This is a genomic window from Clostridium sp. YIM B02555 (genome assembly GCF_022320955.1).
Taxonomy (GTDB): Bacteria; Bacillota; Clostridia; order Clostridiales; family Clostridiaceae; genus Clostridium; species Clostridium saccharoperbutylacetonicum.
Genome location: NZ_JAKJJY010000022.1, coordinates 1 through 111,979, shown reverse-complemented (window position 1 = coordinate 111,979; position 111,979 = coordinate 1). Strand labels below are relative to the sequence as shown.

94 protein-coding genes, 5 tRNA genes, 1 pseudogene and 2 riboswitches are annotated in these 111,979 nt (G+C 30.1%); of the genes and pseudogenes, 15 read left to right on the top strand and 85 right to left on the bottom strand.

Annotation, left to right across the window (positions count from 1 at the left end; genetic code table 11):
- Positions 1–646: 646 nt before the first annotated feature.
- The 6 genes from L3B98_RS23300 to L3B98_RS23275 form a co-directional block, all read right to left on the bottom strand.
- Positions 647–722 (bottom strand) — tRNA-Lys (locus L3B98_RS23300).
- Positions 723–730: 8 nt separating this feature from the next.
- Positions 731–805 (bottom strand) — tRNA-Gln (locus tag L3B98_RS23295).
- Positions 806–808: 3 nt separating this feature from the next.
- Positions 809–884, bottom strand: a tRNA-His gene (locus L3B98_RS23290).
- Positions 885–1,207: 323 nt separating this feature from the next.
- Positions 1,208–1,702 (bottom strand): GNAT family N-acetyltransferase, encoded by a 495-nt coding sequence (locus L3B98_RS23285; protein ID WP_238918424.1) that lies wholly within the window; start codon positions 1,700–1,702, stop codon positions 1,208–1,210.
- A gap of 106 nt (positions 1,703–1,808) precedes the next feature.
- Positions 1,809–2,267 (bottom strand): 8-oxo-dGTP diphosphatase, encoded by a 459-nt coding sequence (locus L3B98_RS23280; RefSeq protein ID WP_238918423.1) that lies wholly within the window; start codon positions 2,265–2,267, stop codon positions 1,809–1,811.
- 582 nt (positions 2,268–2,849) lie between these two features.
- A tRNA-Trp gene (locus tag L3B98_RS23275) sits at positions 2,850–2,924 on the bottom strand.
- A gap of 346 nt (positions 2,925–3,270) precedes the next feature.
- Here L3B98_RS23275 and L3B98_RS23270 point away from each other — a divergent pair.
- The gene (locus L3B98_RS23270; protein ID WP_238918422.1) at positions 3,271–4,338 is read left to right on the top strand and encodes a nitronate monooxygenase family protein; all 1,068 of its coding nucleotides are present in this window, start codon (positions 3,271–3,273) and stop codon (positions 4,336–4,338) included.
- Between the two features lie 131 nt (positions 4,339–4,469).
- On the opposite strand, the gene L3B98_RS23265 is transcribed toward L3B98_RS23270, so the two are convergent.
- The 7 genes from L3B98_RS23265 to L3B98_RS23235 form a co-directional block, all read right to left on the bottom strand.
- Positions 4,470–4,844 (bottom strand): RidA family protein, encoded by a 375-nt coding sequence (locus tag L3B98_RS23265; RefSeq protein WP_015390836.1) that lies wholly within the window; start codon positions 4,842–4,844, stop codon positions 4,470–4,472.
- 354 nt (positions 4,845–5,198) lie between these two features.
- Positions 5,199–5,969 (bottom strand): ethanolamine ammonia-lyase subunit EutC, encoded by a 771-nt coding sequence (eutC, locus tag L3B98_RS23260; RefSeq protein WP_275298485.1) that lies wholly within the window; start codon positions 5,967–5,969, stop codon positions 5,199–5,201.
- A 3-nt stretch (positions 5,970–5,972) separates the two neighbouring features.
- The gene (locus L3B98_RS23255; protein ID WP_238918421.1) at positions 5,973–7,340 is read right to left on the bottom strand and encodes an ethanolamine ammonia-lyase subunit EutB; all 1,368 of its coding nucleotides are present in this window, start codon (positions 7,338–7,340) and stop codon (positions 5,973–5,975) included.
- Positions 7,341–7,457: 117 nt separating this feature from the next.
- Positions 7,458–8,786 carry an ethanolamine permease gene (gene eat / locus L3B98_RS23250; protein WP_238918420.1) on the bottom strand — a complete coding sequence of 443 codons (1,329 nt, stop codon included), beginning with the start codon at positions 8,784–8,786 and terminating at the stop codon, positions 7,458–7,460.
- A 254-nt stretch (positions 8,787–9,040) separates the two neighbouring features.
- Complete coding sequence (locus tag L3B98_RS23245) at positions 9,041–10,435, bottom strand: ethanolamine ammonia-lyase reactivating factor EutA (protein ID WP_343073706.1); 1,395 nt, start codon at positions 10,433–10,435, stop codon at positions 9,041–9,043.
- A 545-nt stretch (positions 10,436–10,980) separates the two neighbouring features.
- Positions 10,981–11,055, bottom strand: a tRNA-Trp gene (locus L3B98_RS23240).
- A gap of 54 nt (positions 11,056–11,109) precedes the next feature.
- Positions 11,110–12,021: a zinc ABC transporter substrate-binding protein gene (locus tag L3B98_RS23235; RefSeq protein WP_015390831.1), complete on the bottom strand. Its 912-nt coding sequence runs from the start codon at positions 12,019–12,021 to the stop codon at positions 11,110–11,112.
- A gap of 273 nt (positions 12,022–12,294) precedes the next feature.
- Between L3B98_RS23235 and tsaE the strand changes: the two genes are divergently transcribed.
- Genes tsaE through rimI form a run of 3 tightly spaced genes read left to right on the top strand, consistent with a single transcriptional unit; the run spans position 12,295 to position 13,916 of the window.
- On the top strand, positions 12,295–12,750 hold the full coding sequence (tsaE, locus tag L3B98_RS23230; RefSeq protein WP_015390830.1) for a tRNA (adenosine(37)-N6)-threonylcarbamoyltransferase complex ATPase subunit type 1 TsaE: 456 nt from the start codon (positions 12,295–12,297) through the stop codon (positions 12,748–12,750).
- 3 nt (positions 12,751–12,753) lie between these two features.
- Complete coding sequence (gene tsaB / locus L3B98_RS23225) at positions 12,754–13,473, top strand: tRNA (adenosine(37)-N6)-threonylcarbamoyltransferase complex dimerization subunit type 1 TsaB (protein WP_015390829.1); 720 nt, start codon at positions 12,754–12,756, stop codon at positions 13,471–13,473.
- 2 nt (positions 13,474–13,475) lie between these two features.
- On the top strand, positions 13,476–13,916 hold the full coding sequence (rimI, locus tag L3B98_RS23220; protein WP_015390828.1) for a ribosomal protein S18-alanine N-acetyltransferase: 441 nt from the start codon (positions 13,476–13,478) through the stop codon (positions 13,914–13,916).
- Between the two features lie 182 nt (positions 13,917–14,098).
- Here rimI and rd read toward each other — a convergent pair whose 3' ends face one another.
- The 6 genes from rd to L3B98_RS23190 all read right to left on the bottom strand — a co-directional run bounded on the left by rd (position 14,099) and on the right by L3B98_RS23190 (position 21,002).
- Positions 14,099–14,257, bottom strand: a complete 159-nt coding sequence (rd, locus tag L3B98_RS23215) for a rubredoxin (RefSeq protein ID WP_015390827.1) — start codon at positions 14,255–14,257, stop codon at positions 14,099–14,101.
- A 234-nt stretch (positions 14,258–14,491) separates the two neighbouring features.
- The gene (locus L3B98_RS23210; RefSeq protein ID WP_238918419.1) at positions 14,492–15,070 is read right to left on the bottom strand and encodes an ECF transporter S component; all 579 of its coding nucleotides are present in this window, start codon (positions 15,068–15,070) and stop codon (positions 14,492–14,494) included.
- Positions 15,071–15,237: 167 nt separating this feature from the next.
- Positions 15,238–15,354: riboswitch (FMN riboswitch) on the bottom strand.
- A gap of 87 nt (positions 15,355–15,441) precedes the next feature.
- Positions 15,442–17,334: a beta-glucoside-specific PTS transporter subunit IIABC gene (locus L3B98_RS23205; RefSeq protein WP_238918418.1), complete on the bottom strand. Its 1,893-nt coding sequence runs from the start codon at positions 17,332–17,334 to the stop codon at positions 15,442–15,444.
- Between the two features lie 151 nt (positions 17,335–17,485).
- Entirely contained in the window at positions 17,486–18,313 is an 828-nt protein-coding gene (locus tag L3B98_RS23200) for a PRD domain-containing protein (protein ID WP_238918417.1), read from the bottom strand.
- A gap of 344 nt (positions 18,314–18,657) precedes the next feature.
- On the bottom strand, positions 18,658–20,439 hold the full coding sequence (locus L3B98_RS23195; RefSeq protein WP_238918416.1) for a methyl-accepting chemotaxis protein: 1,782 nt from the start codon (positions 20,437–20,439) through the stop codon (positions 18,658–18,660).
- A 173-nt stretch (positions 20,440–20,612) separates the two neighbouring features.
- On the bottom strand, positions 20,613–21,002 hold the full coding sequence (locus tag L3B98_RS23190) for a hemerythrin family protein (protein WP_238918415.1): 390 nt from the start codon (positions 21,000–21,002) through the stop codon (positions 20,613–20,615).
- Between the two features lie 262 nt (positions 21,003–21,264).
- Here L3B98_RS23190 and L3B98_RS23185 point away from each other — a divergent pair, with 262 nt between their 5' ends.
- The gene (locus L3B98_RS23185) at positions 21,265–22,074 is read left to right on the top strand and encodes a DUF2935 domain-containing protein (protein WP_238918414.1); all 810 of its coding nucleotides are present in this window, start codon (positions 21,265–21,267) and stop codon (positions 22,072–22,074) included.
- A 405-nt stretch (positions 22,075–22,479) separates the two neighbouring features.
- On the opposite strand, the gene L3B98_RS23180 is transcribed toward L3B98_RS23185, so the two are convergent.
- From L3B98_RS23180 to L3B98_RS23155, 6 genes are all read right to left on the bottom strand, one after another.
- Positions 22,480–24,180, bottom strand: a complete 1,701-nt coding sequence (locus L3B98_RS23180) for an ABC-ATPase domain-containing protein (protein WP_238918413.1) — start codon at positions 24,178–24,180, stop codon at positions 22,480–22,482.
- A gap of 46 nt (positions 24,181–24,226) precedes the next feature.
- Positions 24,227–24,856, bottom strand: coding sequence for a TetR/AcrR family transcriptional regulator (locus L3B98_RS23175; protein ID WP_238918412.1), 630 nt, complete (start codon positions 24,854–24,856; stop codon positions 24,227–24,229).
- A gap of 40 nt (positions 24,857–24,896) precedes the next feature.
- Positions 24,897–26,126: an efflux RND transporter periplasmic adaptor subunit gene (locus L3B98_RS23170; RefSeq protein ID WP_238918411.1), complete on the bottom strand. Its 1,230-nt coding sequence runs from the start codon at positions 26,124–26,126 to the stop codon at positions 24,897–24,899.
- Between the two features lie 82 nt (positions 26,127–26,208).
- Complete coding sequence (locus L3B98_RS23165; protein WP_238918410.1) at positions 26,209–28,572, bottom strand: FtsX-like permease family protein; 2,364 nt, start codon at positions 28,570–28,572, stop codon at positions 26,209–26,211.
- The gene (locus tag L3B98_RS23160) at positions 28,572–29,279 is read right to left on the bottom strand and encodes an ABC transporter ATP-binding protein (RefSeq protein ID WP_077360475.1); all 708 of its coding nucleotides are present in this window, start codon (positions 29,277–29,279) and stop codon (positions 28,572–28,574) included. The genes L3B98_RS23165 and L3B98_RS23160 overlap by 1 nt, the downstream gene beginning before the upstream one ends.
- 242 nt (positions 29,280–29,521) lie before the next feature.
- On the bottom strand, positions 29,522–30,115 hold the full coding sequence (locus L3B98_RS23155) for a TetR/AcrR family transcriptional regulator (RefSeq protein ID WP_238918409.1): 594 nt from the start codon (positions 30,113–30,115) through the stop codon (positions 29,522–29,524).
- Between the two features lie 199 nt (positions 30,116–30,314).
- Between L3B98_RS23155 and L3B98_RS23150 the strand changes: the two genes are divergently transcribed.
- Entirely contained in the window at positions 30,315–30,827 is a 513-nt protein-coding gene (locus tag L3B98_RS23150) for a flavodoxin family protein (protein WP_238918408.1), read from the top strand.
- A gap of 13 nt (positions 30,828–30,840) precedes the next feature.
- Entirely contained in the window at positions 30,841–31,488 is a 648-nt protein-coding gene (locus tag L3B98_RS23145; protein WP_077360469.1) for a flavodoxin, read from the top strand.
- Positions 31,489–31,775: 287 nt separating this feature from the next.
- Here the strand turns inward: L3B98_RS23145 and L3B98_RS23140 are convergent, their stop codons facing one another.
- From L3B98_RS23140 to L3B98_RS23035, 22 genes are all read right to left on the bottom strand, one after another.
- Positions 31,776–33,488, bottom strand: coding sequence for a methyl-accepting chemotaxis protein (locus tag L3B98_RS23140; protein WP_238918407.1), 1,713 nt, complete (start codon positions 33,486–33,488; stop codon positions 31,776–31,778).
- 580 nt (positions 33,489–34,068) lie between these two features.
- Positions 34,069–34,503 carry an MOSC domain-containing protein gene (locus L3B98_RS23135; protein ID WP_015390811.1) on the bottom strand — a complete coding sequence of 145 codons (435 nt, stop codon included), beginning with the start codon at positions 34,501–34,503 and terminating at the stop codon, positions 34,069–34,071.
- Between the two features lie 58 nt (positions 34,504–34,561).
- Positions 34,562–35,521 (bottom strand): GTP 3',8-cyclase MoaA, encoded by a 960-nt coding sequence (gene moaA, locus L3B98_RS23130; protein WP_238918406.1) that lies wholly within the window; start codon positions 35,519–35,521, stop codon positions 34,562–34,564.
- 4 nt (positions 35,522–35,525) lie between these two features.
- A complete protein-coding gene (locus tag L3B98_RS23125; protein ID WP_238918405.1) occupies positions 35,526–36,851 on the bottom strand; it encodes a DVU_1553 family AMP-dependent CoA ligase in 1,326 nt (441 codons plus the stop codon).
- Positions 36,852–36,887: 36 nt separating this feature from the next.
- Positions 36,888–37,502, bottom strand: coding sequence for a histidine phosphatase family protein (locus tag L3B98_RS23120; RefSeq protein ID WP_238918404.1), 615 nt, complete (start codon positions 37,500–37,502; stop codon positions 36,888–36,890).
- 6 nt (positions 37,503–37,508) lie between these two features.
- On the bottom strand, positions 37,509–38,606 hold the full coding sequence (locus tag L3B98_RS23115) for a DVU_1551 family NTP transferase (RefSeq protein WP_238918403.1): 1,098 nt from the start codon (positions 38,604–38,606) through the stop codon (positions 37,509–37,511).
- Positions 38,603–39,631, bottom strand: a complete 1,029-nt coding sequence (locus L3B98_RS23110; protein WP_238918402.1) for an XdhC family aldehyde oxidoreductase maturation factor — start codon at positions 39,629–39,631, stop codon at positions 38,603–38,605. The genes L3B98_RS23115 and L3B98_RS23110 overlap by 4 nt, the downstream gene beginning before the upstream one ends.
- Before the next feature lie 176 nt (positions 39,632–39,807).
- Positions 39,808–41,121 carry a radical SAM (seleno)protein TrsS gene (trsS, locus tag L3B98_RS23105; protein ID WP_238918401.1) on the bottom strand — a complete coding sequence of 438 codons (1,314 nt, stop codon included), beginning with the start codon at positions 41,119–41,121 and terminating at the stop codon, positions 39,808–39,810.
- Positions 41,122–41,134: 13 nt separating this feature from the next.
- Complete coding sequence (locus L3B98_RS23100; RefSeq protein WP_077360453.1) at positions 41,135–41,575, bottom strand: DVU_1555 family C-GCAxxG-C-C protein; 441 nt, start codon at positions 41,573–41,575, stop codon at positions 41,135–41,137.
- Between the two features lie 14 nt (positions 41,576–41,589).
- Positions 41,590–42,303: a DVU_1556 family methyltransferase gene (gene trsM, locus L3B98_RS23095; protein WP_238918400.1), complete on the bottom strand. Its 714-nt coding sequence runs from the start codon at positions 42,301–42,303 to the stop codon at positions 41,590–41,592.
- On the bottom strand, positions 42,300–42,509 hold the full coding sequence (locus tag L3B98_RS23090; protein ID WP_015390802.1) for a DVU_1557 family redox protein: 210 nt from the start codon (positions 42,507–42,509) through the stop codon (positions 42,300–42,302). Before L3B98_RS23090 ends, trsM begins: the two co-directional genes overlap by 4 nt.
- Before the next feature lie 2 nt (positions 42,510–42,511).
- Positions 42,512–44,785, bottom strand: coding sequence for a pyridine nucleotide-disulfide oxidoreductase/dicluster-binding protein (locus tag L3B98_RS23085; protein WP_238918399.1), 2,274 nt, complete (start codon positions 44,783–44,785; stop codon positions 42,512–42,514).
- 86 nt (positions 44,786–44,871) lie between these two features.
- Positions 44,872–47,601, bottom strand: a complete 2,730-nt coding sequence (locus L3B98_RS23080) for a molybdopterin-dependent aldehyde oxidoreductase (protein WP_238918398.1) — start codon at positions 47,599–47,601, stop codon at positions 44,872–44,874.
- A 71-nt stretch (positions 47,602–47,672) separates the two neighbouring features.
- Positions 47,673–48,695, bottom strand: coding sequence for a molybdopterin-binding protein (locus L3B98_RS23075; protein ID WP_238918397.1), 1,023 nt, complete (start codon positions 48,693–48,695; stop codon positions 47,673–47,675).
- A 188-nt stretch (positions 48,696–48,883) separates the two neighbouring features.
- The gene (locus L3B98_RS23070; protein WP_238918396.1) at positions 48,884–50,785 is read right to left on the bottom strand and encodes a sigma-54-dependent Fis family transcriptional regulator; all 1,902 of its coding nucleotides are present in this window, start codon (positions 50,783–50,785) and stop codon (positions 48,884–48,886) included.
- 351 nt (positions 50,786–51,136) lie between these two features.
- A complete protein-coding gene (gene rnfB / locus L3B98_RS23065) occupies positions 51,137–51,943 on the bottom strand; it encodes an RnfABCDGE type electron transport complex subunit B (protein WP_077360441.1) in 807 nt (268 codons plus the stop codon).
- A gap of 18 nt (positions 51,944–51,961) precedes the next feature.
- Positions 51,962–52,537 (bottom strand): RnfABCDGE type electron transport complex subunit A, encoded by a 576-nt coding sequence (locus tag L3B98_RS23060; RefSeq protein ID WP_238918395.1) that lies wholly within the window; start codon positions 52,535–52,537, stop codon positions 51,962–51,964.
- Complete coding sequence (gene rsxE, locus L3B98_RS23055; protein WP_238918394.1) at positions 52,537–53,160, bottom strand: electron transport complex subunit RsxE; 624 nt, start codon at positions 53,158–53,160, stop codon at positions 52,537–52,539. The genes L3B98_RS23060 and rsxE overlap by 1 nt, the downstream gene beginning before the upstream one ends.
- A 1-nt stretch (position 53,161) precedes the next feature.
- A complete protein-coding gene (locus tag L3B98_RS23050) occupies positions 53,162–53,728 on the bottom strand; it encodes an RnfABCDGE type electron transport complex subunit G (protein ID WP_238918393.1) in 567 nt (188 codons plus the stop codon).
- A 4-nt stretch (positions 53,729–53,732) separates the two neighbouring features.
- Positions 53,733–54,770 carry an RnfABCDGE type electron transport complex subunit D gene (locus L3B98_RS23045; protein WP_238918392.1) on the bottom strand — a complete coding sequence of 346 codons (1,038 nt, stop codon included), beginning with the start codon at positions 54,768–54,770 and terminating at the stop codon, positions 53,733–53,735.
- A gap of 16 nt (positions 54,771–54,786) precedes the next feature.
- Entirely contained in the window at positions 54,787–56,106 is a 1,320-nt protein-coding gene (gene rsxC, locus L3B98_RS23040; RefSeq protein ID WP_238918391.1) for an electron transport complex subunit RsxC, read from the bottom strand.
- Positions 56,107–56,307: 201 nt separating this feature from the next.
- Positions 56,308–56,718: a SoxR reducing system RseC family protein gene (locus L3B98_RS23035; protein ID WP_015390791.1), complete on the bottom strand. Its 411-nt coding sequence runs from the start codon at positions 56,716–56,718 to the stop codon at positions 56,308–56,310.
- Between the two features lie 510 nt (positions 56,719–57,228).
- Here L3B98_RS23035 and L3B98_RS23030 point away from each other — a divergent pair.
- Positions 57,229–57,372: a hypothetical protein gene (locus tag L3B98_RS23030; RefSeq protein ID WP_238918390.1), complete on the top strand. Its 144-nt coding sequence runs from the start codon at positions 57,229–57,231 to the stop codon at positions 57,370–57,372.
- 343 nt (positions 57,373–57,715) lie between these two features.
- On the opposite strand, the gene L3B98_RS23025 is transcribed toward L3B98_RS23030, so the two are convergent.
- From L3B98_RS23025 to L3B98_RS23015, 3 genes are all read right to left on the bottom strand, one after another.
- Positions 57,716–58,477: an SDR family NAD(P)-dependent oxidoreductase gene (locus L3B98_RS23025; RefSeq protein ID WP_015390790.1), complete on the bottom strand. Its 762-nt coding sequence runs from the start codon at positions 58,475–58,477 to the stop codon at positions 57,716–57,718.
- 109 nt (positions 58,478–58,586) lie between these two features.
- Entirely contained in the window at positions 58,587–59,597 is a 1,011-nt protein-coding gene (locus L3B98_RS23020) for an amidohydrolase family protein (RefSeq protein WP_238918389.1), read from the bottom strand.
- Between the two features lie 16 nt (positions 59,598–59,613).
- Positions 59,614–61,005: an NADH:flavin oxidoreductase gene (locus L3B98_RS23015; protein ID WP_238918388.1), complete on the bottom strand. Its 1,392-nt coding sequence runs from the start codon at positions 61,003–61,005 to the stop codon at positions 59,614–59,616.
- Positions 61,006–61,161: 156 nt separating this feature from the next.
- Here L3B98_RS23015 and L3B98_RS23010 point away from each other — a divergent pair, with 156 nt between their 5' ends.
- On the top strand, positions 61,162–61,737 hold the full coding sequence (locus tag L3B98_RS23010) for a TetR/AcrR family transcriptional regulator (protein WP_077360424.1): 576 nt from the start codon (positions 61,162–61,164) through the stop codon (positions 61,735–61,737).
- Positions 61,738–61,981: 244 nt separating this feature from the next.
- Here L3B98_RS23010 and L3B98_RS23005 read toward each other — a convergent pair whose 3' ends face one another.
- Together L3B98_RS23005 and L3B98_RS23000 are read right to left on the bottom strand one after the other, a co-directional pair.
- Positions 61,982–62,617 (bottom strand): RpiB/LacA/LacB family sugar-phosphate isomerase, encoded by a 636-nt coding sequence (locus L3B98_RS23005; RefSeq protein WP_238918387.1) that lies wholly within the window; start codon positions 62,615–62,617, stop codon positions 61,982–61,984.
- A 16-nt stretch (positions 62,618–62,633) separates the two neighbouring features.
- On the bottom strand, positions 62,634–63,437 hold the full coding sequence (locus L3B98_RS23000; protein WP_015390785.1) for a gluconate 5-dehydrogenase: 804 nt from the start codon (positions 63,435–63,437) through the stop codon (positions 62,634–62,636).
- Positions 63,438–63,931: 494 nt separating this feature from the next.
- Here L3B98_RS23000 and L3B98_RS22995 point away from each other — a divergent pair, with 494 nt between their 5' ends.
- Positions 63,932–64,786: an AraC family transcriptional regulator gene (locus L3B98_RS22995; protein ID WP_015390784.1), complete on the top strand. Its 855-nt coding sequence runs from the start codon at positions 63,932–63,934 to the stop codon at positions 64,784–64,786.
- A gap of 175 nt (positions 64,787–64,961) precedes the next feature.
- Here the strand turns inward: L3B98_RS22995 and L3B98_RS22990 are convergent, their stop codons facing one another.
- The 3 genes from L3B98_RS22990 to kduD all read right to left on the bottom strand — a co-directional run bounded on the left by L3B98_RS22990 (position 64,962) and on the right by kduD (position 67,518).
- A complete protein-coding gene (locus tag L3B98_RS22990) occupies positions 64,962–65,588 on the bottom strand; it encodes a bifunctional 4-hydroxy-2-oxoglutarate aldolase/2-dehydro-3-deoxy-phosphogluconate aldolase (protein ID WP_238918386.1) in 627 nt (208 codons plus the stop codon).
- 136 nt (positions 65,589–65,724) lie between these two features.
- Positions 65,725–66,672 carry a sugar kinase gene (locus L3B98_RS22985; RefSeq protein WP_015390782.1) on the bottom strand — a complete coding sequence of 316 codons (948 nt, stop codon included), beginning with the start codon at positions 66,670–66,672 and terminating at the stop codon, positions 65,725–65,727.
- A gap of 63 nt (positions 66,673–66,735) precedes the next feature.
- Positions 66,736–67,518 carry a 2-dehydro-3-deoxy-D-gluconate 5-dehydrogenase KduD gene (kduD, locus tag L3B98_RS22980; protein WP_077360415.1) on the bottom strand — a complete coding sequence of 261 codons (783 nt, stop codon included), beginning with the start codon at positions 67,516–67,518 and terminating at the stop codon, positions 66,736–66,738.
- Between the two features lie 219 nt (positions 67,519–67,737).
- Here kduD and L3B98_RS22975 point away from each other — a divergent pair, with 219 nt between their 5' ends.
- On the top strand, positions 67,738–68,553 hold the full coding sequence (locus L3B98_RS22975; RefSeq protein ID WP_238918385.1) for an IclR family transcriptional regulator C-terminal domain-containing protein: 816 nt from the start codon (positions 67,738–67,740) through the stop codon (positions 68,551–68,553).
- Between the two features lie 69 nt (positions 68,554–68,622).
- Positions 68,623–68,775, top strand: a complete 153-nt coding sequence (locus L3B98_RS22970) for a hypothetical protein (protein WP_238918384.1) — start codon at positions 68,623–68,625, stop codon at positions 68,773–68,775.
- Between the two features lie 39 nt (positions 68,776–68,814).
- Here the strand turns inward: L3B98_RS22970 and L3B98_RS22965 are convergent, their stop codons facing one another.
- The 14 genes and pseudogenes from L3B98_RS22965 to L3B98_RS22900 all read right to left on the bottom strand — a co-directional run bounded on the left by L3B98_RS22965 (position 68,815) and on the right by L3B98_RS22900 (position 88,100).
- Positions 68,815–69,435 carry a DUF4276 family protein gene (locus L3B98_RS22965; RefSeq protein ID WP_238918383.1) on the bottom strand — a complete coding sequence of 207 codons (621 nt, stop codon included), beginning with the start codon at positions 69,433–69,435 and terminating at the stop codon, positions 68,815–68,817.
- Positions 69,428–70,657 (bottom strand): ATP-binding protein, encoded by a 1,230-nt coding sequence (locus L3B98_RS22960; RefSeq protein ID WP_238918382.1) that lies wholly within the window; start codon positions 70,655–70,657, stop codon positions 69,428–69,430. Before L3B98_RS22960 ends, L3B98_RS22965 begins: the two co-directional genes overlap by 8 nt.
- 216 nt (positions 70,658–70,873) lie before the next feature.
- Positions 70,874–71,581 (bottom strand): SprT family zinc-dependent metalloprotease, encoded by a 708-nt coding sequence (locus L3B98_RS22955; protein WP_238918381.1) that lies wholly within the window; start codon positions 71,579–71,581, stop codon positions 70,874–70,876.
- The gene (locus L3B98_RS22950; protein ID WP_238918380.1) at positions 71,582–74,671 is read right to left on the bottom strand and encodes a type I restriction endonuclease subunit R; all 3,090 of its coding nucleotides are present in this window, start codon (positions 74,669–74,671) and stop codon (positions 71,582–71,584) included.
- A gap of 1 nt (position 74,672) precedes the next feature.
- On the bottom strand, positions 74,673–75,866 hold the full coding sequence (locus L3B98_RS22945; protein ID WP_238918379.1) for a restriction endonuclease subunit S: 1,194 nt from the start codon (positions 75,864–75,866) through the stop codon (positions 74,673–74,675).
- Positions 75,860–78,283, bottom strand: a complete 2,424-nt coding sequence (locus L3B98_RS22940) for a class I SAM-dependent DNA methyltransferase (protein WP_238918378.1) — start codon at positions 78,281–78,283, stop codon at positions 75,860–75,862. Before L3B98_RS22940 ends, L3B98_RS22945 begins: the two co-directional genes overlap by 7 nt.
- Before the next feature lie 545 nt (positions 78,284–78,828).
- Positions 78,829–79,128, bottom strand: a pseudogene (locus L3B98_RS22935) (GxxExxY protein); the annotation flags it as partial.
- Between the two features lie 197 nt (positions 79,129–79,325).
- On the bottom strand, positions 79,326–80,132 hold the full coding sequence (locus tag L3B98_RS22930) for a Cof-type HAD-IIB family hydrolase (protein ID WP_238918377.1): 807 nt from the start codon (positions 80,130–80,132) through the stop codon (positions 79,326–79,328).
- A gap of 162 nt (positions 80,133–80,294) precedes the next feature.
- Positions 80,295–81,050 carry a DeoR/GlpR family DNA-binding transcription regulator gene (locus L3B98_RS22925; protein WP_077360411.1) on the bottom strand — a complete coding sequence of 252 codons (756 nt, stop codon included), beginning with the start codon at positions 81,048–81,050 and terminating at the stop codon, positions 80,295–80,297.
- 20 nt (positions 81,051–81,070) lie between these two features.
- The gene (locus tag L3B98_RS22920) at positions 81,071–81,664 is read right to left on the bottom strand and encodes a hypothetical protein (RefSeq protein WP_238918376.1); all 594 of its coding nucleotides are present in this window, start codon (positions 81,662–81,664) and stop codon (positions 81,071–81,073) included.
- A gap of 216 nt (positions 81,665–81,880) precedes the next feature.
- Positions 81,881–82,711 (bottom strand): deoxyribonuclease IV, encoded by an 831-nt coding sequence (locus L3B98_RS22915; RefSeq protein ID WP_238918375.1) that lies wholly within the window; start codon positions 82,709–82,711, stop codon positions 81,881–81,883.
- A 40-nt stretch (positions 82,712–82,751) separates the two neighbouring features.
- A complete protein-coding gene (locus L3B98_RS22910) occupies positions 82,752–83,231 on the bottom strand; it encodes a methylated-DNA--[protein]-cysteine S-methyltransferase (RefSeq protein ID WP_238918374.1) in 480 nt (159 codons plus the stop codon).
- Between the two features lie 497 nt (positions 83,232–83,728).
- Positions 83,729–85,855, bottom strand: coding sequence for a methyl-accepting chemotaxis protein (locus L3B98_RS22905; RefSeq protein WP_238918373.1), 2,127 nt, complete (start codon positions 85,853–85,855; stop codon positions 83,729–83,731).
- A 247-nt stretch (positions 85,856–86,102) separates the two neighbouring features.
- The gene (locus L3B98_RS22900) at positions 86,103–88,100 is read right to left on the bottom strand and encodes a methyl-accepting chemotaxis protein (RefSeq protein ID WP_238918372.1); all 1,998 of its coding nucleotides are present in this window, start codon (positions 88,098–88,100) and stop codon (positions 86,103–86,105) included.
- Between the two features lie 775 nt (positions 88,101–88,875).
- Between L3B98_RS22900 and L3B98_RS22895 the strand changes: the two genes are divergently transcribed.
- On the top strand, positions 88,876–89,775 hold the full coding sequence (locus L3B98_RS22895) for an ROK family protein (RefSeq protein ID WP_238918371.1): 900 nt from the start codon (positions 88,876–88,878) through the stop codon (positions 89,773–89,775).
- A gap of 165 nt (positions 89,776–89,940) precedes the next feature.
- Here the strand turns inward: L3B98_RS22895 and L3B98_RS22890 are convergent, their stop codons facing one another.
- The 4 genes from L3B98_RS22890 to L3B98_RS22875 all read right to left on the bottom strand — a co-directional run bounded on the left by L3B98_RS22890 (position 89,941) and on the right by L3B98_RS22875 (position 93,446).
- Positions 89,941–90,246 (bottom strand): hypothetical protein, encoded by a 306-nt coding sequence (locus L3B98_RS22890; RefSeq protein WP_015390771.1) that lies wholly within the window; start codon positions 90,244–90,246, stop codon positions 89,941–89,943.
- 351 nt (positions 90,247–90,597) lie between these two features.
- Positions 90,598–91,251 carry a hypothetical protein gene (locus L3B98_RS22885; protein WP_238918370.1) on the bottom strand — a complete coding sequence of 218 codons (654 nt, stop codon included), beginning with the start codon at positions 91,249–91,251 and terminating at the stop codon, positions 90,598–90,600.
- Positions 91,252–91,454: 203 nt separating this feature from the next.
- On the bottom strand, positions 91,455–92,399 hold the full coding sequence (locus tag L3B98_RS22880; protein ID WP_238918369.1) for a DMT family transporter: 945 nt from the start codon (positions 92,397–92,399) through the stop codon (positions 91,455–91,457).
- 84 nt (positions 92,400–92,483) lie between these two features.
- Positions 92,484–93,446, bottom strand: coding sequence for a Gfo/Idh/MocA family oxidoreductase (locus L3B98_RS22875; RefSeq protein ID WP_238918368.1), 963 nt, complete (start codon positions 93,444–93,446; stop codon positions 92,484–92,486).
- A 260-nt stretch (positions 93,447–93,706) separates the two neighbouring features.
- Between L3B98_RS22875 and L3B98_RS22870 the strand changes: the two genes are divergently transcribed.
- The gene (locus L3B98_RS22870; RefSeq protein ID WP_238918367.1) at positions 93,707–94,123 is read left to right on the top strand and encodes a hypothetical protein; all 417 of its coding nucleotides are present in this window, start codon (positions 93,707–93,709) and stop codon (positions 94,121–94,123) included.
- 118 nt (positions 94,124–94,241) lie between these two features.
- On the opposite strand, the gene L3B98_RS22865 is transcribed toward L3B98_RS22870, so the two are convergent.
- The 4 genes from L3B98_RS22865 to L3B98_RS22850 all read right to left on the bottom strand — a co-directional run bounded on the left by L3B98_RS22865 (position 94,242) and on the right by L3B98_RS22850 (position 99,915).
- Positions 94,242–96,419: a Tex family protein gene (locus L3B98_RS22865; protein ID WP_238918366.1), complete on the bottom strand. Its 2,178-nt coding sequence runs from the start codon at positions 96,417–96,419 to the stop codon at positions 94,242–94,244.
- A gap of 311 nt (positions 96,420–96,730) precedes the next feature.
- On the bottom strand, positions 96,731–97,564 hold the full coding sequence (locus L3B98_RS22860) for a type II CAAX endopeptidase family protein (protein WP_238918365.1): 834 nt from the start codon (positions 97,562–97,564) through the stop codon (positions 96,731–96,733).
- A gap of 169 nt (positions 97,565–97,733) precedes the next feature.
- Positions 97,734–99,230, bottom strand: a complete 1,497-nt coding sequence (locus tag L3B98_RS22855) for a HAMP domain-containing sensor histidine kinase (protein ID WP_238918364.1) — start codon at positions 99,228–99,230, stop codon at positions 97,734–97,736.
- Complete coding sequence (locus tag L3B98_RS22850; protein WP_015390763.1) at positions 99,220–99,915, bottom strand: response regulator transcription factor; 696 nt, start codon at positions 99,913–99,915, stop codon at positions 99,220–99,222. Before L3B98_RS22850 ends, L3B98_RS22855 begins: the two co-directional genes overlap by 11 nt.
- Before the next feature lie 149 nt (positions 99,916–100,064).
- Here L3B98_RS22850 and L3B98_RS22845 point away from each other — a divergent pair, with 149 nt between their 5' ends.
- Complete coding sequence (locus tag L3B98_RS22845) at positions 100,065–100,397, top strand: hypothetical protein (RefSeq protein ID WP_015390762.1); 333 nt, start codon at positions 100,065–100,067, stop codon at positions 100,395–100,397.
- Between the two features lie 67 nt (positions 100,398–100,464).
- Here the strand turns inward: L3B98_RS22845 and L3B98_RS22840 are convergent, their stop codons facing one another.
- The 8 genes from L3B98_RS22840 to metK all read right to left on the bottom strand — a co-directional run bounded on the left by L3B98_RS22840 (position 100,465) and on the right by metK (position 111,563).
- The gene (locus tag L3B98_RS22840; RefSeq protein WP_015390761.1) at positions 100,465–100,752 is read right to left on the bottom strand and encodes a putative quinol monooxygenase; all 288 of its coding nucleotides are present in this window, start codon (positions 100,750–100,752) and stop codon (positions 100,465–100,467) included.
- A 187-nt stretch (positions 100,753–100,939) separates the two neighbouring features.
- Positions 100,940–102,035, bottom strand: a protein-coding gene (prfB, locus tag L3B98_RS22835) for a peptide chain release factor 2 (RefSeq protein ID WP_144053524.1) whose coding sequence is annotated in 2 segments (ribosomal slippage) — positions 100,940–101,956 and positions 101,958–102,035 — 1,095 coding nt in all. Because the reading frame shifts where the segments join, the coding sequence is not laid out codon by codon here.
- 325 nt (positions 102,036–102,360) lie between these two features.
- Positions 102,361–104,925 (bottom strand): preprotein translocase subunit SecA, encoded by a 2,565-nt coding sequence (gene secA, locus L3B98_RS22830; RefSeq protein ID WP_238918363.1) that lies wholly within the window; start codon positions 104,923–104,925, stop codon positions 102,361–102,363.
- A gap of 393 nt (positions 104,926–105,318) precedes the next feature.
- Positions 105,319–105,852, bottom strand: a complete 534-nt coding sequence (gene raiA / locus L3B98_RS22825) for a ribosome-associated translation inhibitor RaiA (protein WP_015390758.1) — start codon at positions 105,850–105,852, stop codon at positions 105,319–105,321.
- Positions 105,853–106,255: 403 nt separating this feature from the next.
- The gene (locus L3B98_RS22820) at positions 106,256–106,912 is read right to left on the bottom strand and encodes a phosphoribosyltransferase family protein (protein ID WP_238918362.1); all 657 of its coding nucleotides are present in this window, start codon (positions 106,910–106,912) and stop codon (positions 106,256–106,258) included.
- On the bottom strand, positions 106,885–107,901 hold the full coding sequence (locus L3B98_RS22815) for a hypothetical protein (protein WP_238918361.1): 1,017 nt from the start codon (positions 107,899–107,901) through the stop codon (positions 106,885–106,887). The genes L3B98_RS22820 and L3B98_RS22815 overlap by 28 nt, the downstream gene beginning before the upstream one ends.
- Positions 107,902–107,921: 20 nt before the next feature.
- Complete coding sequence (locus tag L3B98_RS22810) at positions 107,922–110,150, bottom strand: ATP-dependent RecD-like DNA helicase (protein ID WP_015390755.1); 2,229 nt, start codon at positions 110,148–110,150, stop codon at positions 107,922–107,924.
- Positions 110,151–110,387: 237 nt separating this feature from the next.
- Positions 110,388–111,563 carry a methionine adenosyltransferase gene (gene metK / locus L3B98_RS22805; protein WP_015390754.1) on the bottom strand — a complete coding sequence of 392 codons (1,176 nt, stop codon included), beginning with the start codon at positions 111,561–111,563 and terminating at the stop codon, positions 110,388–110,390.
- 114 nt (positions 111,564–111,677) lie between these two features.
- Positions 111,678–111,777, bottom strand: a riboswitch (SAM riboswitch).
- Between the last annotated feature and the right edge of the window lie 202 nt (positions 111,778–111,979).

The window sequence follows — 111,979 nt, the reverse complement described above, 5'->3', positions numbered from 1 at the left end:
GCTTACTCAAATAAAAATTGCTGGTTTACTTAAATGTATTTATCTTATTCTGTTCAATTTTCAAAGACCATTTCTTTTCTTACAACTTTCGCTGTAATCTCTAATCGTTTGCTGTCGTTTCTGACAGCTTATTTAGTATATCATCACTCGAATGCTCTGTCAACAACTTTTTTCAATTTCTTTTAAGTTATCTTTGTAACTTTCATCAATCAATTTGTTTTAAGTTGTTTACGCATCTCAGCGACGTGTTTTATCTTAACATCATTTTATTCACCTCAATACTATTAATTTGAGCAGAAATTCACATATATACTCATATTACACAATAATGCTTTATTTCTCTTCAATATATTCATATTGATACGCTAGACATAGTTGACTTTGTTTTTATATTCATATTTAGAAAATTTACGAAATAATATCCTTATGAATAAAGTATAGACTGCATCTATGTCTATATTCCTTTAATATTTATTATGTATAATAGTACCTGAAAATAATGCTTCGTCCGAACAAATTAACGAATACCTAATAAAGAAATCTATATTTTAATCTTTTAAAATCCAAAAGTTTTATATTTTTATACGCAAAAAAGCCTAAAGTAGAGATATGCTTAAATATCTTTTTCTACTTTAGGCTAAATAATTGGTGGCTCACCCGGGAATCGAACCCGGGACACCATGATTAAAAGTCATGTGCTCTACCGACTGAGCTAGTGAACCGTATATAATGGCTGAGATGGTAGGATTCGAACCTACGAATGATGGAGTCAGAATCCATGGCCTTACCACTTGGCGACATCCCAGTATGGGGTGAACGATGGGACTCGAACCCACGACAACCAGTGCCACAAACTGGCGCTCTACCAACTGAACTACGTTCACCATAATGATTATTTAACTTCTTAATCCTTATACAATAAAAGGATTAATTAACTAAAAATAAAACCATTTGCTTGTTTATTATATGTTATTACTTATGTAGTGTCAATATTAACATACAAAAATTATAATAAAATTTTACAATGAATTATAAATACCTTAATAATCTAATTCCTGCTTTAAAACTTTGCCTTTCTTAAACCTATCGAGTAATCCCATTTTATTTTCTCCTAACTAATTTTATAAAACTTATTTTTATTTTACTTCTTATATTAATACTAAGAAGCCTAAATTTAAATAATAACTTTTATTGTCAATTATAATTATCAATACAACTTTGCCATATAAAATTCATCCACATATTCACCATCAACCAGCATAGACTTCTTTTTTATACCTTCTACCTCAAATCCATTCTTTTCGTATAAATGTTTTGCAACTATATTAGGACACATTACTGTCAATTCAAGTCTTATAATTGAATTTTCTTTTGCCCACAGATCCAATTCAGAGAAAAATTTGCTTCCAATTCCTTTTCCACGTTGAAACTCACGAATCCCCACAACAATATATGCTGTGTGCTTAATTCTTTTTAAAATACCTCTTTGGGCAGAAAGAAACCCTACTATATTATTACCTTCCTCTGAAACTAATAGAAGATTACCTCCATTAATACTTTGCTGTATCATTCTTTCCACTCTACTAACATCATTATTTCTTTCATCAGGTTCTAACAACATATATTTAGTTTCTTTATCTAAAGCCAACAACATGCTTAATAAATTATTGGCATCTTCTAATTTAGCCTTACGAACAACCATTTAAAATCTTCTCCTTCTTTATTCGCAATAGTTTAAAACCATATTTTTAACTGTTCTAAATATTGTTTAGCAACTATTTTTTATAAACTTCTCTCCAATCTAAAAATTAATACAATCTAATTAACCAATCTTCACCTGATTTATTGCGTTCATACATAAATTCATTATAGTTATCTGAATCAAAAACTTCTATTAAATCCATAAAATCATCCACTAACTTACAATTGTTTAATGAGTTCCTATCAACCCATATCATTTCTCCTTCATCAGAAGAAACTAAAGTTCCTTCAAATTTATTAGTCTTAAACAACAATACAATATATCTTTCATCTTCATCTGTCTGAAATTGCTTTACTCCGCATAATTTAGGCTCACTTATCGTTAATCCAGTTTCTTCATATATTTCACGAATAACTGCTTCAACAAAAGATTCTTCTTTCTCTACATGTCCACCTGGAAATGTTAGTCCACACCAATCTTTTTTCACTCTATCTTGAAGTAGTATTTTATTACCATCATAAACCATACATAAAACTGTCACAATAGCCTTTTCACACCTGCTCATTTTTTGTCTCCTTATAATTTAATAAGTTTCTTTATATTTTTCTTCTTTTAATTCAATCAATTTTTTAATTCAGCTATTTCATTTTCCTTATCTACAATAATTCCTTAAATTTTATTCCTTGTTTTTTAAATCTTCAAATTCTACTTTTGAGACCCCTGATTTGAATATATCTAAAAAGACATATGATGCCTCCTTCTAATTTGTTTACTACTTCTAATTATATAATTACATATTTTTCTATTCAATAAAAAAGCACACTTTAAATTTTAAAAAAATCTTAGAATACTCAAAATTGAATATTTCTAAGATTTTTAATTTATGTTATTAATTATTCAAGATTAAAATTATTCACAGCCTCAAGATTCTTATCCACAAAATAATCAACAACATTATCAATTCCATAACAAATTTATTTTAGCTACCTCAAACATTTTATAATTTAATTTTATTCTAAAGTCTCTTTTATTTCTTCTATTGTTGGTTCGGAAGTTTTGATAATTCATAGAAATGCATAACTGAATTTTGTTGCTAAATTATCTCCTAAAATAAAAAAAGCCGTAGTACAACGTACTACGACCTTTGTGGCAGGGGCAGTAGGATTTGAACCCACAACCAATGGTTTTGGAGACCACTACTCTACCGTTGAGCCATACCCCTAAGACATTTAGTATCTTATCATAGAATAATATATTATGTCAAGGATTTATAACATTAAATTTCTATATTATACTCTTCTTCCATAAATTCAGTTATAACTACTGAATTATCATAAGTTTCACTAATTATATTAAATCATAGTAATTAACACAAGCTTATACAATATAATATGAATATTAAAGCTCTTACCAAAACTTATACAAACAGCATATTTTTATATAACATTATACAAAGTATTTTTAAATATTTCTTGTCTAAGTAGCCAGGTTATTCTATAATATAGTATAATACTTTGATAGTCAAAGTATTTTATTATCGAATTTTCTTGTGAAAGGATATATGTGAAATGAATTTTAATTCTCTTAAAATTGGAAATTTAGTTGCTCCTATTCCTATTATCCAAGGAGGTATGGGTATTGGTGTTTCAGCTTCTAATTTAGCTGCTGCTGTTGCAAAAGCTGGTGGTATTGGGATAATTTCTGCCGCACAACTTGGATATAAAGAAGATGATTTTGAAAAGAACACTTTAGAAGCAAATTTAAAAGCTTTAAAAAAGCATATTGAATTAGCAAAATCTAAAGCTGTTAATGGAATAATAGGAATTAATGCTATGGTTGCAACTAACAACTATGAAGAACATATAAGAGCTGCAATAGAAGCTGGTGTTGATTTAATAATATCTGGTGCTGGACTTCCTACAATGCTACCTAAAATAGTTAAGGGATCTTCTGTAAAAATTGCACCAATTGTTTCTTCTTTAAAGGCTGCAAAAGTAATATTAAAATTGTGGGATAAGCATGATAATGTTGCACCAGACCTTGTTGTTATTGAAGGACCAAAAGCTGGTGGTCATTTAGGTTTTAAAGCTGAAGAGCTAGAAAATGACAGTGTAGACTTCGATCAATCTGTTGTTGACATAATAAGTGAAACAAAAAAATATGCTGAAAAATACAATAAAGAAATTCCTGTAGTTGTTGCTGGAGGCGTTTTTGATGGATATGATATTGCTAAATATTTAAAATTAGGTGCAAATGGTGTTCAAATGGCAACAAGATTTGTGGCTACTGAAGAATGTGATGCATCTGATGAGTTCAAGAATGCTTATATTAATTGTTCCAAAGAAGATATCCAAATAGTAAAAAGCCCTGTAGGAATGCCAGGAAGAGCTATTAGCAATCCTTTTGTAAAAAAAGTTCATGCTACTGGTGAAAAAGTAACTCGTTGTTATAATTGTTTAACACCTTGTAATCCTGCTACCACTCCTTACTGCATAAGCAAAGCTTTAATAAATGCAGTAAATGGTAATATTGATGAAGGACTTATATTCTGTGGTGAAAATGCTAGTAAAATTACTAAAATCACAACAGTTCAAGAACTTATGGATGAATTAGTATCTGAATTAAAAAATGCTTAACATAAAAAAACAAATTGTCCACAGATTTACTTTAAATAAAGCAAATCTTGTGGACAATTTGTTTTCTATTTATATGCTACTACTTAAACTTCTATAATCTATGGATTAGTAATTGCATTCTTAGTAATTTTTTATTTATAAGCTATTACTTCAACTTCACATAAAACTGATTTAGGAAGCTCTTTTACAGCAACACATGAACGCGCTGGTTTGCTCACAAAGTATTTGGCATATACTTCATTGAATTTTGCAAAATCCCCCATATCGGCAATAAAGCATGTAGTCTTTATTACATTGTTAAAATCAATATTATTAGCTTCTAATATTGCAGAAAGATTCTTCATAACTTGTTCTGTCTGCTCTTCTATAGTTGTTCCTACCACTTCTCCTGTTACAGGGTCCAAAGCAATTTGCCCCGATGTAAATAATAAATCACCAAAACTCACTGCTTGAGAATATGGTCCAATAGCTGCTGGAGCCTTATCTGTTTTTGTTACTTTTAACATTTTTTATTCCTCCCCAAATCTGTGACATCCTTCTTATTTATACTATATTGATGCCTTAACTGCTAATTATTTTAATTTATTCAATTGTATCACCTTATCATTTCATATACAATTTTTTCTTAACCTTTAAACATATTGCAATTATCAATGTTCAATACTCAATGAATGTTGATTTCCTTTGTAAATCCTTGAATGCTGAGCTATTATTTTTTCAACATATATAAATCTTATTACAACTCAATTATTTTAATTTGCCTTCTTACTATCCATATATGTTGTATTAATTCGATTTCTTACTTATCAACATCTATTACTTATTTGTTTTCCTAATGCCACATTTGGGTGATTTAATATCTATAATTTGAGGTCTGTACCACTCTTTTTTTCAACTAATAAAGTCTCAATTAATTGGACAATTTGTGCTCCAGCTTCTACTGGCGGCATTCCATTTTTGTGTATATTGGATATTACAGTTCTTTGTGATTCTGGCTTTTTAGTACTTGCTTCATATGCCATATAACAACTCATGCTTTCTCCTGTAGCAAGACCTGGTCTTTCACCTATTAGTATTAAAGTTACTTTTGCATTTAATGCTTCACTTATTTTATCCATAGTAGCAACCCTTGCATATTTAACAAAAATAGGTGTTCCTATTTTATATCCTTTAGCCTTTGCTCCCTCCACTATCATTGGATAAATTTCTTTTATATTTGCAGTTATTGCAGGTGAACTTAATCCATCTCCAGCTATAATTTGTACATCTACATCATTTATACATTTTTCTTTTATAGCCTTTAAGGTTTCTTCTGAAAAACCTCTGCCAAGATCTGGTCTTGTTATATATTCTTCTTTATCTTTTACTAAAGTTTGAACCTTATAAAAGCCTAAATCCTCAACCACTTTTTCGTCCACATGAGACCAAACTGCATCCATTGCAACTGCATGATCAGCTCTAAGTCGTAAATAATCCCTTGTTTTATATCTTGAGCCAGCTCTTCCGATGCAAATTCTTGCTGAAGTTGACTGTTTTAAAATCATTAACCCTTTATAATCTATTGGATTATCTACTGAAACTTTAGTACTTAAATCAACAGCAGATATATCTTCTAACATATCCTTTTCCATAAGTTACACTCCCATATTTAGAAATATTGATGGATCTCCCGCCCTGCTTGTCAATATTCCATTTTTCATTATTCCAAGCTCTTCAAGTCTAGTTTCAAATTCTTTTATTGGTCTTTTATTAGTTACCTCTCTTAAAGTTGCAATATCATGATAACTTGAAGACTGATACATTAGCATTACATCGTCACCACCTGGTATTCCCATGAAATAATTACAGTTGGCTTGCGCAAGTAATATTGCCAAATTCTCTAAATCATTTTGATCTGCCTTCATATGATTTGTATAACAAACATCAACCCCCATAGAAAGTCCCGTTAATTTACCCATAAAATGATCTTCAAGACCTGCCCTTATAACCTGTGCTCCATCATAAAGATATTCAGGTCCTATAAATCCCACAACTGTATTAACCAAAAATGGATTATATTTTTTAGCAAACCCATAACATCTAGCTTCCATTGTAAGCTGGTCTGCTCCATTATTACCATCTGAAGATAGCTCCGAGCCTTGACCAGTTTCAAAATACATAAAATTTTCTCCCTTTGAAGCTTTTAATTCCTTCATCATAGCATATGCTTCATCTATAAGCTTCACATCTATACCAAAGCCTCTATTTGAAATTTCAGAGCCTGCTATACTTTGAAACATGACATCCATAGGAGCTCCTTTTTTTAACGCTTCCATTTGAGTTGTTACATGAGCTAACACACAATTCTGTGTTGGTATTTTAAACTTCTCCATAAATTCTCTAAAAGCTTTTAAAATCCTAGAAACACTATCAATAGTATCAACCGCTGGATTAAGACCTATTAATGCATCTCCTGCACCATAGCTTATTCCTTCCATAACTGATGCCATTATTCCCTCAATATTATCAGTTGGATGATTTGGCTGAAGTCTTGCTGAAAGTGTTCCAAGCTTTCCAATTGTAGTGTTACAAGTTGCTATATTAACAAGTTTTTTTGATGCGCATATAAGATCCATATTACTCATAAGTTTAGTTACCCCTGCAATAACTTCTGACGTTAATCCATCCCTTATAGCTTTTATTTCATCGCCACTTGAACTAAGAAGAAATTCCCTAAAATCTCCTATAGTCATACCCTTAATCCCATTATATATTTCTTCATTCACTCCATCTTGGATAACCCTAGTAACTTCATCTATATCATAATCTACAACTGGATTATTTCTTAAATCCCCAATAGTAAGCTCTGAAAGAACTACTTTAGCTGCAACCCTTTCTGCTGTTGACTCAGCTATAATTCCAGCTAGTCTATCCCCTGATTTTTCTTCATTTGCTTTTGCAAGAACTTCCTTTATATCTTTAAAATTATATACATTTCCAAAAAGGGTTGTTCTTAAAATCATATTTACCACTCCCTGTATTCAGTTATGAGTTTATGAGAATTGTAGAAGTTAATGTATTTTTTAATAGCTTATTTTATCACTGACTTCTACTTAACTCTTAAACTTATACTTATAACACTAAACAATTTCTCCATCAAGTTTTCCTTTAATTTCTTCTTCATTAGCTGTTTGTTGAATTTTCGAATATACAAAATAATAAGCTATTGCTAATATATAAGCCCCTGCTACCCATAATACAGTTGAAAAATTCGAAACAATTAATGCAATTAAAAATACAAAAGCTATTAAAAGTGCTATTGCTGGTACGATTGGGTATGCAACTTTAAATGGTCTATTAAGCTTTGGCTCTTTTCTTCTTAATATAAATAATGAAATCATACTTATAATATATAATGCAACTGCTCCAAAGGATGATATAACTATAATTACAGCAGTTTGACCTGTTAAGACAAAGATCATTCCTATTAAGCTCATTATAACGATAGCATGTGCTGGAGCTCCTTTAGAATTTGTATTTGATAGAAATTTAGGTAAATATCCAGATCTAGACATTGCAAAAGCCTGTCTTGAATAACCAATTATAATTCCATGTAAACTTGCTACAAGTCCAAATAATCCAATAAAACTCATTCCATTCGATATTAGACCATCTCCATATACTCTTTGTAAGGCATCTGGTAATGGTGAGCCTGATGCAGCTAAAGTACTAAGATCTGAAATTCCAACTACAACAAAGAATGTCCCAAGAGCTAATATAACAAGAGTAACAATTCCTAAAATAAAGCCTTTTGGAACATCCTTTTTAGGATTTGCACATTCTTCAGCAGACATAGCTCCACCTTCAACAGCTAAATAAAACCAAATTGCAAAAGGTATTGCACCAAAGATTCCATTAAAACCACCCTTAAAAATATCTCCTCCAAAAATGTTACTCATTTCAATATGAGGTGCACCTGCTCCCATAAATAAAATTAATCCACCTATTGCAACTATAGTAACAATAAGTTCTACCTTAGCAGCTGCTTCAATACCAAAACAATTTATAAGCACAAATATTGCATATGCTACTAAAGCTGCTGCAACAGCTGGAACTGCTGGTATTAAAAAGTTAATATATGCTCCTATTGATATTGCTATTGCTGGTGTTGCAAACAAAAATTCTACTAAACATGAAAATCCAGCAATAAATCCACCAAACTTGCCAAGTGATCTGGAAGCATATTCTGAAGCTCCCCCAGCATGAGGAATTGCAGTAGAAAGCTCCGCATAGCTAAACATAAATGTAGTATAAAAAACTGTAACAATTAAAATTGCTATAATAAATCCAACTGGGCTTGTAAAATCTAAAGCATTATTCCACCCACAATACATTCCTGATATAACCATTCCAACTATTATGCTCCAAAGTTGTATTGGTTTAAGTGTCTTTTTTAATTCATTATTCATTTTAACCACTCCCTCAATTCAGTTAACAGTTAACAATTTACAGTTCACAGTTGGATAAAATTTCATCATCCCTTACAACTTGCATAGCTTCACATTTACAGTTTGCTATTTACAGCTTACAGATTATAAAATTTATTTAGAAAATAATAGCTTAGACACTGGTAACATTGTATAATTGCTAACTGTCATTACAATATATATAATTAATTTAAGATTTTCTTATTTTTAGGTAACTATTATAGAAATATAGGACTTTAAGTGCTATATATTAGAGTCTTTATAACTACTGGGATTGCATCTCCTATTGGCAGGCCAATGTCAATATAATCACCATTGCTTGTTGATATCTTGTCTATACATATAACTTCTCTTTTTTCTTCTAAATTTAGAGAAATTATTTGTCCTAAAGCTTTTGCAAAATCATTTTCTAAAACTACAATTATTGGTCCTTTAATTTTTTTGAATAATTTAATTATCTCCTGACCAATTAATTTAATTTCTTCATAAGTTGGACTTTTAGGGCCTTTAAGTGAAACTGCAATTGGTATATCTCCATACATATCAAGTTTTTTCATGCCTTGAACATATATATCATTTAAGTTTTCATTCTCATAAAAAGGTTTTAGTATAGGTATATTTTTTAATGGAAGCACCGATTTATCAAAGGCTATTGTACTACCGCTTATAGTTAAAGAATGGTTTCCTGCTCCAATTACAGTTGCCCTTATTTTCTCCTTTGGAGCTAGTAACATTTCCTTGTGCTCTTCAAACATCTCACTTATAGAATTCCCCAAAAGTTGTCCTATATCGTTGTGTTTTGTTATTTCATTTAAACTAATATTCTCATTAATTTTCCCTACGTATTCTCCAACTCCCCCTGAAAAACTTATATAGTCAACCTCAATCCCTTCAAACCCATCACTTATAAATAACTTTTTTGTGCTTTGGTTAATTTCTTTCAAACAACATACTTCCAATAAACTTTCTGCTAGCTTTCCACATATGAGCTTTAAAGCTTCTAGTTCTGGCTTCTCTCCAAGCTGCAAGTTTATATCAAGGCTTTTTATTAGAAATTGAATTCTATTAGAAATATAAATAATTTGACCCTCATCATTAAACTTTATAAGTCGTCCTCCAATATCTAACGCAAAAGTCTGCTCACATTCACCACAATTGAAAATAGCTACGTTAGTTGTTCCTCCTCCAATATCAAGGTTCATTATTCTTCTATTAAGCTTCCTTGATATATCTGAAGCACCTGAACCAAAACCTGCAAGTAAGGCTTCAAGCTTAGGACCTGCTGTTGCTACTACAAAATCTCCTAAATACTCTGAAAGATTATTAGATACTTCCATTGCATTTTCTTTTCTTGCAGTTTCTCCTGTTATAATAACTGCTCCTGTAGATATTTTTTCTTTTTCTACTACACTTAACTTTATAGCGTCGGATACAATATCTTTAACCTTTATAAAATCTATAGTTGTTTCATTGCAAAGTGGAGTAAATACAATAGGACTCCTATATATTATTTCTTTCCCTTCTATTACTGTTTCCTTAATCAGCGAAGAACCTAAAATTTTTTTAATCTTTAATTTGCTAACTATAACTTCAGTTGTTGAAGTTCCAATATCAACACCTATACTATATATTTCATCATTTAATATATATCCCCACCCCCCGAAAATAAAAAAAGAAACAATGGGCCAAAATACTATTTATTTGACACCATTGTCCTATTCATCTACTTTTAATTAAATTGCATTCAATAAATACACACATTAACTAATTATTTATTGATTTTTATTTATATGAATTTCGCCCTAACACTTTCGTGATCAATACCCATTAATAATCAGAACATATATGTCCCTTAGGATTATTAAATATCATTCTAGTCATAAATTCACATAATAAAATAAGTATAAAAAAATAGCACTTAAAGAATTGCTTCTTTAAACGCCATTGTTTAATCAATATTGAAATTATATAGTTGTTTCATATCTATGTCAATAAGGATATCCATATACTTAATTATATAAAGCTGAATAGAATTCCACTTAATTTTAATTAAATTATTACTCCAAAATTTTAAATTTAAAAGTATTCAAAATTCATCTTCAATATAGCTATAATCATATATTGTTTCTTATAACAAAAAAGTTATAGCATATAAACACTATAACTTTAATCTTCTTGGCAGGGGCACTAGGATTTGAACCCAGAACCAATGGTTTTGGAGACCACTACTCTACCGTTGAGCCATACCCCTTCGAGACAATAACCATTATATAATACATTTATAAATAAAGCAACACTTTTTTTCTTATGCCACTTTACCTGTAGAATTAACCGTTCCATTCTCTTTTAATGGGGCCCATTTTGATAATTCTTTTATATTATACAAAATCAAATCATCGAAAGACATATCTCCATAATATTTCCATAAATTCACTGTATTGTATCCTGATAAATTCAATTTAGTTCCTGCTTCTCCATCAACTATTATTATAACCTTTTTAGCATCTAAATTATTAAGCTTAATAAAATCAGCTATTTCGTGATTATCAAGCTGAATAGTATTTAAATTTAATGCTTTAGTTAAATAATCAAAATCATTATTTAACGTTATAAATTTATAGTCACTAAGTGATTTAATTTTATCATTATATATCTTTATCTTATTATCAAATTCTTTTATGGCTTCATTATAATTTTCTTCATAATAATCTCTATTTTGGGGATCTCTATCTTGAATCGCTGATTTTACATTACATAATGCAATTTTATATTCACTAATTCCCTCAAAATAATAAGGATTTTCTTTATTACTATTATTTTGTGAATAATTCAGTAATCTTATGCCTCTAGATAAATTTATTATTCCTAAATCTCCTTTTTTCAATTCATCAATTAAAGAATTGCTCCAAGGTTCAAATGAAGTGCCGGAATATATAAATAAGTCCATATTGGATATATTATTTAAAACATCTTCATTATACTTAAACTCACTAATATCTTTTTCATTAGTAAGCATATATTCAACATTATTTTTATCTTTCACAATTTTTTTAACCATATCATATTGAGGTTTATTAACCGTTAGTATGTTTAAAAAATCTCCCCTATTTTCAGTTTTATGACTCTCTGTATTTGCTAATAACGGGTCTGAAAATAAATTCATGCCAAAAGACAATGCAATAGTTATTATTACCATTGCAAAGGTAATCTTTTTCAAAGTATGCCACCTCCAAGTTTAATAACACATATTACTTTTCATGAATTCGGTAAATTAATTTCTGGATATACTTATGTTCATTATACCAATTAATTTATAATAAATATATAAAAATTTATTACTTTTCTTATATTATATAAAACTCACATTAAATATAAGCCTATTTTATAATAATATTTTAGTATTCGTTTAATTAATTTGATTTTATTCTGTTTTGATATAAAATATAAGGATGGGAATTATAATTTAAACTCTCATTAAAGGAGGATTTTCATGGAATTCGAAGTTTATAATGTAGATAGTACTACTCAATTAGGAATAAATTTAGGTAAATTGCTACAAGCTGGTGATATAATTTGTTTAACTGGAGATTTAGGTGCTGGCAAGACACATATTACTAAAGGAATTGCCCTTGGTTTAGGAATAAATGATAATATAACAAGTCCAACTTTTACAATTGTTAATGAATATGAAGGTGGTAGGCTCAAACTTAACCATTTTGATGTTTATCGAGTAAGCGATCCTGATGAAATATATGCAATTGGATTTGATGACTACATATTTTCAGATGCAGTGTCTATTATAGAATGGGCAAATTACATTGAAGAAATTTTACCTCAAGATTTACTTCATATAAGCATAAAGAAAGACCTTGAAAAAGGTGAAGATTACAGAAAAATAATATTAACTCCTTATGGAGATCGATATAACTATATAAAGGAGCTTTAAAATATGATTATACTTGCTATTGATTCATCTTCAAAAGTAGCAACTGTTGCTTTAATGAAGAATCATAAATTACTTGGAGAAATTACTTTAAATGATAAAAAAGAACATTCAGTTATACTAATGAATATAATTGATAATTTACTAAAACTTAATAACCTAACTATTGATGATATTGATGGCTATGTAGTTTCTAAAGGCCCTGGATCTTTCACTGGTCTTAGAATAGGCATGGCTACTATAAAGGGACTTAGCTTTGGAAGCAATAAGCCATATGTAAGTATATCTAGTTTAGATGCCCTAGCTCTTAGCGCTTCTAATTTTGATGGAATAATTTGTCCTATAATGGATGCTTTAAGAAATAGTGTTTATACTTCGTTATATAAAGGACATCCAAGCTTAGTTGCCTCTGAAATACCAGTAACTTTAGAAAGATTATTAGATTTTTCAGCCTTAGATATTGATGAACTTATAGAAATAATAAAATCTAAAAATGAAAAAGTCATCTTCATAGGTGATGGCGTAGATAAATACAAAGACTATTTAATTGAACACTGTCCAAATTGCTATTTTCCACCTAATCACCTTAATTTAGTTCGTGCTTCTGCTTTAGGCGAAATTGGATATTCACTAATAGAAAATGGTGAATTCGATGATCCAAACTCCACTCCATTTTATTTAAAAAAGCCTCAAGCAGAAAGAGAATATGAGCAAAGGATGAAATAGCAATGTGCATAACTATTGATTTAATGAAAGAAGAAGATATTGACGGACTTTTAGCCGTAAGTTCACTGAGTTTTTCTGATTCCTGGAGCAAAGCTTCTTATATTCAAGAACTATCTAACCCTGTGGCTAAATATTTCATTGCAAAAACTGATAATAAAGTTGTAGGTTTTGCTGGAACTTGGATTGTTTTAGATGAAGGTCATATAACAAATATAGCAGTACATCCTGATTTTAGAGGCAAAGGCATAGCTTCTAAGCTTCTAGTAGAACTAATTAATTATTGCAATAATCATGGTTGCACCGCTTATACCCTTGAAGTGAGAAGTGGTAACAAAGCTGCTAGAGGTCTTTATGAAAAATATAATTTTAAAGAAGCTGGTATTAGAAAAGGTTATTATGAGGACAATAAAGAAGATGCTGTATTAATGTGGTTAAAAGAATAGCCGGTATTAACTTAAATAGGTAAACATATAACTTTATTTTCCTATTTATTTAATTTTGAATATAATAAAATAATTTCTACAATATATAGTGCAAGGGACTATCAAATGTCAACAACATTTTGATAGTCCCTTATACTTAAATAAATTCTTTTATAATATGTAATCTTAAAGATTATTTTTTATTATTGTTTTTCAAAGTCTGAAGTTGGTACTCCACATAATGGGCAAACCCAATCTCCTGGAAGATCCTCAAATTTTGTTCCTGGTGCTACTCCATTATCTGGATCACCTACTGCCTCATCATAGATATAACCACATACTGTACAAATATACTTTTCCATAATACACCCTCCTCAATTTCATTTATTAATAACCAACTTATATACCTTAGCTTCTAAATTTTCACTTAGAATACTATATTTATATATTATCAAATTTTTTTCTATTAGGCAATAATAATTATTAATAAACATTTGTAATTCTAAATTTCTAACATGAAAAAACCGATTCGAAATAATCAAATTATTATTTCAAATCAGCTATTTGCTTAAATAAATGTTAATACTATATCTAGACTAATTTGTTGTTCTCTCTGGGCTTCCAAAATTTGATTCTGCTTTGAAAATTGCTACTGATAACTTTTTATATAATATATAAGTTACAACTGAAGTTGCAACAGCCTTTATCCCATTAATCGGTAACAATCCAAATGTAATATAATTCATAAGCATTGTATTATCCATTGTCATATGATAAGCAGGTAATAATATATATATATTTGATAAAATTCCTACTATTTGGATACAAACTGCACCTAAAATCATTCCAAGTATTGCATTTTTTCTGTTTTTCTTTCTATAATATAACAACCCTGCTGGTACCACTAATGCAGATCCCATCAAGAAATTAGCAAGTTCTCCAACGAAGCCCGTACCTGTTCCTTTTATAACTAAAATCAATACATTTTTTAATAATTCTATAATTATTCCTGCTACAGGACCAAATCCAAAAGCTCCTAACATCGCTGGAACATCACTAAAATCAAATTGTAACCATGTAAAAGCTGGTATTATTGGAAATTCGATATACCTAAGTATAATTGCTATTGCTGATAATAAAGAGATTTTTACTAATTTGCTTGTTTTTTCATTCATTTTTATGCCTCCCTAAAGTTTATCTTCCTTGGGTAGCTTATTAGTGATTTTGCTCTCAATGCTTAATAATTTAATATAGTTTCTTTTTCATTAATAAACATAAAAAGCCCTGATGTAAAATACATCAGGGCGTATAATCAAAAACATTGAAAACAAAGTTTCTAATAGGTTACCTTCTTTCATCCAGACTATACTGTCGGCCTCGGAGTTACACCGAATCTGCTTAAATTAAGCTCGCGGGCTATACCGCCGGTAGGGATTCACACCCTGCCCTGAAGATATATATTTTTTATTTTCTTAATTATATACCATTATAATATAGTTTTCAATATATATTTAAATTTTGTTTTTGATTATTATAAAATTCAGCTTTAAATCATAACTGTTAATAAATTTTCTTTATAGTTAACAGAATTTTTATCTGTTTCAATAATATCTAAATAATTAGCTGAATTAGTAACAATTACAGGAGTTATTACTGAGTATCCTTCTTCTTTTATAGCATTAATATCAAATTCTAATAACACATCTCCTGCTTTAACTATATCACCTTGTTTTGCTTTAGGAGTAAAATGCTTTCCTTCTAATTGAACAGTATCCATTCCTATATGAATCAGTATTTCAGCTCCATTATCACTTGTAATTCCTAATGCATGACCTGTTGGGAAGAAGGTTGTTAATACACCATCTACAGGAGCAACCACTCTACCTTCTGAAGGTTCTATAGCTATCCCTTTTCCAAGTGCACCTGATGAAAATGCTTCGTCTTTTACTTCTGATAAAGGCTTAATTTCACCTTTTAATGGACTAATTAATATTTCTTGTTTTACTAATGGACTTTCTGCACTATTTTCTTCTGTTGACTCTTCATCTTCTTCAAGTTTAGTAAATAGCATTAATACAAAACCTATAACTAATCCTACTACCATTGCTATAGCCATTCCATAAAATCCTTTATCCATTCCATTTGGACCTATATAACTTGGAAGAGCAAATATCCCCATTCCACCTATCATATATCCTTTTGATCCAAAGAAACCTATAACAGCACCACCTATAGATGCTCCAATACAACTTAATACAAATGGTTTTTTACGTGGTAATGTTATACCATAAATTGCTGGTTCTGTAACACCAAAAATACCTGAAACAAAAGCTGGAATTGCTATTGATCTTAATTTCTTGTTTTTAGTTTTTAATAATATTGCTCCAACAACTCCTGTTTGTGCAAAGGATGCTGCTATTGAAAGAGCTAAAACTGAATCATAACCCAATGTTGATAAATTATTTATAGCTATAGGAACTAATCCCCAATGTAATCCAAAGATAACAAATACTTGCCAGAAAGCACCAATAAATAATCCTGCTGCAATAGGACTAAAGTTATATATAGCTGCTGTAATAGCACCAAGCAATTTACCTGCCCATGTTGAAATTGGTCCTATTGCTAAGAATGTTAAAGGAACTACTACTAACAATGTACAAAATGGTACCAAGAATGTTTTTACAACATCTGGAATAATCTTTTTGAAGAATTTTTCAACCTTTGAAGCTACAAACATCGCTACTATTATTGGAATAACTGTTGATGAATAATCCATTAATATAACTGGAATTCCTAAAAATGTAGTACTTACTGAAGATTCAAACATTGTACCACTTAAAACCTTAAATAAAGGTTGTGCAGCAGTTAATGCCATAATCTTTGGATAAACCATAGATGCTCCTATTGCCATACCAGTGAATTCATTTACCTTAAACTTCTTAGCTGCTGTATATCCTAAGAATATTGGAAAGAAGTAAAATAAACTATCTCCTATTCCATTTAAAATTATATACGTTCCATCCTTATCTGAAATTGCATGTATTGCTAATAATAATGCATTAAGGCCTTTTATCATACCAGTTGCACACAAAACTCCAAGAGTTGGAGCGAAAACTCCTGATATCATATCTATAAATCTATTAAATAAACTTATCTTTTCAGTTGATCCTTCTTCTGAATCTGATGCTGCTGAAAATCCACCAACTGCCATTACATCTGCGAATACATCTGGTACATGATTACCAATAACTACTTGATATTGTCCACCACTTTTTACAACAGTAACAACACCATCCATTTTCTTTAACACTTCTGTATTAGCTTTATTCTCATCCTTTAATTTAAAACGTAAACGCGTAACACAATGAGTTAAGCTATTAACATTTTCTTTACCACCGACATTTTTTATTATGTCTTTTGCTAATTGTTCATACTTCATAATATCTATCTCCTTATTAATTAATTTTTTATATAAAAAAGCGAGACCAAACAATTGCGATATAAATAAAATTTATAATATTAGTATAAATTTTATTCTATCTAATGTTGGTCTCGCCTGCTTTACCAGTAACAATCCATCAATATTAAATTTATCTATGTGTAACTCTTTGAATATGAATAGTTAAATATAATTGCTCTTCTTCAGATAATTCTTTATTTAAATATGTTTGTATCTTTAACATACACTCATAAGCTTTTTTATATTTAACTTTAATTTGTTTTAATAAAAAATCATCTTCAGTTTCTATTTTTTGTTCTTTATTCAATCTTTGAAAAAAGAATCTCAAATGAGTAACAAATCTTTCATAATTTAATGATTTTTCATCAAGTTCAATATTATATGTATATTTTACAATATTTAAAATATCTTGAATCATTTTTGCTTGCTTAGCAACATCTTTTACATTATTGCCCTTTTTATTTACCTGTGCATTTATTAAGTGAAGTGCTATATTGCAAGCTTCATCTTCAGGTAACTTCTTTTCTGTTTCGCTTTCAATAAATTCTAGTGCTTTTAATCCTATTTCAAATTCTTTTGAATAAAACTTTTTAATTTCCCAAATCAATGGATTAGGACGATTAAGGCCTTCATCAAATAATTTTAGTGTATAACTAATATGATCAGTAAGGGTAACATATATATAGTCATTTAATTCAACGCCTAATATATTTTTTGCATATTCAATAATGTCATAACACAGTGAAACATGTTCTGTTGGTATATCTTCTAGCAGCAGTTTAAATTTTTCTGAAGCATCTTTCTGCTTAAGAATAAAGGTTTTTTCTATTAGATTTTCATCTAATTTATCACCTACATTCTTTTTAAATCCAATTCCACGCCCCATAACTACAATTTCATTTTTTTCTGAGTCTTTAGCTAATATGGCATTATTATTAAATATCTTTTTTATTACCATCACTATCCCCCTATTTACACTACTTACATGATTTTTTAATATAAAAACCCTAATTAATCAAAAGAGACTATGAAATTCTCTTCTCATTAATTAAGGTTTCGCCTGATCGAATCAGTAACAATCACCATATATCTTTGTAAGCGTTTAAACATATTTATATATTATAGCACTTTTTTTCATTTGTCAACTTTTTTTATTATGGTAAACTAAAAATATTTTATTGATATCATCTCTTTTCCTATAACAATATCCTTTATCAATTTTTACTTATAAAAAAGATGCAACCTAGAATCATTTATATTCTAAAATCACATCTTTTTAAATTCCAAATCTTAAATATATAGTTAAAGTTTAAATCTTCCTACTTCTTGTTCTAGATTAACTGAGCTTTCTCTTGATTTCTTAATTAATTCAGATACCTTACCAGATTGAATTTTTATATTTATAGCACTTTGTGCATTTTCTGTGGTTTCTCTTGCACCATCATTTGAAGCATGTGCTACTTCTGTAATTACTTCTGTCATGCTATGTATTGATGATAACAATTCCTCCGTTGTAGCACTAAAATCTGTCATCAAATTATCCACATACTCAGAATCCTTGCTATAATTATTTCCAACTTCTAAAAATACTTCATAGTCTGATGTTACTTCGCTAGAAACGAACTCTAATAAATTTCTTGAACTTTCTGAGAGCTTTTCAACCGCCTGACCTACTTCATTGGTAACATCTTGTATTTTTAATATTGTTTCTTTTGATTTTTCTGCAAGCTTTCCTATCTCACCAGCTACTACAGAAAAACCTTTTCCAGCTTCCCCTGCACGAGCAGCTTCAATTGATGCATTCAATGCAAGTAAATTAGTTTGAGTCGTAATCCCCATAATAGCTCCAGATAAACTTTCAATATTTTCAACAACTTTTGCATCTTGTAATGCTTTTTCTAGTTTAACAGTTGAATCAGTTATTATTTTATTTGTTTTTTCCTTTGCTTCTAAAACTTTAGATTTTGTAATATTAGCTCTATTATTAATTTGTGCTGCTATTTCTGAACCCTCTTGTGATTTATTCGCAATATTTTTAACTGCCAACTCAATTTCCTGGGAAGTTGCTGACATCTCTTCTGAAGAAGCCGCCGTTTCTTCCATACTTGCTGCTAAGGTTTCAGTTGATTCAGAAATACTTTGAATATTACTATCCAAACTTAAGATGTTATTATTAACCTCTTCAGTAATTGTATAAATAGCTTTAGATTCTGTTTGTATTTTTTCAATTAACCCCTTTGTTGAAACTTTCATAGCTTCCATAGATTCTGCCAATACTCCAAAGTCATCTTTTCTTTTTAAATACTTCTCAGGTAATTCTACCGAAAAATCCCCCATTGCCATGATTTTCATGTGGCTGATTGCAATATTTAGTCCATTTACAATTTCTTTTGCAACAACAAATGTAGCTATAATGGCTAAAATAAGATCTATCCCCAAAATAATAAATATTAGCATTTTGCTCCTATTATAATTATCTATTGTTGTCTGAGTTTCTTTAGCTATAATACTATTAATATTATCTATATAATTACCAGTTCCAACTACCCAACCAAAAGGTTCGTAATACTTACTATAAGACCTTTTAGGTAATGGATCTGTTTGTCCTTCCTTAGGGAAATAATATTCTGTATATCCGCCTCCGTCTTGCATTCCATTTTTAATAATATCTTTTATCATTTCATATCCATTAGCATCTTTTGCATTTAAACGATTAGTTCCTTCTGTTTTATTTCCTAATAAAACTACATTCTGACCCTCTTTTGTATCAATCCAAAAATACCCTCCATCCGCATATCTTAAACCACGTACTAAATCAGCTGAAAGTTTTTTTGCTTGTTCTAAAGAATACTCGCCATCTTTATATTTTTTATTAATACCATCAAGTAATGTAATTACATTACTTACCTGACTTTTAATATAATTATCATAATCATCATGAATTGTTTTTTCTAAGGTCTGTATTGAAATATTATTTGCTTCTTCTTGCTTTTTTAAATTTATAATTGCAAGAGACGAGATAGCTAAAAATACCATAATAATTAATAATAATAATTTTGTCTTTACTTTTAAGTTGTTTAACATAAAATCCCCCCGTTCGAACTTAATTTTCAATTAACCCCTTTATTTTTATTATATCTAACTTTACAAACGTTTACTAGTTTATTCTATGCACAAAATTTACAAAAATAAAAAACCATGGTTATTATAAAATATAACAACCATGGCTTTTGAATGTAATAGCTTAATGCTTTTTCTTATTCTCCAATAAGCTTGTCATTCTTTAATATATGTTCTGTTAGCCACTGATTTAGAAACTCTAACATTTTTACTAAACTTTCATCTTGATTTTGATCAATATGATTTAAATCTATTGCTTCGAGTTCTTTTATAAATTTATCATGTTCTATTTTTTGAGTAAACATTCTCTTATAATTTATGCTTTCCATATATTCTTCTTCTGATTTAAAATGGAAAATAGTATATTCCTTTAATTCAGTAATAATTTCTATGATTTTATCATATTTATCAATTGTAAAATCATCTTTTAATAACATATATGCTTTATCAGCTAATTCAAAAAGTTTTTTATGCTGCTCATCAATATGCTCTACTCCAATTTTGTATTCTTCTTTCATTTCATACATTATTGCCCCACTCCATCCTTATCTACTTTAACATTGTAATCTCATTTTTAATAATATATCATCATTTTAAGCATTCATCAACAAAATGTAAACAATTTTATCACAAATATACTCAATTATTAATTAGTCACAAAAGCCTTCCATACATCATTAAATCTAAAGCTATAATTTTAATTAGAACTTATATAAATAATAACTAATTTAGTCACATATGTAATAACCTAATCATAGTATAATAGGAATTATTTTTTGGAGGAAATAATTGAAATTTAATAGTATTAAAGATAAAACATTATTCGAGCATCAATTTTGGCTCCAAATCTTAGGAGACCACTCTCGCTTTATTTTAAATGCACTTTCTCCAAATGAGGAAGCTTTCATTCAAAGAGCTAATGCTTTCATTACTTTATTCGATGATTTATTAGCAAAATCTCATGCTTCACTATCTCAAGAAGATATTGAAGATTTAAATCATGAAGCTTATGCTGCTGCAATGAAAATTAGAGAACTTAAATTAATTATATTAAGCAAGCAAATTACTGACAAAATTAATATTTCTCTTCCTCCTACTTTTGTTAGCCATATGCTTAATGAACTAGATGAATATTTATTTATTCTAACTACTTTAATAAAAGACAAACCTCCTACTGCTGGTCCTATTCATTTACATCTTTTATGGCTTCCAGATGGATCAGGACATGCCTCAGCCATAGCTAGTAACCTTGATATGACTCAAAAAGAATTGATTAAGCGTAGTAGGGAATATTCAAAAGAATTTGATAATTTGTACTTAAGAACTATAGATTATAATGGTTATACCAGAACAAAAATCTTTGATTTTCCAGCACTTGCAAAGCTTAATTATGATGTAAGCAATATAATGGGCTCCTTCAAAAACTTTTTAGATGCTTTAAAGGATGCAATTATAGAAAAACAAGTATTAGGTACCCTTGCACCTTTAGCCGCTGACCATATGTATCGAGAGGAATGCTATTATCTAACTAAGCTTTCAATGGTTTCAGAAGTAAAAGATCCTAATTGCGATCCTACTAAACCAAGAATAGAATCCTAATTTACCAAATTAAGCTAGGCCATCTATACTTTAGCCTGCGCCAAATAATTGGCTTTTCCAATTACTTAATAAATAAGTAATGATGAATGATGAATAATTTCATCATTCACCATTCATCTTCTATAATCCTAGATTTTATAAGCCCATCAGCTTTCTGAACTTCTACACCTTCCTAGATATGAACAAATTTCAAAAGTAAATCCAATATTAAAAGGGAGCTTCGCGAAACACTGAGTATGGGTGGACTCTATTTATTAGATGGTTTAGTTTTTCTATGATTTAGATATCCAGCTTAATAATCAAACTTATAAATGGAATATACATGTATCATTTAGAAATTATAATCGTAACACTACACTAGAAATTAGATACATTTTTCTGGAAGCAGGCATGTGAAATTGAGCTTTATACCTTTAATTTTCTATATCTATTATAAGCTGCCATTATTTCCTGCTTTCTAGGCATAGCTAAACTTCCACTTCCACCTTTTATTTTTTCCATAGCTATTAATCCATTTTTATTTATTTCTTCAAGAATATTGTCCACAAATTTATCTAAACTTAAGCCTTTATCCACAATGTTATCCTCTGCCCACTTCATAATTGAGCCAATGGAATTTAATTGCTCATTATCCACTATTTGCTCTACTGATCTTAAGTTTATTTCTTCTTTATTTATTATTATTGTATCTACACCAATAGTTTTTATTTTTATTCCTCTTTCACCAGCTTGAATAGTTCCCTTTTTAACTACTCTATTAAATGGAATATTTATTTTTAGTTTTCTAGCCTCAATTCGTTTTAAAATTTCTCCTCTGCTTAAATTCTTTGCTTCCTTTGTAACATCCTTAGTTTCATAATTATCCATTTGTATTATGCAATCTGCCACATCGAAAAAATCTCCACAACTGCCAACAACTATTATTGTTGAAATTCCTTTTTGTTCATATAAAGGTTTTACTATTTCAATAAATGGTGTTATTGGTTCTTTTTCTTTAGCTACTAATTTCTGCATAATATCATCTCTCATCATAAAGTTAGTAGCTGAAGTATCTTCATCTATTAATAATACCTTTGCATTACTTTCTATTCCTTCAATGATATTAGCCGCCTGCGAGGTACTACCACTTGCATTTTCTGTGCAAAATTTAACAGTATCTTTTCCATTAGGTAAATTATTAATAAACAAGGATATGTCTGTTTTACTTACAGATCTACTATCTTCTGCTCTAACTTTTAATGCTGAATTGTCTGTTATTACAAATTCTCTGCCATCACCTTCAATGTGATTATAAACACCAAGCTCTAAAGCTCTTAATAAAGTAGACTTTCCATGATATCCTCCACCAACTATAAGGGTTATACCTTCTTTAACCCCCATTCCTTTTATAATACCATTGTTTTTAGTGCCAAATTCTACTTCCAATTCTTTAGGTGAAACAAATCTTTTAGCATTCTTTAATGGCTTTGTAGATACACCACTTTCTCTAGGTAAAGTTGAGCCATTAGCAATAAAAGCAATAAGTCCTCTTTTACTTAATTCACTTCTTATATATTCTTGATCCTCTACTAGATTTACTCTATCCTTAAGTTTTTCATTGCTAATATTTTTATATATCAAAGTTTTTTCAACTATATTAGGTAAGACGTTATATAAAATCTTTTCAAGTTCCTTTGCTAAAACACTTCTTCCTCTAGCTGGAAAGCCCACATAAAATCTTGCTTCTACCTTATCATTATCTATGATTATTGAAGTTCTCTCTAATATCTGCTGAGGGCATCTGCTCATGGCTATCAATCCACTTTTTCCAGATCCAAAAATCTTCTCACTAAATTTATTTACATTGTAATAAAACTCTCTTGTTAAATAATCTGCTACTGCGATGTTCTTATTTTTATTATCAAAAAGCTCTTTAGGAAATCCAGCTATATTTTGTTTAACTATAACTCTGATTCTTGATGGTGCTGCAAAAGGATCACCTTGAACATGATCTATACTAAGTATATAATCTTTAAAAGCATATTGCCCCTCTAAATTCTTGTATAACTTATAGCTCTTTCCATCTATTTTATATAATTCACTTTTTAGTTCATCAAAATTTTTCATGAAACCGTGCCTCCACTTACGTTTAAATTAATAATCCTCATATCCTCTAAATTTTATAAACCCCAAACTTTAATATATCTAAATATTTATTAAAGTCCTCCATAACTTCTTCGATATTTTCTAATATTTCCTCCATCGAGACATCTTTATACTTTTGAATATATTTATTAGAAAGACCATCCATACATATCATTATTAGCTCTATAGCTTTTTCAGAATCAATTTCTTCTCTAAATTTTGATGTATCCAAATTTCCGAAAATTTCTCCTAAATATTTTGAACTGTAACTACTATGTCTTTCTGTAAGCTCATCTTTTAGTTCTACTGGCATGTTTGTAACGGCTGAAAATACTAACTGATTCATAAGAGGCTCTTCTTGAACTATTTTCATTTTTCTTATATTTATTCTTATAAATCTTTCAAATATGTCTTCAGGTTTATTTTCTCTCAAAGGATAATATTTATCTACTAATGTAGTTATACAATAATCGAATAAATATAAAAATAGATTTTTTTTACTTCCAAAATAGTGGAATAGTATCCCCTTTGAAATACCAGCTTTTTTCACTATAGAATTTGTAGAAGCTTTATCATATCCCTTTATTGCGAATTCTTCTATAGCAGCATCTAATATTCTTTTCTTTTTTTCTTCTTGTAGACTTTCGAACTTTTCCATAGCAATCTATTCTTTCACTCCTTCCCTGTATAATCTATGTTTATTTAATTCTCATTCCTTCTTTTATATCATTATTAGGCTTTGTTATTATCTTTTCGCCTTCCTTTAAACCATCCAATACTTCTATTATTTTTTCACTTTCTATGCCTTTCTTAATTTGCCTTATAACAGCCTTTCCATTATCAACAACAAATACGCAGGAACTTCCTTGATAATCAAATACAGCACTATCAGGTACTATTAATGTATCACTTTTACTTTCAGTTATAATTTTAACCTCCAAATCATAACCTGGTTTTAGCAATTCTGTATTATCACTAATTTCAATTGTTACCGCTACTCTCTTTTGATTAACCCCCAAAGACGAAGTTATATTTTTTGCTTCAGGCGCTATTTGGGTAACTTTTCCCTTTAAAATTGAATCTCCTATTGCTTTACCACTTATTTCAACTTCATTACCTATTTTAACCTTATAAATATCATCGGACAATATATTGGCTTCTAATTCTAAATTTTTAGTATCCCCAATTACAAACGCTGCTGTGCCAGGTGCACCTATGGAATTATCTTCTACTAGTTTTTCAAGGATAATTCCATCATTAGGGGCTAAAATTTTCTGCTTATCAAGCTCACTAATTATACTTTCTTTTAAAATCAATGCTTGTTCAACTCCAGCAGCATATCCATCTTTTACATAACTTGGTGTTCCCTTTTTTATATCCTCTAATTGACTATTTGAAGCTTTTAAAGCAGCTTCTGCACTCTTAAATGCATCATTAGCAGTATCAAAGTCCTGTTTACTTATAGATGCTGCTTCATATAAAGTCTTTGAATTGTTTAAATTTCTTTTTGCTGCTTCATAAGCAACATTGGCTTTATTCACCTCAGCCTCAGCAACTTCAATTTTACTTGCATAATTAGAGATATCTGTACTTTTAAGTTGTGCTTTTGCAGCTTCAACCTTTGAATTTGCCTCTTTAAGCTTTAACTCTAGGTCTTTCATATCCATAGTAAGTAAAACATCATCTTTTTTTACTGAATCTCCCACATTAACATTTATATCATTTATCTTTCCAGAGCCTTCAATATATACTGTCTGCTTTTTATTACTTTGAACGTTAGCCGTATCTTCAACATATTTCTGTATTTCACCTTTTGCAACTATTGAAGTATCAACAGCTTGTCCTTGTTGCATTAATACATATCCAAATGCTCCTGCCATACATATTAACGCTACAGCAAATGACCAAAATAATTTTTTATGTTTCATTTGTAACGCCTCCCCCTTGCAATAAATTATTGTATTTTCAAGATTATAATTTTATAGTATAGATCAAACATATTATCTCTTTTTATTCCTTATTCTTCAAAACCTCTAGCATATCAATAGCTTTGATTTTTCTAGATAAAATTAAATTAGTTGTCACTGTGAAAGCTAAAGTAAGTATTATTGTAAAAACATAACTCTTAAATTCAACCACATAAGGAATACTATAAGCATCTGTACTACTAGCATCAATTAATAATCTTCCAAGCCAAGTCCCAAATGGCAATCCTAAAGTCATTCCAAATATAGAAATAATATAATTTTCATTAAAAATAAGTTTTTTGATTTCTTTATTGTTAAAACCTAATACTTTTAAAGTTGCTAATTCTCTTTGCCGTTCAAAAATATTAATAGTAGCAATATTGTATAAAACAGCTATTAGAAGAATTGCAGCAAGCATAATTAGCATTCCTATGGTAGACTTCATTGCTCCCATATTTTTAATAAAAGCATTGCTAGAATCTGTCTTCGATTCTACAGAACTCACTCCTGGAATATCTTTTAATTTATCTTTGACTGTTTTTTCAAACTCACTATTATCTAACCTTAGCACTGCTGAATTTGCAATCATTCCCTCTCCTAATATACTGTTTAAATCCTCCATAGAAGTGTAAACTCCTGACCCTAAATATTGAACAACAATTCCTTTAATCATAATTTTCTTTTCATCTTTTCCAGGAAAAAAGAACTTTATATTTACGCTGTCATTTAATCCTATCCCCAAAGTCTCTGCTAGTTTTTGAGAAATAAGTAATCCATCTTTTGGTAATCCTAAAGCATTGCCATCTTTATCTTGAACCTTATACATTTTTGGATTTGAAGTAAGTGCTGTAAAACCTACTTCCTTACTCCTCCATCCATTTGATAATTCAATACCAGTTTCTAATATTGGTTCGAATTCTGTTACATGCTCTATGTTCTTAATTGTTTTCAATTCATCAATACTAACAAGTTTTGAAAAGTTTACTTTTATATCATAATTTTGAATATTTCCATACTGCTGAATTATCATAAAATTAACAGAATCATTCATACTAAAAGCAACTAAAAGTATTGCTGAAGAAAATATAATCCCAAGTGAGGTAAGTAATGCCCTTCTTTTATATCTAAACAAATTCCTCACTATTATTCTTTCTAATCTACTAATCTTTCTCCATATAAAATCAATCTTCTCAACAATTATCTTTCTGCCACTTAGTGGTGATTTTTCTCTCATTGCCTCACTAGGCATAATTTTAAAGATAACCTTACAAGAACGATATCCTGCAAATAAGCAAAACATTAAGGTTAATAAAGAAGCTGGTATCACATATTCTCCATAAACTCTTGTACCTGAAAGAGGTAAATTAAAATATTGATTGAGGAGTTTCGTCATTCCAAAGCCCATGTAGGTCCCTAAAGCAGAACCAATTAAACTTCCAACTATAGCAATGATTCCTGAATAACTCATATAATATGCAAGCACTTGTATATTTGAAAATCCAAGAGCCTTCATCACTCCAATTTGTGTTCTTTGATTTTCAACCATTCTTCCCATCATGATGTATATAATTACTGAAGCAACCATGAAAAATATGACTGGAAAGCTTCCTCCCATGGATTTAAGCTTTTTTATCTCCTCGTTTATCATCATAGTACTTGTTTGCTGTTTTCTATCTATTAAACTTTTCACACCATAATTTTTTAATAGTCTTTTAGTCTCATCTTTAGCCCCTTCAATATCACTTCCACTTTTAAGCTTAATAGAAATATTATTTATAGAACCTTTTAAATCAAAAACTGCCTCTCCAAAGGATTGTTTGATATATATTACTCCAAACCTCTTATTATCTGGAACTAACTCACCGGAATCTTTTAAGGTATAAATAAATTCAGGACTTTTAGCTACTCCTACAATTTTAAGCTTTACTTTATTACCATTTATAACTGGATAAATATAATCATTTAACTTTAAGTCATTTGCTTTAAAGAAATCTTCATCTAAGATACATTGGTTGTTATCTGCATCAGAAAAATATCTTCCTGTTTTTATCGTTATATCATTTACAATATTATTCTTAACATCTGGAAGAGTTATGAATCTTAAAGTTGCATTTTCTTCAGATATACTTATACTTGCATCCTTAACAATTCTCCCTGTAGCCATTTCAACCTCAGGTAGTTTTTCTAGCTCCTCTTTTGTACTAGTTGGTGCTTTATAAAGGTCTACCCAAATATCACCTAACCTATATTCCTCAAAGTACTTATTACTAGAGTTAGACAAATTTTTAAATACAGAATTTAGTGATGTATAAAATGTAACTCCTAAAATAACAATTATTAAAGTAGAAATGAATTGTCCTTTAGATTTTTTTATGTCTCTAAATAAGTTTTTGAGTAAAATATTCATTACCACTCAATCCTTTCTGGTGGCTCAGGATTTTCATTAACCTTTATGGCTTCTACTGCTCCGCTTTTTACAGTAATAATCCTGTCGGCCATTGCTGCTATGGCAGCGTTGTGTGTGATAACTATTATTGTCTTATTCATATTCTTATTAATATCATGAAGCAACTTTAAAATTAATTTTCCTGTCTTATAATCTAATGCACCCGTTGGCTCATCACATAAAAGCAACAAAGGATTTTTAACCAGAGCTCTTGCAATTGCCACCCTCTGTTGTTCTCCCCCTGAAAGCTGCGCTGGAAAATTTGATGCTCTTTCGTTTAAACCTACGTCTTTCATAATTTCTTCAGCTTTTAATGGATTATCACTGAGAGGAATTACTAATTCAACATTTTCCATGGCTGTTAAGTTTGGCATTAAATTATAGAATTGAAACACAAAACCTATTTTCTTTCTCCTGTAAGTAGTTAGTTGGTTATCTGAGTACTTTGTTATATTTTCTCCGTCAATAATTACCTCACCAGAAGTTGGCCTGTCCATTCCACCAATCATATTTAATACTGTACTTTTTCCGGACCCACTTGGCCCTAATACAACAACAAATTCTCCCTCCAAAATTTCAAAGTTCATGTTATTAGAAGCTTTTACAGTTACTTCTCCCATAGCATATTCTTTTACAATATCTTTAACTATAACAATAGGCGCTTTCATTTAAAATCACCTCACTTAATTTCATTGACCATATAGTCAATATACTATTATTATCTCTTCATTTGACCACACAGTCAACATGTTATTATTTAAAAAAATGGCTACTAAAAGTTATTATTCCTTTAAGCAGCCACCTTCTCCATATGCATTCTTTTTATAAATATACTTCCATAGAAATATAGTTCAAATAACGCAAGCTCAACCATTAAAAATATCTGATTTATTATCTATAAATTTTCTAATCAAAACTTAAGATTATTTCTTAGTATATTTTCAACTAATTCAATATAATTTCCTTCATATACAAATGTCTTATATGCTAGCATAGTGGAAAGGCCATGAACCATTGACCACATAGCAATTATATTTTGCGCATACTCCTCCTCTTTTACGTCAATACTTCTTAGGAAATCAACAGCGCATTCTTTAAATACATTAAATGATCTATGGTTTACATTATTTAATTTCTTTTCTTCAACAACAATATTAGAATCTGATTTCTTTAAAAAAGCAAATTGTAAATAATCCGGATTCTCAACCATAAACGAAACATATCTCTTTCCTAAAGCTATAAGTCTTTCGTATGGATCAGCCTTATAATTTTCAACTATCTCAGTTAATGAGCTTTGAAAATTGTTAAAAACATATTCTGATATTGCATCAATCAATTCTTCTTTATTTTTAAAATGTTTATAAGGTGCAGCATGACTTACATTGCACAAAGCTGCTACTTTTCTTATAGAAAATTTGTCAGCACCTTCTTCATTATATAATTTCAATCCCATTTTTATTAAACTTTCCTTTAAGTCTCCATGATGATATTTCTCAATCTCCATATTAATGCCTCTTTTCTAAAAATCTATTGTTTATTTTTAATATAGTTAATTTATTAACCTAATAGTTATTTTACAAATATAGTAACATATGATGTTGACACTGTAAACTTAAAGTGATATTCTAATTATAAGTTTACACCGTAAACTTATATAGATTTTGCACCTCATTTTTTAATATAAATAGCAAAGGAGATTTTTTATGTTATTAATTCATGATTTAAATGCCGATGATTCAAAAGAAATTATACCTTTATTACCTTCAAATTCTAAAATCCTTTCAAAAGAATCAGACAATATCAAAGGATGTCTAGGTTGTTTTAATTGTTGGACAAAAACCCCTGGTAAGTGCATAATAAATGATTCCTATACCGAAATGCCTAAATATATTTTAGAAGAAAAGACTTTCATAATTATTACCCAAATAAAATATGGTTGTTATACCTCCTACGTAAAAAATGTTATAGATAGATCCATAGGAATTTTGCTCCCATTTTTTCAAAATGTTAATGGGGAGCTGCATCATCTTCCTCGCTATGATAATTCTAACCTCAAATTTATAGTTATCGGTTATGGTAGTGATGTAACTTCTATGGAAGAACAGACCTTTAAAGCATTAGTTAAAGGAAATGCTATTAATCTTTGTATTCCTAACCACGAATGCTATGTAATTAAAGATATCTCAAATACCAAAGAAATAATAAGAAATTTATAGGAGGGTTTATTCTATGATTAATTTGTGTTTTATAAATGGGAGTCCCAAGAAAGAAAAAAGTAATTCTAGTTACCTGATAAAAGAATTTTCTAATCTTTTAAATAGTACTATTAAAACAAAAGAGTATTTTATTAGCAATATTATTAATGATGGTTCTTTAATTGAAGAGATTCTATTATGCGATAAGATAGTATTTGTTTCTCCATTATATGCCGATTGTTTTCCAAGTACTATGTTAGACTTCATGTCTAGATTTGAAGATATTCTTAATAAAAAAAATACACTTAACATTGACATGTATTGCATAGTTAACTGTGGGTTTATAGAGGGGACTCAAAATAGAATTGCAATTGATATTATGGAGAATTATTGTAAAAAATTAGGTCTTAATTGGCGTTTCGGTATAGGAATTGGTGGTGGCGAATTTATGAGCAGTTCCAAAGATATGCCTATAAATTCTCGCTTAAAAAAGCCTGTATATAATGCATTTTTGACTATGAAAAAAGATATTGAAAATACTTCTGAATCTCATATTGACAATTTACTTATAAGCCCCAAAATCCCCAAATTTTTATTTAAGTTTGCTGCAAATATTAGTTGGAAATCTCAAGCAAAAAGTAATAATTTAAATCCTAAAGAATTATATAAACAAATATATTAAAATTTAAGTAAATGATTATTTGTCTAAATTTAAAGAATAACCAGCTTTTTTTATTCCTTGCCTATGAAAACAAAAGTGTCTGCGACGCGCTCTCTTTTAATAACATTTTTGCAAGCCATATTATTCTTAATCTTTGATATAACTGGCTTAAAAAATCGAATTTTTTATACTTTCCTAGGCAATGAAATAAATATAAATTGCTTCAAATGTTATTTCATTTGAAGCAATCTATATTTCACAAATACTATAAAAGATTAAAAACTAACACGTAATTTAACTATATAACTCTATATTTTAAAACTTAAAACTAATTGAGTTAATTTTTCTGCTCTTTCAGCTTGTTCTTGAGATACTATGGCAACTTGTTCAATTGCTTTATTAGTTTCATTTATGCCTACTTTAATTTCTTCTGAATTATCTTTAGTTTTTTTCATATTTTCTGCAATAGTCTGTATAACTGCTGAAATTTCTTCTGTAGATGCATTTAGCTCTTCAGACATTGATGCGATATTTTGTGATAAGTCACTGATAAATACTGCATCATTTTCATATTTTTCTCCTGTATTAATCAACAAGTCATAATCTTTTCTCACACTATTATCTATATAAAATAATATGTCTTTTGAATTATCAGATAAATTGTTAAATGCACCTTGGACATTTGAAACTACGTTTTGAATATTCTTAACGTAATCCGATGATTGCTCTGCAAGTACTTTTACTTCATTTGCAACAACTGCAAAGCCTTTTCCTTGATCACCAGCTCTTGCAGCTTCAATGTTAGCATTTAGTGCAAGTAAATTTGTTTGCTCAGCTATTGCAGCAATTGATTGAGCAATCGTTCCAATTTCATTAACTATCTTTCCTTGCTCTATAGCCTTAAGTATATTTTGTTGTTTTTCATCATATAATTTGTCAGCACTCTTCTTAGAATTAAAACCATTTTCTTTTATATTAGTTGCTCTCTCTTTGATCTCAATAGATTGTTGACTACTTTCAGTAGAGTTCGAAGCTAATTGGCCTATTCCTAAATTAACTTCTCCCATAGTTAAAGATAACTCTTCCGTAATAGCATTTACTCCTTGAATATTTTGAACTATACCTGATGTATTCCTATCTATATTTTGAAAATTTGTTGACATTTCTTCTAATGTTGCAGATAATTCTTCGCTGGATGCTGTCACCCCTTGTGCTTGAATTATGATATTTTCAACTACAGCTTTCATTTTTTCTTTTGCAAAATTTAGTGCTGTAATAACTTTTCCTAGTTCATCCTTATTTTTACTTTCAATAGAATATGTTAAATCTCCATTTCCTAAGGCTTCTGCAAATGATAATACTTTCTTTATTACATTCGATATATATAAAGATAAAGTTAACCCTATAGCAATTGCAAGCACAACACCAACAGCTAAAATTGCATGCATTATATTGATAGTAATTTTATAATCTTCTGCATTTCTTTCATTTACTTGTTTTGCTGAGTTTTGATTAGCTTCAATCAATTCATTTAATTTCTTAAACATATTTTCTTTATCTATAAACATATTTTCTCGATTTTTAATTGCTTCACTGTAATTTCCATCATTTAATGAGTCTGTAACAGTCTTCCTTGTGCTTTTATATTTTTCTAGGAGAGAACTAAAATCATCAAATATTTTTTTTGAATCGTCTGTCATATTTGTTTTCTTATATTCTTCAATGTAATTCTTTATAGATGCTTGATCTTCGTCAATAATCTTTACTGCTTCTTTCGTTTTTGTCGGATTATTATCTATAACTGCTCCTTGAACTACAGATAGTTCATCTAATAAATTCTCCTTAATTGAATGTAAATAATCAATACTCTGTAAATTATTAGAGTATATATTATTTGCTCCCTTTTCAATATTTCCCATTCCAAACTTTCCAAATAGTCCAGTTACTGCTATTAAAGAAGCAATAACCATAAATCCTGCTAATAATTTTATTTTAATAGATAAATTTCTTATGCCTTGCATATTAGATCCCCCTCTTCATGGATATTTATTCTAAGTATACTGGGCATTTTTGATATTCCTGTGACAATAGTCTAAATAAACCATAAACTTTTTGTTAAGTTTATGTTACAAATAATTCATTTTATAACCATAATAAAAAGCAATACTAGGTTTTAAAACTTTCCTAATACTGCTTCTTAGCAATCTTTACTTTATTCACATTTATATATAAGTTATAGTTAAGAGTATACATTAACTAATATTATTATAGATATCCAATTTAATAATCAAACTTACAAATGGAATATACATGAATCATTGAGAAATTATAGTCGTAACACTACACTAGAAATCATATACATTTTTCTGGAAGCAGGCATGTGAAATTGAGCTATTGAAGGTTGTTAGTGGAAGGTTGTTCCATTTTCTGCTTGTCATAAATTTACTTTAGGAACATGCAGAAATAGGTGCAACCTTCCACTTAGAACCTTCCAGTGAAAATTTCACTAGACCTGTGGAAGATAAATGTATCTGATTTCGGTAAGTTTTGCATAAATCTAATTCTTACGTTGTGTATCTATATCTATAAATTTTTTTATACTTAACTAATTACTGCGATATTATCTCCTGTATTAATATAACCTTCTTCCAATACCTTAGCAAATACTCCTTCTTTAGGCATTATGCATTCACCTACTAATTTTTTTATTTCACAGTCAGAATGACATTCCTTGCCTATCTGTGTAACTTCCAAAAGAACATCTCCAATTTTTAGCTTTGTTCCTATAGGAAGCTCATATAAAGTTATTCCCTCTGTTGTAATATTTTCTGCAAATTCTCCTGTCGATAATTTTTCTATTCCAATTGCTTTCATTTTCTTTATGCTTTCTATTGCAAGCAAGCTTACTTGTCTATGCCAATTTCCTGCATGGGCATCTCCTTCAAGGCCGTGGTTAACTTTAAATAAGCCTTTTTCTATTGGATTTTTAATAGCCCCCTTTTCTTTACTAATATTAATTGCTACAACTTTACTCATTATAAATTCTTCCTTTCTAATATCCCTAATTTTATTTTAAATTTTTTAATAATATTTTTTATCCTCCTATCTGATACATCATCTTTTCAGTTCTACTTGTCCTTTCTTCTTCAAGATGATGCTCTAGTGGTTTATTAATTATTGCTGATTTCAATTTAGTCATAAGCAGCTCTTCACTACTTAAATATTCCCGAAGATTTACCTCCTCTTTTGAATGAAGACATGGCTTAATAGTTCCTATGGAAGTAAGTCTTATTTTATTACAATCTGCACAAAACTTGCAGCTTATTGGGCTAATAAATCCTATTTTTCCTTTTGAGCCTTGAATCTTATATAACTGAGCAGTTGTTCCTCTTTTATTTTCTATTGGAATAAGCTCTGAATGTTTTCTAATAATTTCTTCAAAATTCACTTTGCTATCCTCATATAATTTAATACTTTCACCAATTGGCATAAGCTCAATAAATCTTACTTCAACTGGCATTTCTCTAGCTAAATTCAAAAAATCTTCAAATTCAGTATCATTGATGCCCTTCATTAAAACTGTATTGATTTTTATAGGCTTTATTCCAAGTTTTAAACACTTATGTATACTTTCTAGTACTTTATCTAAATTGCCTATTCTTGTAATCATCTTAAATTTATCTTTATCCAAGGTATCTAAGCTTATGTTTACTCTTTTAAGACCAGCCTTTTTTAAGTCTTCTGCCATATCTGCTAACAATATTCCATTTGTAGTTATTGCAATATCTTCTATGTCTTTTAGTTTCGAAGTTTCATAAATTAATTTATCTATATCCTTCATTACTAAGGGTTCTCCACCTGTATATCTTACCTTTTTTATACCAAGTGAAGCTGAAGCTTTTACAATTTTTAAAATATCTTCAAAACGCAGAATATCATCATGTTCTAAACTTTCTATTCCTGCTTCTGGCATGCAATAGATACACCTTAAATTACATCTGTCAGTTACTGATACTCTTAAGTAATTTATATTTCTTCCTTGCTTGTCCCTCATAAAATCACCTCCAATTTAGTAATTTTCTTTTCTTCATCCCATTGCTTATATCAATATTATCTATAGTTTCAGTAAATTTTATTGAAATATTCTCAGTCTTAATTAGTGGACCTAAATATTTGTCATTCTCAAATATTTCTTCAATATTCTTATAATTTATAGGAATCTCATTATTCACAGGCATAATGCTTAAATTTAATGTTATAAATTTATCCTTTTCAATTACTACTTTATAATCAAGCAAATTATCAATTTTAAACATAATTTCATCAAGCATTCCTATAGAAAGAAAACGTCCCTCTTTAAAGTTTATATTTTCATCAACTCTTCCTGTTACATAATCTAATCTTTTAAACACATCATTACAATGACAATCCTTCTTTAAAAATCTAGCCATATCTCCAGTTTTATATCTTATAAGAGGCATACCTTCTCTTTTAAAAGTTGTAATAACAACTTCACCATAACTACCTTCTGTTACCTCTTCCCCTGTTAATGGATCTATAATCTCAGTATATATATCTACATCACGCATATGGTAACCATTTAATGCACTACATTCTACTCCTCCTCCATAACCCATTTCAGTCATACCATAATGCGTAAAGACTGGACAGTTAAAGGCTTTATGCACTTCTTCGCAAATTGCTCTTGGAACATAATCTGCACTCAATAAAACGCTTTTAAGCTTTAAATTCTTATATTGGGGATTACTGCTCTTAAGTTTTGCAAGATAAAATACTTGGACAGGAATTCCTACAATACAATCAATTTTATTTACTTTTATTGCTTCCAATGCATCCTCTACATCAAAAACTGGACCATATATTATTCCTTCACAGCCTGCTTCATCTAATCCTTTTTTCAAAAGCTTCCCTATACTTGAAGGACTACTTCCTGGCATTAATATGAGTACACGCTGCCCTGGACTAACTAAATTCAACATTCCATATCTAAAAAATTTTATAGTCCTTTGCAGATCATTTTCAGTAAAAAAAATTCTTTTAGAAGTTCCTGTTGTACCTGATGAATTTATTGTTACAATTCTAGATATCTCCTCAAGGCTTGTACATAAAAAACTCTTAGGGTTATCACTTAAAGCTTTTGGAGTTGTAAAAGGAAGCTTTTTAAAATCCTCAAAGTCCTTGATATCTTCACTTCTAATATACTTTAATACTTCTCCATAGTACTTGCTTTTCTTAGCTACCTCTATTGTTTTTCTAATTTCCTTTATTTGATATTGCTTTAAGATTTCAGAGTTGACATCTTTTCCAACAGTTTCTTCTAAGATTATATTTTCCATCCACTTTTCATACATAGTTTTACTCATTTTCTACTCTCCAATAATTAAATCCTTACCTTTAAGTTAACCACTTTCACAAGTTACGTTCTTAAGATTTATACCTTCAACAACAAAATTGTGATTACAAACAGTTATTATATTAATTCCTCCATAACTTTGCTTTACATCAAAAATCTCTTTTAAATCTTTATTTAATAAATTACAAAGTAACGCTCTTATAAATCCTGAATGACTACAAATAGCTATATTGCCAGTGGTTGAAGAAATTATTTCCTTAAACACAGCTATCGCTCTCATCTGACATTGGATAAATGATTCTCCATTTCTAGGTATAAAACTTGGTATATTTTCACCTCTATTTATATAATCTTCGGCATACTTACTTTTAACCTCCTCAAAGGTTAATCCATCCCAAATACCCATATTAATTTCCCTAAGTTCTCTTAAATAGGTTACTTTTCTTTCTGGGAAAACTAGCTTTATAGTATCCTTACATCTTATTAAATCACTACTAAAAATACTTGTTATTTCTATTTTATTTTCTTTAAAAATATCCCCTAAGTTCATTGCTTGATGTCTGCCTTCACTAGAAAGATTGCAATCTATATGACCCAAATATCTTTTTTCTTTTCCAAATTCAGTTTCTCCATGTCTTAAAAGATAAATATAACGTTTCATGGATTCTTACCTCAAGTTCTCCAAACTTGTTCCTAATACTTCCTCAATGTCTTCTTTTATTTTCTTAGCTTGTTCATATCTTCTATTAACATTCTTTAAGATTTCAGGTTCATTTTTATATTTTTCAAAAGCATTTTCAAACCTCTCACTTAAAGTGATATATTGAGTGCCTTTTATTAACTTATCAGAAATATATACTATTTCCTTTTCACTTATTTCTCCAACACTCTTCAATTCAATATGTTCATCAATAATTTTACTCAAACATTCATATCCGAAATTTGCAACTATTTTAGCTCCTTCTTGTGCATGTCCTTTTTTGCCCTTAGCCACATCATGAAGCAATGCACCAGCCACAACAGCATTTACATTTAAGTTATAGCCTTTTTCATTAAGCAATACAGCTATTCTTTTTGAAAGTTCACTAACTGCCTTCATATGATCAATCGTGTCTTGCTTAACATTACATAATCTTAATATTTCCATGCATTCCTCATAATCTGGAAATGGTTCTCTTACTACATGCTCTAAAAGTATCTTTAAATCACCTTGCGTATCCATGTCCAATAAAATGCCTCTATCTACTACTTCTTCAAAATGCCACTTTTCCTTATGAGTATTTAAAATATCACGTAATCCACCTGCTGGCTTTTGAGTTAATATTTCTTTTACTAAAGAACACGATATTAAAGTAGGATGCCCTTTTTCATCATTAAATGTAGGAAATAAAATCCCATCATCTAATTTTTCATACCTTTCAAGCAACATTTTTACCGTATGCTCTTTCACGGAAGGAATATCTACAGGCAATAGAAAAAATGCATTTGTATCTTCTGAAACGGCTTCTACTCCAGCTTGTACCGAGGAAAACATTCCTTCACTATATTGATTGTTTATTATGTTTTTAATCCCAACCTTTAAAAAATCTTGAACTCTATCATTTTGATACCCTGTAACAACAATAATATTATTAATTCCACAATTTTTAAAAAGATTTATACATCTTTCAATTGGAGTTATCCCATTGAAATCCATAATAGGCTTAAGCTCTCCCATTCTAGAAGAATAGCCAGCCGCCAAAATTATAGCTGAATATTTTTTCATAGCATTCTCTCTCTTCTCACTTTTATAAGCTCTGCTGCAATACTTACAGAAATCTCTTCTGGCGTTTCTGCACCAATTTCTAAGCCTATTGGGTTATGTACCTTATTAAAATCTTCAACAGTAAAGCCCTCTTCTTTTAGAGCTTCATAAACAATATTACGTTTTCTCCTACTTCCTATCATTCCAATATAATATGCTTCTGTCCTTAAAGCTTGTTTTAAGCAAGTCAAATCAAACAAATGCCCACTTGTTACAATTACAATATAGCTATCCTTATCTATTGGAAGTTTATCAAAACATCCTTCAAAAGAATTAGGAACAATTATATCATCAATACTAGGAAATCTTTCAGTATTTGCAAATTCAAGTCTATAATCAACTACAGTAACTAAAAAGTCTATTTTTTTAGCTAACTCTGCAAGTTTTTGAGATACATGACCTGCGCCAAAAATATATAATCTTCCTAAATTACATATAGGTTCAATAAGAACTACTGAATCGTTTTCCTTAATAAGCAGTAAATCTCTATAACGTACTTCCTCTGAATACTTTTTAATTTCATAATCTTCTATATGCTCCGAAGCAAAAATAACTTGTCCATCTTTATATATATAATTTATATTATTTCCATCATTAAAAAATTTTCTAATAATGAATGCCTTTTCTCCATTCTTAAAACAGTTAACCACTTTCTCATATAACTGAAGCTTTTGAGCATCTACATATTCCATTAATATTCTGACATCGCCGCCACAAGCCATTCCAATTCCCTTATTTTCTGTTTCCTGCAGTTTATATTCTTTTAACACTGTCTCTTTTGTATCAAATAATTCTATCCCATGTTGAATGACTAATACCTCAACTTTCCCACCTCCAACAGTTCCTAAAATAGAACCATCTTTTTTGATTATCATACGTGCGCCAGTTGTTCTTGGTGCTGAACCTTGGCTATCAAAAATAGAAGCTAAAATAAAACTCTCATTATTCTTCAATAGTTCTAATCTTTCTTCATAGAATTCTTTCATTATGCTGCCCTCCTAACATTTCGCCAAATAATTTTGCAGAAAATTCAGTATATTATAAATACATCTTACCACTATAGTGAAAACCTTTCAATATTTCATATTCCATAAACTATCCATAGAAGTTCATAAATGCTATTTTCTATAACATATTTCAAGAAATATTTAATTAACTAAGCTTACCTATATAACTTCTTTTGATTAACAGCTGTAATATTATAAGCACAAAATGGAATTAAATTTCCTTCTTTGCTAACAACATGAATACAGCAATCTTTCAACCTTTCAATATCAAGATTCCAAGCATCTTGAAAGGCCATGCCAGATATACTAAAGAAACCATTTTTTATTTTTTGAGCTAATTCTTCAAAAGAGTTTTTCTTAGGAGTATACTTATTCATTTTAACTCCTGACCAATTTCTCTCTACAAATTTAACTGCTTTATGAGAGCCTTCTTTACCATCTTCTACTCCACAGCAATTATTCTTTTTACTCACAGCAATCAACTTATTATCAACATATGCATAATTTGCATGAAATGAACATCTTGCATTTTCACAGCCTGATGGACCAAAATCAGAAAGCTTTATTTTGTTATTACTTTGTTCTACTATGCTGCTCATTACTTCAGGCATTGTAATCCTATCAGCATCTTCAGGAATTTTTGGTATCCTTCCAAAATAACTTACTGGTTGGAAGTGTACTCCTCTCACAGTTGGTGCATTTTCAAGTCCAAACTCAATAAGCTTCCAAAGACTTTTATCATTTATATTAGGAACTACTGTACATACGAGTATTACACCAATGCCTAACTTTGCACTATTTTCTATTACTTTTAATTTTTCTTCTATTATGTTCCTTCCTCTAAGCTTTTCTATTTCTGCTCCATTTAAATCATCAAACTGTAAAAAAATAGATTTGAGCCCTGCTTCTTTTAGTTTTTTGAAGTAATTATAATCAGTAAGCTTAATCCCATTTGTATTTATTTGAACAAAATTAAAGCCTTTATTTGAAGCCATAGAAATGATTTCATGAAGATCCTCTCTCACTGTTGGCTCTCCACCAGATATTTGAAGATTATATGGACCACCAGCTTCAATTATTCTTTCATACCACATTTCTATAGTCTCTAATTTAGGATCGGGTTCACTTCCATTAGCATCTGCAAAACAAAATTCACAGTTTAAATTACATCTTGAAGTTACTTCTATTAAAACTGTACATGTATGCTGACGATGCTCTCTGCAAAGCCCGCAGTCATGCGGACATCCTTTTGAAACCTCAGTAAAAGGTGACTTAGGATATGCTGGCGTTTTAGGCCTTATCCAAGTTTCATAATTTGGTTCTCCTCTCCAAATTACAGTTTCAAACTTTCCGTGTTCTTCACACTCTTTGGTTAAATATAAATTTCTATCTCTTTTTATTATCTTTGCTTCAACAGTCTTTAAACATACTGGACAAATGCTTTGAGTCTCTCTTATAACATTAGTCATCTCTTTTATCCTCTCATTCTAAATAGCCATAATTTTTTAAAATCTCATCAATTTTGTTGTAGCACTTTTGCATGGTGTTCCCACATTTTACTGGATATGCTTCACTTTCGTTAATGTCATTGAGAACATCTACAGTTATTAAATCAATGCATTCTGTATATTCAAATTCATCTTCAAACCATTGAACAAATTCTTGAATCATTTTCTTTAAATTATCATCTCTAACTTCAGTATCTAATCCTTTCCCAGCATAAAGCCCAAATAAACATGCTCCTCCAGTTATTATTCCACACGTTTTTCCTGTATTTCCAACACCTGCACAAAGCCCAGCCATAGACTTTACTAATGGTACATTTTCGAGACCATTCTTTTCAAGATACATTATTATAAGTATTTGACTACAACAATATCCAGAACTAGCTAGCTTGAACATTTTAAATGCATCTACACCCATTTATAATCCCCCTATCATCTTTTTCTTGCTATAAGTAAAAAATATCCTGGTTTACATAGAGTAAGTTTTTTTTGAAAATCACCACAATCACTACAAGTTGCAACTTGCCAAAAAGTTGACATAGAGCCATATTTAAAAATTATTTTCACCATGAGTTGTTTAAGTAAATCTGTCCAATCTTCAAAACCTATTATTTCAAAATCTGCTTCAATGATAGCTTTTTTTAGTATGTCTATATCGAATAGACCTCTCATACAGCTATTAATATTATAGTTTTCAACTTCTTCCAAATATTCTGGTCTCCTAGCATAAACATCTGAAATAACGAAGTATCCTCCAGCTTTAAGTACTCTATTGCTTTCTTTTATTGTCTTTTTAAAATCTTCCATTAATGACATAGTACATTCAGCCATAACACCATTAAAAAACTCATTATTATGAGGTAGCTCTTCTCCTCTTCCAAGTTCTATATTATGATCTCCATATTTTTCTCTGCCTAGCTCCAATAACTTTAAGGAAGGATCAACTCCAAAAGTTTCTAAACCATAGACTCTTTTAAGTCTCTCCACAGTTACTCCCATTCCACAGCCAATATCAAGTATTTTATCTCCAGCTTTGAAATTACATAGTTCAATTGTCCTATCAGTAAGAAACATTCCTCCTGGTCTTAAGGTATCTCCTGTTACGCCTCTCATATCTTCATTTTCATATATACAACAACTTTTCATTTGTCCTCCAAGCTTTTTTCCACTTCAAGCATTTGACCAGCAGCAAGTTCTTCTGTAATAAGTACATTTTTACAAACAGGACATTCTAATAATTCTATTTCGAAATTTCCACCCAGGTACTCAGCCTTAACCGGACCTTCTTCGAGAGGATTTCCACACTTTGAGCATAACCATTTATTATTTTTTTCGCTATTATCTTGTTTCATAGTCATACCCCCGTTACATGCATTCTATGGCTATAAGCATTTATAATATTAAAAGAATCTTCAACTTTTTGATATTCCACCCAAAAGGTCACATTTACAAGTCTTCTCCATGCAAGAACATGTCCATTCTGAGGATTGAAAAAACTATTCTTAGTTTTCTCTGCTTCACCTATTACTTTTTTAATATCAGATTCGAGAATGAGTTCATCTTCCATCTTATTCCTTATGTTATCATCAATAACTATTTTTAAATCTTCATATTCATCTTTTATTTCCATCAATTCACCCCAAAAATCCTTAAGCATTTTTTTCTTAAGCTTAAATCTATTTGCTCGTCTTTCAGACAAGGTTGGAACCTTTATATCTGAAATATTCTCTTCGTCATTTCCAAATATTAAATCTAAAATATGATAGGTTTTTTTACCTTTCAATGTAAATAAATCCCTACACATAGCACAGTAAGCAAGAAAATCATTGTCTGATTCCTTTATTCTGTCTTCTGTTACTTCCTTGCTAAATTCCTTATTAGCAAAGTAAACAACTCCTCCAAAGCCACAGCACTTAGTGGTTTCCTTTGTATATTTAGGTTCTTCAATTTTATAGTTTAAACTCTTAGCAATATTTCTTATGCTCTCATGAATATTTTTTTCTTTCCTTGTAGTACAAGCATCGTGTACTGCTAAGATTTTTCCATCTCCGAGTTTAACATCACTTGGAAGTCCATTTTCATTAAATACTTCCCAAAGAGATTTAATTTCTATATCACCCATACCAGTTGTAAAATTATTAAAACATGTAGAGCAGGCTGTTATAACTACTGGTTTACCCAAATTCTCAATATTAGCATAAATTTTTGCCATGCTATTTTTAAATTGTTCTTCTTGCCCTGCGAAATCAGCTGGTGCTCCACAACAGCCTAAATATAGGCCAACACCACCTTGAAGCTTTTCCATTAAATATTTATACACCTTTATCACATAATCAGGATAAGTTGCACTTAACTGACAGCCTGGATAAAATACATAACTGCTATTGTTTGTGCCAGGTTCATGTTTTACTAATTCAAAATAGCTGCTATTTGTATATTCCATGTCCTTTAATGCAAAATCATGCGCAGACTGTGGCATTTTCTCCTTTGAAACCATACTTCTTCGCGTTTCTTTTATAATTTCTCCCATATCTATTCCAGTTGGGCAAACAGCACCACATAATCCACATTCTAAACAAGAATTTATTGTCTTATTTGCATAATGATCACCAAGAATTATTCTTTCATTTTGATTAATTGTTCTTATATAAGCTTTAGGATCTAATTTCTCCTTTTGAAGATGGATACAAGCTTTAACACACTTATGACATTCACATTGAATACATCTCAAGGCTTCATCAGTTGCCTCTTCTCTACTAAAAGCAATATCTTTAGGTGATATTCTCTGTAAAACTTCTTGATCATTTATCTCCACTTCAAGCACACTTTCATAAGCACCTTCTTTTCCTCTTGAAGCAGTAAGTGATTTCTTCTGAACAAACCTATCGAGTGATACAGCAGCACTTCTTCCTGTTGCTACTGCCTGTATAACTGACTCATTTCCTGTTACAAGTTTTCCTCCAATAAAAACTTTCTCAATCTGTGTCTGTAGTGTAGCTTCATCAATATCAAATTTTTCTTTCCATTCACCTGTACCAATATAAACTCCATCATATTCAGCAATAATATCTGTTAATTTTTCTGGAGTCACTTCACTGTTCAATTCTATTTCAATACCTAAATTTTCGATCTTGCTGATTTCTTCTTGTATTAATTTTAGGTCCAATTTTTCCTTATAAGCTTCAAAAATAGTATTTGCAAGCATATTTTCCTTTTCAAAAATATCAACACTATAGCCTTTTTCATTAAGATCACAGGCACAAGTAACTCCACTTATCCCCCCACCAATTACTGCAATTTTTTTAGAAAGTTTAGGAATTGGCAGTTTTTTTATTTTTGCATTTTTCCCATAAGCTATTACAGCTTTTTCAAGTTCGTGAATTGAAATTGCCCCTCCTAGATTTTTTGTTATGCAGAAATCTTCACAAGGATGATCACAAATTAAGCCTATAATATTAGTAAAGGGCATTCTTTTTTTCAGTATTTTATATGCTTCTTCAAAATTTCCTTTTCCTACTTCTAAAGTAATTCCTTTAACATCAACATGAATAGGACATTGAGTATTACATGCAGGCGGATTATCATTTATGCACCTGTCCTGTATAGAAAGAAGTTTATCTAGATCCATTTGACACTCCCCCATTGATTTTTTTAGCTAGAGCCCAAGGTATGTTTTGCATCTCACATACCTTAGGCTCCAATACTAAAATAATATTACTTATTTAATTTTTTCAAACCAGCAAGTATCTTTTCTGGAAGCGCTGGAAGGTGTGTTATTCTAACACCACACGCATCATAGATTGCGTTAACAATTGCCGCATGTGGTGCAGATAATGGCATTTCACCAGCACCTGATGCTCCATAAGGTCCAAGTGGTCTTGGAGTTTCTAAATAAAGTAATGTTATATCATCAGTTACATCTCTTACTTGTGGAATTCCACAACCAGTCAATGTTGTATGTTTCTTAAGATCCTCAAAGTCTTCAGTTAACGCAAGACCAATACCTTGAGCTAAACCTCCAAGAATCTGACCATCAACTACAAGTTTATTTATAATAACTCCAATATCAGATGCTATTACTAGTTTTTCAACTTTAGCCTTTCCAGTGTTTGTATCAACTTCTACTTCTGCTAATAATACTCCATACATATATGTTGGGAATGGATTTCCTTGTGAAGTTTCTACATCACATGCTATACAAGGTGCTGTCCATTTTCCGTAATATTTAACTGGCTTTTCTTCTGCTATCATTTCATGATAACTTCTGTAAGTTCCATCTGGTTTCTTCATACCTTCAAGTAAGTTTTCACAAGCAACCCTAGTTGCATTACCTGTAAGAACATTTGAACGGCTTCCACCTGCTGGACCACTATTTGGCGTAAAATTCATATCATTCAATACTAATTTGATGTTTTCTGGTGTAAACCCTGCTTTTCTTAAGGTCTCATATGATATTGCTAAAGTTCCCATATCTGCCCCTTGTCCATGATCTTCCCATGAATTCCCAACTACTACACCATCTTCTGTCAACTCTGCCCAAGCTTCAGAAGTATCAGGTCCATCAAGTCCACAACCATAAATCAATAATGATATTCCAGCTCCATATTTTTTATCAGTGCTTGTCTTATTCTTTTCCTTTACTGCTTCCTTTGCTTCCTTATAATAAGGTCTAATCATATCAAGTAATTGTGGAAGAACAATTACATCTGGTTCGCAACCATTAGGAGTTGTATCACCTTGTCTATAAACATTCTTATATCTAAATTCTAGTGGATCCATTCCAATTTTTTCAGCAAGTTCATCAATCAATACTTCTGATGCAAACAAACTTTGTGGTGAACCATAGCCTCTGAACGCTGAGCCCCATGCATGATTTGTAGCAACAGTCCTTCCTTCTCCTCTAATGTTATCAATTCTGTAACCTGCACCCATAAATTGTGATCCTCTTGTTGTAAGCAAATCACCAAACTCAGAATATGGACCATGGTCAACAGACCAATCTGTTTCCATTGCTTTTATCTTTCCATCTGCATCAGCACCCATTTTTACATGCATATAGAATGGAGATCTCTTTCCAGTATAAGTAATCTGTTGGAACATGTTAAATTCTAGATATACTGGTTTTCCTGTTTCAATTGCTGCAACTCCAAGTAACGCTTCAATTGTAGGACTAAATTTATAACCAAAAGTTCCTCCTGTTGGATTTTGAACTATTGAAATTTTATCTACTGGAAGACCAATACCATCTGATATCATAAGTGCATGGAAATGCAGTGCAACACTCTTTGAGTGAATTACTAATTGCCCATCTTCATTAAAATACGCGAATCCAACGTCTGGTTCAATTGGCAAGTGAGGTTGTCTTCCTACATATGAATCATCTTCAACAACATAAGGTAATTCTTCCATCAAAGGTGCTGTATCTCCACCCTTGACAACTCTTGTTTCAAAATAAATATTAGGGGTTCCTGGATGTATTTCAATAGCATCTTCTGCCATAGCAGCTGGTGCACTCATATATGCAGGTAATTCTTCAATTTCTACAACAACTTTTTTAGCTGCATTTTCAGCATGAGTAGGTGTATCTGCAAGAACCATTGCAATTGCATCACCAAATTGGAATATTTTCTTATCATTTAATATTGGTCTTTCAAGTCCATCACCTTTGTTTGATGGAAATGCTAAACCATTAATTCTATTTGTGCCTTTTACATCTTTATAAGTAATAACTTTATATACTCCAGGCATCTTTTCAGCTTCTGCTGTATCAATTGATATAATATTCGCATGAGAAACAGTTGCTTGAACAAGTTTAATATGTAAAGTATTTTCTGGAAGCTTTAATCCAAGATCAGCACCAAAATCCCAAGTACCAGTAACTTTTGCACAAGCAGAAGGCCTAACTGCATCAGTTCCTAGTAAAGTAGCACCAACCGGAAGTTTAAACCACAATTGTTCTCTTGTAACTTCACCTCTAATTAATCTAGCAGCTTCCATTACAGCATCTATTAAAGGTTTATATCCTGTACATCTACAAACATTTCTGTTTTTTTGGAACCAATTTCTTACATCTTCTCTTGTTGGATTATTATTTTCATCTAAAAGTGCCTTTGCACTTACTATGAAACCAGGGGTACAAAATCCACATTGCGCTGCTCCATGTATCATCCACGCAAATTGAATATGATGTAAATCATCTTGAGTTCCAATACCTTCAATAGTAATAATTTCAGCTTCATCTGGCACTCTTTTCATTCTAGTTATACATGACTTAACTACTTTACCATTCATTATGACATTACAAGCACCACATTCACCTATTCCACAGCCTACCTTGGTACCAGTTAAATGTAATTGTTTTCTCAAAACATCAGATAGTGAACTTTCTGGGTCAATAATTAGAGTCCTGCTAGCTCCATTAATTTTAATTACCTTTTTTAACATTTCGAATCCCCCTTATTTGAATATTATATATAAGAAGGTGGTGTCTTAATTTAAAAGACATAACCTTATTACTACCACTTTCCAAAACTACAAGCTGGGAAAGTACATATTTCACAATTTAAACACATTCCCCCATGCCCTAACCTTGCAATATCTTCTCTTTTTATCTTTTCACCAGCTACAATCCTTGGAAGCATAAGATCAAATATTGTACGTTTGCTATACATTACACAGCCTGGAAGTCCTAAAACAGGTATTTCATCCTTATATGCAATTAAAAACATAGCTCCTGGAAGTACTGGCGCACCATAAGATACTATATTTGCTCCAGCTTCTCTTATTCCAGCTGGTGTAACATCATCTGGATCTACTGACATACCACCAGTAACGATAATCATTTCAGCTCCAATTTCTAATAATTCATTGACTGCATCTACAATCATACTTGTACTATCAGAAACCAAAATCTGTTTTATCACTTCGCTTCCAATTTCAGCCAGTTTTCTTTTAATAACAGGACCAAATTTATCTTCTATTCTTCCTGTGTAAACTTCACTACCAGTTGTAATTACTCCAACCTTCATAGCTTTTAATGGTTCTACCCAAATAATAGGTCCTTCTTCTTCACAAATTCTTTCTATGTGTTCAATTTTGTGACTATCAATTAAAAGAGGTATTATTCTAGTTCCTGCAACTACGCTTCCTTCTTCCACAACAATATCAGTATGTAAAGTTGCAAGCATCGCTTCATCTATTGTATTTATCCTCTCCATGACTGAACAATTCACTTTCAGCAAACCTTTACATTTTGCAATTAAACTCACCTTTCCTTCAGATGGTTCATTAAAAATAATTTCCTTACCTGCTACAGCTTTAGCCATCCTTTCTCCAGCTTCATTTTCATGAAGTATTCCCTCTTGCATTTCCCAAACATAAATGTTTCGCTTCCCCATATCTAGCATTTTAGGTATGTCTTCTTCATTTATTACATGGCCTTTTTTAAATGCGACTCCCTTAAATTCTCCTGGGACTATTTTAGTTAAGTCATGGCATAATACCATACCTACTGCCTCTTCAACTGGAACAGACTTCATTTTTACTCCTCCTAACTGCAGACAGATTCCTTGCCTTTTATTTGGTATACAATAATATACAAGCAAATTCTGTGCCAACATGAAATCTGCCTTTAATCCTTCTATTTTCTTGATTTTAAAGTCACATATTTTAATATCTGCTTTTTAAGAACAATAACTGTTCCATTTTGACACAAATAGTTCGATAATTACTGTTCCATTTCAGAACAGTGTTCTATTTTGGAATAGTTAATATGAAATTTTTCAATTTTTCTATATAAAGTATTTCTTCCAATTTCTAATATACTAGCAGCCAAAGTCATGTTACCATTAACTTCTTTTAAAACTTTTATAATATGCTGCTTTTCAATCAATTCCAAGCTACTATTTTGAGCTAAGCACATTATATTTTTTTCTCCTTCATCTGCTTTATTTCCAAGGTTAAATTGTAATTCTTCTGAATTTATTATTAATTCAATCACATTTTCTAATTCTCTAATATTCCCTGGCCAATCATAATTCATTAGATATTTTATATATTCCTCAGGAATATCCATACTTTGTTTTCCAAGTTTTTCAGATATTTTTTTCATATAATAATTTATTAATTCTGGAATATCATCTCTTTTATCTCTAAGTGGAGGTAAATTTATTGGCAAAACATTCAACCTATAATATAAATCTCTTCTGAACTGTCCTTTTTCTATCTCATCTTCTAGGCATTTATTGGTTGCAGCTATAATTCTCACATCAATAGGTATTTCTATTGAACTTCCTATCCGTGTAATTACATTCTCTTCAAGTACTCTTAACAATTTTGTCTGCATATCAACAGGCATTTCTCCTATTTCATCTAAAAAAATTGTTCCTCCATCAGCAATTTCAAATTTGCCAGGGCTCCCTCCCTTTTTAGCTCCAGTGAATGCTCCATCATCATATCCAAATAACTCTGATTCTATTAGTGTTTTAGGAATTGCACCACAATTTACTGCAATAAAAGGCTCCTCTTTACGTATGCTATAATTATGAATTGCTTGCGCAAAAACTTCTTTTCCAGTACCACTTTCACCTGTTATTAAGATCGTTGATTTACTATTTGCTATCTTTTTAGAATAATCAACTATTTTTGTAAATTTATCATTTCTTCCTATGACTTGTTCGAAAGTATACTTTGCCTGACCACCTAATATTTTCCCTGCAAGTTTTCTAGCTTTTTTAAATTCATTAATTACAATAGTAATTTCTTGAATATTCATTTCTTGATCATATATTGGGTACAAAGTAAGTGTGCACTGCAATTTATTAATTCTTGCATTAATATGTAAATCTTCATTAATAAAATCTCTCTTAATATTAATATGTTGAATTATTTCTTCCCAATTTTGAAGAAAATCAGAAACTTTCATTTTTTTAATTTCATGCCTGGTACTTCCAAACAGCTTGACTGCATAACTATTCATTGTAGTTATATTTCCTAATAAATCACAGGTTAAAATTCCTGAAGAAATTGAATTAAAAGTAGTCTCTAAACGTCTTTTTGAAATCTCAAGCATTGAATTATATTTGCTAATCTCAAGCATAGTTTCTATAGCATCGGCTGCTGCAACAACCATTCCTAAGGTATGTGGATGAGCATTTCCTTTATAGCCTGTCAAATCAATACATCCAATTATTTCTCCATTTATATCTTTAATTGGTGCAGCTGAACATGTCCACTTATGATATGCTTCAATAAAATGGTCTTCTCCTGAAATCTGAACTGGAGACTTTTTTGATATTGCTAAGCTCATTGCATTTGTTCCAATGTGAGCCTCATCCATATATGCTCCCTGTATCATTTTTAGTTTTGTAGCTTCACTCAATATTTTTTCATTTCCTATTACATTTAGTATGCAGCCTTCATTATCACATAATGTTGCAAAGAACTCAGACTCCTTAACAAAATTATACAAGCGATTCATGAAGGGAGTTGCCACTAAAATAAGATTCTTATTTCTATCGAGTATATCTCGAAGCTCTTCTCCTTTTACTATCTTAGCACTATATAAATTTCTTGATAGTATTCCCATTTTAATAGATCTTGTATGCGATTCTTTGATGTAATTTTCCATATGCACTCTTCCCTTTACCCAATTTATTAATTTCTATAATATATGTTGCAAAAATAATCATTCAAAACATAAAGCCTTCCAAAGGAAGCTAACATTCATTAATCATTGAGTATTGAACATTGATAATTACAATATATATACTGTATAAAAGTAATAAGTGAAAAGTATTACTTTTAATTCAGCATTTTTAACTTCTCACTTATTACTAGTCTTTTATTTAATTTTTAAAATTCAATATTAATATATAGTTCTAACTAATATTGTATATCTCAATTTCATATTTTGTCCTTCGAACTTTCATCATTAACAATTGATAATTGAACATTGGCAATTAGAACTTATATATTTCCATTAGTTTGCTAACTTTATTGCCCCTGTTGGACATTTTGCTAAACAAGTTGCTTCACTGCATTTCTCAACACATATTTGAGTATTTACTACTGCAAGATTATTTTTAATTTCAATTGCTCCATAGCTGCAATTTTTTGCACAAAGCCCACAGCCTATACATGCAGCAGTACATAATTTTCTAGCAATAGCTCCCTTGTCCTTAGAATTACAATCAACTTTTACATGACTGTTAATTCCTATCATTTGAATTACATTCTTTGGACATGATTCTTCACATTTTCTACATCCAGTACATTTTTCCTTATTTACAATTGGTAATCCATTTTCCCCCATTGTCATAGCACCAAATGGACAAACACTTACGCAAGTACCAAACCCAAGACACCCATGTTTACAGCCCTTAGGACCTCCTTGAACTAAACTTGCAGCTTTACAGTCTTTTACTCCTTCGTAACTATAACTTAAAGTTGCCTTATCAATCGTTCCTTTACATCTAACATGAGCAATTCTTGGCTCAACTTTTTCAGCAGCTTTTCCTGTGATTTCAGCTACAAGCTTTGCCACTGCATCTTTACCAGGAACACATAAATTTGGAGCAACATCTGGATTTTCAACAACAGCTTCTGCATATGCTGCACATCCTGCATATCCACATGCACCACATTGTCCTTTAGGAAGTATATCTTCCACTTCATGAATAAGAGGATTTACCTCCATTGCGAATTTTTTATTTGCATAGGCAAGAATAAGACCAAATACTGCTCCAATTCCACCCAATACAATTATAACCATTATTGCAGTAAACATAATTTACACTCAACTCCTTTATATCATTCCTGAAAATCCTAGGAATGCCAATGCCAACATACCTGCCAATACAAATGCAATCCCTGTTCCTTGTAAAGGCTTTGGTACATCTGCATAAACCAATTTTTCTCTTAAGCTTGCCATTAGTATTAAAGCAAGCGAGAAGCCCATACCTGAACCTATTGAGAATACTACACTTTTAGGGAATGAATATCCTGAATCAATACTTAATATTGGTACAGATAATACTATACAGTTTGTTGCTATTAAAAGAAGATAAATTCCCCACATACTATATAAAGTAGGTGCTTGTTTCTTAATAATTACTTCTAACAATTGTACAAAACTTGCTATAAGTATTACAAAGACAATTGTCCTTAAAAAGGTCAACCCTAAAGGTGCAAGTACAAAATTATATACTACCCAAGCTAAGGCTGAACTAAGTGTTATAACTGAAGTAACAGCCATCCCCATTCCTATGGATGCATCTAAGCTTTTTGAAACTCCAAAGAATATACAAAGACCTACAAATTTTGTTAATACAAAATTATTTACAAGTAATGAACCTACAAATAACGTAAAATATTCCCTCATTATGCTTCACTTCCTTCTGTTTTTTTGGCTTCCTTATGCTCACTATGAAGTTTAATTGCCCCTATCATATATCCAATTAATATGAATGCCCCTGCTGGTAAAATCATAATTAAAGGAGCATTATACCAATCTCCAAGGACTCTATACCCAAGAATTGATCCACTTCCTAAAAGTTCTCTTATTACAGATATAGCAAGCATTGCTAGGGTGAACCCACATCCCATACCAAAACCATCAAGGAATGATGGAAAAACTTTATTTTTTGATGCAAATACTTCAGCTCTAGCTAATATTATTGCAAAAACAACTACTAAGTCTAAATAAATTCCAAGGGCACTATATAATTCTGGCGAAATTGCCTGTAATACAAGTTCTACAACTGTTACAATAGTTGCTATAAAGGTAATATATACCGGAACTCTAACCTTTGGATTTACAAATTTTCTTGTAAGTGATACCACAACATTGTTTGAAGAGATAACAAATGTTACACATATGCCCATTGTTAGTCCATTTATTACTGATGATGTAACAGCTAATGCAGGACAAAGACTTAAGCATAGTATAAATATTGGATTTTCATCATATAAACCTTTGCTAAAAATTTTCCACTTTTCCTTCATATTACTTACCTCCTGCAAATTCTGTCACTTCATGGACAGCATTTTTAACAGCTAATGTTACTGCTTTAGATGATATTGTTGCTCCTGTCATAGCTTGAATATCCTCTTTATCAGAAGCATCTTTTGTGACTGTTAAATTTTGCTCCTTCTTTCCTTTAAATTGACTTCTAAAAGGCTCTTTTGAGGCATTATCTCCAAGACCTGGTGTTTCATTATGTGCCAAAATCTTATAATCTATTACCTCTCCAGATGGCTTAATAGCTACAAGCATTTTAATTTCTCCACCATATCCTTTGCTTTCACCTGGAACCACATAAGCAACAACTTTTCCAGCTTTTTCAGCCGTAAACCATTCAGCTTTTCCTGATACTGCCTTAAAACTATCTGCATCACTAACCAATGCCTTCATAGATTCTTGTTTTGATACTTCTCTCTTTTCAGCTGCAATTGGTGCAGTTACATAATATACTAGTCCTATTATTAACCCAGAAACTAAACAAGTTATTACTAAATTTATTGCTATTTCAAAAATTGAATATTCCTTTTTAATAGTATGTTCATTGGACATTTCTCTACCCCCTTGCTCCAAATTGTTTTGGCTTAACAAAACGATCAATCAATGGTGTTACTGCATTCATTAATAAAAGTGAGTAACAAACACCTTCTGGATATCCACCTAACAATCTAATTAAAGAAGTTATAAGTCCTGCACCTACAGCAAAAATTATCTGACCTTTTAAAGTTATTGGAGCAGTTACCATATCCGTTGCCATGAAAAATGCACCTATAATTAATCCTCCAGCCATCATATGAAATATTGGGTCACCAGTAAATAAACCTGCTGGTCCAAAAATCCAAGTTACTAGCCCAACTGTTCCTATCATACAAACTGGAACTTGCCACTTAATATATCCTTTATATATAAGAAAAATTCCGCCTAAGACAAGTAAAATAGTTGAAGTTTCTCCTGCACTTCCATTTCTTGTGCCAAGGAACATAGCTTTATACATGTCCATATTACTTCCAAAGGTTTCAATTAACTTAGCATATCCTTGTTGCTTTAATATGTTTAATGGTGTAGCACTACTAACTACATCTACAGAGGTTGTCATCTTAGTCCATGTAGTCATTGCTACTGGCCAAGATACCATTAATGCGGCTCTTCCAATATGAGCTGGGTTGAAAATATTGTATCCTAATCCACCCATAGAGTGTTTAGCTATTACTATAGATACAAATGAACCAGCTATTATCATATATACAGGCAGACTTGGTGAAACACACATTGCTAAAAGCACACCAGTTAAACATGCACTTCCATCAAAAGCTGTAATTCTCTTTTTTTGGAACTTTTGTACCAAATATTCAAAAGCAACCGCTGAAGCTGCTCCAACAATTAAATTAATTAGTACTGGAAAACCAAAATAAAATATTGAAAAAATAGCAGCTGGCGCTAAAGCTAAATTTACATTCCACATTATTTTTGAAATTGATTCATCACATCTAATATGAGGTGATGCTGAAACAGTGAATTTTTCTTCCTGAACTTCAATTCCTTTTGGTTTAATATCTTGTGTTTTAGTATCTTTTACTACTACTTCGGAACTCATTTTAACCCTTCTTCCTCTACTTTTTTTGTGCCTGTGCTGCATTTAGCGCTTTTGAATATCTTATATATTGAACAATATTACGCTTTGCAGGACATGTGTAAACACAACTTCCACATTCTATACAATTTAATAAACCATATTCTTCTTTTGCTTCTTGGAATTTATGACGTTCTCCAAGTATACTTAACATACTTGGTACTAATCCCATAGGACATGCTTCAACACATCTACCACATCTAATACAATTGTATTCTTCTCCAGTATTTACTTTATCCTTACTTAATGCCAATATCCCTGACACACCTTTAATTACTGGTACATCGGTTGTGAATTGAGCAAAGCCCATCATTGGACCTCCCATAATTATTTTTTTAGGAGTTTTCTCATAACCTCCACAATAGTCAATTGCATCTTTAAAGGTTGTCCCTATTCTTAACAATAAGTTTTTAGGTTCTTTTATAGCATCACCAGAAACAGTAGTAACTCTTTCAATAAGTGGAATTCCATTAACTACCGCATCGCATACTGCTACAGCTGTACCAACATTTTGTACAACAACCCCTACATCCATTGGTAATCCACCTTGAGGAACTTCACGATCAGTAAGTACTTTTATCAACATTTTTTCTGCACCTTGTGGATACTTAGTAGGCAGTGCTACAACTTCAACAGAAGTGCCTTTAAATGCTTCTTTCATAACTTCAACAGCTTTAGGTTTATTATTTTCTATTCCAACAAAACCTTTAGTAACCCCAAGAGTTTTCATAAGTATCTTTACTCCAGTTACTATACGGTCAGCATATTCAAGCATCATTCTATAGTCTGCTGTTAAATAAGGTTCACATTCAGCAGCATTTAATATAAAAGTATCAATTTTCTTATCTGGACTTGGAGAAAGTTTTACATGAGTAGGGAAGGTCGCTCCTCCCATTCCAACTATTCCAGCACCTTTAACTATATCTTTGATTTCTTGAGTCTCTAACTTATCCCAATCACGTTGCATTGGAATACCTTCAGCCCATTCATCTAATCCGTCATTTTTTATAACAACAGACAGGCATTTTACCAACGAAGTATGTGGCATATCTTCAACTTTGATGACCTCTCCGGAAATTGATGAATGAATTGGGCTATGCATAAAAGCATCACTTTGTCCTATAACTTGTCCTTTTTTTACTTTATCCCCAACTTTTACCATCGGAGTACAAGGAGCTCCTATGTGCTGACTCATAGGAATTATAACAGTTGACGGAATTGGCGGAATTTCAATAGATTTTTCAGATGAGTATGCTTTGCTGTCTTTAGGATGAATTCCTCCAAGAAAACTTTTTAACATTAATGATCACCTCACAAATTTTTCAATTAACAACTTATTACATATACTTATTAAATTTATTGCAAAAAATAATCCTTCTATCAGTTTGATAAATAAAAAAAGTGAGAATATAAATTCTATTTTGGATATGTTCATAAATTTTTACTCAAAATTATGATTTATTTATTTCGTTTTGTTCATTTTAATAATACTAGTTATCTTTTATAAAATTTCAATAATCACAGGTTGTGACTTAGCGCTTGCTTTTTCAGCTTTATCAAATGCTTTTACAAATACCAAAGATAATGCAAAAGTTATTATTCCTCCAAATATCTCATAATAAAATCCATCTTGTTGAAGATAATCTCCAATAAACATTCCTAATAATACACCTATAAATGCAGCAATCAATGGAAAAATGAACACAATAAAGGCTGCTCTTAAAACATTTACATCCTTCATTTCAAAAGCTACTCTTTGTCCAGGTTTTGCTCCTACTGTATTATTTGCACTTATAATTATACTATTATCACCTGGGCAAGCACCACAATTTTTACAATCACTATGCCTCCCAACTCTTATTTTTGCAATATCGTTATCCACTTCAATTACTAATCCTTGCTCAGTTTTCATTATTATCACACCTCTTAAAATATTACTCTCTTTATCAAACTTAATATAAAAGATTCTTTGTAAACCTTTGTAGATTATAGTCGCAATCAGTATTCTATTTTATTATAAGCTTTTTTTTTTGCTATTGAAAGAATAACTATTTTTTTAACAATCTTTGTTTTATACAAATTACTTCAAAAACATCTCTTTGCACAAAAGTATCCTCCTAACCACAAATGTTGCCGAATTGGTTCTCATAATCTTGAAGATATCAGTTTTTGCAATACTTTATATCCGTATTTTGTTATGCATATAGCACGATATTTTATGTCATATACAGTTGACTGCCCTTATTGTACTCATCCATTACTAATTCCTTGCCTTTGTAATTAGTATGATCATATTTACATTTTCTTAAAAAGCTAAAAGCTTATACCGTCTAAAGATGGTGGATTTAAATCACATGAATAGAAATTAAAACATATATCAAATGTAATTTCTCTTGTCCATAATGATAAATACATATTTGTAATGGATCAATTAAATGCATATAAGTCTGAAAGTTGTGTTAAATATATGTTAAATCAATGTGGAACTAAAGAAGATTTAGGCAGAAAAAGGTCACTAATGAATACTAGAAAGTACGAAAACAAGACAAGCTTTTTTAGAAAATGAAACTCATAGTATAAGAATAGTTTATACTCCCAAATATACGTTATGGTTAAATTAAATTGAAATTTGGTTCAGTATATTAAGCTGAAAAATATTAAGTAGGTGTGCAATTTTTAAATCAGTCCATGAATCTGAGGCCAAGATATTAGATTTTATAACATATTATAAAATCTAGCAAAGCCATTTAAGTGGAATTATACAGGAAAAATCTTAAAGGCATAGTGTATTAACCATGCCTTTAAAATTAAAAACTTCTTTCATGAAAGCAACTGAACATTCATGAAATCGCTCATTAAGAGCTTGCGAAAATATTAATATTCCCCAGAGCCGTAAAAAACATTATTTTTTAATTCATGAATACTCCACCATTTACATCTATGCTACATCCAGTGATGTAATCTGAATCATTACTAGCTAGAAATTCTATAACTCCACTACAATCTTCAACTTTTCCTAATCTACCCAACGGAATGATTTTTTTAATTAAGGATTCTGGAGCATTTGCATAAGTAAAATCAGCAATCATATTTGTTTTAATGGCACCTGGACAGATACTATTTACATTAATATTGTAAACACCGTATGCTTTTGCATAACATTTAGTAGCAGTAATCATTCCACCTTTCGATACAGAATAGGCTATAGATGATTCAGTCCCACCAATTCTACCTGCAGCAGAAGAGACATTTATTATCTTTCCATATTTCTGTGGTTTCATAAACTTAAGAGCTTCTAGTATACATAGGTGCATACTTCTTAAATTAATATTCATTACCCTGTCCCATTCTTGTGCATCAATAGTTTCAATTGGCATTGATGGACATACTCCTGCACCATTTACTAAAATTTGAATAGTAGGGAATTTCGATTTTGCTACTTTAAATAAGTTTACTATATCCTCTGGTTTTGAAACATCAGTCTGAACATAATAGCACTCACAACCAGTTAACTTTTTGATTTCTTCAGCGGCTTTTATACCTCGTTCTTCATTTCTACCAGCGATTATGGCACCACTTAATCCTTTCCTTGCCATACAGATAATACTTTCCTTTGTAATGCCATCCGTCCCACCTGTAGCAATAGCATATTTACCTTCGAATTTATGCATGTTTCTATCTCCTTTCATAAAAATTTAATTTTAATCCAGTCTTTTGCAGCCCACTATAAAGCCACATAATTACAACTTTTCATCTTACCATTTAATATAGAACTCACCATCATTTGCTGATACGTCGTACAGTGGAATCAATCCCTAACAGTCCAGCTAGATTACCTCCAAAAATCTTGCGTTTGTCCTCATCAGATAAAGGTAAATAACCATATTGCCATTGTAATTCATCAGGTATTTGGAAGTTGCGCAATCCCATCACTGCTGCACCAATCTGAGCACCAAATCCGGCACTGTCTGTCCCCCAAATAATACGGTCTGGTCCTACAAATCGCATTGCTTCTCCAAGGATTTTTCCAAATTTATATGGTGCAGTTATTGCCCAAGGTACAAGCAGACTCAAACATAGGTACACATTAGGATGCCCCATTGCTACCATATTGAGATCATCACAATATGGATACCCCATGTGAAAGGCTACAAGCTTTAAGTTTGGGAAATCACGAGCAACATCATCAAGCTGTATAGGCAGGCAATGTTTGCTCTTTCCAGGTGGTACCCATGAAAAACCTGTATGAATGTCTAACACGATACCTAATTCTTCAGCCCTCTTATAAAATGGCCATAACTCTGGATCATTAATATAGGTATCCTCTGGCGGATAGTATTTAAATATCTTAGCACCACGCTCTACCCAATATTCCATCTCCCATATAGCATTATCTACTCCTCTATGTTTAATAGGAGAAAGATTCGGCTCAATGATAAAACGGTCGGGATGTTTTTGAACAACCTCCCATGTATCACCATTTGTGCACCAACGACTGGAATATCCTGTAGTATCCATCATTGATTCAGGTAAAAGACATGCAATATCCACGCCGTATTTGTCCATTGCGCGGATAATATTTTCAGGGTCCGTGTTTTTTTGAAATTCCCAAGGTTCCAACATATCTTGGAGCTCTTTCGGTGACCCTTGCAATATGGGACGTGTAGCACTATCAATGGATTTCCACCACATTTTCACGCCTGGAAAGTGATTAATCGGTTCCATATTGCCCATTAAATGGCATTCTGGATCTATTTTAAAGAAACCATCATCAAAATATTTTTCGCTCATTTTAGTTGCTCCTTTCTTATATGAGGGGTAAACCTTCTCGTTTATCCATAAATTTTTTTGCACGTACATCCATTAAACCATCATCCTGCCAAAGCTCTGAATAATACTTTTCAAAACCTGCGGTAGGATTCGCAGCACAACGAATCCAACGGGACTCAAACAAATTCATGTAACATTGCTGACAGCGAATGCATTTTACAATATCTTCACAACGTCCAGCTTTCACCTTTGCAGGCCAGTAAGGATCAGCAATAGATTGACGGCCCAATGAAATAATGTCGGTCATTCCACTCTCAATTGCTTCAACTGCCGTTTCCGGATTAATAAAATTTGGTGTGATTACCGGCAATCCTCCGCTGGCCTTTTTAAAACCAGGTGACCAATGTGTAAAGTCATTTTCACCATCAGGTGCGAATCCTGCTCCAGGATTTTCGTAACAGCCTTGTGATACATTAAAATAATTTGCGCCTGCATCAGTAAAAATTTTGACAAGCTTGCAAACTTCTTCATGCTCTAAACCACCTCGCATCAACTCATCACCAGAAAGACGACACCCCAATACTTTTTCCGGACCAAATTTTTTTCTAATACGCTCAATAATATTTGTAACTATACGCGCACGATTTTCAGTGCTTCCACCATACAAGTCTGTACGATGATTAGATCGTGGTGACAAGAATTGATGCATAAGATATCCGTGAGGCGTATGGAGTTCTACACCATCATATCCCAGCTTATAAACAGCACAGGCCTGCTCCACCATGAATTCCTCCATCTTCTCTATTTCTTCAATAGTAAGTTCTCGTGGAATATCTCCTTTAAGTGCATGGAAAAGTTCTGGAGCATTCTTTTTTAAGTAACTAAAGGCCATAGTTTTTACATCCTCATACTCTTCATCACTAAGGCTCTTGAATTTTTCAATGCCTCCAAGCTCATCAATCAGAGTTATACCGACTCTTTTAAGCTGTTTAGCCCAACCATTGTTTAGATTACGCAAATCTGTTTCCATAGGAATGGCTGAAGGAGCTCCAGAAGCAATGCCCTCATGCACCATATCCGGATGCCCTTGCCGTCCCCAACCTGGAGAAAGCTGCATAAACACTTTTGTCCCCTTATATGAATGAATAACATCGGCCATTTGGCTTAAATAGCGGTATTTCTTTTGACTGTCACATAATAGGGGATTAAGTGAATCACTGCCACGCCATGGATAAGGATTTGCTACTACACATTCTGTAATGATAAGGCCAAAGCCACCTCTTGCCCTAGTCGCATACCATGCATTTGATTCCTCACTTGCATAACCTTCCGGCCCTGTGTAACCCATATTCATTGGTGACATCGCAATCCTGTTTTTCAATTCTACATTGCCAATTTGAATTGGCTCAAATAATACACTTGTGTTCATTTGCCCTACCTCCCTTATTTATCAACATGTGTTAATAATTGACATGTGATATTTTTAAGTGTAAAATATTTCTATTATCAATTCAACGGTCAAATCAACTGGTTTTGATAGATAAGAAACAACCTATATTAATCTGTTTCCGAAAAGGAGAATAAAATGAAGAATAAATATGACTTACGGATTATCCGTACATATAAATCATTAACAGAAGCTTTTTTGCAGCTTATGAGTGAGAAACATTTTGAAGATATAACAGTAAATGAATTGTGTAAAAAAGCAATGATTCGAAGAACAACATTTTATAAGCACTTTGCAGATAAATATGAGTTTTTCCGTTTTTTTGTTTGTCAGCTACAAACTGATTTTGATGCAATAAATCCTGCTTCAGCGGATTATATAGCCCCGTATCCTTTTTATATCAGCATTATTCATCATATTTTGAATTTTTTAAGAGAACATGAACAATTTGTCCATATGGTATTAGGTAGTAATTTACTTTCTACACTTCTTGACATACTTTCAGAACAAATTATTTTTGATATTACAGATAAAATTAAAATTGGCATAAAAAAAGGCATTGCTGTGCCCGCATCTCCTGAAATAGTCGCATCTTTTTTCACTGGTGCAATAATTCACACGATCGGATGGTGGCTCATGCAAAAAAAGAAAATATCGGAAGAAAAATTAATTCAAGAAGTAGAAAAAATTCTCTACAGCATCGCTATCACTTGATAAAAAAGTAAGGCTTGAGAATAGTTAAAATCAATCTTTTTGAGATTTACCAACTTCTTGGTTGTAGTGCAAAATATAAAAAGAGCAATGAGAAAAAATAAAAGGACTAGTGTAAAAAACTTCTAGTCCTTTAAAATATATCAGTTTTTAGGCATTGGAGTATCCATTATTAGAATCTGCAAAGCATATTGTATCAACTGAGCAATCCTAACAACTTATACTTTCCAATATAGTTCCAATTTTTTTATAATATGCTTTTAATATAAGCTTCTATTTCTTTGCATTTACAATTATTAAAGAAATACTCTTGGAACTTTTCTCCGCTTACTGAACCTTTTAATAAATCTTGATCTATTTCCTTTAAAATTGTTACCATATCCTTATGTGTAACTCTTTTAACTTCATCTAATATTTTCTTATTTCTTTGTTCAGGAATAACTCTATCTTTTGGATATCCTTGTCCACTTTCACCTTGGAATAACTTTTCAAATATATATTCAAGATTTAATTCAGCACCCCATCCAAATCCTTTTGCAAATGGTAATGCTATTGCATTTCCATCATTAATTTGTGCAAACATATATGCATCTGAAGGATCTACTACGTGACCACATAATACTCCTGGGAATGAGTTGCAAGCTAACATTGCACCTTCTCCAGTTCCACATCCTGTTATTATATAATCAGCTGCTCCTGAATTTAATAAAATTGCTGCTAAGATACCATTTTGAACATATGTTAATTGTGCTTCTCCTTCTACACCATACATTCCATAGTTAAATACTTCATGACCTTTTGGTTCTACTACCTTTTTTAATGTTTCATATATCATTGGGTTCTTACTTGCTTGACTATTTTCATTTATTAAAGCTATCTTCATCTTACTTCCCCCTATATTATTGTGGTTGTTTTCCAATATAAGCTAAGATTCCACCATCTACATATAATACGTGACCATTTACAAAGTCTGATGCATCAGAAGCTAAGAATATAGCTGGCCCTGTTAAATCTTCCGCTGTTCCCCAACGTGCAGCTGGAGTTTTTGCAATTATAAATTGATCAAATGGGTGCTTAGATCCATCTGGTTGAACTTCTCTAAGGGGTGCTGTTTGTGGTGTAGCTATGTATCCAGGCCCAATTCCGTTACATTGGATATTATATTCACCGTATTCAGATGCTATGTTTCTAGTTAACATCTTAAGTCCACCTTTAGCTGCTGCATAAGCTGAAACTGTTTCTCTTCCTAATTCACTCATCATAGAACAAATGTTAATTATTTTTCCATGCCCTTTTTTAATCATTCCAGGTATTACTGCCTTAGAAACTATAAATGGAGCATTTAAATCTACATCTATAACTTGTCTAAAATCTGCTGCTTTCATTTCAAGCATTGGAATTCTCTTAATTATTCCTGCATTGTTAACAAGAATATCAATAACTCCAACTTCTTTTTCTATTTTAGCAACTAACGCTTGTACTGCTTCTTCATCTGTAACATCACATACATATCCATGAGCTTTTATTCCTTCTGCAGCATAAGCTTCTAATCCCTTATTAACTAATTCTTGGTTAATATCGTTAAAAACAACTGTAGCTCCTGCTTGTCCATATGATTTTGCAATGGCAAATCCAATACCATATGATGCTCCTGTTACTAATGCTATTTTTCCTTCTAATGAAAAATTCTTAATTATATCCATGAAATCTTCCTCCTAAATTGATACTATTTATATTATATTCTAATTATACTCTCATACTTTTACTATTTCTTGTTATATTTTCTCTAAAATATTGCAAATATTGAAGTAATAATTATAATTATAGATATACAAAGCATTAATTAGACTTATGTGGTAACTTACCGAAATCCAATATATTTGTCTTCTGCAGGACTAATGAAATTTTCGCTGGAAGGTTCTAAATATGAGCTTATCGTCATTTCAGCGTGTTCCAGATATAAAATCTTGACAAGCTGAAATGAAACAAGCTCCCATCAATAACCTTCAACAGCTCAATTTCATATGCCTGTTCCAGAAAAATATATCGGATTTCTAGTGTAGTGTTACGATTATAATTTCTCAATAATAGATTTATATTCCGTCTATAAGTTTGATTATTAATTGGGATATCTATACTTAAAACAAATACTAAATGTTAAACTAACACTTACATACTAATTAGTGAGGTAACAAATATGAAAGAATTTACATCCTGCAAAGAATCTATTAATAATTGTATAGAAAACAAGTATTTTTCAATTGCACACTTACATACTGAGGAAGAAACAATGTCTATTCATATCCATGATTGTTACGAAGTTTATTATTCTATTTCTGGTGGAAAGCAATTTTTGATTGATAATAAACTCTACGATATTAATCCTGGAGATTTATTTGTTATAAATCAATTTGAGAGCCACTATGTTTCTCAAATAAATAAGATGATTCATGAGCGTATAGTAATTTCTATTCATCCAGATTTTTTAAAAGCTATTTCTTCTAATAAAACAGATTTAAGTTATTGTTTTACACATCGTGATGAAAACTTTAGCCATAAGATTCAACTTAACAAAGAACAACAAAACAGATTTATATATTTTATAAATAAAATTATTAGTGCTGATGGATTTGGTGCTGATATGATTGAATATTCTAGTTTTATAGAATTGATAACCAATTTTACTAAAATATTTGTAGATAATAAAGATTCATTATCATCATATTATAAATATAACAATCAAATTCAAGAAATAATTCGTTATATCAATGACAATGTATCAGAAAATATTACTGTAAAACATTTAGCAGATCACTTTTTTTTAAGTGAATCCTATATTTGCAGAATTTTCAAATTAGCCACTGGTACTACTATAAATAAATATATTACTGCAAGAAGAATCTCTATTGCTAAAGCTCTCCTTTCTAATGCTCTAAGCATCAATGATGTCTATATTCAATGCGGTTTTAATGATTATAGCAACTTTTTAAAAGCCTTTAAAAAAGCTGTTGGTGTATCACCTAAAAAATATTCAACTTTTAGTCTGAATTGATTTATTTATTGCCAATTTTTAATTGTGCATTTCAATTCAAGAAATCCTAAAGAGACTTCACCATTAACTGGTAAATTAGAATTAAAATTTGATAATTGAAATATATTAAATAAATTCCTATACAAAAAAATAAAGGACTTAAAAATAATTTAAGTTCCTTTAGTTTCTTTAATTTCTATAAGTTTTTCACATTCTTCATAACTTGAGCACAATATTCTGTAACTCCTGCAGCGCCATTAGCTTTATAAGCCTTGTTTAAATCACTGCCGATTCCACTACAATCTGCTCCGCCTTTAATCCATTCAGCTATGTTTTCCTTGTTTACTCCACCTGTAGGCATTATGCTAAGGTCTGGGAATATTGATTTTGCTGCTCCTATCAAACCTTTACCAACAACATTACCTGGGAATATTTTTATGAATCTTAATCCTAATTGATGAGCTTTATTGATTTCTGACATTGTCATTAATCCTGGCATTATTAATGCTTTTCTTTGAATTGCATAAGCCACTACATCTTCGTCTAAGCAAGGAGAAACAATAAATTCAGCACCATTTTCTATACATGCATCCACTGCATCCTTAGTTAACACAGTTCCTGCTCCAACGCAAGCATCTTTATATTCTTCTTTTAATTCTTTTATTAACTTAGGTGCATCTGGCACACTCATAGTTACTTCTATAATCTTCATTCCACCTTTAATAGCTGCTATACTTATTTCTTTTGCTTCAGCATAAGTACTAGTTCTAATAACAGCTACTGCTTTTTCTTCTTTTAATGTACTATAAATTTTTTCAAACATAATTACACCTCATTTATTTTATTTCAGTTAACAGTTTACAGTTAGATGATGAAATTTTAAAGGAAAAGTGAATATCCAAATTTTTTATCTGGTTCTTCTAATATTTCTCCACAACTCCTAACTCATAACTGATTAATTATCTTTCTATTTTTTTTGATTGTCCCATATGAACTAAAACATCTTCATAATAAGGTAGGCCTTCATTATCACCCTCAACCCCTACTACTAAAGATCCAACTGCATTAGCAAACTTAACACATTCTTCTAAGGTTTTGCCTTGAACTAGTGACGTTAAGAAACCTGCTGCAAATCCGTCACCAGCTCCTACAGTATCAACTAAAGCTTTTGGCTTAATAGCATCTACTTCATAAATATTTTTTCCATCTGAACCAAGTGCTCCTTTAGCTCCCTTTTTAACAATAACTTTTCCAATTCCATAATCATGGAAAGTTTTTATTGCAGCTTCCATAGATATGTCACCTAAAAGAATTTCTATTTCTTCATCACCAATTAATATAATATCTACATCTGGTAACAGCTTTTCTATATAGGCTTTTGCTTCTTCCTTTGTCCACATTTTCAATCTAATATTAGGATCAAAAGATACAAGCACATTATGTTTTTTTGCTAATTTTACTGCTTCTAATATTATAGCTTGATTATTTTTAGTTATTGAAGGAAAGACTCCTGTAATATGAAGTACTTTTGCTTGTTTAATATATTCTTCATTTAAGTCTTCACATTTCATAGTACTTGTTGGTGATTTTTCTCTATAATAAAACGATCTGCTTGAACCATCAGCTAAGACTTCTCTAAAGTAAACTGATGTTGGATATCCATCTACAAGCTTAACTTCTGAGATATCAGCACCTTCACCTCTTACAGTTTTTAATATATATTTTCCAAAGTCATCATTTCCAAGTCTGCTTATCCATCCTGATTGAATTCCTAATCTTGCACAACCTATTGCAACATTTAGTTCTGCTCCTCCTAATTTTCTTTCAAAAGTATCACAAAACATTATTGGTCCTTTCTTGCTTGGACACATTGCAATCATTGCATCTCCTATAGTTATTACATCCATTAATAATACACCTCTTTCAATTTATATGGGGTCATCGTTAATTTCATTTACATAAACTATTATCTATCTTACTAACCATCCTCCATCAACTGCTAATACATGTCCATTAACATAATCTGAAGCTCTACTTGCTAGGAATACTACTGCTCCCATTAAATCAAAGGGATCTGCCCACCTATCTGCTGGTATTCTTCCTTGTATTTCTGCATTTCTTGCTTTATCAGCTCTTATTGGTTCTGTATTTGCTGTCTTTATATATCCTGGTGCTATTGCATTTATTTGAATGTTCTTACATGCTAACTCATTTGCAAAAGCTTTTGTTATACCTGCTATTCCATGCTTACTTGCCGTGTACGGTGGAACAAATTTTCCACCTTGGAATGTTAACATTGATGCAATATTAATTATCTTTCCTGATCCTTGCTCAACCATTATTCTAGCTACATCTTGGCTTAAGAAATATACAGCATTTAGATTAATATCCATAACTGCATCCCAATCTTCTTCCTTATATTCCAAAAGTGGTGCTCTTCTTATAGTTCCAGCATTATTTACTAATATATCTATTTTCCCAAAGTTATCAATTGCAGTTTTAACCACATTTTTTCTATCTTCTTTATTGGTCAAGTCTGCTTGAACAAATACAACTTTTCTTCCTTCTTTTTCAATTAATTCTGCAGTTTCTTCCCAATTCCTACCGTGAGTTGTTATTACTAAGTCTGCTCCTGCCTTAGCTAAAGCTACAGCATATGCTTGACCAAGTCCAGTATTCCCACCTGTAACCACAGCTACTTTTCCATCTAATTTGAAGAAATCCATTGAAAATTCATTTAAAATGTTTGACATTTTCTTTCGCCTCCATACTATTTTTATTTGAGGTTTAAAAATATTAAGCATATAATGTTCCGCATTGTGGAACAACGTTTCATTTTTCTAACTTAATTTTAATATTATCCTCAATAATTGTCAATGAAGAGTTATAGGAAAAAATAAATTTTTTATTTGTTAAAATCTGCATTAGCTATTACAATGTAATATAAAGATATAATTGACAGGAGGATTAACATGGCTGAAGACTCAAATAATTCTAATTTAGTTCAATCAGTAGAGCGTGCCTTAGATATACTAGATTCTCTAGCTCAATATCCAAAAGGCTGTGGCATAATGGAATTATCAAAAAATTTAGGATTAAGCAAAAGTACTATCCATAGAATTATTACAACATTAAAATCTAAAGAATATGTAACTCAAAATAAAGAAACTGACAAATATCAACTTGGAATTAAAATTCTAAATTTATCAGCTTCAATAATAAGCAGCATGGATTTAATAAATATAGCTAGACCTTATATTTACGAATTTGCAAATAAATTTGATGAGGTTATACACCTTTGTGTTCCTGATGAATCCTTCTCAAATATAATTTATGTAGATAAAGTATCGTCTGAAAATACAAATAGAAATATAACTATGTCATCAAGTATTGGAAAAAAAGCTCCGACCTATTGTACTGCTTCTGGAAAACTTTTATTGTCCCAATTCACTGATGATGAAATAAGAAATATATTGAAAGATACCAACTTTATCAAATATGCTGAAAATACTATAACTTCTATAGATATTTTACTAGAGGAAATTCATGAAATAAGAAAGAATTTATATGCACTCGACAATATAGAATATGATACTGGTGTGATTTGTATAGCTGTTCCAATTTTTGATAGAACCAATAAAATCATAGCTGCAACAAGCCTTTCATCAGTCACTTTATTTAATTCAATGGATGACCTCCTTAAATATAAAGATGAGTTTATGACGGTTTCAAAAAATATAAGCAAATTAATGGGGTATATTAGCGGCTCTGTAAAAAATTTTGTGTGAACTAAATAAAGCCAACTCCTTCTTGGCAATAATTGAGATAACAAATTATTACAAGAAGGAGTTTTCTTTATGGGCAATGTGTCGAAAGATTTATTAAGAAAATATATAAAGGAGCAGAATTTTACTAATGCCAATAATATACTAAACGTATTAAAAGATACGTTTAGAGATGTTTTGCAAGAAGCTTTGGAAGCAGAAATGGATGAAGGCACTAGGATATGAGAAATATAATAATTATCTTTTAACAAACTGTTATAATATTTACTTTTGACCAAGCGTTTCTATAATATCTTCAATTCCCCTCCTTAAATCATCACAATTATTATATATTTTTTCAATATCAAGGGAATTTAAAAAACTTTCCTCGCCCTTTCTGTAAAGTCTCTTACCTTTTCCTTTTCTAAAAAGAGCTACAAGATCAGTATTTTTAAATTTTTCAGTATTTGAATAATTTCTTTTTAAAGTTTCTGTGCACTCTAAATTAATATATTTACATATACCCTCTAAGTCATGAAAAAACCAACTTTCAATCATAAATATAGCTTCAATTGCAGCAATTTCTTTTATATTTGCAATTTTCACTTTTTCTTTTTTAAGTTCTTTTAAAATAGCGGTTGCATTAAATTCAGAAACATCACTTCTAGCCCCTTCCTTATCAATAAAGGCATAAACATATAAATCATATTTTGAGTTTGAATTATCCTTTATAAAATGATAAAGATATTTTACTATTTGAGCGTTTATATTTGTGCCGGTTTTTAAATTTTTGTATTTTTTGGAGATTGACTTTAGATACTTATCTGCAATTTTCTTGTAAAATACATCTTCTGTATTTCCTTCTAGAAATATATATAAGAGTTTCTTTCGTGTTTCCTTAGCCATTTTCATCCCCCAGTAACTCAAATATATCACTAAAATTACTGAACGGACCGCTAAGCTCCTTAACTAAATCTTTTCTATTTTTAATCGCTTCTATCTTGGCACCTTCATAGTTTTTATTTGCAATATAACTTACACTTTCTAGATTAACCATATTAATAAGAACTGGTGAATGGGTAGTTATTATAAGCTGAATATCCGAAAATTCTCTGCGTATAATTTCTATTAGTTTCTTTAAAAGCTTAGGATGAATACAATTTTCAAGTTCTTCTATAGCAAGTACAGGATATACATTTGAAGCAAGACAAGTTAAAATGTTAAGTACTGTCAATGTACCATCAGAGAGCTGAATAACATTGTTTTCATATTCGCTTAATGAACCATCATTATTTATATATTGAACTGTAATATATTTGATTGCTGGTGTAGTGTTACTAACTTTAATAGTATTAATTTTAATAACTAACTTTAGGATATCCTCTAAGATCTCCTCAAAATATTCCTTTTCATCAGAATTTAAAATTTGTTCAATTTTATTCAAAATATCAATAGTTGCAATTCTACCATTTTTAATTACAGACATTGACTCTCTTTTTTCAAATGAAAATGCCTCTCTTATCTCATTAGCAGAACTATATATAACTGGAGTTTTAGCAATAATAAAAACATCATTAATTCCAATTTGAGCTTCTTTCTCTAAACTTTCTTTTATATCACTAATTTTACTTATAAGTGTAAGAAGTGATTGCGTATTATCTATTTTGCTAATCTTACCATTCCTTAAAACATTTACAGTTGCATCGTTTCTCTCAAAAACTGTTATCATAGAACCAGTTTTTTTAATGTTTTTATATTTAAGAAATTCTTTTATAATATGTCCATTACTCTTACGGAATTCTTCAACTGTTTTAATCTCCAAATAATATATATATTTAAAACGCTCTTCACCTATGTCATCTTGAAATTCTAATTCAAGAGAAATATTTGAATCTTTCAAAAATGGAGTGTAGTCTGATGCAATTTTTCCTCTAGATGAATTTCCATTAAATATATTCGTTCTAACATCATCACTTCCAGAAATTATATCATCAAGAAAAGAAAATATTTCAAGCAAATTAGATTTGCCACTGTTATTTGCACCAATTAACACATTAAAATTATCAATATTGTAGGTACAATCCAAAAGGTTTTTGTAACCTTTTATTTTTATCGATGTTATTTTCATAATACACCTCTTTTTTTATATTCATTAATATTATTTTTATGTATTATTACCTTATTTTAATACTAATATACCATTTTATAAAGCTTATTACAATGTTTTGAAATTCCCACAAAAAATATTTTACAATTTTAAACCATAAAAAATTAGGTTTATAAACTGATATTAGTTCAATTTATAAACCTAGCAAAACCATATTTAATATTTACTTTTTCAAAATTACTCTTCCATATAATCAAGAATTAGAGAGTTTAATTCTTCTTTAATTTTTCGCCAGTTAGGCAAAAATTCATCCATATAACTTATAAATATCTTATTGTGATTTTTTTCTAGTAAATGAACTAATTCATGAACCATAACATATTCCAGACACTCAAAAGGTTTCTTAACAAGCTGAAGATTAAGCCATATACGTTTATCCTCAATATTGCAAGTTCCCCAACGAGTTTTCATATTTTTAACGCCCCAATCACTTACAGTGACCCCTATAATCTTTTGCCATTTTTCTAAAAGCTGTGGTATTTCCTCTTTTATATTTTTACGATACCAGTCGTTAAGTACATTTTCACGCTGCTCTGTTGTACTTGCTTGCCGTACTCGAAATATTAATTTATTACCTTTAATTTTGACATCATTACAAATATTAGAATACACTACATCAAGACGATATCTTTTACCCCAAAGATAAATACTTTCTCCTGAAACATATTCACGCTCGCACTGTCTTAATTGATTTTTATATTTTTCTTGTTGCTTTTTTATCCAACCGATCTTTGTAATAATAAATATTCTAATAGCATCATCATTCATGCTATCGGGAGCAGAAACTCTGACCTTTCCTTTTGGTGGTAATACTGATAAATGTAAATTCTTTATATTCTTCTTTTGTATTTCTACTTCAATACCGTTAATTGTTAAGTTTCCCACTTAGTATTCTCCTTGATTTTCAGCTATTTTAAAGATTTCTTCTATTTTATCTTCATCATCTCCAACACATGAATAAATTATTCCTTTTATAAGTCTTGATTTTGCTGAATCACCTCTCCAGCTATCTTGTCTCTCTGATAATATTTTATAATGCAATTTCTTAGCTAGTTCTTCGTCTTGATCTAATTTATCATATATAGCCATTAATGCCTTTGAGGTTCTTATATTCTCTGGATAGCTTGTATCATTTTCTTCTTCTTGAACTTTTCTACTAAGCTCAACTACTTCTTTAAGATATTCTTCATAACTAATGGCATCTCTTCTTCTTTGTTCTATTAACTCATTTAATAAAATAGACATTCTTTTAAAGTATTTAGGATTTGTTTCTGTTTTTTCAATTATCCTTCTTCTTACATTGTTCTCAATAGTTTCTGCTGCAGATTCCTTATTCTCTTTTATATCCTCAGGTAGTTCATTAACAAAGTCAACTCCACAATTTACAATAACATCTATTAATGACATGTCATCTAATGCCGACACTTTAGTAACGGCCTCTGCGTTTATATAAGTATCGATTAAATATCTCATATCTGGTTCATATTTCTTAAGATCAGTATAATCACCACTAGCAACTTTTATCTTATCTCGAAGTTTAATATAATTTTCAACTTCTTTTTTCAATGCTATTGCTTGTGCTGTATCATATCCTAAATCTTTAATTTCTGGTGCAATTTCTGAATATGAACGTATTAATGAAGCTACAAGTTTATATAAAAGTACCCTTTTAGGTTCATTTTCTTTTAATTCATCTATATCATCAATATTAATCCCACAGAAATATCTCTGACATTCAAGAGTTCCTCTTGGATTATCTATAGGTTCACAAAGAGCACTTAAATTTTCTATTATCTCCTCTAAATCATTTTTAGCTTCACTAAATCTATCTTTAAGCAGCCCTTGTACATCTTCCTTGTCATACTCAGCAAAAGCACCTGTTGTGTAATCCTTAACTGCTTTTTCAAGATTATTAAATAAGTCCCTGTAATCTACAATATATCCATAGTCCTTGTCCTCTCCATCAAGCCTATTAACACGACATATAGCTTGAAACAACCCATGATCTTTCATTTTCCTATCAATATATATGTATGTAGCTTTAGGTGCATCAAATCCAGTTAAAAGCTTATCCACTACAATCAATAGTTTCATTTTTGCAGGTTCATTTACAAATTTGTCTTTTACATCTTTTTCAAAAGCCTTTTGTTCTTTACCATTAAGCATCTTTTCGTATATAGCATGTTTATATTGCTTTTGTGTTTCACTATCAGTATCAACAGATTCACCTTTAATATCTGAAATGCTTGGAGAATAAGAAGTTATGATAGCACACTCTTTGAGTCCAATTTGTTGAAATAACTCATAATACCTGCATGCCTCATAAACATTTCCAGCAACAAGCATTGCATTACCTCTGCCATTTTGCAATCTACCTTTAGTGGAAATGTCATGATATATATCAACTGCAATTTTATTTAATCGTGATTTTGAGCTAAAAACATTTTGCATGGTTCCCCATTTTTGTTTCAACTGAGCTTTCGCAACATCTGTTAATCCTCTTGTCTTAGTCTCAAACCATTCATCAATCTTTTCTTGTGAAGTAATATTTTGTTTTACTTCTCTTGATTCATAACGTAGATCTAAAACGACTTTATCAGAAACAGCTTCATCAAACTTATAGGTATGAATAGGTAATCCAAATATTTTCTCACTAGAGTTCTTATCACTTTTCAATATAGGCGTTCCAGTGAAACCTATAAATATTGCATCAGGCATAATAGATTTCATTGCTGTATGTAATTTACCTGATTGAGTTCTGTGACATTCATCAACAAAAACATATAAGTCTCCCTTTGGTCTAAAATCCCTTGGTAAACTCTGCTTTAATTCTTCTATATACTTGTCATAATCTTTATCTGTAGTATCTTCACTATGCTTTCCAAACTTGTGAATAAGTGAACACATGATAACTGGATTAACTTCATTTAAATTATTAATTAAATCCTTACCACTTTTAGTTCTATAGATTTTTTCTTCTACACCTTTATAAACTTTTTCTATTTGCTCATCAAGTTCAGTTCTATCAGTAACAATAAGAATACGTGAATCTTTCTTATTTTCCTTTATCCATTTAGTAAGCCAAACCATAGTGAGACTTTTACCAGAACCTTGAGTATGCCAAATAATACCACCTTCGCGTTTATTTATACGAAGTTGTGCTGCTTTAACTCCAAAATATTGATTTGGACGACAAGCTTTTTTTGTTCCTCTATCGAATACTATAAAATCATGAAGTAACTCAATAAATCTACTTTTTTCACATAGACTAATAATATTTTTATCTAATTTATAATCCACCGCATTACAAAGAGAACGTATATTTTTTGAGTTTTCATCTAATGCAGTAACATCTTCTTTCCATGTAAGATAATATTTTTCAGCAGTGTCTATGACCCCATAGGAAATTCCTTGATTATCATTCCCCGCCATTATAAGCCCCATTGTAGAAAAGAAATGTTTAATAAAGTTATCCTTTTGATTATCAATATTTTGGCGAATTCCTTTACTTACAGAAACTGTACTGCTCTTAAGTTCTATAACTCCAAGAGCAATACCATTTACATATAATACAATATCGGGACGCTTTACATTATTTTCTTTAACCGTTACTTCTTCAGCAATGTAAAAATCATTGTTTTCAGCCTTATCCCAGTCAATAAACATAATAGTTTTAGGAGCTTCAGTTGGATTTTCACGAACTTTCACTCCATAACGAAGTTTCGAATAAACTTCTTTGTTGATTTCATACAACTCAGATTGTTGATTTCCCGCAATCTTTACAAATTCACTAATAGCCTTCTTAATCAGATTAGGTGAATACCCAACTCTATTAAGATATTTCTTAAGATATTCAACTTCAACATTACTATTTTCCCTATGATGCCAATTCCCTAGATAGCTATAACCCAATTTATCTTTAAAAAGGTCAATTACTCTCTTTTGTGTTATTATTTCTCTCTCCCCAATTTTCATATTAGATCAATCTCCTTTTCCCAGTAAGAAGTTCTTGCATCATGCCTTGCTTTATTTGCTTATATTTCTTTAACTTTTGCTTTAATTTTTCTATCTCAGCATCCATATCTGATAGTATTTGAGCTATAGCTGTTTGTTCTTCAATTGTTGGTGGAGTTTTAAAAATAATTGCACTAAAATCTTTCTTTGAAATTATATTAGTTGCAGTTATCCCTGCTTTTGAAAGCAAATATTTTTTATTATTCTCAAATAAATAATAGATAAAATCAACATTATTATACTGGTTTACTGTAATTGCGTTTATCTGCTGATTGCAAGCCCCAATTTCTCTCAATATAGCATTTTTACCTATACTTGCAATACATGTAATTAATACAGTATTCGGCCTTAATTGTCTTAATACACTCAAACCTTGTTTAGTTATCTGTCTTTCAGAATTCGAAATATTTTTATTCTCCCCAATATCTGTTGGTGTAATCCAAGGAATGTTACCATTCCAATATTCAAGTTTTGAAGTGGATGGCGTCGAACCTGTTGTAATATCCCCAAATTCGTATACATACTTTTCAATCCATTTCTCACTAAATCCAGCAAGTCTTTTTCTCCCTGTAAGTAGTTCTTGCATTACTCCTTGTTTAATATTTTTTTTCTTGATAATTAATTTTTCAATTGAAGTTATGAGATTATTAACATCAGAAAGAGAATTAGCTATGGCTGTTTGTTCATCTCTAGGAGGAATAGGCATTTTTATAGATTGGAGAGTTGACTTGTTAAGCTTATATCTCCCAGCTCCTTGCCTACTTAAGACTGATGTTATATCCTTATTATAAAAATACCAATAAAACCACTTTGTTTCATTTATTGTTCCTTGAATAACATGTGCATGATTATTAACATTGAACTTTCCTGTTGCTAACAAAGTCATTGGCATAGTAGACCATTTTAAAAAGTGATCACCATCTTCACCTATAAGAGCATATTCGCCATCCAATCTATACTGGTTAATATAATCTTGTATTTTTGTTGGTCCATAATAAGGGTATTTCCCTTGCATACCTTTTCTAACTTGCTCGCTAATTGGAAATCTTAAATTATTGCAAATATGATATGCATACTGAACTTCAGAAACATCCCAATCTTCTGGAATAATCCCAACCTCAGTTTTCTTATATCCTTCAGGTACATTATCTACCATACAAATCCCATCCTTTCCAAATGAGATTTTACCTTTTCTTCATATTCTTCTACTTCACTCTCGCATTCCAACAATGTAGTTTCATACCTCTCTGCAAGCTCTACTATACCATTTGCCAGATTATGCGATACTGCTGAATATATAGAATCAATGCCTTCAAAAATATACTTATTCCATTTCAAATCTACTATAATATATTTTATTTCTTCAATTGATAGTTTCTCATAATGTGATCTAACTTTTTTATCAAGTGCTTCCTTAGATTCTTTAATTTTTCTATTATAATCAGATTCTTTATTTAATAATTTTTCATATTCTAGCAATATTTCAAGTTCATCTGGTTCAGTTTTATCATTTTTAAGTTCTTTAATTCTTGCTTTTAAATCTGCACTTTTAATTTTTCCATCATTAATAACTTTAGATAACAAACCATCTTCTCCACTATGCTCTTCAAAAAGCTCTTCATAAACTCTTATTATTTCATCTCTTTCAGCTTCAAGCTTTTCTATATCAGTTTGTTCTTGTCTAAAGTATTCATTTATAATGAGAGCTTTAGGTATGATTCTTCCTTCAAATCCCTTTTCTTTTGGAGTTCCTTTTTTAGGAATAGTATACTCTATTTCAATTTCTCTTCCAGATTCCCATCCATCATAACAAATTGCATAGACATCATCCTGCATTGTATTTTCCCAATAATTAAGAAGACATTCATATACTTCATAGTTATCTATTAAAGATACTTTAGAGAAAATTTCTAATATATTTTCACCAATATCATTTATTAATTCTTTGGGCTTATCTCCAACTTTAAGATTGCTTAATTTTTCTTTATTTAAATCTATCCACTTATTTGTAGCAATATGGACAGTTTTTGCATGATTAATAAATTCTTCATGATCAAATATAGTATTTCTTATATCATCTTTGTCTATATTAAGCTTTAAAAATCCAACTCTATCATTTTCTGCAAATAATTCAGTTTTAAGTGCTGGATAAACAGACCAATATTTTTCAAATTTATTAACATCAGATATTGGAATACCACCTTTTAAATGTGCTTCAATATTTTGAATATCCTCAGGCTCACTACTATCTATGTAACGTGGAATATTTAGATTGCAATCATTATCATTTTTTATCTCATCATATGGCACTAACCTTGAGTATTTAGGTATTTCTAATTGTTTAGTAAATACATCAACTATTTTATGAATATCTCGCTCTCTTAGTCTATTTTTATTTCCGTCTTTAATAAATCCCTTACTTGCATCTATCATGAAAACACCTTTTCTAGCTGCTGCATTTTCTTTATCAAGAATTATAATACATGCTGGTATTCCTGTTCCATAAAAAAGGTTTGCAGGTAAGCCTATTATCCCCTTTATGTAACCACGTTTAATAATTTTCTTTCTGATAATTGCTTCTGCATTTCCTCTAAACAAGACACCATGAGGTAAAATTATAGCACCCTTACCAGTTCTACTTTTCATGGATTTAATCATATGTAAAAGCCAAGCATAATCTCCATTTTTTTCTGGTGGCTGGCCATAATCTTTAAATCTACCATATAAATCATTACTTGAATCAAATCCAAGTCCCCACGCACTTAACGAGAAAGGTGGGTTAGCAACACAAAAATCAAAGCGTTTAAGTGAATCCCCATCTTTATAAGAAGGATGCGCAAGCGTATTTTCTCTTGCTATTTTCCCTAATCCTTTATTATGAATAACCAAGTTCATTTGTGCGAGGCCTGCTGTTGGTACGTCTTTTTCTTGGCCATAGATTGTTATATTTACTGGAGCTTCATTGGCAGCACGAATAAGTAACGAACCAGAACCGCAAGCTGGGTCATATAATGTTTGCGCTGAACTTGTAGCATTAGATATTCCTATAACCTTAGCTATTACCCTTGAAACTTCTCCGGGAGTATAAAATTGCCCTTTGCTCTTTCCTGACTCTGTTGCAAATTTCTGCATTAAAAACTCATAGGCATCACCTAAAATATCATCTCCACCAGCTCTATTCTTTTTAAAATCCAACTTTGAATTTTGAAATATACCAATAAGCTCAGTAAGCTTATCTACCATTTCTTGGCCTTTGCCAATCTTTTCTTCATCATTAAATTGTGCAACATCAATAATGCCTTTAAGATTATTATCTCCAGCCAACTTTGATATTACTTTATCCATTTTCTCCCCGATATTTGGGTCATTTTTTAGAGCAACAATATCGTCAAAGCTTCCACCATCTGATACTATGATTTCTGCATATCTATCACCTTTATATCTATCCGTTACATACTTAACAAATAGTAATGTTAAAATATAATCTTTATAAAGAGAGGCATCCATTCCACCTCTAAGCTTATTACAACTTTCCCATAATGAGCTGTATAATTCACTCTTTTTAATAGCCATTATTTTTCCTCCGTTTAAACCAATCGATAACCTTTATATTTAGTTACATATTATTTTATTATAATTATAACATTTATTCTCAAATAAACTAACACTAATTTCAAGGAATTTTGTAGTAATTTTTTCATTATTATTTTGCTAAGTTGACGACATTGGGTGGTCGCAAAGCAACATTTAGTGCTGAAATGTTTGATGATTTGATTAATGTAGTATTAAAGACACATCCAAATTATTTTGATTTTATTTGAAATGTGTGAACTTGTCCTCTTCTTGTAGAATATATTTATCAAAATTATGGTGAGCTATTTCTAATTAATACCCCTAGATATTCTCCGATGCTAAATCCACAAGAGAATATCTGGAATAAATTAAAAAATTGTATTTTTACTACTAGTGCATATATTTTCATTGAGGAACTCTTTGAATCAGTTTCATTAATTTATAACCATTTTAACCAATATAAAAAGATGATTAGATCTATTGTTTATGCTAAAAATCACTACAAAATAAGTCAAATCTCAAATTTGTTTATCTATGATTAAAACCTAAACATACACTTGAAAAATATCTTTTCCTTCTATATTCGTTCTTTCTTCCTTAGACTCTTTATTCTTATTAAAATCAAATATCAAAAGATATCCTCTATCTAAACCATGTATTTCTAAATAATCACAAAGCTGCTTTACTCCAGCTTCATGATATTTTTGACCTCTCCAAATTTTCATTTCAATTGTATACTTAAAACTATTATAGGTTATTACTACATCTAATCTCTTTTCTTCTGAAATTTGGACTTCCTTAAAATCAAAGCCTGTTCCATTTATTATTGGTTTTATAAAAGCTAATATAATGTTTTCTCGAAACGCAAACACCAGTGCTATTGAATCTTTTGCTCAATTAATCATACCTTCTCTCTTTCTAGCTTTTATTGTCATATAATATACTACTTTATATTATATCCAAATTAAGCTCTTATTAAAAGAAACACCAAATACAAAAAAGATAATAATATTTCTAATTGATTCATCATAAAAAGCTTGATTTACATTAAAATGTATTTTTTTAAAGCTTCGGCAACTCCATCTTCATCATTTGTTAAGGTAACACAGTTTGCACACTTTTTTACTTCATCTGGTGCATTTCCCATGGCTATTCCAAGTCCTGCGTATTTTAGCATATCTATATCATTATAGTTGTCTCCAATAGCTATTATTTCTTCTTGCTGAACAATTAATTTCCTTTGTAAGCAATTAATTGCAGAAGTTTTAGATGTCATATTTGGCATGATTTCTAAATATGTTGGTTTGGATGGATATATATTCAGTCCATCAGAATTAATACTCTCTTTTAATAAACTTATTTCATTAGGATTTGCCATACACAAAATCTTATTTGGACCAGTCCCATCTGCCTTCCACAATTGTATTAAGTCTTCAAAATCTACTATATTAGGGGTGATGTTAGTTATTTCACTTTCTTGTTTTGCCCAGTAATCCATTTCTTTTATGTACCACTCATCATCTTTGTACACACTCATATGTATATTATATTCATCAGCTAATTTATATACTTCCTCAACCTTACTTGCATCTATAAATTCATTTGCTAAGACATTATTATCTTTATCTAGAATTAAAGCACCGCTATAACAAATTATTGGTTCTTGTATTTCTAATATCTTTTGCAAAAAAGTTATTCCTTTAGGCATTCTAGCCGAAACTAAAATTACAGGTATATTATTTTCATTTGCAATCACTTTTATTGTATCTTTTACGTTATCTGTTATTTTATGTTGCGAATTTAGCAAGGTTCCATCAATATCTAAGCATACCATTTTAAAATTTTTCATAACCTCAACTCCTAATACTATTTAAAAATCAATTTATTAGCCTTAACTAAATAATTATATAAGTATTTTAACTTCGTTATTTTATGATATAAGCTTGCGTTATTTACTACCATATAATGTCATTACCACTACAGATATGAAGTTTTGAATTTAGATATTATTCTATTTTGCAATTATTAATTTTATATCATTTGCCTCTATTATATCTACAAATACTGTAGGAGGCAGCTTATCAGTAATTATCACATCAATTTGTTCCCAATTTACTCCTTTATAATAACTAAATAATTTAAATTTTTCATATTCAGTTAAAACAACTACAAAGTTTGATTTTCTAACAGCTGCTTGCTTAACCAGTGCATCTTCTTCATCTACATAGTATATTCCATCTTCTGTTATGGCTGCTGCACCTAAAATTGAAATATCAAGTCTTATATTCTCAAGATAACTTATATAGTTTGCTTTATAAAAGAATCTATTTCGCTTATTAAGACACCCTCCAATAGAATGTACTTCAATATCTTTTTTCTCCGATAATATTTCAATATTATCTAATGAATGTGTGAGTACCCAAATAGGTTTATTTATTTCCTGTGCTAAAAGACTTATTATAGTAGAAACATCAAAAAAATAATGTTTTCCTTCTTCAATATATTCCATCGCTCTCTTAGCAATAATTTTCTTTTCCTCCGAATAAGCCTCTATTCGCTCTCTATATTCCTTTATTGTATTTTTTAAAGTTGGTAGACTAATTCCACCATGAGTCCTGATTGCTGTTCCTTCATTTATGAGCCTAACTATATCACGTCGAGCAGTATCTCTTGAAACATTAAACATTTCACAAATATCATGGATAGACATATAGTTATGTTCATTTAAATAAGCTAATACTTTTAAAATTCTTTCTTCTTGATGCATTAAACCACCCACTTTTTAATTTATATAATGACTAAGCTATTAGGATTAATATTAATATTTTGAGACGCTGTAATATATCTGAATAAAGAAACTGATATTGGATCCACAATAATAATGTTAACTTGATCTAAATCTAAACCTTTGTATTTAGCTATCTTTTCATACTTCTGATGCTCTGCAAGTAAAATTACTTTTTTTGATCTTTTCACAACTTCTCTTTTGATAAGGGCATCTTCTTCATTTTCATAATAAATGCCATCGCTTCTTATAGCTCCAGCTCCTAAAAATGCTGTATCAAACTTAACCTCACTGAGGCATTTTTCATAATCTGTTCTATAAAAGAAACGATTTCTAGCATTAAATTCTCCAGAAATTAAAGTTACTAATACATTTGATTTTTCTGAAAGTATATTGAAATTATCTAAGGAATGAGTAAATACAGTAACTTCTTTATTTAAATCTTGAGCAAGAAATTGAATACTAGTAGAAACATCAAAAAAATATTTTCCATTATCATGGATAAACTTCATAGCTTTTTCAACTATTTTTTTCTTTTCTTTGATATTTAAATTTAATCTCTCTTTATACGATAAGATAACATTTTCATTAACCATATTATTCCCTCCCTATAATAATTATAAGTACTTTTAAGTATTTTTTCAACAATTTTAAGTAATTATCTTTGAAATACTTTACTCTTATTCTACATTCAATAATTCATGCCTACGATTATTCATTGTACATTTACATCTCACTCAAATTGTTCTTTAATTTCCTAATAAAAAAACGACGTAATAATCAAATTACGACGTTTTAATAATATTAATTAATTATTTATATATACTCTTTAATAATGCTATCTCTCTTGCATATCCATCAAGTTCATTTGGGGTTTCCAAAAAGAACGGTATATTCTTTAATTTGGGATGATTAATTATGTTTGTAATAGCTTCTAATCCAATAAATCCTTCTCCTATTTTTGAATGTCTATCCTTATGACTTTCCAATGAATTCATACTATCGTTTAAATGAATAGCACATAATCTATTTAATCCAATTACTTTATCAAATTTTTCTAGAACTCCATCTAAATCATTAACAATATCATACCCAGCATCATGTACATGGCAAGTATCCATGCATACACCCATCTTATCTGATAATTCCACACGATTTAATATTTCTCTTAATTCTTCAAAGGTGCGTCCAATTTCAGTTCCTTTTCCAGCCATTGTTTCAAGTAATACTGTTGTTGTTTGATCCGGTTTCAAAACTTCATTCAACATATCAGAAATATATTTAATCCCGACTTCTACCCCTTGTTTAACGTGGCTCCCCGGATGAAAATTATAAAAGTTATTTGGTATGTATTCCATTCTAGCTAAGTCGTCTTCCATTACCTCTTTTGCAAAAATCCTTGTATTTTCATCAGCTGAACATGCATTTAAAGTATACGGTGCATGCCCTAATATTTTCACAAAATTATTTTCCTTAGCTAATTTTAAAAATTCAGCTACATCTTCTTCGTTTATAGCTTTTGCTTTACTCCCTCTTGGATTTCGAGTGAAAAATTGAAAGGTATTCCCTCCTATTTTAAGAGCCTCCATGCCCATGTTTCTAAATCCCTTTGAATTTGATAGATGACATCCTATCTTTAGCATCTTATTTCCTCCCTATCTTAAAACAATAATTTTATAAGTATTATTCAACTATAATACTCCTCTTTTCTAATTCAAGAAGCTTTTCCTTTAATTCAAGTCCTCCTGCATAACCAACTAACTTTCCATTAGCTCCAATAACTCTATGACATGGAATAATAATTGCTATAGGATTTTTGTTATTAGCCATTCCAACAGCTCTTGCTGCCTTATCATTTCCAATTATTTTAGCAATTTGACCATAACTTTTTGTTTCTCCATATGGAATTTCTATTAATGCTTTCCAAACTTTCTTTTGAAATTCCGTTCCTTCTGGTTCAATGGGTAAATCAAAAACTTTGCGTGTTCCATCAAAATATTCGTCTAATTGCTTTACTATTTCAATTAGCAATTCAGTTTTACTTCCTTCTATAATATTCTCTTTATCATCATTACTTACAAAATCTAATTTAGTTACTGCTATTCCACTTTCTTCCATTTTAATCCGTCCAATTTTACTTTCATAATAAAATATGCTTTTCATTATACTCCCCATTTCAAATTATTATTATTTATTAACAGCTAAATTATATTACCCCCCAAAAAATTTATATATATATTCCAATTATCCTTATTCAATTATTAATCAATTAGTAAATCCCTTTGCTACTTCTTGAATTAATATGTACAATATTAATTAGAACTTATACATAACATTAATTTACCTGCTTATTTATAAAAAAACAATATAAATGGAATATGTATGCACTATTTAGAAATTAAAATTACTAAACTACACTAGAAATATGATACATTTTTTCTGGAGCAGGCATGTGAAATTGAGCTGTTGAAGGGTATTAATGTGGGCTTGTTTCATTTTCAGCTTGTCCAGGATTTTACATCTGGAACACGCTGAAATGACGACAAGCCCACATTTAGAACCTTCCAGCGAAAATTTCACTAGTCCTGCGGAAGATAATTGTATCATATTTCGGTAATTGTTGCATAAGTCTAATTCTTTATTTGGATATCTATAACACTTTATTTCACTTTAAATTGTGATATAGCATCATTTAATTTTTGAACTACTTCATTTAATTCTTGAGCAAATTCTGCAACTTTCTGGCTTCCTGTAATTTGTTCCTGAGTTGCTTCTGATACCTGCTCTGTGGTTGCAACAGTTTCTTCTGAAACAGAAGAAATATTCTCCATGGCCACTTTAGTCTTATCTTTAGATGAAACTATTTCATTAATTGATGTTACCATTTCCTTCAATTGATCTTCTATTTGATCCATACCTTCAAATATTGTTTTAAATGCAGTATCGGTCTGTTCTACAGCACTCATTTGTTCTTCCATTATAACACTAGAATTAGTAGCTTCTTTTACTACAACTTCTGCCTTATGTTGAATATCATTTATAATTTTATTAATTTTAATTGATGATTCTTTTGATTGATCTGCTAACTTTCGAACTTCTTCTGCAACAACAGCAAATCCCTTTCCTGACTCACCAGCCCTTGCAGCTTCTATTGCTGCATTTAATGATAGTAAATTAGTCTGTTCTGCTATATCAACAATCAATTTTACAATTGCCTTTATATCTTTGATATTAGAGTTCAAATCATTAACATCTCCAACAATTTTAGCTGATTCTTCATTTGTTTTCTGTGCTTTACTATTTAATGTTTCAACTGATATTATAGCATCCTTCTTCATTTGTTTTGTTTTTTCTAAAACTGTTGATACCTTTTGTGTTTTACCATTTACCATATTTATTTCTTGAGCCAATTTATTCATATAATTCATTCCCTCAGCAACACTAACAGCCTGATCTGATGCACCACTTGTAATTTCACCCATTGTTGCTGCAATTTCTTCTGAGGATGCATAAGAATGTTCTGAAACTTCTGTAATTATTTGTGTATTATTTGATACATTTTCAGCTAATAGCTTAACCTCGCCAATTAATGTATTTATCTTTTTTACCATATCATTAAATGCACTTATTACTTCACCAATTTCATCTTTGCTATTATCCACTATTTGTATAGCTAAATCCCCTTCTTTTGCCTTATTCATAAGTCCAACTAGCTTTTCTAAAGGATTTGATATGCTCCTTGATACTACTAAAGCAACAAGCATAGCTAGTATAAATGAAATTAATCCAACTATTAAATTACTATTTCTCAAAACATTAGATTCTGAATTTAAATAACTATATGGGATTCTACCTACAATATACCAATCTGAACCGCTTAAAGGTGTATATGAAACCAATGCTTGACCATCACTTGTTGTAAAACTTCTCTTTTGTGATTTTGTTGAATCATCACTACCATCTATATTTTTTTCTGTATCCATTATTTTTTCAATTACACTTTTATCTTTATAATCTGTTCCTGTTAAAGTTTCATCCTCACATGCTATTATCATCCCATTAGAATCAACAATAAATACCTCTGAACCAGCACCCAAATCAACATTCTTAAATAAATTAAAAAATACTTTTGGGCTTAATTCTTCAAAGGCTACTCCTAAAGTTCTATTGCTAGTCATCGAGTTAACTTGTGCAGTTGTATATATACTATATCCTGATGAATTCTTCTGTAAGCTCCATACAAATTTTCCTTTTCCTTTTTCTGATAGAGTCGATAGATTTTTTCTTATATCTTCTGTAAATTTAGTTGAAAAACTACCTATTTTGGTATTATCACTGCTTATTATTCCTAAACTCATAATATCATTTCTTGTGCTGGCCTTACTTACTATTGACTTAGCAAGATTATTGACTTTATAAAAATCTAAAAAAGAATCATTCACTAATCTATTATCTAAATAATCTTGTAATTGAGGATCTGTTGTTACTGTTTTTACAAGATTTGAGTTATTACTCATCTCATTAGAAATATTAACTCCTATTTGTGTTACAATCTGAGATGAAAAACTCGAAATTTTATTATTCATAGCACTTTTAGATTGTAATACTGATGATATTCCTATAATTAATAATGGAATTAAAACTAACAACCCATAAGAGATAATTAATCTTACTTTAATCTTTGATCCTCTTATCACACGCTCACACTTAAATAGAATGTTGTTATCTTTCGTTTTTTTAGTACTTTTTTGTACTTTCTTATTTTTATCCTTCAAATATTTTTTCATTGCTCATCCCTCCAAGTGTACGTTACTAGATATCGTTTACATTAAACGAAAAAGTAATCATTCAATTCTATATGTAGATTATATAATATAAATTTAACCAATACTACGTTTTTTTTAATTTTGTGATAATCCACAAAAAAATATTAAAATTATACATCTAAACCAATACTTAATACTAATTACAAATTTATCAAAAAGAAAACCCTTATAATAATTAACTTATTATAAGAGTTATCTTTTAAATTATTTATATTTTAAATTTATTAACTTGTTGAATCATTTCTTGGGTCATTATATTTAAATCATTTGCTGATTCAGAAACCTCTGATGATGCAGATTTCATTTCTTCTGTTGAAGCATCAATTTCTTCTGATGATGCAGAAACCTCTTCCGCTACGGCAGATGTATTTTCTATTTTGTCTGAAATCTCATTTTTTTCTTTGTTTATTTCTAAAACAGCAGAATTTGCAGTCTTTATTTTTGCCACAATATCATTTATTTCAGATATTATATTTTCATAGGATTTGAGTGCTGTATTAATAACTCCAACTTGATTATCCAATTCACTGTTTAGACCATCTGTATTTTTTATAATTACATTTGCTTCACTGGAAATCGAAGTAATTAAAGAATCTATATTCTTCGAAGATTCTTGTGACTGCTCTGCAAGAGTTCTAATCTCCTCAGCAACAACTGCAAATCCTTTTCCTGATTCTCCTGCTCTCGCTGCCTCTATTGCAGCATTAAGTGCTAATAAATTTGTTTGTTCTGATATATCATTTATCAATGTTGTAATTTCCGATATTTGAACTATATTTTTGTTTAACTTTTCAATCTTATTCATAAACTCTTTGAATGAAGAACCTACAATATTTACTGATTCAATAAGCATCTTCATGTCTTCATTACTGCTACCAGCCATTTTAGTAATTCCATTTGACTTTACATCTATTGTTTTAATTTCTTCAGCCACCAAATCTAACTTATTGCCAAATGTATTTAATATATTTGTTATTTCAATTAAATTAGTTGCCTGATTGCTTACACCATTTGCAGTCTCATGAATCGCGGTAGATACATTTTCAGCTGTATCTGTCATTTGTTCAGAAACCTTTGACAAATCATTTGCTTTCAAGTCAATATTATTTGAATTTTCTTTAATAGATGCAATTGTTTCAATTATTGACTCCTGCATAACTTTTATTGATCTAAATGCTTCACCAATTTCATCTTTACCTTTTAGTCCCTTTGCTGAAACCTCTTCAGTAAAATCTCCTTTTGAAATAACTTTCAAGTAATCAGAAATTTTAGTTACACCTTTTGAAATTATTCTTGCTAAAATGTAAGTCAATGCTAGTCCCATTAATACAATAACAACTGAAGCTATACCTATAGATATTTTTAAAACATTTAATTGAGATAAAACCTCATTTTCAGGCACATTGATACCAATAGACCAACTAGTATTTTTTATTGGAGCATATGCAAGATATTTTTTCTCACCTTGATATGTATATTCGCTAGTTCCTATTTTACCTTGTACCATTTCTTTAATAACATTTGCCAAACTTTGGAGTGTCGGATCCTTTTCACCCATTTCAATCATATTATTTTGATTCATAACTGAATCTATATTATAATGTGCAACTGTAATTCCTGCATTATTAACAATAAAACTCTTTCCACTTTTTCCAACAGTTATATCGCTTACAATTGAACTTAATTCAGCTACATCTCTATTACCTACTAATACACCAATAACACGTCCATCCGCATTTTTAATTGGTACTGCCATATTTATTATTAATTTTCCATTTTCTTTACTAACTATAGGATCTGTTATAACCCTATTGCCCTTCAATGCTTCTTGATAATATGGTCTATCTTTTAGTACAACATGAGCAAGTGTCATTGTATAAGCATCACCATTCAAATCCCCAAATCCAAGACTTGTAAAACCTGTCCTTTTTGCTTCTGCCTTCAATAGATCTGCTTTTTGTTGAAGTGGAATATTAAAATCTTGTAATTCACTTCTTTGACTTATTGTTTCTAATATGTCGTAATTAGCATTCAAACGACTTTCTACTACATTAGCTGCTTGTATAGAAGTGCTAGCCAACATTTCCTTTGCATTATTTGTTAATGCAGAATTAGCTGTATAGTATGCTATAATTCCTAATGCTAAACATATACCTATAATTAGCATTCCAAAATATACCGATAATTTTGTTTTGATACTTCTCATAAACAGATGACTCCCCTTCCAATATCTTTCCTTTTTCTTTTGCATTAAAATTATATAATTTTCTAAATAAAGAAAACCCCTGAAATATAGCAGCAAAAAATTACTACTTCTACATTATACTACATAATATTACCATTTCATATAACTTAAATTGAACTATTTAGATTTTGTAAACTATCACTAAAGATATCCTAATCGAAAATTAGACTTATGCAACAATTACCTAAATCAGATACATTTATCTTCCACAGGACTAGTGAAATTTTCGCTGGAAGGTTCTAAATGACGGCTTGTCGTAATTTCAGCGTGTTCCAGATGTAAAATCTGGACAAGCTGTAAATAAAACAAGCCCCCATTAAGAACCATCATCAGCTCAATTTCACATGCCTGCTTCCAGAAAAATGTATCTGATTTCTAGTGTAGTGTTATGATTATAATTTCTCAATAATACATATATATTACATTTATAAGTTGAATTATTAATTTGGATATCTATAATATGCTAACAAAAGAAATTGCATTTATATCTCCAACATATCTGAACATATTTATATGCTCCATATTCTATAAATTAATATTCATTTTATAATTATATCAAATACAGATTTTCTGGATTAACATCCTTAATTAGAATTTCTAACAAATATATTCTCTATCTACTATTTAATTATTGTAATATCGTTATTGAAAATGTTTTTCTGGTAAGTTATTATAATTATGTAAACAATATAATATTTAATCAATTTAAATAAAATATGCTTAAAGGAGTAAAAACATGAACTATTTAGTTTTAGATATTGGTGGAAGTTCTATCAAATATGCACTTATGAGTGAAGAGTTTAATTTTATAGAAAAGGGAAGTAAACCAACTCCTCTTGATAAAATTGAAAATTTTGTAGAAGTAATTGGTAGTATATATGATGAGTACAAAGACCAAATAGGAGGCTTAGCTATAAGTATGCCTGGTATCCTAGATAGCGAAAGAGGTTATGCTCATACTGGAGGTGCCTTAACCTATAATAATGACAAAGAAATTGTAAAAATTCTTCAAGAAAGATGTCCTACTAAAATTACAATTGAAAATGATGGTAAGTGCGCTGCATTAGCCGAAGTTTGGAATGGACGTTTAAAAGACTGTAATGATGGGGTTGTTGTAGTTCTTGGAACTGGAATTGGTGGCGGAATCATAAGAGATAAGAAAGTTCATAAAGGGAACAATTTTTTCGCTGGTGAGTTTAGTTTCATACGCACTAACATCCATGATGCAGAAAACGAGGACAATTGGTGGGCATCAGTAAATGGTTCTAGGGGACTAATAGGTGCTGCTGCAAAAGTGAAAAATATACCTGCTGAAGAATTAGACGGCCACAAAATATTTGAATATGCAAATAATGGTGATGAAGACATTCTTAAAGTATTAGATGCTTTTACATATAAGCTAGCAATTCAAATTTTCAATTTACAATGTATTTTAGATCCTGAAGTGTTTGCAATTGGTGGTGGAATAAGCAGTCAAGATATATTAATTGAATATATACAAAAAAATATTGATAAACATCATAATGGATTTGAATTCTTTGTTCCAAAACCAAAAGTAGTTAGATGTAAATTTAAAAATGATGCAAACCTAATTGGAGCTCTATATAATTTTTTAACTTTTAATTCAGTTAAGTAGCTCTAACTAATATAAAAATTGACAATTTAAAAGGTACTCTACTGTAGTAGTCCTTAACAGAATATAATATTATCTATTAATTCTGTAACTTTTCTACAAAGAGTACCTTTACGCTATATTATAAAAATTAAGTGTAATCTATAATCTGTCCATTTTCAAAGTATATTAAGCATTATATTTAAACTTTATAGCTATTTCTTTAATTTCACCTTTTGAATTTTTTCTAATTTCAAATTGTCTTATATCTTTAAATTCATTTTCTAATTGATAATTCAATTCTGTGATAGTTGCTTTTGCCTTTTTAGTTACGCCACCATCTTCAACTACTACAAATCTTGTTTTTCTGCAAGTTGTTTCGTCCCTCGTATCATCAATAATTACATAATATTCAGGTGCTTCTTCAATAACTAGGTATTCCTTATTTAGAGTTAATGTTGAGCAAAGATTATTATCGATACATTTTACTATCATTTAATTCCTCCGTTTTTATGCAAGCATCCCAAAAGGAATCCTCACATTCCTAATTAGATACTTCACACTATCTTATTATTTCAAACTATATAATACTCTATATAAGTAATTCTTTCAATTAATCTACACCTCAAATTATGTCATATTTTTCGATTATAATACTTTTTATATGACTGTAATTGTTTAGTATTTTAATTTTTTCGAAATATCAATAAAATTCTAATCAATGTTTATGTTAAGCTTATATATTGAATTTATCAATATTAAATGAATGTTGATTTCCTTTGGAAATCTTTATATCTTATTTAATGATTCTTTTTGCAACATATATATTTAAATATTCAGTATAAATTAATTAGTCATACATTCATTCACAAACTTAAGGCCTTCTCTTATATTTCTATGTTTCAATAACTTTACATCAGATTTGAATATTTTATAAATTAGTTGAACACAATATCCTATACCAAATGCGGTAATTAATGTTCCTACTCCAACAAATCCACCTAAAATCCAACCTATAATTAAGGCTCCCATTTCTATAAATAATCTAATTATACCTATTTGTTTACCTGTTATCTTAACTAATGCAATCATGAGACCATCTCTAGGTCCACATCCCATTTCACAGCCTATATATAAATAGCTTCCTATAGCTGATGCAAACAAACTTCCAATCATCATAATTATACCTGAAAATAAATTATTACACACTGGAATAATTTTTGCATAAATTATTAGATCTATAAAGCACCCAATCACTATCATATTAGCTATTGTTCCTAATCCAACCTTTAATCCAAGAATACTTGTAATTATTACTATAATTACTCCAACTATAATACTCGCTTGTCCCATAGTTACACTACTAATCTTTGTTAATCCTTGATGGAATACATCCCATGGACTCAATCCTAAATTTGAATTTAGAGCCAATACCGTTCCACATGCACATAAGAAAAAACCTAATGTTATTCTAATAACTAGACTTGATATTACTTTCATAACTCTCCTTTACTTTACATAATTAAAAACACTTTATACAAAATATTTTAATTACAAATTACTCACATCTAACTTATTTGTTTTATTGAAATCATTCTTTATCAAATTTCATATTAATGTAATTGTAAGTGTACAATATTCCAATTAATAATTCAAACAGCTTAAGCTTTAAAAATATACATGTAAAGCGTATACATATTCATCTAATAAGTAGCAACTTCCTTATGTGGTTCTTTTTTCACTTTATAAACTAAAAATATACCATAACAAACAAGTATTAATGCTATTAATATCTTTATATCAAATATATTTTCTCCTAAGAAAATAGCTGAAAGTAATGTACCAAATATAGGAACTAAAAAATTAAATACTGATATAATTCCAACCTTGTTATATTTTAAAAGTTCAGTCCATACTGCAAATGCCACTGATGATAATAGGGCCATATAAATTAAAAGTACAGTGGATTTTATTGTAAAACCTTCTAAACTACCTCCCAAGGTAAATCCTAAAATTGTTAATATGATTCCTCCTATAAACAGTTGAAATCCAGTAACTACTGCAGGTTCCTGATTTTGAGTTACTCTTTTACCATATATAGCTGATCCTGCAAAGATTATTGCTGCTATCATTACAAACCCTTCACCTTTAAAGGTAAACGAACTTCCCCCTAAAGATTGTCCATTTAAATTAACTATAATTACACCTAAAAATCCTATTATGCATCCTGCTATTTTATTAAAATTAAGCTTATCATTTTTATAAATAAAATGAGCTAATATAATACTTATAAATGTACCTGTTCCATTTATAATAGATCCCCTTACACCTGTAGTATATGATAGTCCTACATAGAAAAATATGTATTGCAAAGTAGTCTGGGTTACTCCAAGTAAGGTTATCTGCCCAAATTGCTTTTTAGTAAAACTTATTATTCTTTTTCTTCTAATCATCTCTAATAGTATTATAAATATTCCCGCAAGAGTAAATCTATATCCTGCAAAAACTAATTTACTTCCCACATCATTTACATTAAACAATTCATATCCCACCTTAATTGCAGGATAGGCACTTCCCCATAATAAGCAGCATAAAGCCGCTAGAAGCACTATGTTTCTTCTGTTTGTATAAAATTTTGTTTTATCCATCTTTTAATACCTTCTTAATATAAAATTCTTTCTTATCTCTTTAGTCGAAAAAATCTAAAGTTACCACCTTTAAAATATTAATATCTAATTAAAGTTTGAAGCTTTCTTAATTTCATCTAAAACTCTCATAACCCTAAGTGACTCATCTAATGACATATACTCACTTTGCAACCTTGAAGCTTTCAAGCATTTATGAACTTCTTTAATTTCTGCATACATATCATCAAATTCTAATTCTTCTTCAATTGTGTATAGTTCCTTACCATTTATATAGATTTTAGCTATACTAGGTCTATTATATATCGGAATTTCTATGTGGCCTTTTGTTCCTTTAATAATAGCTGTCCTCTCTTTGTCTCGATCAAAAGCGCCTTCTATAATTCCTATGACTCCATTTTCAAAAGTTAATATTGCTTTAAAATAAGAATCTACTCCTGCTTCATTTATTTCCATATTAGCATTAACTTTCTTTACTTCTGAATCAATCATATCCATAACAAATGATAATGGGTAAATCCCAACATCTAATAATGCTCCACCTTGATTTTTATCTAACAAATAAGAACTTTCTTTAATTTCTTTTACATGGCCGCAAAAATTAGCTTCAATACTTTCTATTTCTCCAATTTCTTTATTTTTAATTATTTTCTTAATTTCATGAATTAGTTGGATAAATCTTGTTTTCATTGCTTCCATAAAAAAAGTATTGTTAAGCAATGCAGTATTTTTTATTTCTTCCATTTCTCCTGCATTTAGACCTACAGGCTTTTCACATAATACTGCTTTATTATGCTTCAAAGCCTCAATTGACCAATATTTATGAAATCCATGAGGAAGAGCAATATAAACTGCATCTATTTCTTCATCTTTTAATAATTCTTCATAATCTTCATAAATTTTTTCACATCTATATCTTTCATGAAATGCATCACATTTTTCCTTTGTTCTGGATGCAATTGCATATAATTTTCCTTCATTTGAATAAGATAAACTTTTTGCAAAACGTTGAGCTATATTTCCAAGTCCAATAATACCCCATTTAATCATTTTTTCTTTCCTCCTATATTAAGTAGTATACTAATTAACTACTTAGTTTATATTAATATACCATACTTTTATCTTAAAGTTACTCTTTCTAGATATGCATGTTTAAGAAATAAATTAATATATTTCAAATTTCTTCATTTAACTCCCCCTATTGACATAATAATTTAATTAATGTAAATTATTCTTTATTGGAATGTGAAAAATTTAATTAATTATTAGAATTTATACTAATTATCCAATTTAAAGGAGTTGAATCATTCATGTACTACTATATCCTACATTACAAAAAATATAAAGGAAGCTTACGTGCAACTGTTATATCTTTTTTTAGCGGATTATTAAAATTTACTGCGGCAGCTTTTATTATTGGGTTTATTTTTATTGCTATGCAACATAGTCAAAAAAACATTAGAGATCTTATAGTAGCAGGTGTAATTTGTGTCACTTCACTAACACTTGGAAAATTTCTTGAAAAGCTTGCTGACAAAATTGGCAAAACTGATTTCGAAAGAAAAATCAGAGAAAATCTAAAATTTGCTATAACTATGGCAAAAGAAAATCCTGAATCAAAAAGTTTATATATGGAGCTTAATCCCAAGTACGCTGATTACCTACTTTCAGTAGGTGAAGCTGTTAGATCAGAAGATGGTACTATAATAACAAACTCACCACTATAAACTTCAATAAACCAAAAATAGCACGTATAAAAAGTACCATAAAGATTTTAATTATGGTACTTTTTATTGTATATTTTTCGTTTTTTAAATTTTATTAGTGGCCATGTTTTTTAATTATTTATACTTCCACCGATTCATCCACATCTTTCATTGTTAATGATATTCTCTTTCTCTTTTCATCAACTTCCAAGATAGCTACCTTTACTATGTCTCCAACCTTAACAATATCTAAAGGATGCTTTACAAATCTATTTGCCATTTGGCTTTTATGAACTAATCCATCTTGGTGAACTCCAATATCTACAAATGCACCAAAGTCTGATACATTTCTAACAGTTCCAGCTAAAACCATGCCTGGTTTTAAATCTTTAAGTTCAACAATTCCAGTTTTAAGAATTGGTTTTGGCATTTCTTCTCTTGGATCTCTACCTGGCTTCTTTAGCTCCTTTATTATATCCTTTAAAGTAAGCTCACCAACTTCTAGAGTTTCGCTTAAATTCTTTAAGCCTTTAGCTTCTGCTCTTTCATCAATATCACCTAGTTTATTGTTCTTAAGATCTTCTTTATTGTAGCCTAAAACTTCTATTAACTTTTTAGCTATATCATACGATTCTGGATGAACAGAAGTATTGTCTAAAGGTTCTTTGCTATCATCAACTCTTAAGAACCCTGCACATTGTTCATAAGCTTTTTGCCCTAATCTCTTAACCTTTAGTAATTCTTTTCTTGAAGTAAAGCGTCCTGCTTCTTCTCTATAATCAACAATGTTCTTAGCAATAGCTGCATTTATACCTGAAATATGTGTTAAAAGCGATGGTGTTGCTATATTTAAGTCAACTCCAACTGTATTAACTGAATCTTCTACTACCCCTGCTAAAGATTCCTCTAATTTCTTAGGAGTAACGTCATGTTGATATTGTCCTACGCCTATTGCTTTAGGATCTATTTTTACTAATTCAGCAAGTGGATCTTGAAGTCTTCTTCCTATTGAAATTGCACCTCTTACTGTAACATCTAAATCAGGATATTCCTTAGTTGCAAGTTCTGATGCTGAATAAACAGATGCTCCTGCTTCTGAGACTATTACATATGCAAGTTCTTTACCTGTCTCATTTTTTATTTCAGTAAGCATTTCAGCTATAACTTCTTCTGATTCTCTTGATGCAGTTCCATTTCCAAGAGATATAACATCAACATTATGTTTAGCAATAAGTGCCTTTAAAGTTTTCTTTGTTCCTTCAATATCCCTTTTAGGTACTGTTGGATATACTGCTGTATTTTCTAAGAACTTTCCTGTTGCATCTAGTATTGCTATCTTACATCCTGTTCTAAAACCTGGATCGTAACCCATAACTACTTTACCTTTTATTGGAGCTTGTAATAATAATGCTTTTAAATTTTCTTTAAAAATCTTAATAGCACCCTCTTCACCAATATCAGTTAATTCACTTCTTATTTCTCTTTCTATTGACGGATATATCAATCTCTTATATGAATCTTTTATTGCAAGTTTTAACTTTTCATCTAAAATTTCATTACCTTTTAAAATTTGATTTTCTAGATATTGAATTATCTTATCTTCATTAGCAGTTATTTTAACACTTAGGATTTTTTCCTTTTCACCTCTGTTAATTGCTAATATTCTATGAGGTGGTATTTTATTTACTGCTTCAGAATATTCATAATACATTTCATAAGGAGTTGGTTCTTCTGAACTTCCCTTTGACTCAATATTACCTTCTCTTATAACGAACTCTCTTATATATTTTCTATATTTAGCTTCATCTGATATAGTTTCTGCTATTATATCTAAAGCTCCTTGAACAGCTTCCTCACTAGTTGCTACTCCTTTTTCTTCACTTATATATTGAGTTGCTTCTTCACCTAAATCACCTTTAAATTTACCATCTAAAATCAACTCTGCTAAAGGCTTTAATCCTTTTTCTGTAGCTATTGTTGCTTTAGTTCTCTTTTTAGGCTTAAACGGTCTATAAATATCTTCAACTTCTGTCAAAGTTGTTGCATTTTCTAAAGCTTTTCCTATCTCATCTGTAAACTTTTCCTGTTCTTGTATAAGTCTAGTTACATCTGCTTTTCTTTCTTCTAAATTTCTTAGATAAGTAAGTCTCTCAGATAATTTTCTTAAAACTTCATCTGAAAGTCCTCCCGTAGCTTCCTTTCTATATCTAGAAATAAACGGAACTGTATTGCCATCATCTAAAAGTCCAATAACATTTTGGACTTGCCCCAATTTTATTTCTAATTCCTTTGCAATTCTCTCTTCAATCGAATTCATAAATTCCTCCTGCTTCTCATATGCATGTAATCATATATGCATTTAATTGTATCAAATGGCAAGTGCCAACATTATATATTTTACCATATAAATTATTATTGCCATTACTATTTTTTAGTAACGGCAATAACTTTTTTATTTAGGCACATGAAAATAAATAACAATTCAAAATTACCAATATAAATTCCGATGTTGCAGAATTGTTTTGGATTTCTATATAGTTCTGAATTGCAGCACAAATCCGCATTGCAGCATAATTCAGATCGCAAAATAGATCCGTATTGCAGCATAGCTGCTCTTTTTATATGTGTCTATCTAAAACTTCCTTTTAAATATATTCTATTTTCACTTGCATATTTAACAAAAAATTGTACTCCAATAAAAAATAGTAACAAGCCTATTATTAAACTTAAAATCATAGTATTAACATTCATAGTAAGTATCGTATAATTAAATCCTATAATTGACTTTATAAAGAACATATCCAAAAAATTATATATTGCATATACTAAGATTGGCATAAGAATATTTTCATACTTAACATATAGTATACAATTTACTATTCCCAATGCAAAATTACCGAAAATTTCCGGGCAAATATTAATAGCTGAAAAAATAACAGCTGATACAATTAAACCAACATAAACATTAAATCTCTTTGAAAGTCTTTTGAACAAGATATATCTAAAGGTAATTTCATCAACAATTGGAGCTAAAACAACTAAAATTATAAAACAAATGACATAATCTATAATTGAATTAACAGTTAAAACAGAATCTTTAATAAAACCATTAGCAAAAGCTGGACTAATTAAATAAATTATATCAGTAATAACATTAGCCCCTCCTATATTTAAAAATATAAAAAACATACTAACATAAATTATTTCTTTCATATCAATTTTATTCTTAAAATCAATATACAGGAGACTTATTTTCTTTATAGACGGTTTAATCTTATACAAAAACATAAAAAGTGCTAAAGCAGTAGCTATTAAACATAGAATATTAATATAAGTATTACTAATTTCTCCATATAATTTCACTATGTAAGAAACTAATATGAAAAAAATCACAAAATCAAGTAAATATATAAGTGCTGCATGTCTAATTTTGATTTCATTAAATTCGCTTTCAGACTTCAATAACTTTATCTCCCTTCCCTCTATTATTTTTAAAAAATCTTTTACAAATAATAAAATAATTTTCTTAATATCTAGTATAAGTATTTGTAGTTAAATACTACTTACAAAAACATTAAATTAACCTTAAAAATTCTGTTTAAGATGTGCCACTTCTAAATTTCAAATTTTTTTATTTACCACTCTTAACACCTACTAAAGGCAACATCACTTCGAAACTTGTGCCCTCATTACTATCAATTATTCTTATATCCCCATTGTGTTTATCCAAGATTTTCTTTGTGATAGATAGTCCAAGTCCTGTTCCACCTGTTTTAGAATTTCTAGATTTATCAACCCTAACAAATGGATTAAATATATTTTCTTTATATTCCTGCGGAATAGGTTCACCATCGTCTGATAATATAATATAAAAACAATTTCCTCTAATTTCAGTCTTTATTCCTATGGTATTTCCCTCTGAATTATATTTAATTTTATTATCCAAAATATTATTAATTGCCCTAGCTAGCTTTTCTTCATCAGCCATTACAAAATATGCATCTTCACATATATCAAAATCATATTGAAATTTTTTATGATCAAATTCTGCGATATAGTTTGCAATGGTCTGTCTTAAAAATTCGCAAATATCTATTTTTGCTGTTATTAATTCATAATCAGTCTTTGCATATAAGGAAAATTCAAATAAATCTGTTATTAACTTATTAGCCCTTTGAGAATTCTTATTTATTATAGTTAGATATTCCGTTTTTTCACTTTCATTTAAATCTGTATTGTTAATCAAAGTTTCGCTATAACCTAAAATTGAAGCAAGTGGATTTTTCAAATCATGTGATATATCTAATATTAAAGTTTCTTTTGCTTTTTCTAATTTTTCCTTTTCTTTTCGTTCATTTTTTATTGTTTCTGCCATCATATTAAATCCATTAGCCAGTTCAAGGAATTCATTCTTTGTATTAATATTGATTTCTATATCATAATTACCTTGAGATATTTCTATAACCCCTTTTAATAATGTCTTTATTGGCTTTATGAAAGCTTTTGACGATACCCTTGCCAAAATATAAACAATTAAAAGAATTGCAGACACGTTAATCAGACTTATAATCTTAATAATAAAATTATGAGGAATTATTTTAGTAATTTTATTAGGTACTGTAATTTGTTCATAAGGACATCCCATAACAATTAAAGAATTTTCTCCTTCTAGATATTTAGTAAAGATTGTATACTTAATATCATTCTCTGTATTAAATACAGAACTATTAAATCCATTCATTATAGTATAAGCCAAAAAATCATCATTCAACGATGTCTTATTATCCTTATTTACACCAAAGAACTTCATATAACTTTCTAAACTTAAATTATTAAATTCCTTAATAACATTTCCTTTAGAAAAAGAAACCTTATCATTTTGTATTTTTATCACAAACCCATCAACAATTGCTAATTCTTCATCAGTTACACTAGTACTATCTGTTGTCAATTTTGTTCCCAATTCTTCAAAATATGAATTGAACTTACTCGATCTACAAAAAAACTCATATGACATAAAAGATATTACTACAGACAATAATATTATTAAAGTAATGCCTATATATCCTAAAAAGTATGTAACAAAAAATTCAGTTGTAACACTTCTTTTTATTTTCTTAGCTTTCATTTACATTAACCCTCTCAATTTTATAACCTATACCTCTTATGGTTTTAATGTAAATAGGATTTTTAGGGTCGTCCTCAATTTTTTCTCTTATATGGCTTAAATGAACCATTATATTATTAGAATCACCAAAATATGCTTCTTCCCATACTTCCTCATAAATTTGCTTTTTAGTAAACACTTTACCCAAATTAGAAATAAGTAATTTCAAAATTTTAAATTCTTTTGGATTTAATTCAAGTTTTTTATCCCCTTTATATACTTCAAAAGTCTCAGTAAGTAACTTTAAATCTCCAGTTGTATATGTCGACTCTTTATGCTCTGCATATTTATAACATCTTCTAAGATTAGAAGCAACTCTTGCTGATAACTCAATTGGGCTTATAGGTTTTACCAAATAATCATCAGCACCAAGTCCTAATGCCAAAACTTTATCTGAATCATTTCCCATTGCCGTAATACAAATTATAGGAATGGTTGATACAGCTCTTACCTTTTGTATCACGGAAATACCATCAACATTTGGCATCATTATATCTAATAAAATTAAATCTATTTTTTCATTTTCAAATATTGTTAATGCTTCTCTTCCATCACAGGCTTCATATACTTCATAATTTTCTTTTCTCATATGCAATGAAATAAGATTCCTTATATCTTTTTCATCTTCACCTATTAGAATTTTCATATATTCAACTCCTCTTTCAGTTATATCTACATTTTATCATAGATTTCTTAAATTTTAGGAACTATTTTCATAATTATATTCCTATTGCCTATATATAAATATAACTGTATAATTATTATGTAAATTTTTACCAAAAGGAGTGGTTATTTATGATAAAAAATATTAGTAAAATATGCTCTTTTTCTTTACTTTTTCTACTTTCAGCACTTGCACTTAACGAATTTCAAATAATGAGTTATTCAGATAAATTAAAGGATATTTTTTATTTTTTGGTGTTAATTCTTATTATGTTTTCATCAGTTGTAACTCTTTTAACAAATAAATCTGGCTTTTTTAAATTTGTCAGTGTTGTAATAATGCTTGCATTAGTTGGAGGTGGTATTATGTGCATACTAAAACCAGGACTAAATATATCATTATATATTTGCGTTGTTCTCATATCTGTTTATTCATTAATAGATATTTTTTATAAATCAATATAAATTTAAATTTATATACAAGTAAAAATATAGAAGACACTCCTAAGAATGTCTTCTATATTCTATATGTTTATAATATTTTAGTATATATATTCATTTCTGCTGGTTTTTCCATATGTGTAGACATCATCGGAACTATTCTTTGAAAATGTTCTGATTTTGAATGCTTAGCTAACACATCTCTATTTTCCCAAGTTTCTATCATAGTAAGTATACTATTATCATTTACATCTTGATACATTTCGTAACTTATGCAGCCTTCTTCCTTAATTGTTTCATCCACTAATTCTTTTGAAAGTTTTATTACTTCATCTATATTTTCTTTTTTCACGAAATTTTTAGCAACAATTTTAATCATATTATCTCCGCCCTTCATAATGAACTTTATCTTTATTGAATCTATCAACAACCTCACTGCTTTGTTAGGCTGGATAGCTTACTGGTACTAATGAAAATAGTAATATATTTTCAGGTAAATCAATAGAAAGGAACCTTAATTCGATTTAGTATCCTTTCTACTTTTCTAAGATTTATTTCACTAAAAATTAATTTTTTAAATATGCATTTATAAACATATCTATATCTCCATCCATTACTGCAGTGACATTTGAAGTTTCTACATTTGTTCTATGATCTTTAACCATACTATATGGATGGAATACATATGACCTTATCTGACTTCCCCAGCCCATATCCTTTAAATCTCCAGTTAAGTCTTCAATCTTTTCTTTGTGAGCTCTTTCTTTTAATTCAACTAATTTAGACTTCAACATTTCCATAGCAGTATCTCTATTTGCAAATTGACTTCGTTCATTTTGACATTGTACTACTATTCCTGTAGGAAGATGTGTGATTCTTACTGCTGAATCTGTTTTATTAACGTGCTGTCCTCCAGCCCCACCTGATCTATAAGTATCTATTCTAAGATCATCAGCTTTAATTTCAATATCTTGCTCTTTTGTAAGTTCGGGAAGTACTTCCATAGATGCAAAAGAAGTTTGTCTCTTACCATTTGCATTAAATGGAGAAATTCTAACTAATCTGTGAATTCCCTTTTCCGCCTTTAGATAACCATATGCATATTCACCAGTTATTTTTAATGTAACACTTTTAATTCCAGCTTCATCTCCTGGAAGCAAATCTATAGTTTCAACACTATATCCTTGTTTTTCGCACCATCTTGTATACATTCTTAAAAGCATTTCTGTCCAATCATTGGCATCAGTACCTCCAACACCAACATGTAAAGTTAAAATAGCATTATTTTTATCATACTCTCCACATAAAAGAATCTTCATATTATAGTCATCAATTTCAGCTTCTACTTCTCGTATAGATTGTATTATTTCATTGGCAGATTCTTCATCATCATCTTCCATAATTTCTTTTAAAACTTCAACATCTTCAACTTTCGATCTTAACTTATCAAATTTTTCTATTTGATCTTTTATGGACTTACTTTTTTTAGTAACTTCTTCTGCTCTTTTAATATCATCCCAAAAACCAGCTTCTTGCATTTGACATTCTAATTCATGCAGTTCTTTTTCTAAGCCTGCTCTGTCAAAGTGAAGCCCCCATTTCTTCTATTGATTTTTTTATATTAGTAAGCTTCATTAATTCTTTTTCTAGCTCAATAATCATTTAACCACCCCTTTTTTTCAGTTATGAGTTTTGAGTTAAGAGTTATGACATTAAGATTAAATTAACTATTAACTCGATATTTTATAGTATCTTTAAATAAATTTTCATTATTTGTATTTGCTTCATTTTAATAAATTATTTACTAAATTAGTTCACTTAATAGAAATTCCGTAGAACTTTAATCAAAATTGTTTTTATTTATAGTAACAATTTTTGAAAAATTCTACGGACTCTATTATATCATATTAATTCTCTAAAAATCCACGAAAAACTCCTAGAGTTTTCAAGCTAACTCTTAACTGTTACCTCTTAACTCATAACTGAATTAAGCTTCTCTTCCACAACAGTTCTTATATTTCTTTCCACTTCCACATGAACATAATTCATTTCTGCCATGCTTATCAGTATTTCTAACTGGACCTGGTACTGGTCCTTCACTTTGTCCTGGACCTGGTGTTGGATGACCTCCAGGACCTACCGCTGAGCTTGATGACTCTTCATGTATTGCAGCAGTTTCTTGTGCAACTCTAACTCTTTCTGGAGTTCTTTCAATCTTAACATGGAACAATAGCTTTATAGTTTCTTCTTTGATCTTTCCGATCATTTCATTAAACATTTCGCTACCTTCCATTTGGTATGCTTGGACTGGATCAATTTGTTTAAATGATTGTAATCCAATACCTTGTTTTAAATGATCCATATTGTCTATATGATTCATCCAATTAGTATCAACTGCTCTTAAAAGAACTACTCTTTCAATTTCTCTTAATCTTTCTGCTGTAAATTCTTCTTCTTTTTGTTCATAAACTTTACGTGCAGCTTCATAAATATTTTCAACTATTTCATCATTTGCTAAATTCTCAAGACTTGGTAAGTTAATCATTCCTGGTACTACACATATGTCTTGTAATGCTACCATTAGATGTAAGAATTCTTCTCTATAATTTTCACTTTCACCTGTAATATGTGTATTAACAGCATCAGTAATAATATCCTTCATCATAGATAATATTTCTTCTTTTACATCTTCACCTTCAAGAACTTCTGCTCTTTGCTTATAAATAACTTCTCTTTGAACATTCATTACATCATCATAACCTAATAATTGTTTTCTTATATCAAAGTTATTTCCTTCAACCTTCTTTTGAGCATTCTCTATAGCTTTTGAAACCATTTTACTTTCAATTGCTTCTTCTTCTTGAAGTCCAAGCTTTTCAACAACACCTTGAATTTTTTCAGAACCAAATATTCTCATCAAATCATCTTCTAATGAAATGAAGAATGTTGATTCACCTGGATCTCCTTGTCTTCCTGAACGTCCTCTTAATTGGTTATCTATTCTTCTTGATTCATGTCTTTCAGTACCTACTATCTTAAGACCACCAAGTTCAACTACACCTTCACCAAGCTTAATATCAGTACCTCTACCAGCCATGTTAGTAGCTATAGTAACCATTCCCTTTTCACCAGCATGACTGATTATTTCAGCTTCTTGCTCATGGAATTTAGCATTTAATACTTGGTGTGGTACACCTTTTTTCTTAAGCATACTTGAAAGAAGTTCTGACTTTTCAATACTAACTGTACCAACTAATACTGGCTGTCCTTTAGCATGAGCTTTTTCAACTTCTGATGCAACAGCTTTTATTTTTCCTAATTCAGTACTAAATACTAAATCTGGATTATCTTTTCTTGCTATTGGTCTATGTGTTGGAATAACAATAACGTCTAATCCATATATTTCTCTAAATTCATTTTCTTCAGTTAAAGCTGTACCAGTCATACCTGCTAACTTCTTGTACATTCTAAAGTAATTTTGGAATGTAATAGTAGCTAGAGTTTTTGATTCTCTTGCAATCTTAACGCCTTCCTTAGCTTCTATAGCTTGGTGAAGACCATCAGAATATCTTCTACCTTCCATTAGTCTTCCTGTGAACTCATCGACTATTATTACTTCTCCTTCTTTAACCATGTAATCTTTATCTCTTCTCATGGCAAAATTAGCTTTTAATGCTTGAGTTACATAATGTTGTAATTCAATATTATCAGCATCAGCATAATTGTCTACTTTAAATGTAACTTCTGCTTTTCTAACACCTTCATCAGTTAACATAACAGCGTTAGCTTTTTCATCTCTAGTAAAGTCCTTTTCAGCAACTAATTTCTTTGCAAAATAATCTGCAACCTTATAAAATTCAGTAGATTTTTCACCTTGACCTGAAATTATAAGTGGAGTTCTAGCTTCATCAATTAAAATTGAGTCAACTTCATCGACTATTGCAAAATTTAATGGTCTTTGTACTCTTTCTTCTTTATAAACAACCATATTATCTCTTAAGTAGTCAAATCCAAACTCATTATTAGTTCCATAAGTAATATCTGAAGCATAAGATTCTCTTCTTTGATCATTGTTTAATTCATGTACAATGACACCTGTAGTCAATCCTAAAAATCCATATAATTCACCCATTTGCTCAGCATCTCTTTTTGCTAGATAATCATTTACTGTAACAATGTGAACTCCATTTCCACTTAATCCATTTAAATATGCTGGTAATGTTGCAACTAAAGTTTTACCTTCACCAGTTTTCATTTCTGATATTCTTCCTTGATGAAGTACCATACCACCCATAAGCTGTTCGTCATAATGCTTCATCCCTAATACTCTTGTTGAAGCTTCTCTTACAACTGCAAATGCTTCTGGTAAAATATCTTCTAAAGTTTCACCATTTCCTAATCTTTCTTTAAATTCAACAGTCTTAGCTTTTAATTCTTCATCAGAAAGCTTTTGCATTGCTTCATCTAATTCATTTATTTTTTGTATAGTAGGTTTAAGTCTCTTAACTTCTCTTTCACTATATGTTCCAAATACGGCATCTAATAGTCCCATAATGTCATCCTTTCGAAATTCTATATTTCATATTAATTACTAATACAATTTATTAATTTACGTATTTTATAATTATAGCATTTTACATAGCTTATTTTCAAGAAAACTAGTGATTTTTGTTATAAATACTGAATAAAACATCAAATTTTAATTTAATCGTAATAATTCCATTACAAATTTATCACTAAAACACAACATATAAATAAATACTTTTATATATTTTTATCACTTATATAATATAATTTACCAATATATCAAATATTATTCCAATCTATAGCTATAAAATTTTTAATCGCTTCATTATATATTATTATATAATAATATATTGTTATATAATAAAAGCAACCGCCTAAAATGCTTTTTAGTAGCATACTTAGACAGCTGCTTTTTATTTTATCCTAATTCTGGTTCTAACAAACCATAATCTCCATCTTTTCTCTTATAAATCACATTAACTTTGCCACTATCGGCATCTTCATATACAAAAAAATTATGTCCTATTAAATCCATTTGAAGGATTGCTTCTTCTGAATTCATTGGTTTAATACCAAATTTTTTTACTTTAACTAATTTACCATGTTCTTCTTCTGCAGTATTATCCTCAACACTTCCTAATTCTCCAAATCTTAATGACCCACCATGTTTTCTCGATAACCTAGTTTTTTGTTTTCTGATTTGTCTTTCTAATTTATCTTCTACCAAGTCTAAAGACTTGTACATATCTGATGTTGATTCTTCGCCTCTCAATATTACCCCATTAAATGGAATAGTCACTTCTATTTTATGTCTACTTTTTTGTACACTTAATGTAGCCTTAGCATCTACATTAGAATCAAAATACTTTTCCAATTTGCTTATCTTTTTTTGCACTATTTCCTTTAGCGCATCTGTAAGTTCCATATTTTTTGCTATAACTGTGACTTTCATAAATTCCAGCCCCTCTCATTTGAAAAAGTTAATAACTTAATATGTTTAAGTTATTAATATTTTATCACTTTTTATCGAACTTAACAAGAGAATTATCAGTCAATTCTGAAAATTCTATCCAAAAAAAATCAACTTACTTCAAATAAGTTAATTTACAAATATAGAATCAATTAATTTGTATGTAAGGTAAAGCTAGTTGACCTGGTTTTTGACCCCACACCCGCCTGCTGGAGCTTTTGCTAATAAAATTTAATTCCTCACTACTAACCCTCTCAGTTTATAAACTGGCAGGACTTACTTCTATACCGCACCATGCTCCTTAGACATTTTATCTAAATTACGTGGATCGTTTTGCCTGCGACTAGCTTCGACTTTCAACCACAAACCTAGCTTTACATTACTATTATATATGACTTTTAGCTAAGGTCAAGAGTTTTATATCTTTTGCTTTGCTTTTTTTTAATAATTTATATGCTTCATAAAGTGTTGCACCTGTAGTTGTTACATCGTCAATAACTATAAATTTTCCATTATTTATAGTTACTGTATTCTTCAATTTAAAAGCATCTTTTATATTTTCATATCTTTCATCTTTTTTTAAAGTCTTTTGCTCTTTTGTTTCCCTTTGTTTAACTAGAATTTCAAAAACTTCAATAGATAAGTCTTTCGCTATTTTTTTGGCTATATATTCACACTGATTAAAGCCCCTGTTTCTTTGGGATTTTTTTGATAAAGGTATATATGCTAATATATATCCTTTATAATCAATATTATTAATCATATATTCTTCTAGAAATTCTGATAAAATATCCCCTGCTGTAAAATTTTTTTTGTACTTAAATCTTAGTATTAAATCTTTTAAGACTCCTCCATAATATCCATAGCTTATTATTTTATCTTGATATTCCTTGCCTATTGTCTTTATACTTCTCTTGCATGAATCACATATTCCAAAGCAATCATCTTCCTTGCAAATAATGCAATAATTTTCTCTCGGATATATTATTTCAATCAATCCATCAAAGAGTTTTTTTACAATTCTCTTAAACGTTTTTCCCATACCTTTTTATTGAAATTTCTTGCCATATTTTTTGCTTTTTCCATATCTTCTGATATATCATTTGATACTAAAAGAACTTCTGGTAATGTTAAATTCATATTCCTTATTTGTCCACATATATATAATATCTTTTTATAAGTATATCTCTCATTATCAGAGAATAAAATTACAGCATCATCCATATAACAATATTCAAGTAACTCCTCTATTTTATTTGTTATTACAAATATTGCCTTATCCTTATATTTTAATACCTTCTCACATAATTTTATTTCATCTTCTTTAGATGCTTTCATTATTTTTACATCAGAAAGCTTCAACTTATTACAAAAATAATCGTAAACTAAATTCAATTTTTCATTAGTTGGTGTATAAATAACCACTTTATGATTATTTTCTTTAAACCATCTGAGATAATCATACAGAGTGAAAGGAATATCTGTATTTAAATCAATTCTAGTTGTCAATATTCTCGGCTCAACAAATGGTTTCTTATAATTATAAGCTGCAAGTTCAAATTTTTCTCCAACTAAAGCTAATTTTTCTATGCTATACAATAAAACCCTTTCCCCTATTTCTGCACAAACATCTAATATTTCTCTAACATTTCCACTATTTAAGTTAGAAAAGTAAGTTATATCATCAAAAATAATTAAATCAAAAAGTTCGGTAACTTTAAATAAATTATTATAATTTACAAAAGTAAGATTAGAATTTGTTTTTCCTTTTTCAATATAGGAATGAGTTACACTTGAATTGAATTCTTTGATTGCACTGAGCAGTTCTTTATTTTCTCCACTTTTCCCCCACACATATAGCACTTTTCCATTATCCTCTGAAAGTTTACTTATTATGTTTGAAAAAACACATGAAGTATTAAAGGGAACTGTAACTATGGTTAAAAATTTGATATTTTTTTTATACCAATAGTCTATTTTATCAAATGCATATTTTAAATCTTGATCTGTTACTTTACATTCGTTACTCATGCATTACAATCTCCTTTCAATTACTCTTCAAATTCATCTTTAGCTATTATATCTCTTATTCTATATTTTAAAGCTGAATATCTTTCTATACTATTTGTATTATTAATCATATACATTAATGCCTTTTGAAACCCAACTACAACTACCAATTGTTTGGCTCTTGTTATTCCTGTGTAAAGTAAATTACGATTCATTAAAAACGGTGATCCCATAAAGGCAGGGATAACAACCACCTTAAATTCACTACCTTGACTTTTATGAATTGTAGTAGCATATGCTAAATCTAGTTCATCTAGAAAATTAAAATCATAAATTACTTTTCTTTCATCATCAAAAATAATTGTTAAAGCTTTTCTCTCTTCATCAATACTCTTAATAAATCCTAAATCACCATTATAAACTCCAACGCCTTCATTTTCACCATAACTATTTATGTTAATCCATTTTAATGTATAATTGTTTTTAGTCTGCATTACTTTATCTCCTTCTCTAAAAACTATATCTCGAGAAGTTTTTTCTTTTTTATCCTTCGATGGTGGATTAAATATTTCTTGGAGTCTGGCGTTTAAATTAGCTACTCCTAATGTTCCCTTCCTCATGGGCGTCAATACCTGCATATCTTTTAATATATCCCATGATGTATTAAATTTAGGAAGTCGTCTGCTTATTAAATCTATTATCAAGCCTACAATTCTATCTTGATGTTCCTCACTAATGAAAAAAAAGTCTTTATCCTTTTGATTTAACAAAGGCATCTTTCCTTCATTAATTCTATGTGCATTTACTATAATCAAGCTTTCTGAGCCTTGCCTAAATATTTCTTTTAGCCTTACAACTTTTATATATTCACTTTCTATAAGATCTTTTAATACGTTTCCTGGTCCAACTGATGGTAACTGATCAACATCTCCAACAACTATTAGTCTTGTTCCTAATTTAATTGCCTTGAGCAAATTTTGCATTAAAATTATATCAATCATAGATGCTTCATCAATTATAATAACATCACAATCTAATGGCGAGGATTCTCCTCTTTCAAAAACTGATTCATCTTCCTCCGAAATACCCATTTCCAAAAGTCTATGAATGGTTTTTGCTTCTCTTCCAGTTGATTCAGTCATTCTTTTAGCTGCTCTTCCAGTTGGAGCTCCAAGTATTACCTTCATGCCATTATTCTCATAAATGTGAATAATAGCTTTTATAATTGTAGTTTTTCCAGTTCCAGGACCACCTGTTATTATTTCTATCCCGTTATTAAAAGCTCCAATAATTGCTTCTCTTTGAGATGGGGCAAATTGTATTTTTTGTTCTTTTTCAAAAACATCTATTTCAAAATCAATATCTGAATTTATAGTTTGTATTTGTTGCAAACCTAACGTTATTATTTTGCTTGTTACTCCAAGCTCACAATAGTAATATTGAAGTAAAAAACCAGCTTCCATTCCATTAATATTTTCAACGACTATCTTTTGCTCTGCTGCCATATCATATATACTTTTCTCAATTAATTCCTTAGCTATTACTAGATTCTCCTCACACTGTTCTATTATATCTTTAATAGGCATAAATGTGTTTCCGGCAGCACAAAATTGATTCATTACATACTTAATTCCACTTTGAATTCTAAACTCAGAATCATTTTGAATTCCTATGCTCCTTGCAATTCTATCTGCAGTTCTAAATCCAATACCTGAAATCTCATCACATAATATATAAGGATTATTTGATACTATTTGCTTTGCATTTGGTCCGAATTTCTTATAAATCTTAATACATTGATTATTAGTTACTCCATGCTTATGAAAATATAATATAATATCCTTTAACCCCTGCTGCTCAATATACGATTCATATATAATTTGAAACTTTTTTTCTCCAATCCCCTCAATTTCCATAAGTCTTTCAATGTGATTTTCCATTATTCCTAAGGTTTCTTCCCCAAACTTCTCTATTATTTTCTTAGCTGTAACAGGACCAATTCCATGAATTACTCCTGCACTTAAATATTTTTCTATCCCGTCTAAAGAGGTTGGAAGAAGTTCTTCGTAATCTTGAATATTAAATTGATTTCCAAACTGTTTATGTACAGTATAATATCCTGTTAACTTCACATTTTGGCCTTCTTTTAAAAAAGGAACTGTTCCTACTGCGCTAATTAGATTATTATCACTTCTAATTTTACACACCACATATCCAGTATCTTCACTTTTAAAAACTATACTTTCAACAAAACCTTTTAGAACTTCCATAAAATCTCTCCAAATCTTTAATTTGTATTATTCAAAACACTAATAACAGACAATAACTTAGTTTAAAACCTTATTTGCATTTCTTAATTATACCATAAATATCAATATTTCAATCAATAATATACTTTCCTACTTTAAGTGAATAATTAATTATTCATGATTAATTTTTAGTCAACCATATCAAAAAGTAAAAAAGGCTACCTCTAGCACTCAGAGATAGCCTTCTTACTATATTTATTAAAGATATTTCTTTATTTCATCTACTTTGTTTAATTGTTCCCAAGGTAAGTTAAGATCATTTCTTCCAAAGTGACCATAAGCAGCTGTTTGCTTATAAATAGGTCTTCTTAAGTCAAGATCTCTGATTATAGCTCCTGGTCTTAAATCAAATACTTTTTCTACTATTTCAACAATTTTTTCTTCGCTTACTTTTCCTGTTCCAAAAGTTTCTACTTCTATTGAAACTGGTTTAGCAACACCAATAGCATATGCCACTTGAATTTCTAATTTGTCAGCAACACCTGCTGCTACTAAATTTTTTGCTACCCATCTTGCAGCATAAGCAGCTGATCTATCTACCTTTGTTGGATCTTTTCCTGAGAAAGCACCACCACCATGTCTTCCATATCCACCATATGTGTCTACTATTATTTTTCTTCCAGTCAATCCAGAGTCACCTTGTGGTCCACCAACAACAAATCTTCCTGTTGGATTAATGAAATATCTAGTTTCAGAATCTAATAATTCAGCTGGAACAACTGCATCAATAACATATTTCTTAAGATCTTCTTGAATTTGTTCTAAAGAAATCTTTTCATCATGTTGAGTTGATATAACAATAGTATCAATTCTCTTTGGTTGATTATCTTCATATTCAACTGTAACTTGGGTCTTACCATCTGGTCTTAAATATTCTAATGTTTTATCTTTTCTTACTTCTGTAAGTCTTCTTGATAGCTTATGAGCCATATATATTGGAAGAGGCATATAGTCTTCTGTTTCATTAGTTGCAAAACCAAACATCATTCCTTGGTCTCCAGCTCCAACAGCTTCAACTTCATCCTTTTCACCTTTCTTAGATTCAAAAGCTTCGTCTACACCCATTGCAATATCAGCTGATTGTTCATCTATTGATGTAAGTACTGAACAAGTATCACAGTCAAAACCAAATTTGGCTCTATCATACCCTATTCCTCTTACTGTTTCTCTAACAACTTTTGGGATATCAACATAACAATTTGTTGTTATTTCTCCCATTACCATAACCATACCAGTAGTTGTACATGTTTCACAAGCAACTCTAGCATTTGGATCTTTTTCTAATATAGAATCCAAGATAGCGTCTGATATTTGATCACACATTTTATCTGGATGTCCTTCTGTAACTGATTCTGAAGTAAATAATCTTCTCATTTAACTCTCTCCTTAATTTTATTTTTTAATATTAGACTAGTATTTAAGTGTGCACAAACTTAAATATAAAAAAAAGCTCTTCGATAAGAAGAGCATGATTTCAACAATCACTTATTCTTATCTTGTAGAAATCATTCTACAGGAATTGGCACCTTATATAATACAGGTTGCCGGGTTTCATCGGGCCCTTTCCCTCCACCTCTCTTGATAAGAGTTTCTATTTAATTTTCATATATTATACTACCATAAAAGAAATTATTAGTCAATATTCGTAGATAAATTCTATATATAGAGAATAGAGAAATTTTATATAAAAAAAGAATAAACATAGTAGTTTATTCTTTTGGTGGAGGAAGATGGATTCGAACCATCGAAACGAAACGTAACAGATTTACAGTCTGCCCCCTTTGGCCACT

What these genes read in the sequence shown, in the direction of transcription:
- L3B98_RS23285 (WP_238918424.1), bottom strand. Translation starts at nt 1,702, where the DNA reads ATGGTTGTTCGTAAGGCTAAATTAGAAGATGCCAATAATTTATTAAGC.
- L3B98_RS23280 (WP_238918423.1), bottom strand. Translation starts at nt 2,267, where the DNA reads ATGAGCAGGTGTGAAAAGGCTATTGTGACAGTTTTATGTATGGTTTAT.
- L3B98_RS23270 (WP_238918422.1), top strand. Translation starts at nt 3,271, where the DNA reads ATGAATTTTAATTCTCTTAAAATTGGAAATTTAGTTGCTCCTATTCCT.
- L3B98_RS23265 (WP_015390836.1), bottom strand. Translation starts at nt 4,844, where the DNA reads ATGTTAAAAGTAACAAAAACAGATAAGGCTCCAGCAGCTATTGGACCA.
- eutC (WP_275298485.1), bottom strand. Translation starts at nt 5,969, where the DNA reads ATGGAAAAGGATATGTTAGAAGATATATCTGCTGTTGATTTAAGTACT.
- L3B98_RS23255 (WP_238918421.1), bottom strand. Translation starts at nt 7,340, where the DNA reads ATGATTTTAAGAACAACCCTTTTTGGAAATGTATATAATTTTAAAGAT.
- eat (WP_238918420.1), bottom strand. Translation starts at nt 8,786, where the DNA reads ATGAATAATGAATTAAAAAAGACACTTAAACCAATACAACTTTGGAGC.
- tsaE (WP_015390830.1), top strand. Translation starts at nt 12,295, where the DNA reads ATGGAATTCGAAGTTTATAATGTAGATAGTACTACTCAATTAGGAATA.
- tsaB (WP_015390829.1), top strand. Translation starts at nt 12,754, where the DNA reads ATGATTATACTTGCTATTGATTCATCTTCAAAAGTAGCAACTGTTGCT.
- rimI (WP_015390828.1), top strand. Translation starts at nt 13,476, where the DNA reads ATGTGCATAACTATTGATTTAATGAAAGAAGAAGATATTGACGGACTT.
- rd (WP_015390827.1), bottom strand. Translation starts at nt 14,257, where the DNA reads ATGGAAAAGTATATTTGTACAGTATGTGGTTATATCTATGATGAGGCA.
- L3B98_RS23210 (WP_238918419.1), bottom strand. Translation starts at nt 15,070, where the DNA reads ATGAATGAAAAAACAAGCAAATTAGTAAAAATCTCTTTATTATCAGCA.
- L3B98_RS23205 (WP_238918418.1), bottom strand. Translation starts at nt 17,334, where the DNA reads ATGAAGTATGAACAATTAGCAAAAGACATAATAAAAAATGTCGGTGGT.
- L3B98_RS23200 (WP_238918417.1), bottom strand. Translation starts at nt 18,313, where the DNA reads ATGGTAATAAAAAAGATATTTAATAATAATGCCATATTAGCTAAAGAC.
- L3B98_RS23195 (WP_238918416.1), bottom strand. Translation starts at nt 20,439, where the DNA reads ATGTTAAACAACTTAAAAGTAAAGACAAAATTATTATTATTAATTATT.
- L3B98_RS23190 (WP_238918415.1), bottom strand. Translation starts at nt 21,002, where the DNA reads ATGTATGAAATGAAAGAAGAATACAAAATTGGAGTAGAGCATATTGAT.
- L3B98_RS23180 (WP_238918413.1), bottom strand. Translation starts at nt 24,180, where the DNA reads ATGAAAAATTTTGATGAACTAAAAAGTGAATTATATAAAATAGATGGA.
- L3B98_RS23175 (WP_238918412.1), bottom strand. Translation starts at nt 24,856, where the DNA reads ATGGAAAAGTTCGAAAGTCTACAAGAAGAAAAAAAGAAAAGAATATTA.
- L3B98_RS23170 (WP_238918411.1), bottom strand. Translation starts at nt 26,126, where the DNA reads ATGAAACATAAAAAATTATTTTGGTCATTTGCTGTAGCGTTAATATGT.
- L3B98_RS23165 (WP_238918410.1), bottom strand. Translation starts at nt 28,572, where the DNA reads ATGAATATTTTACTCAAAAACTTATTTAGAGACATAAAAAAATCTAAA.
- L3B98_RS23160 (WP_077360475.1), bottom strand. Translation starts at nt 29,279, where the DNA reads ATGAAAGCGCCTATTGTTATAGTTAAAGATATTGTAAAAGAATATGCT.
- L3B98_RS23155 (WP_238918409.1), bottom strand. Translation starts at nt 30,115, where the DNA reads ATGGAGATTGAGAAATATCATCATGGAGACTTAAAGGAAAGTTTAATA.
- L3B98_RS23150 (WP_238918408.1), top strand. Translation starts at nt 30,315, where the DNA reads ATGTTATTAATTCATGATTTAAATGCCGATGATTCAAAAGAAATTATA.
- L3B98_RS23145 (WP_077360469.1), top strand. Translation starts at nt 30,841, where the DNA reads ATGATTAATTTGTGTTTTATAAATGGGAGTCCCAAGAAAGAAAAAAGT.
- L3B98_RS23140 (WP_238918407.1), bottom strand. Translation starts at nt 33,488, where the DNA reads ATGCAAGGCATAAGAAATTTATCTATTAAAATAAAATTATTAGCAGGA.
- L3B98_RS23135 (WP_015390811.1), bottom strand. Translation starts at nt 34,503, where the DNA reads ATGAGTAAAGTTGTAGCAATTAATATTAGTAAAGAAAAGGGGGCTATT.
- moaA (WP_238918406.1), bottom strand. Translation starts at nt 35,521, where the DNA reads ATGAGGGACAAGCAAGGAAGAAATATAAATTACTTAAGAGTATCAGTA.
- L3B98_RS23125 (WP_238918405.1), bottom strand. Translation starts at nt 36,851, where the DNA reads ATGAGTAAAACTATGTATGAAAAGTGGATGGAAAATATAATCTTAGAA.
- L3B98_RS23120 (WP_238918404.1), bottom strand. Translation starts at nt 37,502, where the DNA reads ATGAAACGTTATATTTATCTTTTAAGACATGGAGAAACTGAATTTGGA.
- L3B98_RS23115 (WP_238918403.1), bottom strand. Translation starts at nt 38,606, where the DNA reads ATGAAAAAATATTCAGCTATAATTTTGGCGGCTGGCTATTCTTCTAGA.
- L3B98_RS23110 (WP_238918402.1), bottom strand. Translation starts at nt 39,631, where the DNA reads ATGAAAGAATTCTATGAAGAAAGATTAGAACTATTGAAGAATAATGAG.
- trsS (WP_238918401.1), bottom strand. Translation starts at nt 41,121, where the DNA reads ATGACTAATGTTATAAGAGAGACTCAAAGCATTTGTCCAGTATGTTTA.
- L3B98_RS23100 (WP_077360453.1), bottom strand. Translation starts at nt 41,575, where the DNA reads ATGGGTGTAGATGCATTTAAAATGTTCAAGCTAGCTAGTTCTGGATAT.
- trsM (WP_238918400.1), bottom strand. Translation starts at nt 42,303, where the DNA reads ATGAAAAGTTGTTGTATATATGAAAATGAAGATATGAGAGGCGTAACA.
- L3B98_RS23090 (WP_015390802.1), bottom strand. Translation starts at nt 42,509, where the DNA reads ATGAAACAAGATAATAGCGAAAAAAATAATAAATGGTTATGCTCAAAG.
- L3B98_RS23085 (WP_238918399.1), bottom strand. Translation starts at nt 44,785, where the DNA reads ATGGATCTAGATAAACTTCTTTCTATACAGGACAGGTGCATAAATGAT.
- L3B98_RS23080 (WP_238918398.1), bottom strand. Translation starts at nt 47,601, where the DNA reads ATGTTAAAAAAGGTAATTAAAATTAATGGAGCTAGCAGGACTCTAATT.
- L3B98_RS23075 (WP_238918397.1), bottom strand. Translation starts at nt 48,695, where the DNA reads ATGAAGTCTGTTCCAGTTGAAGAGGCAGTAGGTATGGTATTATGCCAT.
- L3B98_RS23070 (WP_238918396.1), bottom strand. Translation starts at nt 50,785, where the DNA reads ATGGAAAATTACATCAAAGAATCGCATACAAGATCTATTAAAATGGGA.
- rnfB (WP_077360441.1), bottom strand. Translation starts at nt 51,943, where the DNA reads ATGTTTACTGCAATAATGGTTATAATTGTATTGGGTGGAATTGGAGCA.
- L3B98_RS23060 (WP_238918395.1), bottom strand. Translation starts at nt 52,537, where the DNA reads ATGAGGGAATATTTTACGTTATTTGTAGGTTCATTACTTGTAAATAAT.
- rsxE (WP_238918394.1), bottom strand. Translation starts at nt 53,160, where the DNA reads ATGAAGGAAAAGTGGAAAATTTTTAGCAAAGGTTTATATGATGAAAAT.
- L3B98_RS23050 (WP_238918393.1), bottom strand. Translation starts at nt 53,728, where the DNA reads ATGTCCAATGAACATACTATTAAAAAGGAATATTCAATTTTTGAAATA.
- L3B98_RS23045 (WP_238918392.1), bottom strand. Translation starts at nt 54,770, where the DNA reads ATGAGTTCCGAAGTAGTAGTAAAAGATACTAAAACACAAGATATTAAA.
- rsxC (WP_238918391.1), bottom strand. Translation starts at nt 56,106, where the DNA reads ATGTTAAAAAGTTTTCTTGGAGGAATTCATCCTAAAGACAGCAAAGCA.
- L3B98_RS23035 (WP_015390791.1), bottom strand. Translation starts at nt 56,718, where the DNA reads ATGAAAACTGAGCAAGGATTAGTAATTGAAGTGGATAACGATATTGCA.
- L3B98_RS23030 (WP_238918390.1), top strand. Translation starts at nt 57,229, where the DNA reads ATGGATCAATTAAATGCATATAAGTCTGAAAGTTGTGTTAAATATATG.
- L3B98_RS23025 (WP_015390790.1), bottom strand. Translation starts at nt 58,477, where the DNA reads ATGCATAAATTCGAAGGTAAATATGCTATTGCTACAGGTGGGACGGAT.
- L3B98_RS23020 (WP_238918389.1), bottom strand. Translation starts at nt 59,597, where the DNA reads ATGAGCGAAAAATATTTTGATGATGGTTTCTTTAAAATAGATCCAGAA.
- L3B98_RS23015 (WP_238918388.1), bottom strand. Translation starts at nt 61,005, where the DNA reads ATGAACACAAGTGTATTATTTGAGCCAATTCAAATTGGCAATGTAGAA.
- L3B98_RS23010 (WP_077360424.1), top strand. Translation starts at nt 61,162, where the DNA reads ATGAAGAATAAATATGACTTACGGATTATCCGTACATATAAATCATTA.
- L3B98_RS23005 (WP_238918387.1), bottom strand. Translation starts at nt 62,617, where the DNA reads ATGAAGATAGCTTTAATAAATGAAAATAGTCAAGCAAGTAAGAACCCA.
- L3B98_RS23000 (WP_015390785.1), bottom strand. Translation starts at nt 63,437, where the DNA reads ATGGATATAATTAAGAATTTTTCATTAGAAGGAAAAATAGCATTAGTA.
- L3B98_RS22995 (WP_015390784.1), top strand. Translation starts at nt 63,932, where the DNA reads ATGAAAGAATTTACATCCTGCAAAGAATCTATTAATAATTGTATAGAA.
- L3B98_RS22990 (WP_238918386.1), bottom strand. Translation starts at nt 65,588, where the DNA reads ATGTTTGAAAAAATTTATAGTACATTAAAAGAAGAAAAAGCAGTAGCT.
- L3B98_RS22985 (WP_015390782.1), bottom strand. Translation starts at nt 66,672, where the DNA reads ATGGATGTAATAACTATAGGAGATGCAATGATTGCAATGTGTCCAAGC.
- kduD (WP_077360415.1), bottom strand. Translation starts at nt 67,518, where the DNA reads ATGTCAAACATTTTAAATGAATTTTCAATGGATTTCTTCAAATTAGAT.
- L3B98_RS22975 (WP_238918385.1), top strand. Translation starts at nt 67,738, where the DNA reads ATGGCTGAAGACTCAAATAATTCTAATTTAGTTCAATCAGTAGAGCGT.
- L3B98_RS22970 (WP_238918384.1), top strand. Translation starts at nt 68,623, where the DNA reads ATGGGCAATGTGTCGAAAGATTTATTAAGAAAATATATAAAGGAGCAG.
- L3B98_RS22965 (WP_238918383.1), bottom strand. Translation starts at nt 69,435, where the DNA reads ATGGCTAAGGAAACACGAAAGAAACTCTTATATATATTTCTAGAAGGA.
- L3B98_RS22960 (WP_238918382.1), bottom strand. Translation starts at nt 70,657, where the DNA reads ATGAAAATAACATCGATAAAAATAAAAGGTTACAAAAACCTTTTGGAT.
- L3B98_RS22950 (WP_238918380.1), bottom strand. Translation starts at nt 74,671, where the DNA reads ATGAAAATTGGGGAGAGAGAAATAATAACACAAAAGAGAGTAATTGAC.
- L3B98_RS22945 (WP_238918379.1), bottom strand. Translation starts at nt 75,866, where the DNA reads ATGGTAGATAATGTACCTGAAGGATATAAGAAAACTGAGGTTGGGATT.
- L3B98_RS22940 (WP_238918378.1), bottom strand. Translation starts at nt 78,283, where the DNA reads ATGGCTATTAAAAAGAGTGAATTATACAGCTCATTATGGGAAAGTTGT.
- L3B98_RS22930 (WP_238918377.1), bottom strand. Translation starts at nt 80,132, where the DNA reads ATGAAAAATTTTAAAATGGTATGCTTAGATATTGATGGAACCTTGCTA.
- L3B98_RS22925 (WP_077360411.1), bottom strand. Translation starts at nt 81,050, where the DNA reads ATGCATCAAGAAGAAAGAATTTTAAAAGTATTAGCTTATTTAAATGAA.
- L3B98_RS22920 (WP_238918376.1), bottom strand. Translation starts at nt 81,664, where the DNA reads ATGGTTAATGAAAATGTTATCTTATCGTATAAAGAGAGATTAAATTTA.
- L3B98_RS22915 (WP_238918375.1), bottom strand. Translation starts at nt 82,711, where the DNA reads ATGCTAAAGATAGGATGTCATCTATCAAATTCAAAGGGATTTAGAAAC.
- L3B98_RS22910 (WP_238918374.1), bottom strand. Translation starts at nt 83,231, where the DNA reads ATGAAAAGCATATTTTATTATGAAAGTAAAATTGGACGGATTAAAATG.
- L3B98_RS22905 (WP_238918373.1), bottom strand. Translation starts at nt 85,855, where the DNA reads ATGAAAAAATATTTGAAGGATAAAAATAAGAAAGTACAAAAAAGTACT.
- L3B98_RS22900 (WP_238918372.1), bottom strand. Translation starts at nt 88,100, where the DNA reads ATGAGAAGTATCAAAACAAAATTATCGGTATATTTTGGAATGCTAATT.
- L3B98_RS22895 (WP_238918371.1), top strand. Translation starts at nt 88,876, where the DNA reads ATGAACTATTTAGTTTTAGATATTGGTGGAAGTTCTATCAAATATGCA.
- L3B98_RS22890 (WP_015390771.1), bottom strand. Translation starts at nt 90,246, where the DNA reads ATGATAGTAAAATGTATCGATAATAATCTTTGCTCAACATTAACTCTA.
- L3B98_RS22885 (WP_238918370.1), bottom strand. Translation starts at nt 91,251, where the DNA reads ATGAAAGTAATATCAAGTCTAGTTATTAGAATAACATTAGGTTTTTTC.
- L3B98_RS22880 (WP_238918369.1), bottom strand. Translation starts at nt 92,399, where the DNA reads ATGGATAAAACAAAATTTTATACAAACAGAAGAAACATAGTGCTTCTA.
- L3B98_RS22875 (WP_238918368.1), bottom strand. Translation starts at nt 93,446, where the DNA reads ATGATTAAATGGGGTATTATTGGACTTGGAAATATAGCTCAACGTTTT.
- L3B98_RS22870 (WP_238918367.1), top strand. Translation starts at nt 93,707, where the DNA reads ATGTACTACTATATCCTACATTACAAAAAATATAAAGGAAGCTTACGT.
- L3B98_RS22865 (WP_238918366.1), bottom strand. Translation starts at nt 96,419, where the DNA reads ATGAATTCGATTGAAGAGAGAATTGCAAAGGAATTAGAAATAAAATTG.
- L3B98_RS22855 (WP_238918364.1), bottom strand. Translation starts at nt 99,230, where the DNA reads ATGAAAGCTAAGAAAATAAAAAGAAGTGTTACAACTGAATTTTTTGTT.
- L3B98_RS22850 (WP_015390763.1), bottom strand. Translation starts at nt 99,915, where the DNA reads ATGAAAATTCTAATAGGTGAAGATGAAAAAGATATAAGGAATCTTATT.
- L3B98_RS22845 (WP_015390762.1), top strand. Translation starts at nt 100,065, where the DNA reads ATGATAAAAAATATTAGTAAAATATGCTCTTTTTCTTTACTTTTTCTA.
- L3B98_RS22840 (WP_015390761.1), bottom strand. Translation starts at nt 100,752, where the DNA reads ATGATTAAAATTGTTGCTAAAAATTTCGTGAAAAAAGAAAATATAGAT.
- secA (WP_238918363.1), bottom strand. Translation starts at nt 104,925, where the DNA reads ATGGGACTATTAGATGCCGTATTTGGAACATATAGTGAAAGAGAAGTT.
- raiA (WP_015390758.1), bottom strand. Translation starts at nt 105,852, where the DNA reads ATGAAAGTCACAGTTATAGCAAAAAATATGGAACTTACAGATGCGCTA.
- L3B98_RS22820 (WP_238918362.1), bottom strand. Translation starts at nt 106,912, where the DNA reads ATGGGAAAAACGTTTAAGAGAATTGTAAAAAAACTCTTTGATGGATTG.
- L3B98_RS22815 (WP_238918361.1), bottom strand. Translation starts at nt 107,901, where the DNA reads ATGAGTAACGAATGTAAAGTAACAGATCAAGATTTAAAATATGCATTT.
- L3B98_RS22810 (WP_015390755.1), bottom strand. Translation starts at nt 110,150, where the DNA reads ATGGAAGTTCTAAAAGGTTTTGTTGAAAGTATAGTTTTTAAAAGTGAA.
- metK (WP_015390754.1), bottom strand. Translation starts at nt 111,563, where the DNA reads ATGAGAAGATTATTTACTTCAGAATCAGTTACAGAAGGACATCCAGAT.